The organism is Lactobacillus sp. W8172, assembly GCF_016102055.1.
GTDB lineage: Bacteria > Bacillota > Bacilli > Lactobacillales > Lactobacillaceae > Lactobacillus > Lactobacillus apis_A.
The window spans coordinates 1-115343 of sequence record NZ_JACFPG010000002.1 but is presented as its reverse complement, the minus strand read 5'-3'; the positions used below and the strand labels follow the sequence as shown (position 1 = coordinate 115343).

Sequence of the window (115343 nt, the reverse complement as noted above, 5' to 3'; positions counted from 1 at the left end):
TGGCGGACAAAGGCAAAAAATTGTTTTAGTACGTGCATTAGTTCATCACAGTGAATTGATTCTAATTGATGAGGGAACTAGTGCGATTGATCAACAAGCTACGATGGAAATTTTGCGTGAAGTAACTGCAACCTCTGCAACGGTAATCTTTATAGCTCATAACTTTAATGAACAAATGAAGCAGTTATTTGACCGTGAAATTCATATAGTTAAAAATACAACAAAATAAGTAAACGTATAACCTAAAAAATTCCCCAAACAAAAAAGATCGAATTCAATCAGAATTCGGTCTTTTTATTTTTTATTAGTTTTTGGTTTTCGCAAATAGCGCAGTTTGCCATTTTTGACATAACGTTGAAATTGTTGGTAAAGCGGGTCAAAAATTTGTGGTTCATCGCTATTGGACATCATGATTTTAGGGAAGAAGAACCGTTCATCGCCTTGAATCGTCCCGTTAAGTGCACGAACTAACGGACTTAACTGTGACAGCTCAATTAGCTGACCGTCAGCTTGCATGATTTCAATTTGACTATTGGCGTTTTTTCCGCTTGGCTTATACGCATCATAAGGTTCATCAAAAGCAGAATTGGTATCTGTATAATAGAGCGGATCAAACCCAGCTTGCTTAATTAGGTCCTTTAATTTAGGTAATAAGCTCTTAGTTTCGTCATCGATGCAAATACTTGCTAATGGCTTTCGATACAAATAGCAATTTGCTAAATCAGCTAAAATTGGGTCGCTTGCCTTTGTCCACATGGAGAAGTTGGTTTCCATGACTCCATCGTCTAATTCAAGGTAGTCATTGAGCGTCCAGTCGCCAGCTAAAAATTTGGCTAAACTTGGTGTGACTTGCAGGGTGCCTTGCTCATAAACGGCTTTTGCTCGTTCAAGTAAATGCTGCAAAATAACTTCCATTGAACGGCCTACGCGGTGAAAGTATACTTGCTGATACATTTGATAGCGCGAAACGATATAGTCCTCAACGGCATGCATTCCGGCCATTGTGAAGCAAATGCCACCTTGATAAGGTCTTATTTCTTGCAAAATTCGCGACAAATCAAAATCGCCGTATGTAACGCCGGTGAAGTACGCATCACGTTTAAGATAATCCATTCGGTCAGCATCAGCCTGACTGGATATCATTTTAACGACTTGAGGATTAGGATAAGTTTTGTCAATAACGCTGGCCACTAATTCAGGAAAGTTTGGCGCAACTTCGCGCAAAACATGGTTAATTTCTGTATTAGGGTCAGTAATAATCTTTTGGCCAATCTTTTCGTGGTTTGTACCAAATAGATGCTCAAAAGTATGTGAGTACGGTCCATGTCCGATATCGTGGAGTAAACCGGCACATTCAACTAATAAGCGGTTATTGTCATCCCACAGACCATCCCCCGAATTATGAGATGGGTACTTTTCTGCGAAAATATTACAGATTTTTCTAGTCAGTTCGTACACACCTAGATTGTGTTCAAAACGGGTATGAGTTGCTCCAGGGAAAACATATGAAAGAGGCCCGAGTTGTTTGATACGGCGCATTCTTTGGAATTCTTCTGTTTTTAAAATGTCCAATATGACTTGATCTTCAATGTGAATGTAGTCATGAACAGGATCACGTAAAACAACTTCTTTAGTTAATTTTTTACTTTGAAATTTTGGCATAAATATTCCTCGAAGTTAGTTTATAATGTAAGATTAAAAATTGATTATTTACTTGATTATAGCAAATTTGCAATTTATAGGGCACTTTGAATATTCAAAAGGATCAATTTGTTAAAAATAAATAATATTTTTGAATGTTTTTCTGATTAGTGATCATAATATTTTATATGGAATAAAAGGGATGATAATTATGAATCGAATTGGGAGTAAATTAAAAAAGTTACGTCATGATTTAGGTCTAACCCAAAAGGAGATGGCCGCAGATGTAATTTCTGTTTCGTTTTATTCAAAGGTTGAGCGTGGCTTTCATGATATCGGGGCAGAAGAGTTGATTCAAATTCTTGAAAAACATGGGGTTAGTTTTCAGGAGTTTTTTTCTGAAACAGAACAGAAAAAAATTAATACTAAAAAACTTAATGCTTTGGTAAATAATCTTATTAAGGCGGCAAATGAAGATAATGATATTCAAATTTCTGACATAATAAATCAGTTAGAAAAAATAGAGCCACAAACGAGTTTGATAAAATCGCTTATTTTGCAGGCAAAAGTCATTTCTGAAACACATAGTGATGATTCATTTGAAAAGTTAACAAACAAAGAAAAAAATGAAATTAAGAAAATTGTGTTTCAAAAAGACATTGATGAAAATGGATATTTAAGAATTGTGTTGCTTAGCAATACAATGGAATTATATAGTATAGACGAATCAACGTTCTTAATAAAGAGCATTATTAGGAGATATCAAGACACTACAAAGCTAGAAAAGAATATCTTAATAGCACTGAGTGTTCTGATGGTTAATTATGTTGATATTTGCTTACAGAAAAATAAAATTAGTTTATGTGAAGAGCCGTTAAATTATTTAAAAGAACTTCCCAACGTCATTGAATTGGCATTCACCAAAATTTTGGGAAAATACTACGGAGATATAATTATTGGTAATCGAGACGAAGCTATTCAAATAAAAAAAGTCCTAAATATATCTGGTTATGAAGTAAATGTGGATAGAATGGAAAAATAAAAGCATTTTTTCGAATATGAAAATAGTATTGTAAATAGGTTGTAACGAGTTAGTATGACTATAGACGAAGGAAATATAATTTATTTATATAGGAGATAAAAAATGTCAATATCATTATTTAAACCTGTAATTATTATCGTTGCATATTAATAGTATGCTTTAGTAAAGTAATATAGTATAAATTAAAGTAAAAAATAGCTAGCCAAGTATAAAACTTGGGCTAGCTATTCTTTATTCTCTCTTTTTGAAGTCAAATCTATTTTTAAACTTCAAACCAATTCCAAGTTGACGAGTTTCTACTTACTCCTCTGTTCCCAGATAGCTTTGATTCGTGCTAGCTCTTTGGGGTCAGGGTTCATTGCATTAGCCTTCAATTTCTCAATATCATCAGAAGATGGTTCCCATCCATCTAAATGTGTAGCTTGAACTACTCCTCTAATTTGCTGGAACATAGTCTTGTCGGGTATAAAAACGCCTTGAATAGTTTGCTTCTCGTTGTCAATTTCTAAGCTGTATTGTTTTGAGTTTGACATGTTTAGTAAATCTCCTACATTTTGAGCTGGTAAAAAATAGTGGACTCTTAAAAGGTCAATTTTTAATTGGTTTTCTTAAGTTCCAATGATAGTTAGGATTATCACAATTCATCTTTTAATTGGTTGCAATCTTATTATGTACTACTATCAATATAGTTATATTTTATCAAATTTTGCTCATTTATGGGCGAGTGTTGACCATAATCAGAAATATTGATGACCTAGTTTCATCAATGGTTTCAGGTATAATTCTTGATTGTGCCAGTGGAAAATTTATTATTGTCTTTTGCTCAAGCTTAATCACAATAGGTGGGATTAAGCTGGTAATACCACCGAAAAAGGAATTGGAGTAATTACTGGTATAAAAAAATAATTTGTTTTATAATGTTTTCTGCTAAAATTAAGAAGGATATTAAGAGTTATTGCTAATCTTGATGGTTAGCTTTTTTATTGCAAAGAATCAAATATATGACTAAAGTAAAAATTGATTTTACTAGTAAAATTGTTCAAGAAATGGAAAGTGAGACTTTCCATAAAACTGGGCAGGGTGAACTAATCGAAAATGGAGACGTAACTAGGGTTTCTTACTTAGAAGATGACAAAGTTCCAGTTAAGCTGCTAATTAAAGAAAATGATGTAATCATCAAGCGTGGTAATACTAACGATGATTATTCGCAACTTCATTTTACGGTTGGACAAAAAAAGGACTGCCGTTATGTTGCATCTGGCTACCAAATGGACCTGAAGAGTTCCACTAAATTAATTAAATTTTTCCCTAAAATTGACGGTTCAAAGCAACTTCAGATTGAATATGACCTCTTTAGTGGACTATACTTAGTAGGAAGTTACACAGTTACGTTGATTTTTACTTGAGCGCCTAGTAAAATAAAAAGGATTGTTAAAAGAGAGGAATACAATTGTGGGATTAAACGACTTTAAAAATAAAAATCGCAATGAACTATCAATGATTGAAGTTGCTCGTGCAATATTGGAAGATAACAATAAAAGAATGGGTTTTGCCGATATTGTTAATGCCGTACAAAAGTACTTGGGAGAGAGTGACGAGGAAATTAGGGAACGTTTACCCCAATTTTACACGGACTTGAATACCAACGGTGAATTCATTTCAATGGGTGAAAATGTTTGGGCTTTACGTTCATGGTTTCCTTATGAATCAGTTGACGAAGAAGTTAACCATCCAGAAGATGAGGACGAAGATGACAGTCGTGCACATCACAAGAAAGTTAATGCTTTCTTAGCAAGTGCTACTGGAAGCGACGACATTATTGACTACGATAATGACGATCCAGAAGATGAAGATTTAGATGCGACAGCTGACGATGAAGCAGATGACTTTGTCGAAGATGAAGATTTCGTTGACACTGATGATGACGATGATGAAGATTTGCCAGATGGCATTGAAGGTCAATTGTCAGAATTAGATGATGACGAAGATGATGAATAATTCTCTTGACTTAATGACGCAAAATAGATAGTATTTTAATTGGGCACCCTTATGTGCGTTTATGCTCCCTTTTTGGGAGCTTTTTTATTTTTATTTTTTGCAAAAAGGAGTTTGGCTAATGACAAAATATATTTTCGTTACGGGCGGCGTTGTTTCTTCACTAGGCAAGGGAATTACTGCTTCAAGTCTTGGTCGGTTATTAAAAAATCGTGGTTTGAAAGTAACCATGCAAAAGTTTGATCCATATATCAACATTGACCCAGGTACAATGAACCCATATCAACACGGTGAGGTTTTTGTAACTGATGATGGAACAGAAGCAGACCTTGATTTAGGCCACTACGAGCGAATTGTAGATGTGCGTACCAGTAAATACTCAAATGTAACTACTGGTAAAATTTACAAAGAAGTTTTGGAAAAAGAACGTCGTGGTGATTATCATGGTGCTACTGTCCAAGTTATTCCTCATATTACGGATATGATTAAGCAAAAAATCATGCGTGCAGGCTTAACCACTGACTCTGATGTGGTTATTTCTGAAATCGGTGGTACTGTTGGCGACATTGAATCTACTCCTTTTATGGAAGCAATTAGACAAATGCGTCGTGAAGTCGGTGAAGAAAATGTGATGTACATTCACTGTACTTTAGTACCATACTTACACGCTGCTAAAGAAATGAAAACTAAGCCAACCCAGCATTCTGTTGCTGAATTGCGCAACATCGGTATTCAACCAAATATGCTAGTTTTACGTGCAGAAATGCCAATCAACCAAGAACATAAGGATAAGATTTCTAACTTTACTGATGTTCCAGTTGATCGAATTATTGAATCAATTGATGCGCCATCACTTTTCGACTTACCATTAGCCTTCCAAGAACAAGGTATGGATCAAAAAGTTTGTGACTTTTTACATATAAAGAGTCCAAAAGCTGAAGCTGATATGGCTGAATGGACCCGCCTTGACGAAAGGGTTAAGAACTTAAAGTACAAGACCAAGATTACTTTAGTTGGTAAATATGTTGAACTTGAAGATGCTTATATTTCTGTTACTGATGCACTTAAGCATGCTGGTTATTCTTATAATACTGATGTTGAAATTAACAAGGTACAAGCAGAAGATATAACCGAAGACAATATTGCAGACTTCATGAAAGGTTCCGATGGCTTGATTGTTCCCGGAGGATTTGGTTCCCGCGGTTTTGAAGGCATGATTACTGCAATTAAATATGCCCGTGAAAATGATATTCCATTCCTTGGAGTATGTTTGGGTATGCAAATGGCAACTATTGAATTTGCACGTGACGTTTTAGGATATAAAGATGCAAATACTGCTGAAGCTGATCCTAACACTAAGCACAATGTGATCGATATTATGGCTGACAAACGTGATGAAGAAAACATTGGTGGTACTTTACGTTTAGGTCTTTATCCAGCAGCATTAAAGCCTGGTACTAAGACCGCAGCTGCTTATGACAATCAAGATGTTATTCAAGAACGTCACCGTCATCGCTACGAATTTAACAATGAATACCGTGAAGCATTTGAAAAGGCTGGAATGACCTTTGCAGGTGTCTCACCAGATAACCATTTAGTCGAAGTAATCGAACTTACAAAGAACAAGTTTTTCATTGCTGCACAATATCACCCTGAATTTTTGAGTAGACCACAAAGACCAGAAGGACTATATAAGGCCTTTATCGGTGCTGCTTCTGGTTTAGAGGAAGAAAAACTATAAAGAGTGAAATTGAATAATACAAAAATCTTTATTTTTAAGCAGGGAAGACGAAGGTCTTCCCTTGTTTTTTCCGTTAAATTCCTTTAACATAATTATGACTAATCGAAAATAGAAAAGGATTTTTTCGCCAATGAAGCAAATGATAATTCATGGTGGAAAGCCCCTACAGGGTGATGTCTGGATTGGCGGCGCAAAGAACTCAACCGTTGCACTAATTCCGGCATCAATTTTGTCGCGTACACCGGTAACTTTGGAAGGCGTTCCAAGGATTGCAGATGTTGACAACTTAATGGATTTACTGAGTGAGATGGACGTCGTTTGTTCTTTTGAAAAGACAACTTTACAAATCAATCCAGAGAACATTAAGATGAGCCCATTGCCAAGTGGTAAGATCAAGAGTTTACGAGCTTCCTATTACTTTATGGGTGCTCTTCTTGGCCGTTTTGGTAAGGCTGTTGTGGGCTTCCCTGGCGGGGATGATATTGGACCCCGCCCCATTGACCAACATATCAAAGGTTTTGAAGCCTTAGGTGCATGTGTAACAAATGAAAATGACCAAATAACAATTACTGCTCCTGATGAAGGACTGCAAGGAGCGACTATTCACCTAGAAATGCCATCCGTAGGCGCGACAATGAATATTATCATGGCTTCAGTTACCGCAAATGGGCAAACTGTTATTGATAATGCTGCTAAAGAACCTGAAATAATTGACTTAGCAACTTTCCTTAATAATATGGGTGCAGTTATTCGAGGAGCAGGAACCGATTCAATTCGAATCGAAGGTGTTGAAAAGTTAGAAGCTAGAGCTCCGCATACGATTATTCCTGATCGAATTGAAGCTGGAACGTACATTTCTCTTGCTGGCTGCATTGGCAACGGTATCTGCATTCATAACATTATCGAAGAACACCTTGATTCTTACCTTGCGAAGGTAGAAGAAATGGGACTAGTTATTGATGCAGATGAGGACTCACTTTACGTTTATCCTGCTGGCGACTTGAAAATGACGCAGATTAAAACTGGTGCATACCCAGGTTTTGCTACTGATTTGCAGCAGCCTGTAACTCCTTTGCTGTTATCTGCTAAGTCTGGTGAGGGTGTAATAATTGATCGCATTTACCCTAAACGAATTGGTCATATTGAGCAATTGCGTAAGATGGGTGCTGATATTAAAGTAGAGGATAATATTATTCTTGTTCATCCGACTGAAAAGTTGCATGGGGCAACTGTTTCTGCTGGAGAAATCAGAGCTGGTGCGTGTTTGATGATTGCAGGACTAATGGCAAAAGGTGACACAATTATCAACAATGCTGGTAATATTCTTCGTGGTTATGATCGCGTCCAAGAAAAATTACGCTTGCTAGGTGCTGACGTTACAATCAAAGACGTTCCAGATAAGTAGCTAAAAATAGTGCAATTAAAGATATTTAAGTAAACGACTAATCTTTTGATTAGTCGTTTTTTACTATTTTCATTAATACTCATTTCTTTATTATTTTATTAAATCTGCCTTTTGTAGTTCTATTTGATTGTTTAATACAACATGCTGATTTTCGGAAATTAGATATTAGAGTTTATAATATATTGCTGCTAGAATAAAAAATAAAGAATAATACTTTTAATTAACAAAATAGAAGGCAAATCTCAACTTTAGAGGTTTGCCTTCTATTAGACTGTAATTATCTCACGGAACGGATATAGTTTAACGCCTTTTGCAATTTAGTCTGCTTGGTAAATACTCGTGACATGCTGTCGCAAATTACATAATAAAAGCAGATTATAAATGTTCTGTAATTGATTAGATATTTAAAAGTTTTGAATCGTTAGTAAGTGTTCAACATGATTTTATAAGCAACTAAACGCTAATTTAGCCCTGACTTTGTAGATCCTTTGTATTGATCCAAGGCAGATTTTAAATCTTTGTCTGTAATTTTGACGTTTTGATCTTTCAAAACTTGACTGATTACATTTCTCATAACAGCAGAATTTGCAGCCCATTTGTCATAAAGATTATTTGTTAGTTCTGCTTTATTGTTCTCAAAACTTCCTTTAGCTGGATGGTTAATCATTTTTATTATTTCATAGCCATTAGTAACTTTTACTGGGGTGCCAGTATACTCACCATTTTTAAGTTTATATGCAGCATTTTTGAAAGTAGAATCCAAATTTTTATTTTCTTGGTTAAAGGGTGCTAATTTTCCACCATTAGTGCTGGTAGAACTATCCACAGAATATTCTTTTGCTAAACTTGAAAAACTTTTTCCCTTGTCCAACTGATTGATAATTTTTCCAGCTGTTGATTGACTCGTTACTAAAATATGCTGAACAGTAATTTTTGGTTGATACGTTTTCCATTCTGCTCTTAATTGATTATCTGTTGGCTTGATTTGAGACCGCAATGCAATTTCACTAAGTAGGTTAATTTGAATCATTCTCTTAAATGATGACTTAGTGTATAAATTTTGTGCTAAAAACTCATCAAATTGTGAACCATAGCGTTCTTTATAATTATTGTATTCCTGAGTAACTTCTTTAGAATTCAGTTTTTCCCCATATTGGGCTTTTAGAGCGTCATAAATTAACAAATTAGCTAAAACGCTTTTACTCGAAGGAGCTGACTTGAGCTCCTTATAAAATTCTTGTTGCGTAATTTTTTTGTCTTTTCCATATTGAGCAACTTCTGCATTATTTGACTTTGAACAGCCTGCTAAGCTTAGTAAAGAAATACCAGTTACGGCAGTTATTATACCTTTTAATAATTTGTCCATTTTATCTCCTCCAATGAAGATTTCTTATCTAATTATTAAAAACATTAAAGCAGATTGCAACTTTTTATTTAATAAAATTACAAAAAATAACAAGTAAAAAACAGGCACTCATCATAGTTGAAGCTGAAAAAGCCATGTATTACAGTGGAAAGTAAATAAAAACCAATAGCTAGCATTACTAAAATACTGTTGATTTTTTAATTTATTACTATATAATTTTTAATTAAATTGGTAACATTATTAATTTAATCAGGCAAAAACACTTTTATTAATTAGGCTTGGGGGACTAACCATGAAAAAAAATAAGTATGTGGGAGTGCTAGTTTGTGCGGCTGCACTTTCTGTATTCTCTAATGCTGAGCTGCAAGTTAAAGCCAGTGTTGACAGTCAAACAAAAACTGTTGCAAAAAGCTCTAAAGTAACAGAATCAGCTACAGTGGGCGTGACAAACAAAGCAATTGAAGCACAGTTAGCTGCAAAGGGAGTTAATCTTAAGCATTTAACCTCTAATGAAAAGCAAAATGTATATGTTGATGTAATTGTTCAATTGTCCGCTGCACCTGCAGCTACAAATGGATCAGTAAGCACAAATTCAAGTAGTGCAGAAATTGAGCGGGCTACAAAACAAGTAATTGCACGCCAGGCTTCAGTTAAAGCAAATATAAAGGCAATTACCAACCAAGCAATTGGTCAAAGTTATGGTTATGTAGTTAACGGTTTTGCTACTAAAGCAAAGGTTAAAGATATTCAAAAATTAAGAGCTATTCCAGGTGTTAAATCTGTAACTTTGGCAAAAGTCTACTATGCCAATGATTCTTCAGCTGATGATATGGCTAATGTTTCGACAGTTTGGAATAATTATAAATATAAAGGTGAAGGCACTGTAGTTTCTATCATCGATACAGGTATTGATCCTAATCATAAGGATTTACGGTTAAGCGATGAATCTAAAGCAAAATTAACTAGAGAAAAGGTTGCTGCCTTCACTAAAGAAGCAGGTTATGGCCGCTACTTTACTGAAAAAGTCCCATATGGACATAACTATTCAGACAACAATGACAATATTACTGACAATGGTTCTAGCACACAACACGGTATGCACGTTTCAGGTATCGTAGGTGCAAATGGCACTTCAGATTCTGTTAATTCGGTTGTAGGTGTTGCTCCAGAAGCTCAGCTATTAGCAATGAAGGCATTCTCTAATTCAGCTAGTTCTGCTTCTACTGATTCTACTAGCGTTATTGGGGCAATTGATGATTCAGCTAAACTTGGTGCTGATGTTTTGAACATGTCCTTAGGTTCTGTTTCTGGTCAACAAACTGATGATGATCCAGAAATTGCTGCTGTTGAGCGTGCTACTAAGACAGGTACTGCCGCTGTAATTTCTGCTGGTAACTCTGGAACCTCAAACTCAAAAGCTGATGGCAACAACAAGGCATATTATGGCAATCCAGATATGGAAACCATAGGTAGTCCGGGTACTGCCAGAACTGCCACAACGGTTGCATCAGCAGAGAATAATAAAGTTACTACTGATGGTATAACTTTTACTTCAGCTGATGGTAAAACTGTAGTAGCAGGCCCAGAAGCTACTCAACTTTCAGAAGGTACCGATCGTTCATTCTTTAATGACAGGCAATTTTATGTTGTTAAAGATAAAAACGGACAATTAGGTATAGGTTCTGCAAATCAATATACATCTGATGTTAAGGGGAAAATTGCCATCGTTAAGCGTGGGGCTCTCACTTTTACAGATAAACAAAAATTTGCACAAGAAGCAGGGGCTGCTGGTCTAATCATTGTTAATAATCAAGCCGGTGCATTAACTAACATGCAACTTAATGCCGGGTTCCCAACTGTTGGATTATCAGGGGCTGCTGGAAGCAAGTTAGTAGAATACGTTGCAAAAAATCCTGATGAAGCATTAAAGGTAAGTATTGCTGTACAGCCATTAGATAATTCAGCGCTTAAGACAGATTTAATGTCTGACTTTACTTCATATGGTCCTGTTTCTAATTTGGCCTTTAAACCAGATATTTCAGCACCTGGTGGAAATATTTGGTCAACTCAAAACAATAATGGCTATACTAACATGTCAGGTACTTCTATGGCGTCTCCATTTATTGCTGGTACGCAAGCACTTGTTAGTCAAGCAATGAACGATAAAAAGGGTTCTTTCTATGAAATTTATCAAAAGATGAGTCCAGATGAAAGAACCGCATTTATCAAGGCTTTGGAAATGAATACTGCAAGTATTCAGCCTGATATTAGTCATGATAATGTAATTGTTTCGCCTCGTAGACAAGGTGCTGGATTTATTAATGCACAAGCTACTATTCAGGCATTAGCTAAAAATCCTTCAACTATTGTTGGCAGTAATGGCTATCCAGGTGTTGAGCTTAAGAGCTTCACAGATAGAACGCTCAAATTCCAAGTTAGGTTTACCAATAGAACGGATAAGACTTTAAATTATAGGTTAACTAATAATGGTAAAGAATCAGATGTTTATACTTCTGCTATTGATAGTAGTTCAGTTTTATACGACAAGAAGATTGATGGTGCTTCAGTTCAAACTGATGGTGATGTAGTTGTACCTGCAAATTCAACTAAGGAATTAACTATTACATTAGCACTGCCATCTGATTTTAAGGAAAATCAGTTTGTTGAAGGATTCCTGACCTTTAATGGATCAGACAGTTCACAATTGCGTTTACCGTACATGGGATTCTTTGGCAACTGGGCAAGTTCAGATCTGCCAATTTTTGCTGGCTTAAATGATCCAGACGTATTCCACCCTGAGAATAATATCTCGGGTACTATTGTAACTGTTGGTAATGATTCTATTAATGCTAACCCGGGCTTAGACATTGATGATGAAGGTAATTATGTATTTGATTCCTCGAAATTCGCAATTTCTACTGCAGATAATGCTCAATTCCAATGGTTTAAACCGACATATTACTTATACAGAAATGCGAATAATGTTAAGGCTCAAATTTTGGATAAAGATGGCAAAGTAATTAATACCTTAGCTTCATTGAGTAATGCCACTAAGTCATACTACTATGCACCAGCTCAAACATACAATTACTTTGATGAAGCTCCTGAGTGGCATGGTACATACTTTGACCAACAAGCTAACAAGACAGTTAAAGTGCCTGATGGAACATACACTTACAGAATCTCTGCTACTGTTGATGGCACAAACACGGAGCAGCACTACGATATGCCAGTTAAGGTAGACAGTGTTAAACCTGTATTAAAGAATCTCAAGTTAGAATCAAGTACAGAAAAGGGTGCCGACGGCCAAGAAAAGACTCGTTACTACTTGTCTGTCGAAGCTAAGGACGATCTTAGTGGTTTGAGTGGTGACGCGAATGTTTCTATAAATGGTATCTTCAGTCAGTTAGCATATGATCCAACTGCTAAGGCAGATGAAGATGGCTTCCAAAAGGTTGAAATCGACTTATCTCCTGAACAGGTAAAAGCTTTACAAGCAGGTACTAATGACTTTGCTGTAGCTTTATTTGATAATGCTTCAAATGCAGGAACTGCTTCAGGTAAAAGCAATAAACCTGGTGAAACTGGCTTTGGCTTAGTTCTTAGAGATGGTGGCTTACCAGATAAGATTTCTTCAAAGACTAAGAATTACGATCCTGACACTGAATCCTTTGTCTTCTCAGGTAGTTATCCAAGCAAGGTATATGGTACTTATACTGATAAGCGTGGTGAGATTCATGACTTAGATATCGAAAGTGACGATGACAATACTTTTGCTGCTACTCTTCCACTTACTAAGGATGATTACAAGACAAAGGTTACCCTTTATGCTGATGCTAACCATAAGACCGTCCTTAAAGAAAAAGAAATTACAGTTAGTCTTGTACCAGCTAAGGTTGAAAATTTAACCGTTGATAAGACTGATACTTACGATGCAAGCAAGGATTCATCAGCTAAACTGGCCCAAACATCTGAAGCTACTGTTAAGCTATCAGGTAAGGTAAGTGATGATACTAAGTCGTTAGTAATTAAGCAAGATGGCGAAGACGACATATCAGTTAATTTAAAGGATGACCATACTTTCTCCATTGAATTACCAGTAAGCTTTGGTGAAAACAACTTTAATCTTGTGGCAACTGATGAAGATGGTAATTCATCCAGTATTGAACAAAAGGTTAAGTCTAGTGATCATGGTAAAACAACTGTAAAAAGCAGTGACGTTACATTCGATAACGGCATTAAGTGGGGCACTAGCACCGTTAGCGCTAATACCAAAAACTATGATCCTAAAACTGGTCAGTTGACTATTACTGGCAAGGTAAGAAGACCAACTACTACTTTGCAAATTGATGGTAAGGACGTGAAGATTAATTCTGATCAAACATTTGAAGTAACTCTAAATGTTGGTACTCACGGTGCTAAGATTATAAATGCTTTGATTGGTGATTCAACTGTTAGAGAAACTACTCAAGAGAGGCTAACTTTCTATGTAGATGCAGAATCACCTGTTTTAACCCTAGATGATGATGGTCCTATTTACATTAACAAGGATAAATACACTATTTCTGGTACTGTCACTGATGACTACAATTACTATGGACTATCAATCAATGGTAATAGTATTGAATCTGCCTGGGGGGATGTAGATTACAACAGCAAGGAAGGTGTCAAGAAGGACTTTAAGTATGAAGTTGAATTGAAGAAGGGTAAGAATACTTTTAATATTAAAGTAACTGATGCCCAAGGCAATGAAACTACTCAAGCTTTAGTTGTTTACTATGAACCAGAAAAGACCTTAGATGAGCCTGATGTAAAGCAAACTGTGGCAGAAGATGCTGAGTCTGCTCTCTTTGAAGCTACTACTAAGGAGCCTGATGCAAAGGTGGTTTACAGTGTTGATGGCGGCAAGACATTCAAGGATATGCCAGCCGACGGACTCAAAGTCACTGAAAATGGTACCGTTGAATTTAAGGCTGTTGATAAGTATGGCAATGAATCTGATGTTAAATCTGTAGAGGTCAAGGATCTTAATGAGAAAACTAATCCTAGTGCAGATGACGAAAAATTATCCAAGGCTAAAGAAAAGCTTCAAGCTATTGTTGATGATGGCGAAAAGAAAGACTTGAGTGGCTACACTAATGATTCTAAGAAGGCTTATGAAGAAGCTTTAAACAAGGCAAAAGATGTCTTGGCAGACAAAGATGCTACATTGGAAGATGTTCAGGCTGCAACTGATGCATTAGATAAAGCAGAAAAGGCATTGGCTGATAAAGAAAAAGATGCTTCAGATGACGAATTGCCTAAGGCAAAGAAGGAACTTCAAGCTAAGGTTGACGCTGGCACCAAGAAGGATTTGGGTAAATACACTGATGAATCCAAGAAGACTTATGAAAAAGCTTTAGACAAGGCAAAAGAAGTCTTGGCAAACAAAGACGCTACATTGGAAGACGTCAAGGTTGCAACTGAGGCATTGGATAAAGCAGAAAAAGATTTAACTGTTAAGCGTACTGAACCATCTCTCCCATGGACTAATACCACTCCAAGTTCCACTGAATCTACTTCACAAGCAAGTGCAGATGTAACTGCTTCGGATAAGAACAAGGATAATGCGGAAAATAAGGATACAAAAGAAGAGGGTAAATCAACTGAGGTAATGTTCAAGTCTGTTCTTTACACTAAGGAGCTCAAGAAGACTTCTAAGACTGCCAAGGCATATAGCCTCCTTAACCTTGTAGTTGAAAAGGATAAGTTAAAGGTTTATACATTTAATGGTCAACATTTCTACAAGGTAGTAGATAAAGACGAATATGTTCGTGTAAGAAACATTACTGGTACCAAGGCTAAGTTGAAGAGAAATTCTTACATATACAAGTCTAATGGTAAGAAGGCATCACGTCAGCTTCTCAAGAAGGGTGCCACTGTAACCATCTACGGTGATCAATATAAGGCTTTAGAGAAATTTAAGGAGACATATAGAGTTGGTGAAGGCAAATACATCAAGAGCGTAAACTTCTATGAAGTTCATCTTGTAAAATAGCTTCTAGATTTTAAAAGATGAGCAAATACGACTCTTTGCTAAAACCTGTTGATAAAGATTAAATGAAAAGAAGCAAGCAGCTAAAAACTGCTTGCTTCTTTTTCTTTTACCTTGTTTCTGCCAATCTGCATAGAACTACAAAGTATAATATTTGCTAATTGCTACTGATTAGTAGTAGATGCTATAATAATGTAGAAATGATACTTGGAGGTTTGTAATGGAAGTTGCTGAGGCATTAGCGAGGCTAAAATTCTTGGTGAAGCATGATCATTTTCAAATGGTTCAAAGAAGAGACAAAATGGCAATGCCAGTTTCAGTAACTTTGACGAAGGAAATAGTTAAGCAGTTGTCAGTCAGTGATTTTGTCAAACATGAACCGAATAGAAGTAATCCATTACAATTTGTCTGGGTATTTAAAACAAGCGATGGCCAAACTTACTACATTAAATTCGTATTTACTGAAGATAATCAAAAAGTAGTATTTATTAGTTTCCATCTTGATTATTAAAGGAGGGGTTTATATGGCTTACCAAAAGGACTTCACTACTATTTATACTATTGATGGACATAAGTATACAGTAACAGCACCAGCTCTTTTTGACAGAAAAACCAATGAACTGATTCCAGATAAGGCATTAGATGATCAAGCTGCTGAAATTGCCCGTCAAAAATATCGTGACGAAATGGGTCTATTGTCACCAAAGGAAATAAAACAATATCGAGCTAAAGTTGGATTAACACAACGTAATTTAGCAGAATTAACCGGATTAAGTCCAAATACGATTGCTCTTTACGAAGCAGGTGCATTTCCAACAAAGGCCAATAATAGGTTGTTAAAAGCTCTCATAAAAAGCGATAATGTACTTGAACAATATATTTCTGATGAGAAGAATAAATATTCTGATGAATTGATAGCAAAAGTTAATTCCTATTTGAACCATAGTGATAGTGTTGTGGAATCACAACCTGAGCAACCTAAGTTCACTGCTGTGCAGTTAGCCAATTGGTTTCGAGTTGAGAATTACTTTGAGCGGGATAATGATTTGAATATTGATCCATTAACGCAAATGAAAGCCAATAAGCTTCTCTATTTTGCATATGGTAGATTTTTAGCTAAAACTAGAAGTAGGTTGTTTTCTTCCCCTATTATTCATTTACAATACGGTCCAGTAATAACTGAAGTACATAAAAAGTTTAATGGTAAGCGTGTTTTAGATATTGATAAACCAGATAAAGAGGCCATGAATGACTATAACTTGGTTTCTAAAGATGGTGAAATTGCCGATTTACTAGATAAGGTTAATGATGATTACATTAATTACAATGCTGCTCGATTAAGTAAGCAGACTCATCGGTCCGGGTCACCATGGGATTTAACTCCGGATAGAGAAATAATTAAAGATCAGTTGATTTTTGATTCGTTTAATCGAGGAGTAGAAGAATAGTTTGAGAAAGAATAAATAATAAGTGTCCTAATGTGGGTCTCAATAAATTTATTGAGTTGTAGGCTCAGTCTTTTGCTTAATCCTATAACAGAGCTAACTGCCTTTAAAGCAGTTGCTTGAAATTTAGAGAAGAAGTCTTGTTTACAAGGCTTCTTTTTCTTTATATCTAGGCTATAACTTAGATAAATTAATCTTGTACAAGAAATTGCTGAAAATGGTAATCATAATTGGTGTAGTAATTATTGAAGTAGTATTGAGCACACTCATGGTTGAAGATGAAATTTCTTGATCAACTGTATTATCAAGCCATTTGAGTTAACATTGGGCTTGTAGTATAATATGAGTTAAGTATACAAATCGTATAAATGAATAGTATTAGTCGATGATATGTGGAAATAAAATTGGCGGATCTGTTGGATTATTATCAGTAAATCTAGAAGAATGCCAATGAATATATAGATTGTTTAAGATAAGATTTTCATAAAAATTAAGCTAATAAACAATTCTAAAAATAAATCTTTTTTCTTTAGGAATAGATTATGAAAATAAAGCTTAGTAAAATTTTTCCTATTTCAATAGGTATCATATTGATAATAATTGCGATAAAAGATTTTTCTCCTTGGCGTAGTACAGGTGAAATAATAACAGGACTAATAACATTGGCAGTGGCATTATTTTCCAAAAGTAAAGACCAAGAATCAACTTCTTCTGAAATAGATCACTTAGTTGACCACAAAGTTGTAATTTATTCGGAACGCATTTATTTGGTGATGTTTTTCGTCTTTCTAATTTTATATTACTTAGATGGGAAAAATGTTATACTCGGCGTTATATCTATTTATTCGTTATTGCTTTGGTATATTCAACTGGTAATGCAATTAATAATAAGTGTTTTAGAGATAGTAAAAAGTAATAGAAATAAATAATTTTTAAACCTTTTACTTGTTGTTTGAATGTTGAAAAAGTAGCTGAAACACTAGTATTGCTGATTCGTTGCTATCCAGGAAATGTAGTAGAAAAAATAATTTAATTTAAACAAAAATGAGTTTTAAAAGACTTGAAGACAATAGCTTCAAGTCTTTTTTGTTTTCACACTAATATACACTTTTTCACACAAGCGCTTTTTTCAACTAATTAAAATGTGTGCATTAACGAGAAAAACAGTGTAACAGGAACGAATTAAGCGAAAAATCTTTTTCTGACCGTTATAGCCTCTTGTACTTTGTTGTGTTGAAGTAATCCATTTAGCCTGTAAAAATCTAGTCATAAAAACGCTTTAAATTAATTACTGATGATAGTATTATTATTTTGTATGTGAATGATATCGCTTTAAATGCCAAAAATTATATTTTCTCTTTTTGTAATAAGGAGCAATATTTCTTGGCTAGCCTTATTCATAAATATCTTGTAAATTAGAATTTGAAAACGAAAGGACAACTAAATGTTATTAGGATCAATTGAAGCTGGTGGAACAAAGTTTGTTTGCGCCGTGGGTAACGAAAATTACCAGATTAAAGATCAAACTACTTTCCCAACCACAACTCCAAAGGAAACACTTCGCAAGACAGTCGACTACTTCAAAAAATTTGATATTGATGCGATTGGAATTGCCTCTTTTGGACCAATCGAAGTACGTAAGACTGCATCGAATTATGGCTACATTACTGACACACCTAAGGCAGGCTGGAGTAATACTGACTTTGTTGGTTATTTGAAAAAAGAGATTGATGTACCGATGTACTTTACAACTGATGTAAATGGATCAGCGTATGGTGAGTACGTCATGTCACAATTATCTAATGAAGATATTGACTCCCTTGTTTATTACACTATTGGCACCGGTGTTGGTGGTGGAGCAATTATTAATGGCAAGTTGGTTGGCTCACTTGGTCACCCTGAAATGGGTCATGTTAAGCTTAAACGTCATCCTGATGATCTTAATTTTGCAGGTGTTTGTCCTTTCCATAAAGATTGTCTGGAAGGTTTAGTATCCGGTCCAACTTTTGACGCTCGTTTGAATAAGCCAGGCAAGGATGTTCCACTATCAGATCCTGTTTGGGACATCATGAGTTACTACGTTGCTCAAGCTGCTTTGCAAGTTACATTGATTTTGCGTCCTGATAAAATTGTTTTTGGCGGCGGCGTTACTAGTGAAAAGTTCTTAGAAAAAGTAAGACGTGATTTTGCTAAATTGTTGAATGGCTATGTTCATGTACCTGAACTTGACCAATACATTGTTATGCCTGAAATTGAAAACAATGGTTCAGCAACTGTAGGTGATTTTGCACTCGCAAAACGCTTATTAAGAGAATAATTTATCCAGCATATTAAGCAAAAATTTCAGGAAAGATATAAAAAATCAATAATACTAAAAAAGCCAATGGCATCTATTTGATGTCATTGGCTTTTTGTTGTGTCTATTTAGTAAAGCACTGATAATCTTAGTCTAATAAGTCAAACTTAAGTGTAGCTAAGTTATGACCTTCATTAACCATGTTGCTGAGCAATTCAATTGTATTGTTGTAAACTTGGTCGGCCATCTTTTGGTTAGCTTCAGTTAACAAGTCTTCAGCTTCTTTACCTGTAAGACCTGCAGCCTTCTTATCAGTTTCGTGTTGAATAAAGTGGCATTGTGATAATGATTTTTGTTCAAAGTCACTTTCAAGCTCGCCGTATACCTTAAAGTTAGTGTCTCCAAGTTGTGCAGTTAGCTTGTTTAACCAGAAAATCTTGGTGAGATCAAATTTTGGACCGGTTTGGAAGCTTGCAGGAGTGTCATTAACATTGGTATAGAAAGGAACAAAGCTGTTAAAAGTGTTTGGACCGAAGCAAAGCCATTGAACACCAGCGATTTCTTCTGGAACATCATTTCTAACCTGGAGAATATGAGTTTCGAAGTTACGGTTAAGTGCAATTGGACGATAAGTCTTCTTTTGCTCAGGAGTCCCAAGGTCGCCGTATGGGTCAAATGGTGTATCTTGGTAGTGTGAGCTTTCTACAAAACAAATGTCTTCAATACTAATCTTACGGTTAGCGTGGCAAATGAATGGTTGGTCTTGATCAGTTGGTTTGCCACCAAATTCTGGATCGAAGTAATTGTGTACAAACCAAGCACGAGGGTTGTTGTAGTGTGCATCTTTGACAGTTGAACTACCAAAAATGTGACGCATGTTGTAGCCTTCACGATCAGGGTTTAAGTGGTATTCTTCGATTAAACCTTCCAAAGTATCGTCAGCCAAAAAGCCGTCTTCACCAAAGTGGAATTCATCAATGTTTAAACGGTTAGGAGCAACAACATAAGCGTCGTCAGGGATGCGACGAGCAATCCAGTGATGACCACCGATTGTTTCAAGGTACCAAATTTCATCATGGTCAGCAAAAGCCATACCATTCATTTCATAAGTACCATACTTTTCAAGTAAGTAACCCATCCGTTTAACACCGTCAAGAGCGCTGTGGATATAAGGCAATGTTAAAGTAACAAAGTCTTCTTCACCAAGTCCGCCTTCAGTTACTAGTGGGTCGATTCCTTGGATACGGGAATTCGTAGTGATTGTTTCAGTTGCAGTCATTGCAATGTTTTCAGAGTTAATTCCGGCTGCTGCCCAAATACCACTTTCACCTGATACGTCTGGTGCACTAGTGTAGCGTAGAGGAGTATCTGCTAAGTCCTCATCATCAATTTTTTGGTGACTAATAACACTTTCATAGTGCTTAGGTTGCTTTTCTGGTGTAATAAGTTCGAAACCTTCGGGAATAATCTCACGTCCACCGTCTTCACTTCTGGCAATCATTGCTGAGCCATCAATTGAAGCATTTTTACCGACAAGAATAGTCGTACATTCTGCTTTTTTCATTTAATCTGTCCTTTCAAAATAACTTAATCTATATTGTATTAAAAAGGACAGCTATAATGCAAAGAAATACGCAAACTTAACCTGAAATTATTTATTTGATTGTTGGAGTTGAGAAAAAAGTGAAGGAAAATATTTTTTGATTAGATATTGCTTAAATGTGTTAAACATATTTTACTTAAATTGCGTAAGAAACAGCCGCTACTCACAGGCTCAATTAGCAGAAGAACGCCAAACGATTAATGCAATTGAAAATGACAAATATGAACCCTCACTAGGTTTGACTTTTCAGCTGGCAGATATATTAGGGGTTACAGTTGACGAATTGTTTATTAATAAGTTGCCAGCGCAATCAATTTAGATACCTACTTTAGTTTTTGCTATGGGTATTATTGAGTTTAGCAATCTAATCATTATAAGTTAGTGGGCTTTTGCCTTTGCGGATTTCTACCTTGATTGGTAAGAAAATCGTGTGAACTAATTTGAATTAAAAATTATAAAAAGCTATAGAGACTAAAAGAGATATACATATGGAAACTAGAAAAAATTTACAGGAAAAATTAAAGGCAACATTAACCCAAATAACGCATGAGTCACTAAACAGCACTTTTGTTGGGTATAGTGAGCTTTATAAACAAGTGATTTTTGTCAAAGTTTTTTCTCAAGAAGGTAAATTTTTAACCGAAAAAACTGTTAATGAACAACTTAATTCACGCGTATTAGGCTTTTTTACGATTGAAAATCCGCAGCGCTTCATATTAATAATGGAGGATTGTGATCCGATAGACTTAAAACTACCACTTACAGCCGAACTGGCTTTTGAAATGGGACAGGAATTGTCTGCCTTTCATCAAAATGTAAAACTATTTGAAGGCATCTATCTTAATGAACAGCTTTTTAAAAAGGTTGAGACGGATGTTAGCAGTCTAAAAAACATTGCGGTCAAAGACAGACTTGAAGAACTGTTAAAAGCATTTAATCCAATTAAAGCCAAAATTGAACATGATTTATGTGCTTATTCCACGGTAGTACTTCATGGTGATGTTGGTGTGCGCAATTACAAACTTGTCAATGGGAAACTGCGTTTAATCGACTTTGAACGAGCAAGGAAAGGTGTAAACTATCAAGACTTCATCAAACTGTTTTATCAAGATTTTAATTTAAACAAAAATCTGATTAGCTCGTTTATAGAAGGATATAGGACAAAAGGTGCTAAGGTTGAGATTTTGCCTGAAACACAAGTTTTTCTAATCTTTATTACAGCAGTTGGAATTATGAAGTACGTGGAAAAAATAGAAGATCAACCGTTTGAAAAGATAGGCGAGTTGATGTTAGAAACTTGCACGCAATATTTCAATATGGATTTTGGGAATGAGTCCAAACAGAAATTGAATGCAATAATTGAATAGAGCGTGAGCTATTTTGGTAATTGAAAAAGGCATCTTCGACTTAGAAGATGCCTTTTGGCGCGAACAAAACAATTTTAAGGGAAAATAATTGTTCACATGATATTTGCAGTTTGATTTTTCTATTTTTCCTTTGACTCACCTCCCTTCAATAAAAGATTTAGAAGTGTAGCGGATAAACTCGTGATAACAATTCCGTTACTTAAAAATAATTGAACTGTTGCAGGTAAGTTCTTGAAAAATTGTGGATAAATAGTGACGCCTAGTCCCAAACCAACTGAAATTGCGATGATTAGGATATTATTGTTGTCACTCAAATCCACTTTTACAAGTGTTTTAATTCCTTGAACGGCAATCATGGTAAACATTACCAGCATTGCACCACCTAAAACAGGAGTAGGAATAATAGTAACTAGTGCACCAATTTTTGGTAACAGTCCCATAGCCATTAACAGGCCAGCTGCCCAATAAATTGGCCTTTTTGTTTTAATACCTGACAGTTGAAGTAGTCCAACGTTCTGTGAAAAGGTAGTGTACGGAAAAGCATTAAACAAACCACCAAAGATTTGTGCTAATCCTTCTGCACGATACCCCTTTTTTAAATCTTCTTCAGTTACATCATGGCCGATTAGGTCACCTGTAGCAAAGAAGACGCCGGTAGACTCAATCATTGAAACTAATGCGATAATCATCATGGTCAAACTGGATGACCATTCGAATTTTGGAACACCGAAGTAGAATAATTGGGGCAAGTGAAACCAAGAAGCTTCTAAAACTGGTGTCAAGGAAACTCGTCCCATCAAAGAGGCAATTACGGTCCCAGCAACCAAGCCAATAAGAACGGAGATTGACCGCAAGAAGCCCTTAGTCCAGATTTCTAATGCCAAGATAATGAACATTGTGCTGAAAGCCAATATCAGGTTTTGGCTACTACCAAAGTCTTTGGCACTAGCATTGCCACCACCCATATTTTGAACGGCCACAGGGACCAGCGTAAGACCAATAGTAGTGATTAGAGTTCCTGTAACCACTGGTGGAAAGTACTTCTTGATTTTTGCAAAAACGCCAGAAATCAAGATGACAAAGATCCCCGCAATGATAATGGCACCATACATATCGTTAATCGAAAACTTTTGACCGATCATTTGTAAAGGTGCAACAGCTTGGATAGCACAACCCAAGATTACTGGAAAACCAATACCAAAGTATTTGTTTCGCATGAGTTGTAGTAGTGTTGCAAGCCCACACATAAAGATGTCAATTGAGACAAGATAAGTCATTTGTTCTGCGTTGAACTTTAGCGCGGTTCCAATTAATAATGGAACGGCAACTGCACCAGAGTACATGGCCAATAGGTGCTGTAGACCTAAAATAGCTGCTTTTTGGTGACTAACTTCTTCTTGCTTCATTATTTTTCGTCCGCAAATTGAACTTCACCGTTAGCTAAACTAGCGATATTTGCTAAGGATTCTAGACGATAGCCGTGTTCTTTAATCCAACTGCTACCACCTTGGAAAGTTTTCGCAACCACGATACCAATTCCAGCCACATCAGCCTTGGCTTGATTAGCTATGTTAATCATTCCCTTGACTGCTTCGCCGTTAGCCAAAAAGTCATCGATAATCAATAAGTTGTCGTCTTCATGTAAAAATTTTTGTTCTACACAAATTTGATTTGTGGTTTTCTTGGTGTAGGAATATACGTCAGCCCAGTAAACCGCATCATTAAGTGTTGACGGCTTTTTCTTGCGGGCAAAAACCATTGGCACATGAAGTTCGTATGCTGCCATTACTCCGGGAGCAATACCAGAAGCCTCACAGGTTAATACTTTTGTAACTCCGCTTTGATCAAACAGACGAGCAAACCCCTTACCCACAGCCATCATCAGCTCTGGATCAACCTGATGATTTAGAAAAGAATTAATTTTTAGTACATCACCAGGTAGAACCTCGCTGTCTTGACGGATCCGATCTTCTAAAAGCTTCACAATTTCCTCCTTGAAAAATAAAAAGGGCCTTCTCTACCAAAACTATGGTAAAAAAGACCCTTAAGGCAGCTTGCGCTGAATTAATTGTTGTTGTTTATCCATAGTTCAGAATTTACGGTTCTGAGTAGAGACTGTCGACCACATTACGACAATATATAGATTAATATTTACTTGTTGAGTGAATTCTAACAAACCAAATTAAGTTGTGCAAGGTGAAGTTGAAATTCAGAATTTGAAACAGCATCGATCAAATATAGTTAAATTTTACAAGTGAATTTCCAGTGAAAAAAGTAGTTGACCAAAGAGACAATTCTTAGTACAGTTTAAATAAATTTACGTTTTTTAGAAGAGGAGCTCGGATATTTGTGAAAAAAGACATTCACGATTTTGATGAAATTATCGTTTTAGATTTTGGTAGTCAATATAATCAATTAATTACCAGGCGCTTGCGCGATTTTGGGGTTTATTCTGAGCTCCTACCGCATGACATCAGTATGGAAAGAATCAAAGAAATTAATCCAAAGGGGATTATTTTTTCTGGTGGTCCAAATAGTATCTACGGTGAAAATGCTCTTAAGGTTGACCCAGCAATTTTTGACTTAGGGATTCCAATCTTAGGTATCTGCTACGGAATGCAATTAATGTCGCATTATTTGGACGGTAAGGTTGAAAAAGCCGATAATTCCGAATACGGTCGTGCAGAAATTGAAGTTGAAGATTCTAGCAACGTTTTATTCAGTGACTTACCAAAAGAGCAATATGTATGGATGAGTCACGGAGACCTAGTAACTGGAGCACCTAAAGGCTTTGAGGTAGTTGCTTCAAGTAAAAACTGCCCGATTGCTGCGATTGCAAACGATCAAGCCAAAATGTATGGTATTCAATTCCATGCCGAAGTGCGCAACACACAATATGGTCTCGACATTTTGCGTAATTTTGCTTTTAAAGTATGTGGTGCCAAAAATGATTGGTCAATGACCGACTTTATTGACTTACAAGTTGCAGAAATCAGAAAAACGGTTGGTAATAAAAAGGTCATTCTTGGTTTATCCGGTGGGGTAGACTCCAGTGTAACCGCAACACTTTTACATAAAGCAATCGGAGACCAATTGACTGCAATTTTCGTTGATCACGGGATGCTGCGTAAAAATGAGGGTGACGAAGTAATGGCAGCCTTAAATCGTGATTTGGGTGTGAACATTATTCGTGTGAACGCTCAAGAACGGTTTTTAAATAAACTAAAAGGTGTCACTGATCCGGAACAAAAACGTAAAATAATTGGTAAGGAATTTATCGAAGTATTTGCTGATGAAGCTAAGAAAATTAAGGATGTTGATTTTTTGGCTCAAGGCACCCTTTACACTGATGTGATCGAAAGTGGAACTAACACGGCACAGACAATTAAGTCGCACCACAATGTAGGTGGCCTTCCTAAAGACCTAAACTTCAAGTTAATTGAACCGTTGCGTAAGCTGTTCAAAGATGAAGTGCGCGAACTAGGCGAAAAACTAGGCATTCCACACGATTTAGTTTGGCGTCAACCATTCCCTGGACCTGGTCTTGGTATTAGAGTTCTTGGCGAAGTAACAGAAGACAAACTAAAAATTGTACGTGACAGTGATGCTATTTTACGTGACGAAATTAAAAAAGCAGGACTGCAAGAAGACGTATGGCAATACTTTACTGTTTTACCTGGAATTAAATCCGTTGGTGTTATGGGTGATGGCCGTACTTATGACTACACCATTGGTATTCGAGCAGTTACTTCAATTGATGGGATGACAGCAGATTTTGCCCGTCTGCCATGGGATGTTTTGCAAAAAATCTCGACTAGAATTGTCGATGAAGTGCCAAACATTAACCGCGTCGTCTACGATGTAACTAGTAAGCCACCTTCAACAATTGAATGGGAATAAGGAGACAGTTTAACTTGAATGGTAAACCTTGATTTAAAAGCACTTTAAGGAATGAAATCAAATCAAAAAGCGGAAAAAATAAAACTGTATGCTGAAAAATGTATCCCAATTAGTAAAAAGAAGTACATTGAGAACCTTTAGCGATAGCAGGTATTAGACAAGTTGATATTTGATTTGAAAAAGTATGTCAAGATGAAAGAAGCTCTTAGTGTAAAACTAAGAGCTTTTATTCGCTGTGAGTGTATAAAGGAGAAACGGATATCGAAATTAGAGTGGAGGGCTTTCTAACTAAGTTACATAGTCCTATTTAAATAAAGTGAAATTCCATCATTTTAGAACATCTTATACCAATTATCACTTGAAATTATGATAATAGGGATGAAAGGAGATTTAATGGTTTTCCTAAAAATCAAACTACTCAATATTATATAAGATGTTTTAAAAAGGCTTCTATGAATATTACTTCAAGACAGGTGTTTGTTGTTTACATCAAGAAATTCGGTAGATCATTACAATATAGAAAAGCATAGAAGAATTTATGTAATCTTTTATTAGATCGCATATTGGACACGTATAATGATTATTATCCTAGTACGTTTCGTTCAAGCTTAAAAATTTAAGTGTTTTTAAAAGACACTCAGTTTTATAAAGCGATGTCTCAGCATAGTGACATTGAATTTAGAAGCTTGTTTTTGTATGTATTTAAAAGTTAATTATCGTAAACATCTAATAGGGAAGTAATGGCTTCGAAAATATGTTGTGCTGTCCTGTCACCATTTTTAGATTTAGTTAGTGCCTTTGACAGTAAGTTCTGGTACTTCTTCAGTATAAAACTATTATTATTTGCTACCTGGTCACCAGAATACTGAAGATTATTACTGGTAATGCCTTCTTGGTTGGTAATATCGTTGCCTTCAGAATCAAATACTTTTATATTAGCTAAGCCCAATTCTTTTTCTAAGTCGTCAGTAATGATAATTTCTCCAGCAGGACCAGGATTTGCGTTAAAAGCAATGACATAATCACTTTTAGTTTGGGATGAGGTAAAGTATTTATCCACATCACTTGATTTAATATTTGATTTACCTTGAATGTAAGGTACGGATACTTTGAAAAAATCAGCCAGTTTTTGCCAAGTTTCCAATTTGGGATAACGGGTTTCGTTTTCATATTGGCTAATAGAATTAATTCCTATGTGAATTTTATTGCCGAGTTCTTTAAGGGTAAGGTGTTTTTCAGTTCTTAATTGTTTAATCCGATTCATGATATCCCCTTTCTGAATAATTTCATCATTTATGTTGAAATTGTATAATTGTGATGGTATTATACAATTACAGGAATGACGTGGCAAGAATTATTTTTCCAACTAATTTCCATAATATAGATAAGATGCACAATGAAAGTGAAAATTATCTATATTAAAAATTAAGTCGAATGTGGAACTAGCTATTTTTAGTAAATAATATTAATGCTTACCGTTTGCCAGGACCAAACGTAATTGTAAAAAAGCAAAACCAAAGCATTATGTAGTGCCACCTAAATTAACTAATGGTAGCAGACTTATAGATGGTAATCATTTAATGTTAACTCAAAATGAATATAAAAGTTTAATTAAACAATATTCAAAATTAACATGCATTATCAAACAAAGTGGTCTAGCGAATTTTTTCATTCAAAACTAAGATATGCTCTTTGTATGAGTAAAGCTAAGTACTATAAAATTAAGTATTTTCCAGAACTACATAAAAGAAATCAAGAAGTGGGGAACTGTAGAACAGGTGTTGTTGAAAATCATGGTCATTTTTGATAAGAAAAGAATACAACAATAGTTTACAGAGATTTTATAAAAAACAAAAATATGAAAATATGTCAAGTATCATAATACCACTTCATTTATCGGGTAATAGAATATACGTACCATGGGATTTGTTGATGAACATATCTTGATTTCTGATTAAGTTAATGCACCGTTACGATTATTAGAATCCAAAATACACATGTTGTGGCTTATCATAGTGGGTGGAAAGTTGAAAATTGACTTCAGGTACAATTGAAGATTTGTATGGTTCTCTACTTACTGAAAAACCCTAAGTCAACGAATTAAAGATTATTAAAGCTCATCAAGAACTTGATAAAGTAGTAGATAGAGCATATAAAGTTAATGGCTTAAAGAAGATGACGATTGACTAACATTATTACTTAATATGTATAGCGAGAAAATAAAAGATGAAAAATAGAATACCACTTGTTTTATTAAACGATATTGAAGATCAAATTTCGCAACATTTTAGTGCGAATGAGCTTATTGAGTTAACGTATGAATTCGCTCAAGGTTATAACAAAAATATTCCAATTGAGAATCCTAATTTTGATTTTTTTAATAAAAAAAACCTTTTATCGGAAAACTTGAATGTGTTATCAGATAACGAAAAAATAGAATTTCTTTCGCAGATAAAATACCATAGTCGCCTTTCCGAAGATGATTCTCTTCGTGATGAAATTGATTTACTTGAAAAAAATGCAAGCAATGGGGTGATAAAAGCCCGAAATTTAGTTTCTTCTTTATTAGAAACTTATTCAATCGACTTAAAAAAACAATGGGAAAGAACTTATAGATTCTACGATCATTTGGATTATCGTAACGCTTTAGATAATATGCGTCTAACCATTGAACTATTGATAAAAAGAATTACTGGTTCAACAGCTTCTCTTGAAAATCAGACAAATGCTTTAGGTGAATTTTTTAAAGAAAAAGATATAAGTAAAGAAGTTAGAAATTTATTTTTCAAAATGCTTGATATGTATGCAAAGATACAGAACCATGAAGCTAAGCATAATTTGCCACAAAATTTAAATTCTAAAGAAATAAAGTTATTAATGAATCAATCAACAGTAATAATAAAGTTTTTAATAGATTGTGATAAAGGGATATCTTGACCATGTAAGATAAAAATATAGTTGAGTAAATTAACATCAAACAAATAGACGTACAAATAACGATGAATTAGGATACGTGAGATGCTGGTACATGTTTATCAACATTGTAATTCTAGAAAAAGTACATAGGATTTAGGTAAATCGCCTGCTTTAATGTTTGTTGCATTAGATAAATTAACTAATCAAGGTATTAAAAGGGAATAGTATTACAGTATGCTAAAACCAAAAAGACAATGACATAAAAGAAACATCTCTCATTCTAAGAAAATAGATATAAAAAAGAGCTATTAATATAATGCACTGATTAGTACTTTATTTGTTAATCAGTGTTTTTAGAATATTAGAGAGTTTAGGGAAGTAGCGTTAGCTTTTGGACTCTAAGCTTTTGTTATAAACGATACATAACTTATGTCTGCTTAATATTCTTCAGCTTAGTTTTATAAAAAATCGAGTCTAAATGATTCGATTCTGTGAGTTAAATTTTGAGCTTTTTAATAACGTCAAAATTTAGCTATTAAGATCCAAATTAGCTAATCCTACTTAATATAATTGAAACCCTGGGGGTCCTTTGAAATTCCCCTTTTTACCCTTAAAACGAAGATGAAATCTACTCATTAATTTCCTTCCTTTAATTTTATTGCTAAGAACTAGTACTTTGTTACCTTGAGCAATACCTGTACTGCCATTCATAAGCAAATAATTGCTAATAGTAAAGGAATGTCTACACTTTACTTATTATAATGAAATTAAAACAAAGTAATTTGAATGGTAAAATTTGACCTATATTGTATTATTGTTTCTGCAGCTATAACGGATCTTATTTGTCAAATTTCGACTTATCACGTTTTAATAGTTACAGTTTACTAGTTAGTATTGCAATCTGTTTTGTTATAAGCGTTATGGCTGTTATCTTATCAAATAAAGCAGTTAACTATTTTTACTATAGAAGCATAAACTAGAAATATAGTTATGCTCTTTAAAGCAAATTTTTGTTTTAAAGAGTAAAAGGCCGCCAAGTTATGGTGGTCTTTTTTGATGTTTTTATAAATTTAAAGTGATAGTCTAGATGACAGCTAAGTCATTCTTTCAACATAGTCAAGAAATTTGTTTCTGTTTTTATCACTCGTTTTTGTAATGTTACCCAAGTGAACCCATTTTACATTCTTCAAACCCATGTCTTTAAATACGCGTTTTCGTAAAGTTCTGATTGGATTACCGGCAAAGTATTTTATATACCATTTAGGTGATTCAGCAGTTGTTATTAAAATTGTTTCCTTAATATTATTTAGCGTCCCAACTAATCGACCACTTTCTTCACGATAAGAGAAACCTTTTAACATTACTTTATCAAGGAAGCCTTTATATATTGCTGGAAGTCCATACCACCATATTGGGGTTATTATAATTAACTTATCAGTTTGCGATAAAATATTCTGATATTTTCCTACAAGTGGATCAGCAAAGTTTCCTCTTGAAAATCCGGCTAAGTCGTTGGAAAGCATGGCAGGGTTGAAGTTATCTTCAATCAAATTAATTACGGTTGCATTTGTCTTTTCTTTTACCCTTTCTAGGATTGCATAGTTATAACTTTTTGGATATGGATGGCCAATTAAGACTGTTGTGTTCATTCTATTTTTCCTTACTTATCTTTTTAAAAATCAAATCAATTTGGTGTTCCAGTGCAAGCTTGTTTTGAGTTGTGGTTTTAGCAATTGCTAGCGGCTGCAACATGTCTAATAACGCTACGATTTTTTGATAATTATTAATTTTTTCCAGTATTTCATTCTTTTTCTTTGAAATTAAGCTGTTTGTTTCTCTGATACATTGATCCTCCATAGTAGGATTATTATTTAATGTCAGCAATGCTTTAATTTCTTTAATAGAAAAACCGGAATATTTCATTACTAAAATTAATTTCAGTTTTTGCTCGTCTTCCAGACTATATTCGCGATAGTTATTATTTTTTCGCTGAATATCTAACAGACCTTGTTTTTCATAATATCTAATAGTTGAAGCGGGTATGTTTAGTCTTTTTGCGATTTCCTTTATTGTGCTCATTAGCTTTATCTACCTCCCGGTTAAGAGATTAACATTGAACCTAAGTTTAAAGTCAATGTTGGTTTTAAAGATTAAGTAGGGCAAAAGTAATCTAAGCACGCTGTCAAGTTAAAAAGACAGCCTTTTGGTTGTCTTTTAGATTTATATATTTTTTTTAAAATAGATTAATCTTTGAGTTGATCATAAATAATATTTGCAACATGTTTGCTGGACATAGAAGACAAATCCTGCCTCAGTACCCGGCATGTTAGGGTCATAAATACTCAATGCAGTTAATTTATTTAAAGACCAATAAATCGAAGGCGCTCAAAAGCTTCGTTCAGTCAATCAAGAACTTTAATCTACAAAAATAAAAGGCTTTGTCATATAAGACAAAACCTTTTTAATTTGCTTTTTGGCGATGAACATAGAGATAAACAGGCCAGCCGCTCAAAGTGAGTAGAATACCAATTGCCGACAAGACGGGCTGCGTTAGCGTGGTAGTAATCACTATAAAGAGAGCGCCACAAGTTGCTAGCAGTGGTGGCAGTGGGTACCAGGGAATCTTATAAGGGCGCTCCAGTTCCGGTTGTCTTTTTCTTAAAATCAATACACCAACAAATAACAGAATTGAGAAAATCCAAGAAACGTAAACAAGCATATTGGTCAGTGAATCGAATGTTCCCGAGAAAATCATTACGGTCGCAATAGCACATTCAAAGAGCATACTATTTGTTGGCACCATTGTTTTACTATTTAGTGAACCAAAGAAGTTAGCAGCAGGTAGTTGATGTTCTTTACCCAAAACGTAAGGCATTCTAGATCCTAAAAGCGTGTGACCGTTGATGGCACCGAAAACAGAAACCAAAATACCGATTGCAATGATAATACTGCCGAAATGTCCGAAAAGCTTTTGTGCGGTCAATAGCGCAGTCGTTTGATTGCCAACAACTTTAGACCAGGGAATGATTTTTACATAGCTCCAATTGAGTAAGGTGTAAAAGATAGTTACGCCGAATAGTCCCCAGATAATTGCTTTGGCTAAAGTCTTAGCCGGATTCTTAATTTCACTGGCTAAGTTACCGATGCTGAGCCAACCGTCATAGGCAAATAAAACTGCCAATAGCGCCTGGCCAAAGGTTGCTGCACCAGCACCTGATGTTAAATGAGGAGCTGGTGCTCCAGCCAATTGATTTGGTCCCTGGTAAAAGAGAGCAAAAATGATAATTGCTGCAATTGGTAATAACTTGATGACCAACGTAATTTTTTGAACTTGACCACTTAGTTTTGAACCAAGCCAGTTAATTAACAAAACAACTAGCATAACAATCAATGCGATGATTGTAGTTGAGAAGTTTTTAAATTGAGGAATTTCTTTTAACTGGGTTGCAAAAACAATTGAAAGTGCGGCGATGTTGGCTGGGTAATAAATAATAATAAGTGACCAGCCAAACAGAAATGAAACTTTGGGACCGTAAATTTCGTCAAGGTATCTGACTGGTCCACCGTCTTCAGGGAAAACGGACGCCAGCTCAGCGATACTGAGTCCCGCCATTAGGGTAATGAAGCCCGCCAGGGGCCAAACTAAAATGCTTAACCACGCGTTGTGGGTTAATGATGAAATATTAGCTATTTTGAAAAAAGCTCCGCCACCAATCATGGTTCCCATGACAGTAGCAAGGGCAGCGAAGAAATTGAGTTGTCTTTTCATAATAATTACCCTATAACAAGAACGAAAAATAAATTTAGTAAATATTATATGCTAGGATTATGAAAATAAAAAGAAAGTCGTTGAACTAATAACAAAATTTAAGTAAAGTTCTTCTTTGCCTACTTGAATTTGAAGTATGGTTTTTGCTAAATTGAAAGCAATTACAGCTTACAAGCTTTTTGAATAACAAAAGATGATTTAACATTCTTTTGATTTGATAAGGAGAAAAAATGAACAAAGTTACAGTAATAGGAAGTATTAACTTAGATACCAATTTACGTGTTGCGCAGATGGCTAAACCAGGTGAGACAATTCATGCCAAAGAGCACTATTCTGCAGCTGGTGGGAAAGGTGCCAACCAAGCAGTAGCTGCTGCACGTTCTGGTTGTGCTGTTAGTTTTGTTGGTGCCGTTGGCGATGATGCACCAGGTAAAGAAATGCTTGCTTTATTGAAAAAGGAAAATATTAACCTTGATGGTGTTAAAGAAGTTGCTAATGAGTCAACAGGTCAAGCTTTTATCACGGTAGATGATTCTGGTCAAAACTCAATTACCATTTATTCTGGGGCTAACTACGCTTTTGACCAAGAGGATATCAAGCAAAATAGTAATCTGATTGCTGCAAGTGACTTTGTTGTTGCGCAATTTGAAACACCAATTGAGGCAACAATTCAAGGATTCAAAATCGCGCATCAGAATAATGCAAAAACAATCTTAAATCCAGCCCCAGCAATTACTGAAATTCCAGCTGAATTATTGCAAGTGACGGATATTATTATCCCTAACGAAACCGAAGCTGCCACTATTACAGGAGTCGAAGTTGTTGATGAAAAAAGTGCTAAAAAGGCAGCGGACAAACTTCATGAATTAGGTGTCTCCGCCGTCATAATTACTATTGGTGATAAGGGTGCATTTTACGATTTTCAAGATAAGCAGGGTTTGATTCCTGCATTCAAAGTAAAAGCAGTTGATACTACAGCAGCTGGTGATACCTTTATTGGTGCGATGACCAGTATCTTAAAACCAGATTTCTCTAATTTAAGTAATGCAATTACATTTGCTAACAAGGCTTCTTCTTTAACGGTTCAGCGTTATGGTGCACAGCCTTCAATTCCAACCAAGGCAGAGATTGAACAGGTTAATTAAACTTTCTCGATAAATTTAGGTGGTAAAAAGTTTAATTTGGGCTGAAGAAAAACTATAATTAGCTTTATAAAGATGTATCGCAAAAAACGATAATAATAAACTAAGAAAGGTTAAAAATTATGTCTACTAAAATTGGAATTATCGGTGATGGTCATGTTGGCTGTACGATTGCACATGAATTAATTATTTCGGGCTTAGTTGATGATTTGGTAATGATTGACGTCAACGAGGGCAAGGTTAATGCCGATGCAGTTGATTTTGAAGATGCAATGGCCAATTTGCCATATCACACAAATGTTGTAGTTAATGATTATGATGCTCTTAAAGATGCTGAAGTTCTTATTAGTACACTGGGAAAGATTTCACTTGAAACTAAGGGCGACCGTTTCCAAGAACTTGAATACAATAAGAAGCAATTGCAACCAATTACTGAATCAATTAAAAAGAGTGGTTTTAACGGTATCTTGCTAGTAATTTCCAATCCAGTTGATGCAATTACCAACCTTTATCAACAATTAACAGGTTTACCAAAAGAACATGTTTTGGGAACAGGCACCCTTTTGGATACAGCTAGAATGAAGAAAGTTGTAGCTAAAAAATTCAACGTTGATCCAAGATCAATCAGTGGTTTTGCATTGGGGGAACATGGTGACTCTCAATTCACTGCTTGGTCAACTGTCAAAGTTTTGGAGCAACCAATTACCGAGCTGGCAAAATCAGCTTCGTGGAGTCTTGATGACCTTGAAGATGAAATTAAGACAGGTGGGCAAACAGTATTTATGGGTAAGCACTATACTAATTATGGTGTTTCCGCAGCTGCAGTCAGAATTGTACGTGCAATTTTAACTGATTCACATACTGAACTTCCGGTTTCAAGTTACCAAGAAAAATATGGCACTTATATGTCTTATCCAACAATTGTTGGACGTAACGGAATTGAAGCTAAAATTGAGTTAGCGTTAACTCCTGAAGAAGAAGAGTTGCTGGAGCAATCAGCACAGGCAATTAAAGAAAAATCACAAGCTTAAAATTAAGCTAATCAAAAGGCATCCCGTTAGGGGTGCCTTTTTTGCTCTCTGAAGTAACTGATTGATAAAAAATAATTAAAAATGAATGATGCAAATCTGTTGACAAAAAGTAAGCATAAGCATAGCATGTGAAGAGTAACAGTTATTACAGAAAAGGAGTACAAACCATGTTTAAACTTGGTGTAAGTAAAACGCAATGTCAAAAAGTCTGTTTTGTTAAAAACAATGTGGACAATCTTTTGGCATGCGGATTCTTAAAGTTAATAACTGCTTAATTAAAGAATCGACGTGCCGGCGCGGCTCGTGGTTTTTTGTTATTGGAATTAGACAAGACCTATGAAGTCCATGTGGATAAATAGGTCTTTTTTATTTAGAAATGGGGATAGAAATGAACTGGCAAGTTATTAGTCACAGTTTACCAATTTTTGCCCAAGCCTTTAAGCTAACCTTATGGCTTTCGTTTGTTGGTATCTTAGGCTCGCTGATTGTTGGTGCGCTAAGCAGCCTGATACAGTATTTTAAAGTGCCAATTTTAAGTCAGCTATTTACAGCTTATGTTGAATTGGCAAGAAATACACCATTATTAATTCAATTATTTTTCCTGTATTATGCTTTTCCTGTTATTGGTTTGAAAATGTCTGCTACAACTTGTGGCATTATTGGACTGATTTTTCTGGGCGGTGCTTATATGGCAGAAGGCTTTACCGGTGGTTTTAGTGGTGTTAACCAGACCCAAATTGATAATGGTAAGGCGCTGGGGATGAATAATTTACAATTAGCACGTTATGTGGTTTTTCCACAAGGTTTTGCACTGAGTATGCCGGCACTAGCTGCTAACGTCATATTTTTGATTAAGGAAACTTCAATCTTTTCTGTAATTGCTATCCCAGAATTAACAAATACAGCACTTGATTTAATTGGTATGTATTACCGCTCTAACGAGTACTTGTTTGTTCTCGTTGTTGCTTATGCAATCATCCTCATTCCAATTATTTTGCTCTTGAATTTGCTTGAAAGGAGAGTGCGCTATGGAACATTCGGTGATTAATGTCCTTTTTGCAGGAAACAATTTTGCCAGAATCATGCAAGGATTGTGGACGTCTGTGTGGATTTCCGTTGATAGTCTAGCGGCGGGTTTAGTTCTGGGGACATTTTTGGGAATTCTAAGAACATTACCTAATAAGCCACTACGTTTTATTCTAAGGCTTTACCTTGAGTTCTTTAGAATTGTGCCAACAATTGTCCTGCTTTATTTGGTTTATTACATTTTGCCACGTAGTTTCAACATTAACTGGCCGGCTAGTTGGATGGCGATTCTCGCTTTTGCATTGTGGGTGGCCGCTGAATTTAGTGATATTGTCCGTGGGGCAATCGAATCAGTACCAGTAACGCAAAAAGAATCTGGTTTGGCATTAGGCTTAAGTAAAACGCAGCTTTTCCGCTATGTGTTATTACCACAGGCAGTCCAGTTGGAATTGCCTGCAACGATTAACCTCGCTACGCGGGTAATTAAAACAACTTCACTCTTAATGATGATTAGTATTATGGATGTAATTACAATTGGCCAGCAAATCATCGAAGCTAATAACCAAAAATATCCGACTGCAGTTTTTTGGATTTATGGTCTGATTTTCATTTTGTACTTTATCATCGATTATCCATTGTCACTTTGGTCTAAAAAGTTGGCAGCTAAAGAGAATAGGTAAGAAAAATGACAGAAGAAATTTTACGAGTAGAAAATTTAAACAAGTTTTATGGCAATCGTCATATTTTACATGATATTAATTTTACGTTGCATCAAGGTGAGGTTTTAACTCTACTTGGTCCATCGGGTTCAGGAAAAAGCACTTTAATCAGATGCCTTAATGGACTGGAGGATTTTAGTAGCGGTGCGATTTATTTTAAAGGTGAAAAAGTCAATCCAACCGATAAAAATTGGCAAGAGATACGACAAAAAATCGGCATGGTCTTTCAAAGTTATGATTTATTTCCTAACTTAACTGTCATGGAAAACATTTTATTGGCCCCCACTAAGGTACAGAAGCGCGCAAAAGACGAAGTGGCTCAAGAAGCAAAAGGATTATTAAAAGACGTTGGGCTTGAGAAGTATGCGGATTCGTATCCTCGAGAATTGTCTGGGGGACAAAAGCAAAGAATCGCTATTGTGCGCGCCTTAATCATGCACCCAGAAGTAATGCTATTTGATGAAGTGACAGCTTCGCTTGATCCGGAAATGGTGCGCGGTATTTTGCAGATAATGACGAAGCTATCAAAAGAGCACCATATGACCATGATTATTGTGACGCATGAAATGGGCTTTGCGGAACAAATAGCTGACCAAGTCCTATTCCTAGAAGATGGGCACATTTTAGAGAATACACCAGGAAAAGCTTTCTTTGCCCAACCCAAAACTGAACGTGCACGCGACTTTTTAGAGAGTATGGATTTTTAAGGAGTTATAATGAAGAAAAATAAACTTAAAAGGCGTATAGCAATTTGGTCAGTTGTAATTGTTGTCTTATTAGTTACCTTTTTTGGCTTCAGGTCCTCGTTAAATGATAGTACTGGCGGAAGCGACAGCAGTGTAGTCGCAATAAAAAAGCGTGGCGTTTTGCGTGTAGCGGTTTTTGGTGATTTGCCACCGTATGGTTGGGTAGATGAACATGGTAACCGGCGAGGCTATGACTTACGTTTAGCCCGCAGAATGGCCAAAGATCTTGGCGTAAAAGCAAAGTTTACGCAGGTCAACGCCAACAATCGGGTTGACACACTGAATTCTGACAAAGCTGATATTGTTTTGGCCAACTTTACAGTGACACCAGAACGTAAGCAAGTGGCTGATTTTGCTAGGCCCTATATGAAGGTATCGGTTGGAGTGATTTCACCCAAAAATGCACCGATTAATAATGAACATCAATTGAAAAACAAAGCGGTTATTGTGAATAAGGGGACTACTGCTGAGAATTATTTTACTGAAAAAGGCGGGGTCAACTTGTTAAAATTTGATTCAAAAACGCAACAGTTTAATGCAATTAAGAATAAACGAGCTGCTGCATTAGCGGATGACAATTCATACCTGTATGCGTGGGTTAAACGAAATCCAAGTTATACGGTTGGGATTAAAAATATTGGTCCTAATCAATACATTGCGCCAGCAGTTAAAAAAGGCAATAAATCCCTACTTGATTGGACTGACCAAGAAATCACTAAACTAACAAAGCAAGGCTTTTTTGTGACTGATTACAATAAAGAATTGAAGCCTTATTTTGGCAAGGAAGTAAAGCCGAGCGATATTGTTCTTAATTAATAAAAAGCTAGTTTAGTAATATATCTTGAAATTGACTCAAAAAAATGTTATTGTAATAAACGTTAATCGATTAATCTATGGCTTGAAAGAGAGTCATGGCAAAGGAGTAATAAACATGAAACAAGGCATTCACCCAGATTACCAAGAAGTTGTCTTTATGGATTCCGCAACAGGTGCAAAATTTGTTGCTGGTTCAACCTTAAAGTCAAAAGAAACAGTAGATTACGAAGGTAAAACTTACCCATTGATTCGAGTTGAAATTACTTCAGATTCTCACCCATTCTACACAGGCAAGCAAAAGTTTGCTCAAGCAGATGGACGAATCGAAAAGTTCAACAAGAAATATGGTGTCAACAAGTAATATCTTTAATCTGGTGGAAGCAGTCCCATTGGGGCTGCTTTTTTATGTAAGACGTAATTATTATGCTGTAACAATTATGCAGACATAATGTTGGGTTGAGCAAAATTTCTTTTAGGTAGGAGAGTATTAGATGAAAATGCAACTGGCAGAAATTGCCAAAGCAATTAATTCGACTTGTGAAGGTAACGACCAAACTGTTATTACTTCTGTTGCCTTCGACTCAAGAAAAATCTCTGAAGGCGGACTATTTGTGCCGCTAAAAGGCGAACGTGATGGCCATGATTTTATCAATAGTGCAATTAGTAATGGCGCTAGTGCAACTTTATGGCAAAAAGACCGTCCTAATAAACCTGAAAACATTGCTGTTTTAGAGGTTGACGATCCACTTTTGAGTATGCAACAACTAGCGCAATATTACCTTAACAAGGTAAATCCTACAGTAGTAGCAATTACTGGTTCTAATGGTAAAACTACTACTAAAGATATGACTGCAGCGGTTTTAGCTAAGCGTTTTAATGTCCACAAGACCGACGCCAACTTCAACAATGAAATTGGTGTTCCAATGACTATTTTGGACATGAAACCTAATACTGAGATTTTAGTTTTGGAAATGGGAATGGATCACGCTGGCCAATTACACCAGTTAAGTGAACTAACCCATCCTGACGTAACTGTTATTACCATGATTGGTGAAGCACATATTGAGTATTTAGGTTCGCGTGAAGGCATCGCTGATGCCAAAATGGAGATTACCGATTTCTTGCGTGAAGATGGCGAGCTCATCTATAATGGGGATGAACCACTTTTACGTGAGCGTGCTGAAAAGCTTGAGCAAGCTAAAATTACGTTTGGCTTTGACCAAACTGATAGCGTTTATGTAACTGGCTATCGTAGCTATAAGCATCATGCAACATTTACGGTCAATGACTCTGACAGCCAATTTACTATCCCAATGATTGGTAAACATAATGTTTCAAATGCTCTTTCTGCGCTATGCGTTGGTCGTCATTTTGGTGAAAGTGATGAAGAAATTGCTACCGCATTAGCAAGCTTTACCCCAACAGCTGATCGCATGGAATGGGAAAAAGGCGATGTGGGCGAAGACATCATGAGCGATGTCTATAACTCAAACCCAACAGCAGTTCGCGCAGTTATTTCCAGCTTTGGTCAAATTCAGGTCCCTGAGGGCAGTCGCAGAATTGCCGTTTTAGGTGATATGCTTGAATTAGGCGAAAGATCGGCTGCTTTACATGCTGGACTTGCTGATTGCCTTGATCCGCAAGTGATTAACGAAGTATATTTATTTGGCTCAGAAATGGAAAATTTAGCTGATGTTCTAAAGAACACATATGAGCCAGAGAATTTACATTATTATAAAGAAGATCAGATGCAGCGATTGATAGCTGATCTGAGAAATGATATTAAGCCGCACGACATTGTTGTTCTGAAGGGATCACATGGGATGCACCTTGAAAAAGTAGTAAAGCGGCTTAGATAAGGAGAACTTAGTGAAATTTTCAGAATTAGGATTAAATGACGAGCTTTTAAAAGCAATTAAACGTTCAGGCTTTGAAGAAGCAACGCCAATCCAGGAACAGACAATTCCTCTTGCCTTAGCGGGTAAAGACGTAATTGGTCAAGCGCAAACAGGTACAGGTAAAACTGCAGCATTTGCTTTGCCAATTTTACAAAATTTAGATAAACACAATAAAACTATTCAAGCGTTGATTATCGAACCAACACGTGAATTAGCTATTCAAACTCAGGAGGAGCTTTTCCGCTTGGGTCGTGATGAAAAAGCACGTGTTCAAGTAGTTTATGGTGGTGCAGACATTGGCCGCCAAATTCGCTCACTTAAGAACCATGTACCAGCAATTTTGGTTGGTACACCAGGTCGTTTGCTTGACCACTTAAAGCGTAAGACAATCAACTTGGAAGGTGTCAACACAATTGTACTTGATGAAGCTGACGAAATGCTAGACATGGGCTTCATTCAAGATATTGAAAGCATTTTGAGTTATGTGAAGAATCGCAGCCAAACTTTGCTTTTCAGTGCCACAATGCCAAAACCAATTTTGCGCATTAGTGAAAAATTCATGCATGATCCAGAGATTGTACGCATTAAGACTAAAGAATTAACTGCTGATTTAATTGATCAATACTACGTTCGCTGTAAGGACGCAGAAAAATTCAATATCATGTGTCGGTTAATTGACGTTGAAAGTCCAGACTTAGCGGTTATCTTTGTTCGAACTAAGAGAAGGGTTGATGAAGTTACTCGTGGTTTGCAAGCACGTGGCTATAATGCTGCTGGCATTCACGGTGACTTGTCACAAGCACGTCGAATTAGTGTCTTGAAGCGATTCCGTGCAGGAAAATTAGATATTTTAGTTGCTACCGATGTTGCAGCACGAGGGCTTGATATCTCAGGTGTTACTCACGTTTACAACTATGATATCCCTCAAGATCCAGATTCATATGTTCACCGTATTGGTCGTACAGGTCGTGCTGGTCAAAATGGTAGTTCAATTACTTTTGTTACTCCAAACGAACTTGGCTACATGCGCACAATTGAGCAATTAACTAAGAAAAAGATGACTCCACTTCGTCCACCTTCAGATGATCAAGCGCTTCGTGGTCAATTAAAGATTGCTAAGACTAAGATTGAAGACTTGATGAAGGAAGATTTGAGTAAGTACACTGATGACGCTAGTGAGTTACTTGAAAACTACTCAGCCATCGACCTAGTTTCCGCATTTTTAAAGAACCTTTCAAAAGATTCTTCTGATGTTGAAGTAACTATTAGTTCCGAAAAGCCATTGCCATATAAAGGTGGTAACGGTGGTGGTCGCCGCAATGGTGGCGGCAGAGGCCGTGGACATTATGGTCGTGGCGGCGGTCGCGGTGGTAATAGCCGTGGCGGTCACGGTAATTATCGCGGTGGCGATCGTAATCACGGTGGTCATGGCAGTTACCGCGGTGGCCGTTCAAACCGCTCAGGTAGTGGTCATGATTTCGTAATTAAAAACAAAAAAGATTAACGTTTTTGCTAAAAAGAGGGTTGTGGTTAAGTGCAACTCTTTTTTTGTATTATAATTTTGGCTTAAGAGGTGAGCAAATTGATTTATGGTGTTGGTATTGATGCAGTAGAAGTAGAACGTGTAGCAAAAATAGTTGCCAAAGGTGATGGCTTTGCCAAAAAGGCATTAACACCAAATGAATTTGCCCAGTATCAAAAAATGTCTGGTAAGCGTAAGGTTGAATACTTAGGTGGTCGCTTTTCAATTAAGGAATCATTTTCCAAGGCAATGGGAACTGGTTTAGGAAAAGACCTTGGCTTACAAGATGTCGAAACACTTTGGGATGAAATTGGTCACCCGATAACAACTTCAACTAAGTTTGAAGGCAAAATTTGGTCAAGTATTACTCATGATAATCATGAAATAGTTACTTTAGTTGTATTGGAGAAATAAAAATGGTACCTGGAATACATCGCCCAGCCGCTGTTTATGTCAATTTAGCAGCGATTAAGCACAATTTAAAAGAAGAACAGCAGCAACTCAAACCTGGACAAAAACTATTTGCAGTAATCAAAGCTAATGCATACGGCCATGGAGCAGTTAAAGTGGCTCAAGCTGCAATTGAGGTTGGCGTTGACGGCTTTTGTGTGGCAATCTTAGATGAAGCGCTGGAATTGCGTCAGGCGGGCATTAAGGCTCCAATTTTAGTTCTGGGTGTCACACCTACGCAATACGTTTCACTGGCCGTTTCCCATGATATATCTTTGACTGTTCCGGATTTAGCTTGGCTAAAAGAGGCCAATAAAGAACTTACAGGAGAAGACAATGAGCTGAAAATTCATCTTGCAGTTGATACAGGTATGGGACGCATTGGCTTTAGCGAAGATCAGGATTTTCTTGCAGCCAACGATTTTCTCGTAAACAACCATCACTTTAATGTTGAAGGAATGTATACCCATTTTGCCTCAGCAGATAGTAGCGATGATTCGTATTTTACAAAGCAGGTTGAGTGCTTTAATCATTTTAAAGGCCTACTTAAGCTTAAACCTAAGTGGATTCACGCAGATAATACAGCTGCAAGTCAGTTCCACCAACAAGTTGAAAGTGATATTGTTCGTTTTGGAATAGGAACCTATGGCCTGAATCCATCGTCTAATCCCGCAAGTCAAGATTTGCCTGTGCGTTTTAAGCTAGAGCCAGCCCTATCTTTTGAAAGTGAATTAGTTCAGGTACATACGGTTCATAAAAATCAGGGCATCAGCTATGGCTCAACTTATGTTACCGATAGTGACCAAATTATTGGTACTGTTCCTGTCGGTTATGCCGACGGTTTTATTAGAAAGTTTCAGGGCTTTACGGTAAAAGTGGGAGATGAGTACTGTCCAATTGTTGGCCGGATTTGTATGGATCAGCTGATGGTACGTTTGCCGCATGAAATGCCGGTAGGAACAAAAGTGATTTTAATTTCAAATGATCCGCAAGCGCCTAATGACATTAAGGCTGCGGCTGATTACGTGGACACCATCCATTATGAGGTTGCTTGTTTACTTGATGACCGTTTACCTCGGACTTATTATGAAAAATAAAGGTACTAAAAAAGCACTGCAATTAAGTAGCAGTGCTTTTTATCTTGGTTAAAAATTAATCTTCAGTTGGTTCACTTAAGAAGACGCCAGGATTTTCATCACTCATGATGGTCATTCCAGCTTGTAAGTCTTCAATTTCTGCAACCACATATCCTTTTACTTCAAGTTTGGTAACAATGGTTTTCATTGTGTCATCTGTTACACCAGCAGGTAGGGTGAAGAGAATACGTCTAACAAAGTTATCATTAATTGTGTTTGGCGATGAATCCAAGCTCATAACACCAGCAATTTCTGAATATTTACTAATCACTTTTGACATTTTAACTAAATTACCACGAGAATTATCGGTTAAAACAGTTAATACATAAGAACCAGTTTTAACATTCCAGGCAGCTGACAACATGTCGAGCAGACGAGAGTGTGTCAAGATACCATAGAACTTGTTGTCCTCGTCTAATACACTGATGTAAGGCAAATCCTTAATCGTGAAGAAAACTTTGAAAAATGGTGAGTTAACTTTGATAGTTTTTGTGGCATTTTTCAGTAAGTAGGTAACTGGCAGGCTCATGTCCTTACCTTCAGACTTGTGACGATAAATATGCATGCGGTAAATATTACCGCGGAAGATTGTACCGGTATCATCTAAAATCGGTACACACCGAAAACCAGACTCCTCTAAAGTCTTTAGTGCTTCTTCAAGCGTTGCGTGTTCGTTAACTGTTGTAAGATAATCTTTTTTTCTAACTAAAGATTTGATGAGCATGAAACTGCCTCCGTTTTTAAAAATAATCTAATCAATTATACCATACGATTTTTGATTAAATAAAAATTAAAATAGTTTTTTCGAATAAATAGAGTTTAGCACGTGTGAGCTAAATAAAAAAGTAATTTTGTTCACTGAAACTAAAGTGTAATAGTCTGGGAGAAACTGAGTTGGGTTGAATGTGCTATCATTAAATACGATTATTTAATTAAGGGGAAATACGATGAAACTAATTGCGGGTCTGGGAAATCCAGGCAAAAAGTATGATGGGACCAAGCACAATACAGGTTTTATGGCACTTGATCAGTATTTGGCTAAAAACTCTTTGGTTCTTGAACGGGAAAAGTTTGAGGGCAAATATACTAAACAAAAAATTAAAGGTGAAGACGTAATTTTGCTTGAGCCACAAACATATATGAATGATTCTGGGCGCTCTATTGCACAATTTGCGCACTTCTTTAAAATTGACCCACAAGACATTTTAGTCATTCATGATGATATGGATATGCCGTTAAGTAAAATCCGCATTCGTGCAAATGGTAAGTCAGGCGGTCATAATGGTATTAAGAGTATTATCCGTGACTTGGGCTCAAGTAATTTTAACCGGTTAAAAATAGGTATTAGACATCCCGACAACGTGACAGAATCTAGCGTTATTTCATGGGTTTTATCGCAATTTGACAGCCAGCAACAGAAATTAATGGATGCTGCATTCGATACTAGCTGCGAAATAATCGACGATTTTATTGCTGGCAAGGGCAGTCAATTTTTGATGAATAAATATAATTAAAATGCGCTTAACAGAGTTAATTAAAGAAGATAAAGAACTAACAGATTTCATTAATAAGACAGCTAAAGTCAAAAATTCACTAATCACTGGCGCTAATGCTGGTGCTTTTGGTCTGCTCTTATGTCAAATTGTGACTTCACTTAACCGTCCGCTATTATTAATAGAAGAAAACGAAAATAAGGCACAGAAGCGGTATAGTGAATTAAATGCAGTTATGCCTGATGGAAGTGTTCAAATCTTTCCAGTTGATGCTACAATTGCAACCCAAACTGCTGTTAGTTCGCCAGATGAATTAAGTAGCCGAATTCAGGCGCTTAATTTTTTATTGACCGGCCAAATGGGAATTGTTGTAACCACGCCGCAAGGCTTGCAGTATAAACTATCTGCCCCCGAGCAATATAGCGCTACAAAGCATGACTTTGAAACAGGAAAAGAATTTGACCTTGCCCAATTGACAAGCTGGTTGGTGGCAGCAGGCTATCGTCGTGAAAATTTGGTTGCACGAGTTGGAGAGTTTGCTTTGCGTGGGGATATTTTAGATATCTACCCACTTGATCGCGAAAATCCGGTAAGAATCGAATTTTTTGGTGATGAAATTGATACAATAAAAGAATTCGATTTGTCCAGTCAGCGTAGCAAAGATGTAATCGACAAGGTTACGATTGGGCCCGCACAAGACCGTGTTTTTACGGAGGCAGACTTTAAACGGGCCGTGTCCAAAATAACTAAGGCAATGGGGGATGCGCCTGCTCCAGAAGAAGCAGTCAAGGATCACTTTACCCAAACTCTGGATGAACTAAATAGTGCTACTTTACCCTCAAATTATGCTTTTTTGGTTGATTTTTTACTCGAAAAACCAAGTAACTTACTCAAATATTTAAGTGCAGACGGCTTAATCATGCTCGATGACTGGCCGCTAATTGATCAAGCTGTTAAAACAGTTGATCAGCAAAACGCTGGTTTTATTGATGACGAACTGAAAACAGGTGCAATTTTACCTGGTCAAGAACTGAGAGCTGATTTTAATCGCGTTTGGACTAAAGATGATCATCATCACCTTTATTTTTCATTATTTCAACGTTCAATTGGGCGGATTCGGCTTGATCAGCTATTTGACTGGCAAACACGGGAGCCGCAACAATTTTTCAGTCAGATGCCTTTGATAAAAACAGAAATTGAATCGTATCAAAAAAATAAGCAAACAGTCATTTTGCAGGCTGACAATCAAAAGCGGGCGCGCCAAATCAGCCAAACAATGATTGAATTTGGCATGTCGATTCCAGTTGTTGCTAAAGACGATCTTGTTGAAGGACAAACACAAATCATTGTTGATTCTTTTGCCAGCGGCTTTACATTGCCGAAAAATAACCTGGTTTATCTGACAGAGCATGAGCTCTTTAATAAAACGAGTCATCACCGTCGACGTGTCAAGACTTTGGAAAATGCACAACGTTTGCGTAATTATAATGAACTCAAACCAGGTGATTATGTAGTTCACGTTAACCACGGTATTGGCCGGTTCGAAGGAATCAAAACACTAGAAAACAACGGCGTTAAACGCGACTACATTACGATTACCTATCAGCACGGTGATCAATTATTTGTGCCAGCTGATCAATTGAAATTGGTGCAAAAATATGTGGCTTCGGAAGGTAAAACGCCTCATGTTAATAAGCTAGGTGGCAGTGAATGGGCTAAAACTAAGCGCAAGGTTGCAGCTAAAGTTGAGGACATTGCTGATGACTTGATTGACCTTTACGCTAAGCGTGAATCAGAAAAAGGATTTGCCTTTTCAAAGGATGATGAATTGCAACGAGAGTTTGAAGACTCGTTTCCTTACGTTGAAACGGCAGACCAGTTGCGTTCAATTAAAGAAATTAAGCATGATATGGAACAACCTAAACCAATGGATCGGCTACTTGTGGGTGACGTTGGTTTCGGTAAAACTGAGGTAGCTTTGCGTGCGGCATTTAAAGCAGTACAGGACAATAAGCAGGTAGCGTTTTTAGTACCAACTACCATTTTGGCGCAACAGCACTTTGAAACGATCCAAGACCGGTTCAAAAATTTTCCGGTTAACTACGCGGTTTTGTCACGCTTCCAGACTGCAGCAGAATCAAAGAAAATCACAGAAGGATTGAAGAGCGGTAAAATTGATTTAGTAGTTGGTACGCACCGATTGCTATCCAAAGACGTCCAGTTTAAAGACTTGGGCTTGTTAATTGTTGACGAAGAGCAGCGCTTTGGTGTTAAGCATAAAGAGCGTCTTAAGGAATTGAAGGCTAACATTGATGTCTTAACCTTAACGGCCACACCAATTCCCCGAACCTTGCATATGTCAATGGTTGGTGTGCGTGACTTATCTGTTATGGAAACTCCGCCATCCAATCGTTATCCAATTCAAACATATGTAATGGAACAAATTCCAAGTGTAGTTAAAGATGCCTGTTTGCGTGAAATGCAACGTGGTGGGCAAGTCTTTTATTTGCATAATCGAATTGACGACATTGATGATGTTGTAAGTGAGCTGGAGGACTTGATACCAACGGCACGAATTATTAGTGTCCACGGACGAATGAGCAAGAACATGATGGAGGATATTCTCTATCGCTTTCTAAACCGTGAGTTTGATATTCTTGTTACAACAACAATTATTGAAACGGGAATTGACATGCCAAATGTCAATACAATGATTATCGAAAATGCAGATCACTATGGCCTGAGCCAACTTTACCAACTCCGCGGTAGAATTGGTCGAAGTGCACGGCTTGCCTATGCTTATTTCCTTTACCAGCCAAACAAGGTCTTAACAGAAATTGGTGAAAAACGGTTAGAGGCAATCCGCGATTTCACCGAACTTGGATCAGGCTTTAAGATTGCCATGCGCGATCTGTCGATTCGCGGGGCTGGCAATATGCTTGGCGCCCAGCAGCACGGCTTCATCGATAGTGTTGGGTACGACCTTTATTCACAAATGCTTTCTGATGCAATTAAAAGCCGTAAAGGCAAGAAAAAGGTTGATAAGAGTAACGCTGAGATTGATCTTGGATTAGAAGCCTATATTCCTGAAAGCTATATTGCGGATCAAGAAGAAAAGATTGAGTTTTATAAGAAAATCAAAGCGGCTAATGCTGATGACATTGAGCAAATTCAAGATGAATTAATTGACCGCTTTGGTGATTATCCTGAACCTGTTGAAAATCTATTGGCAATTTCAAAACTAAAAGCTGAAGCTGATTTGGCGCAAGTGCTTAACATTACCCAAATTAAGCAGCAGGTGAAAGTTGAATTTAACAATAGTGCAAGTAAGGAACTGAAGGGACCTAACATTTTTAAGGCACTCGAGCACGTTTCGTTCAAGGCTAAAATTAATCTGTCACCGCAACAACGCCTTGTCGTTTTATTAGACATACCAACTGATATTCATCATCGGCAACTTTTTAATGAATTGACAACATTTATGACAGCAGCAAGTGACATTATTCAAAGATAACGAGGTAAAAAATGCGTATTGATAAATTTTTGAAAATTTCAAGATTGGTTAAAAGAAGACCCGTGGCCAAGGAGATGGCAGACCAAGGTCGAATTAAAGTAAATGACAAGGTTGTTAAGTCAAGTTATGACGTAAAAATCGGTGACGTTATTGAAGTGGGTTATGGCTCAAGACAGGTTAAGGCCAAAGTTTGTGACATCCGTGAGACAACCAAAAAAGCAGAGGCCAGTGAACTTTATGAATTAATTGAATGATAACTCTGTTATTTAATGACTTTTATGAATGGTCTTGTTATAATTAAATAGTATTTTAGAATTACAGAGGACAAAAATTATGAAAGGACCACGTATCTATAATTCGCTTAGTCCAGAAGAGCGAATTGCGCGCCTAAAGCGTAAGCAAGAAAAACGGGAAAAAGAAGTACACCGAATTCGACGCAATCGTATTATTGCCGTCTTTTTAGTCTTGTTTGCACTTTTAGGTATTCAACTTACGGTTACGCGTGTACAAACACAGCGCATCAATGAGCAAGTACAAACGCAGAAAAAATCGCTCAGTCAAATCGATAAGCAAAAACGTGCTTTGACAGCTAAGCGCGACGACTTAAAAGATCCTGATTACGTGGCCAAACTTGTCCGCTTTAAGTTTTTATATTCTAAACCAAATGAGACAATTTATAATTTACCTGAGGGCAAAGACGATAATTGATGAAACTTCAAGTAGGACAACGTGTTACAGGTACAATTAACAACATCACCGATTTGGGTGTTTTTGTTACCCTTCCTAAACATACGTCGGGACTCATTCACCACAGTGATTTTGGCGAAAACTGGGTGCGCGAACGTGCTAACTATCAAATCGGTGATTCTATTCGTGTAGTTGTAATTAATAATTTTAAAGGTAAAATTGGTCTTTCAAGAATGCGGTTAAATGATCCGAATTTAATTGACCATACTAATGAATTTTCTGATGTAAAAAAAGAGCAGTTTTTAACCGTTTTAACCAAAACAATTACTGATTCTGAGCAAGAAATCAAAAAACTGCAGCAAGAATTGAACAATTATGCTGATTGATGACTTCTTTAAAGCAAATAGTTTGCCGTTAGAGGGTAAAACACTTGTTGTAGCGACAAGTGGTGGACCAGATTCAATGGCACTCATTGACATGGTTAATGAAGCTAAGACGCAATATCATTTTAAGTTAATTGCGGCTCATTTTAATCACCAATTGCGTGTTGATTCCAATTGCGAGGATACAGCAATCGGTAATTATTGTCAGACAAAGCAAATTGAAGTTGTTACTGGAAAATGGTCGAAACAGTTGCAACCGCAAAAAGGAATTGAAGCAGCTGCGCGCCAAGTTCGCTATCAGTTTTTGACTGAAGTAATGAAGAATAAGGTTGGTGACTATTTGTTAACGGCACATCACAGTGATGATTTGCTGGAAAATATTTTGCTCAAATTTATCCGTTCTGGTAATCCAAGTGAAATGAATAGTTTGCAACCAGTTAGCAAAATGAATGGCCAGATTTTATTACGACCACTGCTAACAGTTGAAAAGGCAGAGCTATTAACTTATGTAAAGAAACGTCAAATTCCTTTTGTGATTGATCAAACCAATAATGAGGATGACGCTTTACGTAATCGGATAAGACATAAAATTGTGCCTCTCTTGAAGGCTGAAAACCCAGAAATAAAGCGCAGCGCTTGGCGTTTTAGCGAGCAAATGAACTTAATGACATCGCTAATTACTGGTGACTTTGAGCAAATAGAGCAGCCCAGTGAATATCTCGGCTTTTTCTATCGGCTAAAAAAAGAAAACCTGGTTTCTCTGACCGAAAAGCAGAAAATACTGTATTGGCAAAACTTTATTTGGAAAACATGGCATGTACGTGTTAATGATAATCTTGGCAATTTTGAATTACAGTCTTATCAAGATTATTTTTATCTGATTGAAAAACCATTGCCGGACATTGAGCAAAAACAGCAAGTCGAACTAGGACAAAAGTTTAATTTTGGCAGTAGGGAATTTGTCATTACTGATAAATTGAATGCTAATGATAACTTAATTGCTAAACTTAACATTTCAGAGGGCGCTAAAATATATGCTGGACCACTTGAGTCTGGTGCTAAGCTCAATCTAAAAAATGGCCAGCACGTCAAAAGTAAGAAAAAGTTCGCTCAAAGCGGCATTCCTAATGTGCTACGGCCATATTGCTTGGCTATTCTTGCGGATAGCGAAGTGGTCTTCATTGAGGATACTTATTCAAGTCAAAAAAAGGTAGAAAATAAACGTCATTTTTATCTATATGGCAATATTTGATAAGAAATTTTAAAATAATAGAGTGATACTGAAATATGTGTTAAACTTTTATTCGTATATCTCTAGGAACTTTTGTGGAGGATTTTTATGAAAAATAACCGGAATCGGCTGTTTTCAAATGGCTTGTTCTATATAGTTGTTTTCCTTTTATTATTAGGAGGAATCAACTGGGCACTTGGCGGCACCGATAATTCCGGTGGTAGTGAGAACATTAGCTACTCGGAATTTGTCAAAGATTTGAATGACGGCAAGGTGAAGAACTTTAACGTTCAGCCTGCCAACGGTGTTTACACTGTATCAGGCAGTTACAAAGAGGCCCAAGATACTAAAAGCCAATCAAGTAACAGTCTTGACTTCTTTAATGGTAGCTCTGGATCAAAAGTGAAGCGTTTCTCAACAACTATGCTTCAAAATGATTCGAGTGTGTCGAATGTTCAGAACTTAGCTGAAAAGAGTGGCACAAAAATGACCACTCAAGGCGAATCGCAGTCTGGCAACTGGATCTCAACCATTGTAATGCTGGTGCCAACTATTCTATTCATTGTCATGCTTTGGATGATGATTAGTCAAAGTAGTGGCGGTGGCGGCCGTGGTGGTAATGGCGGCATTATGAACTTTGGTCGTTCTCACGTTAAGCCAGAAGATCCAAAGAAGAATAAGGTTCGTTTTTCAGACGTTGCCGGTGAAGAAGAAGAAAAGCAGGAACTTGTTGAAGTTGTTGAATTTTTAAAGAATCCAGCCAAATTCACCAAGTTAGGTGCGAAAATCCCGTCTGGGGTTTTACTTGAGGGTCCTCCGGGAACTGGTAAGACTTTGCTTGCTCGTGCTGTTGCTGGTGAAGCCAACGTACCATTCTTCTCAATTTCAGGTTCTGACTTTGTTGAAATGTTCGTCGGTGTTGGTGCCAGTCGTGTACGTGACTTGTTCACTAACGCTAAGAAGAATGCGCCAAGTATCATCTTCATTGATGAAATTGATGCCATTGGTCGTCGTCGTGGCGGTAATGCTAGCGGTGGCGGTAACGATGAACGTGAACAAACCTTGAACCAATTGTTAGTTGAAATGGATGGGTTTGAAGGTAACGAAGGTGTTATCGTCATTGCCGCAACTAACCGTTCTGATGTTTTGGATCCAGCTTTGCTTCGTCCTGGTCGTTTTGACCGTAAAGTTCTAGTTGGTTCGCCAGACGTTCGTGGTCGTGAAGCCATCCTGCGTGTTCATGCCAAGAACATGCCATTGGCAGATGACGTTGACTTAAAGGAAATTGCTCGTCAAACTCCAGGTTTCGTTGGTGCTGATTTAGCTAACTTACTAAACGAAGCTGCATTATTGGCTGCTCGTCGTAATGGCAATGAAATTACTGCTAATGACTTAGATGAAGCAGAAGATCGAGTAATTGCTGGACCAGCTAAGCGTGACAGCATGATCTCAAAGAAAGAACGTCAAAGAGTTGCCTTCCATGAGGCAGGACACTCAATCTGTGGTTTGGTTCTAAGTGATTCACGGACAGTTCGTAAGGTTACAATTGTTCCTCACGGTCGTACAGGTGGATATAACTTAATGCTACCTAAGGATGATCAGTTCTTACTAACTAAGAAGCAATTAATGGAGCAAATCGTCGGCTTAATGGGTGGACGTGCTGGTGAAGAAGTTGTGGTTGGTGACCAATCAACTGGTGCCTCCAACGACTTTGAACAAGCAACACAAATTGCTCATAGTATGGTTGTCAACTACGGTATGACTGATTCGCTAGGAATGGTTGAACTCGAAAAAGAGGGCGAAACTAATCCTTACGGCTTTAAACCATATAGTGAAGCAACTTCTGCTAAAATTGATGAAGCTGTCAAGCAAATTCTTGACGAGGCCCATGAACAAGCAGTTGAAATCGTTAAGAATAACCGTGAAAAGCACCGTATTATTGCGGAAGCATTGCTTAAGTATGAAACTCTAGATGAAAAGCAGATTATGTCGCTTTACACTACTGGAAAAATGCCTGAAAAGACAGTTGAAGAATACCCAAGTGAATCTAAGGCTTCTACTTATGAAGAAGCTAAGGCTGCTGCTGAAAAGAGAGAAAATCAAAAGGCAGCTGCTAATTCTGATGAAACTGGTGTAGAAGGACAAGAAAAAGCTTCTGAAGAAGAAAAATCTGAATCTCCATTACAAAAGAATCAGGAAACTGAAAAGCGTAATCCAGAAAATCCAGAAAATCCAGAGAAACTTGAATTTCCAGAAGAACAAAATTCTTCACAGACTACAGAAGATAAAGCTGATCATTCATCTGATGATCATCCTCAAGATTAATAATTAATAGGGCCTGTTTAAAGGCTCTATTTTTTTAGGAGAATTAAAATGAACGATTATTTGATTAAAGCAATTGATAAAACTAAAAACTTACGTTTATTGACAATTAATGCCCATGATTTAGTTCAAGAAGCGCAAACTAGGCATGATACTTGGTCGGCTTCTTCTGCTGTTTTGGGAAGAACATTAATTGCTGGTGTCCTATTAGCAGGCGCTGAACTAACTGACAAAGAAGAGTTAACGATCCGCCTATTAGGTGATGGTCCAGTGGGACCAACAATTGTAACTGCCAAATCTGATTTGACGGTTAAGGGCTATGTTAAAAACCCTCATATTGCTTTGCCACCTAAGGAAAATGGTCATATTGATGTTAAAAAGGCCGTTGGTAAAGGTTGGCTTGAAGTGACTAAGGATTTAGGATTAAAGGAACCTTATACTGGTCAAGTTCCGATTGTTTCTGGTGAAATCGCTGAAGATATTGCTTACTATCTAACTAAGTCTGAGCAAATTCCTTCTGCTGTTGGTCTTTCCGTTTTTGTTAATCCAAACAACACAATTGGCGCAGCAGGCGGCTTTATGCTTCAGGCATTGCCTGGTGCAAGTGATAGTCTAATTGATCAAACGATTGAACGGATTAACAATTTACCTGCACTCTCCAGTTCATTTTTAGACGGCATGACTCCTGAAGAATTGGCTAAGAAGATTTTGGGCGATGACTGCAAGATTTTGGAAAAAGATGATGTTGCATTCAAATGTGACTGTTCAAAAGAAAAATACGGTGACATTTTAACAACTCTGAAAAATAGTCAGTTAAAGGAAATGATTGAAAAAGATCATGGTGCTGAATTGACTTGTAACTTTTGTGGTGAAAAATACGATTTTTCTGAAGATGAGTTAAAGGCGATTTTAGCAAAAAAATAAGTTGAAATAGATTTGTAGATTAATCACACGTATTATTAAATTTTGGTGCGGTAATTAGCATTTTTGATTATAATGAAGAAGTTGAATTAAATGAAATTAAAGGAGTGTAACTAATGCTAAACGTGTATATCGTTCGTCACGGTCAAACTGATACTAACAAAACCCTTGCAATTAACGGCTCGGGGACCAACTTGCCATTAAACGAAACAGGAATTAAGCAGGCTGAAGCTTTACGTGACAGTTTTGACATTGAGCGAATCGATTATGTTTATGCTAGTCCTTTGATCCGTGCAAAACAGACTGCGGAAATATTGGACCAAGGAAAGCATGAAATTATTTACGATGATCGCTTAAAAGAAATGAACTACGGTAATTGGGATGGTGAACCTGCAGCTGAAATTCATGCAAAGTATCCGCAAGCTTTTGATGATTTAGGCTATTTTACTGAAAACTATAGTGATTATTGTACTGGTGAAACATATCGTCAATTAGCTGATCGATTAATGGACTTTTGGCACGATCTCGTAAATAACCACGTAAACGAATCTGTAGTATTAGTTTTCCATGGGACTGCTTCACGTTCATTAGTCCAAAATATTTTGGAGAGCACTGGAATTTCCAAAATTGGTGAAATGCAAAATGCAGCTGTAACCAATATTTCTGTTGATGATACAAGTAAAAAAGCATTTTTGCGTTACTATAACCGTTCAGCTCCGTGTGACTTCTTTCTTGAACCAAAGAGCTGATGAATAAGTTTCTACAATTTTTTTCTTAATAAAAAGGTTGAAGTTTTGCTTATGAGGCCCTTTTTGTTATGATGTTAAGGTATTTGAAAGGATGATTAGGTGGATAATAGCTGGAAAATTCGCGAAATAACCATCCCTAATCGGGTTGTTGTTGCTCCAATGGCTGGAGTATCAAACTCTGCATTTCGAATGATCTGTAAAGAATTTGGTGCAGGCTTAGTGGTGTGCGAGATGATTTCCGATCACGGAATTATTTATCGTAATAAAAAGACAATGTCAATGATGAAAGTAGATCCGCGTGAGCACCCCATGAGTATTCAAATCTTTGGTGGCACAGAGGAGACTCTTCTTGAAGGAGCGCAGTACATCGATCAACATACTGATGCTGATATTATTGATATTAATATGGGTTGCCCCGTTCCTAAAATCACTAAGACTGATGCAGGTTCAAAATGGCTTTTGGACTCAAATAAGATCTACCAAATGGTTCATAAGGTAGTTCAGAATGTTTCTAAGCCCGTTTCAGTTAAGATGCGAATTGGCTGGGATCGAAAACATATTTTTGCAGTTGAGAATGCCTTAGCTGCACAAGAAGCCGGCGCAAGTATGATTGCAATGCACGGGCGAACCCGTAAGCAGATGTATGCTGGTGACGCAGACTGGGAAACACTTCATGATGTTGCTCAAGTGCTTGATATTCCATTTTTGGCTAATGGTGATATTGCTACGCCAGAGCTTGCCCAAAAGGCATTAGATGAAATTGGATGTACTGGTGTCATGATTGGCCGAGCTGCTTTGGGTAATCCTTGGATGGTCAAAGATATGGTCCATTACTTGGAAACAGGTGAAAAATTACCGCCTCAAACAGTTCGTGAACGTGTAGCGACTGCTGAGCATCAACTCCAAGGCTTAGTTGAGCTTAAAGGTGAAAAGATTGCTGTGCCGGAATTTCGCCAACAAGCTGCATATTATTTAAAAGGAATTCCCCGTTCAGCACGGACTCGTGCTAAAATAAATGAAGTTTGGACTGCACAAGAAGTCTACGATTTACTTGACAATTTTGTTGATGAGTATGAAAAGAGACAGGCACAAAAGGTCGCAAGAAATTAAAGTGAAAGATAATGGAGGAAAAATAATTGGCTAAAAGTGAAATGAATGACCAATTAATCGTTCGTCGCCAAAAGATGGAAGAACTTCGTGAAAACGGAATTGAACCATTTGGCATGAGAAAATTCGACCGTCAAGATTTGGCTCGTACTTTAAATGAGAAGTACACTAAAGAAGACAAGGACGAATTAAACAGTGAGTTACCTAAAACCAAGGTTGCTGGTAGAATGCTCGCTAAAAGAGGTAAGGGTAAAGTTGGCTTTGCTGACTTATATGATTGCACTGGCAAAATCCAGATTTATGTTCGTAAGGATATTGTTGGTGAAGAAAACTACCAAATTTTCAAAAAATCAGATATTGGTGACTTCTTAGGAATTGACGGCGAAGTCATGAAAACTGATACTGGCGAATTAACAATTCGTGCAACTCATGTAACCTTCTTATCTAAGGCCTTGCGTCCACTTCCTGATAAGTATCATGGTTTAAAGGATGTTGAACAAATTTATCGCCAACGTTACCTTGACTTAATTACTAATCATGAGAGTTATGAGCGCTTTGTTAATCGGACTAAGATTATCCAAGCAATTCGTGACTTCTTAAACAACAAGGACTTTTTGGAAGTTGAAACACCAGTTTTGCACAACATCCCTGGTGGTGCAGAAGCACGTCCATTTATTTCTCATCACAACGCCCTTGATATTGACCTTTACATGAGAATTGCTTTGGAATTGCCTCTGAAGCGTTTAATTGTTGGTGATATGGAACGCGTTTATGAAATTGGCCGAGTTTTCAGAAACGAAGGTCTTGATACTCACCATAACCCTGAATTTACTGAGCTTGAAACTTATGCCGCATACTGGGACTTCCATGATGTCATGGATGAAGCAGAAGGAATTATTCGTGCTGCCGCAAATGTTGTTACTGACGACGGTAAAGTCACATACCAAGGCACTGAAATTGACTTAGGTAAACCATTCCGTCGTGTACATATGGTTGACTTAATTAAGGAAAAGACAGATGTTGATTTCTGGCAAGAGATGAGCGTTGAAGAAGCAACCAAAATTGCTGAGGACCATGATATTAAGGTTGAAAGCTTTTGGAAGGTTGGTCATATTATTAATGCCTTCTTTGAAAAGTACTGTGAAGAAACAATTGTTGACCCAACCTTTGTATATGGTCATCCAGTTGAAATTTCACCACTTGCTAAGAAGAACGCTGATGATCCACGCTTTACTGATCGTTTTGAAATTTACATCATGGGTGAAGAGTACGGTAACGCCTTTTCAGAACTAAACGACCCAGATGACCAACGTGAGCGTTTTGAAGCACAAATGGCAGAACGTGAAGCTGGAAATGATGAAGCTGATATGATTGATGAAGATTACTTACGTGCTATGGAATATGGTATGCCACCAACAGGTGGATTGGGAATCGGAATTGACCGTCTTGTAATGCTTTTGACTGATGCGCCTGCAATTAGGGATGTTTTACTATTCCCAACAATGCGCCCAGAGCGAATTGAAGATATTGAGCGCGAAGTCGAAGAAGACATGAAGAAAAAAGAAGATTAGTATAGATTTTTTCAAGCACTTTAAATTAGCTTGTTTTTCAATTTGACTAATTTTATGGCAAAAGTGTACAACTTAAAAAGTCTCTTATTATGCTTAATTGTATGAATAGGAGACTTTTTAAAGTTAAACTATTTTTTATTGAAGGAATACCTGGCTTGAATTTTAAAACTTTCTTTATGACAATATTTCTTGTAATCTTTGGAATTATTTTAGGCTTTTATTTTAAAGACAAAAAGTATGTTAAGTATGACATTCTAAGGGAAAATATCGAAGCTAAGAAAAAGGAAGTAATTACTTATTTTCTTGTCTTTTTAGCTGGAATATCAATTGGACTAATGATTATGCTAATTTTTCGATCAGGCTCAGTTTCTATATTGATAGAATGGATTAGCAGCATAGGAACATGGGCAGCTGTAGTTGTTTCTTTATGGCTCGCAACCGGAAGAAAATCAAGACTTAAAGTAAATCATGGTCAAGATATTGTTAAGCTAAAACGGAAAGAAATTTGTTTTGTGGCTTACAATTTGAGTGATAAATCACTGAGTTTAGAGTTTTATGGAGTTAAGAAGCCTGATGATGAAATGTATAGTAGACCTTGTGATCTGAAGCCTGAGGTAGTAAACGCAGGTGAATTTCAAACAAAAAGTTTAGAGCTTGATTTTATTCAAAGTAGTTTGAATATAAACGATAGCTATGAAGGAGATATTATATCTTGCTTTGCTGAACCAGATGGTAGGCTACATTGTGAAGTAATCAGTTGGAAAGAGGAAATGTCCAAATTTAAAAAATTAAATCAAAATATCAAAGCCATGCATTAATAAATCATATAAAATTCTGTTCAGTTGACCTCAAAAGCAAGCTTAATTGAAGATAAAAGTTAGTTAATTATAATTACTGTAAAAAAGAATCCTTAAAGAAGGATTCTTTTTTAGTTTGCCTACAATGTAAAACCCATTTTTTCGTTGTAGGCAGTTATTTTCGAAAGTAGATTATCTTGAACTTCCTTATTGGTAGAAAAATAAAAATACCAATTTTGTAATAACCTAAACCACGAACTCAAGCAATACCAGTTAGCACGATCATCGTGTAAAAGCTGCTGATAAATTTTCTTATCGAAATCGTCAACAAATGGATTTTTTTAATTTTGGAAAATGCTCGTAATTACTTCAAATATTGCACTTACACTCTTAGGCTTGAAATCATGGTGACTCAAAGTAGCACCCAGAAAATCACTTCCATGTGCGACACTGTGTGCCCAACCCTTGTTTGTCACATAGCCACGAAAATCTTTTTCTTCTTTTAGATACCTAATGCTCCAGTCAAAAAGTAATTGACGTTCACTATCTGTTAAGATCGGTTTGTCATTATCTGATTCTAAAATGAGTGCGCCAAGTAGGGCACTGAAAGTTCTTAGAAAAACGGCATCGTTTTCTGGTTGATTAATTTGTCTAAAAGACCTCTGTTCTGAATAAAACTGTCGATAATTACCTGAATCTGTTTTTGTTTAAATGCATTTTCTGAAAAGCCGCGTGCAAAGAGGGTGTAGACAAGGTTATCTCTAATATGTGGATTCAAATTGCCAATATTGTCTAATAAGAATTGAATCTGCTCATTAGTAAAAACGAGCTTTCCTTCTGGCAGATCAACTAATTGCTCCAATTCATTTTGCATAATTGTTCCTTTAAATCTATAAGTGTATTTTAGCTATAATTATATAATAATCGGAGATTTTTTGGTGATTTTTTTAAAAAAGGGGGTTGAAAAACATAACTGATTTGCTATAATAATATTTGTTCTTGCGGAAGTAGTTCAGTGGTAGAACATCACCTTGCCATGGTGGGGGTCGCGGGTTCGAATCCCGTCTTCCGCTCCAAGAGAAACAAAAAAAACTCACCGCTCTGGTGAGTTTTTTTGTTAACCGGGAAATAGCTCAGCTTGGTAGAGCGCTACGTTCGGGACGTAGAGGTCGCAGGTTCAAATCCTGTTTTCCCGATAAATGAGATTCCGCTATATCATGGCTTAAGCATTGGTATAGCGGAATTTTTTCTGAAGTTAGCTCAAATAGGAAATATATAAGCCTGGAAAAATTAATAAAAAACTTGAAGCATAGCAAATAAAGGAGATTTTGTATGATAATCAACAAAAAAGATTGGAATAACTACCTTAATAAAAAGGAGTTAGTGAAAATTTATGGGAAATCACAAGATAGTTATATATTTGCAGTAGGATATATGATTGCCGATCTAGGACAATACTATATCTTTGAAGTTGTAGACGATGTTGGCAGTTTAGATAGTTATGTTTTATATAAAAAGACAGAAATTGAAAAATTAGTATGTAATGATAGTCATACAAGGATGTTTGATTTCTATATTGACTACCTAAAAAAACAAGATGAATATGATAGATTAAACTTACAAAAAGTATATAATGGTATTCCACATAATGATATCATTACTTTATTAAATTATTGTTGTAATTACGGCTTTTATGTCACCATAGCTGAATCTGAAGATGAATATGAGGAAACTGTAAAAATAATTTCTGTTGACACGCAAAAGGTATTGATTGATCAAACAGAATATTGTAAAGACCATAATTTGATGGACGAGGTTAGATCCGCCCCAATCAAAATCGCTAATATCCTGACATTAGATATTATTAGTAAAGAGAATTTTTTGTATGAACAATATCTTAAGCAAAAATAGTTAGTTAAATTTATTCGCACAAATTTAATTATAAATAAGGTTAATTGATTACATACGATTTCTGAAATTGATTAGTAAGTGAATAGAAATTTATATTACTCGTACCTAAACTAATCTACTTATATAGTGAATCTTTTGCTACAATCAAGGTATTTTGTTTAACGAAAATAAAACATTTGTAAAAGCACTTATATTAAGAAAATTGAAATTCGCATCATTAGCTAGTCTTTGCTATAATGGTGGCAATGTTTTTACGCTAAAAGCACTTTACTTGAAACAAAATATTTTACAATTCAGCCAAAAAGTTTATAGTGGATACACATCGTTTTTAAAGGTGGTGCTATGATGAAAAAATCCTATACCAAAAGTGCAAATCAAGTTTTAGAAATTGCACGTGAACAGGCACAGAGCTTTCATCATCGTTTAATCGGTACGGAACACGTACTGCTTGCGATGGTAATCGAATCTGATGGTGAAGCTGGTAAAAACTTGCGTGCATGGGGCGCAACGCCAACGGCTATCCGTGAAGAAATTGAACGCTATACTGGCTATGGCTCGGCAGGTAAATCTACTTATATGGAAATGTCACCTCGGTTGAGTATGGCATTATCTTATGCAGGAATCTTAGCTGAACGTGAAGGTTCAGCTCAAATTAAAACCAGTCATATTTTGCTTGGTTTGATTCTCAATGAACAGATTCTTGCTTCTGTCATTTTACGAAATTTGAACATAGATCTTCCTGGTTTGCGCAATGATTTATTACACTCGCTAGGTGAAGATATCGATAATATTGATGATAATGATCAATCTGATAATAGTGGTTGGTCAAGTTTTAATGGTGCGGATTATAGTAATTCCACTAATTCGCAAAGTAAAACGCCAACTCTTGATCAAGTGTCAGTTAACTTAAATGAACGAGCAGAAAATGGCAAAATCGATCCAGTAATTGGGCGAGATAAAGAAGTCGCTCGTGTAATTGGAATTTTATCTAGACGTAACAAGAATAACCCTGTTCTAATCGGTGAACCAGGAGTCGGTAAGACGGCTGTTGCTGAAGCGATTGCGACAGCAATAGTTAATAAAAAAGTGCCGCATGACCTAATGGACAAAAAAGTCATCTCACTTGATTTGGGAGGTCTTGTTGCTGGTACTAAATATCGTGGTGAGTTTGAAGACCGACTGAAGAAAATCATCAAAGAAATTGTTGATGACGGAACAATTATTCTGTTTGTTGACGAAATGCATACCTTAATTGGTGCTGGTGGAGCCGAAGGATCAATTGATGCAGCTAATATTTTGAAGCCATCACTTGCACGTGGTGACATTCAAATGATAGGTGCAACAACTTTTGACGAGTACCAAAAGTATGTTGAAAAAGATCAAGCATTAGCACGTAGATTTCAAATAGTGCGTCTAAATGAACCTTCTAAGGAAGAGACACTAGCTATTTTAAGTGGTTTGAAACCAAAATATGAGAAGTTTCACCATGTCACAATTACTGACGCGGCCCTTGAGAATGCAATTGATTTATCAAGTCGCTATATTTCTAACCGTTATTTGCCGGATAAAGCAATTGACTTAATTGATGAAGCTAGTGCAGCTGTCAAAATCAACTCTGGTAAGGGCTCAAATAACCAGCTGGTTCAACTTAATGAACAAATTAAAAAAGTTATAGAGCAAAAAAATCAAGCTGCGATTAATCAGAATTTTGTCAAAGCGGCTCAGCTTCAAGATAGACAAAACAGCTTGCAATTACGCCAAGATAAGTTAAACGCTAAATTGGAAAGTGCGACTAGTAAAAAGTCTACAGTGCAACCAGAAGATATTGCTAAGGTAGTTTCAAACTGGACAGGCGTACCTGTTACTCAAATGAATCGTGATGAATCAAAGCATCTGGCTAATCTGGAGGCAGATTTGCATAAGCGCATTATCGGACAAGAGGATGCAGTTCGTGCAGTTAGTCGCGCAGTTCGTCGTAGTAGGAGTGGAATTAAGGATGAAAATCGTCCAATCGGTTCATTTCTATTCTTAGGCCCAACAGGTGTTGGTAAGACAGAACTAGCCAAAGCAATTGCAGCTTCAATCTTTGGTTCAGAGAATAACTTAATCAGAATTGATATGTCTGAATACATGGATCAAATTGCTAATAGTAAGCTGATTGGCTCAGCTCCAGGCTATGTTGGCTATGATGAAGGTGGACAATTATCCGAACAGGTTCGTCGCCACCCATATTCTGTAGTTTTGCTCGATGAAGTTGAAAAAGCCCATCCTGATGTTTTTAACCTGCTATTGCAAGTACTTGACGATGGCTTTTTAACCGATTCAAAAGGACGCAAAGTAGACTTTAAGAATACAATTATTATTATGACTTCCAACTTAGGCTCGCGTTCTTTATTTGATACCAAAGAAGTCGGCTTTAATGCTGACAATTCAAGCCAAGTTGAAATGCGAAAAGATCGTGTTCGTCAAGCGCTTAAACAGTTCTTCCGTCCAGAATTTTTAAACCGAGTTGATGAAACAATCATCTTTGATGAGCTTAACCATCAACAAATACGTCAAATTGTCACTCTACTTACTCATAAGTTGATTGTCCGTTTGCAAAAGCAAGGCGTGCAATTGAAAATTTCACGTGCTGCTTTGGATAAAATTGCTAAAGATGGCTATAATCCTGAGATGGGTGCAAGACCTTTACGTCGCGCAATTCAAAAGGATATTGAAGACGAAATTGCCTCAAAACTAATTACTGGTGAACTTGGTGATGGCGATCTTCTCAAAATTGGTTGTAACCATGACAAATTAAAATTTGAAATAGTTAAAGCAGGGCCAAAAAATCTAGTTGGCTCTAAGTAAAACAATTGACAAATCAGTTATCATTTGCTATATTAGTGCGTGATTAAAAAGGCTGATTTTCAGGATTTTGCTGATATATTGTCCAGCAGAATAATAAAGGACAAAAACGACAGAGGTTGTTTTTGTCTTTTTTATGCTTAAAAATCCCGCTTTTTGAAATTGTAACCAAAATGTAATATTAGCTTTCTCTGACAGAAAGGATGTTTTCTCCTTGTTAAATGGACACGTAGTGAACTTCGGTAAGCATCGAACAAGACGTAGTTTTTCACGTATTAAAGAAGTACTGAAGCTACCTAACTTGACAGATGTTCAAACCGAATCGTACCAAAACTTTTTGGATGAAGGTATTAAGGAAGTCTTCGACGACATTATGCCGATTAGTGACTTTTCAGGTAAGCTTTCGCTTGAGTACGTTGGCTATAAACTGCAAAAGCCAAAGTATACTGTTGATGAAGCGCGTGATCACGATGCAACTTACGCTGCACCAATGCACGTTACCTTAAAACTGACTAACCAAAAAACTGGTGAAATTAAGACCCAAGATGTTTTCTTCGGCGATTTACCTTTAATGACTGAATCTGGTTCATTCATTATCAATGGTGCCGAAAGAGTTATTGTTTCCCAATTAGTTAGATCACCAAGTGTCTACTATTCTGGCGACTATGATAAGAATGGTCGAGAGATTTTCGGCACAACTGTTATTCCTAACCGTGGTGCATGGCTAGAATATGAAACAGATGCTAAGAATGTTTCTTATGTACGTGTTGATCGTACTCGTAAACTGCCCTTGACTGTTTTAATTAGAGCTTTAGGAATTGGTTCAGATGGCGAAATTATCGATATCTTTGGTGAAAGTGATACTTTGCAATTCACTTTGGATAAAGATGTACACAAGAATCCAGCAGATTCACGTGTTGCTGAAGCCTTAAAGGATATCTATGAGCGTCTACGCCCAGGTGAACCAAAGACAACTGATTCTTCACGGTCCCTCTTATATGCTCGTTTCTTTGACCCACGTCGCTACGACTTAGCCCCTGTTGGTCGATACAAGGTTAATAAGAAGTTATCATTAAAGAACCGTCTCTACGGTCAAACTTTAGCAGAAACTTTAGCTGACCCAGATACTGGTGAAATTATTGTTAAGAAGGGTACTGTTGTTACTCATGAAGTAATGGACGGCTTAGAAGAGTATCTTGACCGTGATGACTTCAAGATGGTTACTTATGAACCTTCAAAAGATGGCGTCTTACCTGACCCAATTGTTGTTCAAGAAGTTAAGGTATATTCAAAGGCTAACCCTGAACGCGTTGTTAAGTTGATTTCTAATGGTCACATCGATAAGGACGTTAAATACTTAACTCCTGCAGATATTTTGGCATCAATTAACTATTTCTTCTTATTACAAGATGGTATTGGTGACACAGATGACATCGATCACTTAGGTAACCGTCGTATTCGTCGTGTTGGTGAATTGTTACAAAACCAATTTAGAATTGGTTTGGCAAGAATGGAACGTGTTGTTCGTGAAAGAATGTCAATTCAGGATCCTTCAACTGTTACACCACAACAATTAATCAACATTAGACCTATTGTTGCCAGCATCAAAGAGTTCTTTGGTTCATCACAACTTTCACAGTTCATGGATCAACATAACCCGCTTGGCGAATTAACGCACAAGCGTCGTATGTCTGCCCTAGGGCCTGGTGGTTTGACTCGTGACCGTGCTGGATACGAGGTTCGTGACGTTCACTATACTCAATATGGTCGTCTATGCCCGATTGAAACTCCTGAAGGTCCAAACATCGGGTTGATTAACTCTCTTGCATCATACGCAGTTATTAACAAATATGGTTTCATTGAAACACCATATCGTCGCGTTTCATGGAAGACTCATAAAGTTACTGATAAGATTGACTACTTAACAGCTGATGTAGAAGATAACTTTATTATTGCCGGTGCAAACACTAAATTAAATCCAGATGGTTCTTTCAAGGACGATTTAATTTTGGCACGTCATAAGGAAGACAACGTCGAAGTTAGTCCTGATAAGATTGACTACATGGACGTTATTCCTAAGCAAGTTGTTTCGGTTGCGTCTGCATGTATTCCTTTCCTTGAAAACGATGACTCTAACCGTGCATTGATGGGTGCTAACCAGCAACGTCAGGCTGCTCCATTGATTGATCCACATAGTTGTCTTGTTGGTACTGGTATGGAATACCGTGCTGCGCATGACTCTGGTGCTGCAATTGTTGCTAAGGCAGCAGGAACTGTTGAATACGTTGATGCTAATACAGTTAGAATTAGACGCGCTGATGGCACTTTAGATAAATATGTGCTTGAAAAATACCGTCGTTCTAACAACTCCAAGTCATATAACCAAACACCAAATGTTAGATTAGGTGATCAGGTTGAAGAAGGCGAAGTAATCGTTAATGGTCCAACAATGGATCATGGTGAACTTGCTTTGGGTCAAAACCCAGTAATTGCCTTCATGACATGGAACATGTACAACTATGAAGATGCCATCATGCTTTCTGAACGTTTAGTTAAGGATGATGTCTACACTTCAATCAGTATTGAAGACTACGAATCTGAAGCTCGTGACACTAAACTTGGTCCTGAAGAAATTACACGCGAATTACCTAATGTTGGTGAGGATGCACTTAAAGACCTCGATGGTCAAGGAATTGTTCGCATTGGTGCTGAGGTTCATGACGGTGACATTTTAGTTGGTAAGGTTACACCAAAGGGTGTGACTGAATTATCCGCTGAAGAACGTTTGCTTCACGCCATCTTTGGTGAAAAAGCACGTGAAGTACGTGATACATCATTACGTGTACCTCACGGTGGTGGTGGAATCGTTCGCGATGTTAAAGTTTATACTCGTGAAAACGGCGATGAACTTTCCCCAGGTGTAAATACCCTAGTACGTGTACATATCGCACAAAAGAGAAAGATTCAAGTCGGAGATAAGATGTCTGGTCGTCACGGTAACAAAGGTACTGTTGCTGCAGTTGTTCCTGAAGAAGATATGCCATACTTACCAGATGGTACTCCAGTTGATATTTGTTTGAACCCAATGGGTGTTCCTTCACGTATGAACATCGGACAGTTACTTGAGTTGCATTTGGGCTGGGCTGCTAATAGCCTCGGTATCCACGTTGCAACTCCAGCATTTGATGGTGCGAGCGAAAGTGATGTTTGGGATACTGTTCATAAAGCAGGTATCGATGAAGATGGTAAGACTGTTTTATATGATGGTCGTACCGGAGAACCTTTCCATAACCGTGTTTCAGTCGGAATTATGCATTATCTGAAATTAACCCACATGGTTGATGATAAGATTCACGCCCGTTCCATTGGGCCTTACTCATTAGTGACCCAACAACCTCTTGGTGGTAAAGCGCAATTTGGTGGACAGCGTTTCGGTGAAATGGAAGTTTGGGCACTGGAGGCTTATGGTGCTGCATACACATTGCAAGAAATTTTGACTTACAAATCTGATGACGTTGTTGGTCGTGTAAAGGCATATGAAGCAATTGTTAAGGGTGACAGAATTCCTAAACCTGGTGTTCCTGAATCATTCCGTGTCCTTGTCAAAGAATTACAATCTCTTGGATTAGATATTCGTGTTCTTGATATGGATCACAATGAAATCGAACTTCGTGACATGGATGATGATTCAAATGAACATTTGAATATTGATACCCTGTCGAAGATGGCCGAAGAGCAACAAAAGAAGAAGTTAGCCGAAGAAACCGCAAAATCTGAAGATGAAGAATCAACCGAGACTGAAGCTCCAGTTGATGAGTCTGACGATGATAACAAGATTTCTAAATAAGTAGGGGGTTAAACTTTTGATCGACGTAAATAAATTTGAAAGCATGCAAATTGGCCTTGCTTCTCCAAATAAAATTCGGAGCTGGTCGTATGGTGAAGTAAAAAAGCCTGAAACAATCAACTACCGTACTTTAAAACCGGAAAAAGATGGTCTGTTTGATGAAAGAATCTTTGGACCAACCAAGGATTGGGCATGTGCATGTGGCAAATATAAAGGTGTGAGATACCGTGGCATCGTTTGTGATCGCTGTGGTGTTGAAGTTACCTCTTCTAAAGTTAGAAGAGAACGGATGGGTCACATCGAATTAGCAGCCCCAGTAACCCACATTTGGTACTTTAAGGGAATCCCGTCTCGAATGGGTTTGATTCTTGATATGTCACCAAGATTATTGGAAGAAGTTATCTATTTTGCGGCATACATTGTCATTGATCCGGGTGACACTGAACTTGAATTCAAGCAGCTTTTAACTGAAGCAGAATACCGTGAGGAAAAAGCTAAGTACGGTAAACGTTTTAAAGCTAAAATGGGTGCCGAAGCAATTCGCGATTTGTTACGTAAAGTTGACCTGGAAAAAGAAGTTACTGATTTAAAGAAGGAATTAGAAACTGCTACTGGTCAAAAGCGTACACGAGCAATCAGAAGATTAGACATACTTGATGCATTCAAAGATTCTGGTAATAAGCCAGAATGGATGGTCATTGATGCAGTACCAGTTATTCCACCGGACTTGCGTCCAATGGTTCAATTAGAAGGTGGCCGTTTTGCTACTTCTGATTTGAATGACTTGTATCGACGTGTAATTAACCGTAACAACCGGTTAAAGAGATTGCTTGACTTAAACGCACCAAATATCATTGTTCAAAATGAAAAGCGGATGTTACAAGAAGCCGTAGATGCATTGATTGATAATGGTCGTCGTGGTCGTTCTGTTGTTGGCCCCGGTAACCGCCCACTTAAGTCACTTTCACACATGCTTAAGGGTAAGCAAGGTCGTTTCCGTCAAAACTTACTTGGTAAGCGTGTTGACTACTCTGGTCGTTCAGTTATCGATGTTTCACCAAAATTGAAATTCTATCAATGTGGTGTTCCTCGTCCAATGGCACTTGAGTTATTCAAGCCATTTGTAATGCATGAATTGGTTAAGCGTAAGATTGCTTCTAACATTAAGAGTGCAAAACGTAAGATTGATCGTGAAGACGATGATGTATGGGATGTATTAGAAGATGTTATTAAGGAAAGAACTGTTTTACTAAACCGTGCGCCAACTTTGCACCGTTTGAGTATTCAGGCTTTTGAACCAGTTTTGGTACCAGGTAAGTCAATTCGTTTGCATCCACTTGCATGTGAAGCATACAATGCCGACTTCGATGGTGACCAGATGGCTATTCACGTTCCTCTATCTGATGAAGCTGTCGCTGAATCACGTTTGTTAATGCTTGCAGCTCACCATATTTTGGCACCTAAGGATGGTAAGCCAATTGTTACACCATCTCAGGATGTAGTTTTAGGTAACTACTGGTTGACTCAAGCAGAAAAGGGCCGTGAAGGTGAAGGAATGATCTTCAATTCACCTGATGAAGCAACAGTTGCATATAATAATGGTGATATTCACTATCACACTATTATTGGTATGTCTGCCGATTCGATGCCTAAGAAGTCATGGCCTAAAGGTTTTGAACATGGCATTTTCATTACCACTTACGGCAGAATCATCTTCAATCAAATTTTCCCAGATGATTACTTTTACATTAATGAGCCAACTGAGGAAAACCTGAACCATCCAGTAAGCGCTAAGTACTTCTTAGAGCCTGGTGAAGATATCCATGAAAAGATTGATGATATTGCTAGTGATTTAATCTCAACACCATTTAAGAAATCTTTCTTATCAGATTCAATTGCAACTATTTACAAGTACTACAAGGTTCAAAGGACTTCTGAATACCTTGATGACTTAAAGACACTTGGCTACACTAGTTCAACCACTTCTGGTATTACAATCGGCATGACTGATGTACCGGAAATTGAGGACAAGGACGAAAAGGTTGCTAAGGCGCACAAGCAAGTTGATGTCGTTTCTAAGCAATTTAGACGAGGCCTAATTACTGAGCAAGAGCGTCACGATCGCGTTATCAGCATTTGGAATGATTGTAAGGATCAAGTTCAGGACGAAATTGCTCAAATTTATGATCCTCGTAATCCAATTACGATCATGGCGGACTCCGGTGCTCGTGGTAACATTTCCAACTTTACTCAGTTAGCTGGTATGCGTGGATTGATGGCCACTCCTAACGGTGGATTGTTCGAAATTCCAGTTACTTCAAACTTCAAGGAAGGTCTATCAGTTCTAGAACTATTCATGTCCACTCACGGCGCTCGTAAGGGAATGACTGATACAGCATTGAAGACTGCCCAGTCAGGGTACTTGACTCGTCGTCTAGTTGATGTTGCTCAAGATGTTATTATCCGTGAAGATGATTGTGGTACTGACCGTGGTATCAATGTTCATGCCATCATGGAAGGTGACGAATTAATTGAGCCACTATACGATCGTCTATTAGGACGCTTTACTGCTGAAACTGTTAAAGACCCTAAGACTGGCGAAGCTATTGTTAGACCAAATGTCATGCTTGATGAAGATTTATCACATAAGATTTGTGATGCTGGTGTGACAGACGTTAAGATTCGTTCTATCCTAACTTGTGATACTTCCCATGGTGTTTGCCGTAAGTGTTACGGTATGAACCTTGCTACTGGTGAGGAAGTTGAAGTGGGTGAAGCAGTTGGTACGGTTGCTGCCCAATCAATTGGTGAACCTGGTACTCAGCTTACTTTACGTACATTCCACAACGGTGGTGTTGCTGGTGCAGAAGATATTACTCAGGGTCTTCCTCGTGTTCAGGAATTGTTTGAAGCACGTAATCCAAAAGGACGTGCTATTATCTCTGAAGTAGATGGTTTAATTGATTCGATTCAAGAAAATCCAGCAGAGCATACACGTGAGATTACTGTTAAAGGTAAGATCGATACTAGAAGCTACAGTGTACCTTACACTGCATCGGTTGCAGTTAGTGAAGGTGATGAGGTTAGTCGTGGCTCCAAGTTAACTCTCGGATCAATCGATCCAAAGGAACTTATCCAAGTTACTGATACCTTAACAACTGAAGAATACATCTTGGTTGAAGTTCAAAAAGCATACCGGATGCAGGGTGTAGATATTTCTGATAAGCACGTCGAAGTTTTGACTAGACAAATGTTACAGAAAGTACGTGTACTTGATCCAGGTGAAACCAACTTACTCCCTGGTGAGATTATGGATATTGGTGAATTCAAGGAACGTAACACTTCAGTTATTATTTCTGGTGGTATTCCAGCCACTGCACAGAGTGTCATTCTTGGTATTACTAAGGCTGCTCTTGAAACTAACAGTTTCTTATCAGCTGCTTCATTCCAAGAAACTACTCGTGTATTAACTGATGCCTCAATCAGAGGAAAGAACGATCCATTACTCGGTTTGAAGGAAAATGTTATCATCGGTAAGATTATTCCTGCCGGAACTGGTCTTCCAATTTACCGTGATATGGAACCTGAAGCTGATGTTCCAAAACCTAAATCTGTTTATTCAATAGCTGATATTGAAAAGAAGATGCGGGAAGCTGACGAAGCTACAGAGTCATAAAATAAATATAAATAAAAACTGTTCTGTTAGAAGTTACTAACGGAACAGTTTTTTGTTTGCTCGAAATTATTACTTTAAAATCTTACCAAATAGAATATATGATATTGTCCATAAAATAATGCCAACAATCAGAAAGAAACCAAATATTTTTACTAAGTCTAGTATTGATTTAGTTGGGAACCAGCCACTGAATACTAAACAAGGATATATGGTAACCAACATGATTAGAAAATGAACGGCAGATTGTTTTATTAATGACCAACTTTTGACATCATAAATAACAGAGGTTGCTGCAACTGCAGTTATTATTAGTCCCGTGATAAATGTCGATTTGACGCTATAATCATCGATATGTCGTAATTTCATAATCCATGATAATATACTCATAATGATAAAAGGTATGGCGCCACGTATTGCTGCAGATAAAATATAGTGCATCGCTTTTCCTCAATAAATTCTAAATGTTTTTATATAAAAGATTTTATCATAGGCTGAAATGCAAAAGAAAATAGGTGATAAAACTGGCTCATATTTAACTAAATTAATATTATGGTTAAATAGCAATCTTTTGATTTTCATCTTTAATTGGAGGCCTGATCTAAAAGACTTTTTATTTGCACAAAAGTTGAGTGACTACACCAATATAAATAAATGGAAGGAAAGCTACAGAATCCTTGCTACTTAACTCACCAATTTTAAAGAAAATAATTAAAATGACTGAGGCTACTAAAAAAGCTAAATTTGCAAATTGAGGACTAAAATAAAGAGCCAAAATTAGATAAACAAGTAAATCCCCACAACCCAATCTGTTTTTGAAGATTTCATAGACAAAAAGAGCAAAAATAGGAAAAAAGTGAATGAGATCAACAGAACTGATTTTTTTAAAATTTACTAGTAAGTGTATGGTTGCAATAATGGAAGCCGGAACAATGAATGCAACATCAAATTCTTTCCGTTGATAGTCACTAATAGCTGCAAGTAGTAGGCTAAATAGTACAAGTGCAGTATTCATGCCACTAATACTACTGAAATCAATTTTACAAAAGGCAAAGCCACCCAAAAATTCTATTAAGAAATATTCACAGGGGATGTGCACTTTGCAATAGCGGCAGCGACCTTTGAGCATTAAATAAGAAACTAAGGGGATTTCATCAAGTAAGCTCAGTTGCTGTTTGCAATTAGTACATTTGGAACGAGTAAAAATAAAGTCCTCTTTGCCTGCTCTTTCAGCAATTACACATGCGTGGGAAGCCAAACAAGTCCCGATCAAAAAATTAGTCAATTGATAAAGTAAATTCATTTTTCCACCTCACATGTTTAAATACGCAGAAAACTAAATTTTGCTTTTTCAAAAAAGAAAATTGCATTTTGCTGAAAAGGTAGTACAATAGTCTTTGTGTATTTTGGAGATAACTCAGGTCTAAAAAAGAAACTCCTGGGTGTGTGAACAAGATAATCAAATTTTAGGAGGAAAAAGTTTATGCCAACCATAAACCAATTGGTAAGAAAAGGCCGTCACACTAAGACGACTAAATCAAAGTCACCAGCTTTAAGCTATGGCTACAACAGTATGAAGAAGGAATTAGTAAACAACCCTGCACCACAAATGCGTGGAGTTGCAACTCGTGTTGGTACTATGACACCAAAGAAGCCAAACTCAGCTTTACGTAAGTATGCTCGTGTTCGTCTTTCTAACTTAATCGAAGTTACTGCCTACATCCCAGGTGAAGGCCACAACTTGCAAGAACACTCGGTTGTTTTAATCCGTGGTGGACGTGTAAAGGACCTTCCTGGTGTACGTTACCATATTATCCGTGGTGCCCTCGATACTGCTGGTGTTGATGGCAGAAAACAAAGCCGTTCTAAATACGGTGCTAAGAAAGACTAAAGGAGGAGTTAAATAATGCCTAGAAAAGGACATATAGCTAAAAGAGATGTTTTGGCAGATCCAGTATACAACTCAAAGCTTGTTACTAAATTAATCAACCACTTAATGCTTGATGGTAAGAGAGCTAAGGCATCTTCAATCCTTTACGATGCTTTTGACATTATCAAAGATAAGACCGGTAAAGAACCACTTGAAGTATTTGAAGAAGCAATGAACAACATTATGCCAGTTTTGGAAGTTAAAGCTCGCCGTATCGGTGGTTCTAACTACCAAGTCCCAGTTGAAGTTCGTCCTGAAAGAAGAACAACTTTGGGCTTAAGATGGCTTGTTTCATACGCACGTTTACGTAATGAACACACAATGGATGAACGTCTAGCTAATGAAATCATTGATGCTTCAAACAACACTGGTTCAGCTGTTAAGAAACGTGAAGATGTACACCGTATGGCTGAAGCTAACCGTGCATTTGCACACTATCGTTTCTAATTTTATAAGGAGAGAATGAATTTATGGCTAATAAACGTGAGTTTCCATTAGAAAAAACACGTAATATTGGTATCATGGCCCACATTGATGCGGGTAAGACTACCACTACTGAGCGTATTCTTTATTACACTGGTAAGATTCATAAAATTGGTGAGACCCACGAAGGTGACTCACAAATGGACTGGATGGAAGAAGAAAAAGAACGTGGTATCACTATTACGTCTGCTGCTACTACAGCTCAATGGAATGACTACAGAATTAACATCATTGATACCCCAGGACACGTTGACTTCACTATCGAAGTTGAACGTTCCTTACGTGTTCTTGATGGTGCCGTAACTGTTCTTGATGGTCAAGCAGGTGTAGAACCACAAACCGAAAACGTTTGGCGTCAAGCTGAAACTTACGGTGTTCCTCGTATTGTTTTTGTTAACAAGATGGATAAAATTGGTGCAGATTTTGATAAGTCTGTTACTTCTTTACATGAACGTCTAAATGCTAACGCAATCGCTGTTCAAATGCCTATCGGTTCTGCTGATACTTTTGAAGGTGTCATCGACTTAATCAACATGGTTGCTGATGTTTATGATGAAGACAAACTTGGTTCTAAGTGGGACACTATTCCAGTTCCTGATGAATACAAGGAAGAAGCAGAAAGACGTCGTAACGAGTTAATTGAACAAGTTGCTGACGTTGACGATACAGTTATGGAAAAGTACCTTAACGGTGAAGAAATTTCCGTTGATGAAATAAAGGCTGCTCTTCGTAAAGCAACTTTGGAATTAAAGGCTTTCCCTGTATTTGCAGGTTCAGCATTTAAGAACAAGGGTGTTCAAATGATGCTTGATGGTGTTGTTGATTACTTACCATCACCATTAGACGTTAAGCCTTATATCGCTCATGATCCTAAGACTGATGAAGAAGTTCAATTGGTTGCTGGTGACGACAAGCCATTCTCAGCTTTAGCATTCAAGATTGCTACTGACCCATTTGTTGGTCGTTTAACTTACATTCGTGTTTACACTGGTTCACTTGAATCAGGTTCATACGTTTTAAATGCATCAAAGAACAGTCGTGAACGTGTTGGTCGTTTATTGCAAATGCACGCTAACTCAAGAAGTGAAATTTCTGAAGTTTTCTCAGGTGATATCGCTGGTGCTATCGGTTTGAAGAACACCACTACTGGTGACTCTTTAACTGACCCTGATCATCCATTGATTTTGGAAAGTTTGGAAGTTCCAGATCCAGTTATTCAAGTTTCAATTGAACCTGAATCAAAGGCTGACCGTGATAAACTTGATGTTGCTTTACAAAAGTTAACTGAAGAAGACCCAACTTTCAGAGCTGAAACTAACGCTGAAACTGGTCAAACATTGATTTCAGGAATGGGTGAATTGCACCTACAAATCATGGTTGAACGTATGAAGCGTGAATTCCACGTTGAAGCTAAGATTGGTGAACCACAAGTTGCCTACCGTGAAACCTTCACTAAAGAAGCTAAAGCACAAGGTAAGTTTGTTCGTCAATCAGGTGGTAAGGGTCAATACGGTGACGTTTGGATTGAATTTACGCCAAACGAAAGAGGTAAAGGCTACGAATTTGAAGATGCCATCGTCGGTGGTGTTGTTCCTCGTGAATTTATCCCATCAGTTGATGCTGGTTTGCAAGAATCAATGAAGAACGGTATCCTTGCAGGTTACCCATTGATCGATGTTAAGGCTAAGCTTTACGATGGTAGTTACCACGAAGTCGATTCATCAGAAGCTGCCTTCAAGGTTGCTGCATCTCTTGCTTTAAGAAATGCTGCTTCTAAGGCTGGTGCTGTAATCCTTGAACCAATTATGAAGGTACAAGTTATTACTCCTGAAGAATACTTGGGTGATGTAATGGGTTCAGTTACTGCTCGTCGTGGTACAATGGACAACATGGTAGACCGTGCTGGTGCCAAGGTATTGAATGCAATGGTTCCACTTGCTGAAATGTTTGGTTACGCAACTACTTTACGTTCATCAACTCAAGGTCGTGGTACATTTACTATGGTGTTTGACCACTATGCTGCAACTCCTAAGTCAATTCAAGAAGAAATTATTAAGAGTCGTGGCGGTAACAACAATAACGCTGAATAATTTTAACTAAACAATTTGGTTAATCGAGCTATTGGTAAATCCAATAGCTCTTTTTTTGTTTAAAAATAAGCAATTTTCTTGCTATATCGAGCTATAGATAGTAACTTAGGCGCTGTTGAAAATTTTTAATTTTAATTTTTGAAAAAAAGTATATTAATTAATTGGTCAAAATTGAGAAAAATATCCTAAAACCCTTGATATCTAGCTATAAAATCAGTATACTAGTCTTTGTGCGCTTAGGGCATACTATGCTCTAATGCACATATTTGTTGTAAAGCGTTGATGCAAAAGGTTGCGGCACACCAGGCTGCATTGCCACAGAGGCGGTGCCGGGAATTTTTGTGGAGGCTAGTCATCTTTTAAAAAGAAGACGTTGAGGAGGTAATTCAATGGCAAGTCAATCAATTCGTATTAGACTTAAGTCTTACGAACATGGTATTCTCGATGAATCGGCTGCTAAAATTGTAGAAACAGCTAAGAGAACTGGTGCTGAGATCTCAGGTCCAGTTCCACTACCAACAGAAAGGGTTTTGTTTACTGTTCTTCGTTCACCACACAAGAACAAGGACTCACGTGAACAATTTGAAATGCGTACGCACAAGCGTTTAATCGATATTTTAAGTCCTACACCTAAAACTGTTGATTCTTTAATGAAGCTTGATTTACCAAGCGGCGTTGACATCGAAATCAAATTATAATTTTTAAAAAGAAAGAGGTGTAATCATGACCAAAGGAATCTTAGGAAGAAAAGTCGGTATGACTCAAGTCTTCACCAAAGATGGCATCCTTGTTCCTGTAACTGTTGTCGAAGCAACTCCTAACGTTGTTATGCAAGTTAAGACTGTTGAATCAGACGGTTACGAAGCAGTTCAATTGGGATACCAAGACAAGCGTGAAGTTTTGAGCAACAAACCAGAAAAAGGTCATGCTGAAAAAGCAAAGACTTCGCCTAAGCGCTTCATACGTGAAATCCGCGGAGTTGAGCTTAAGGACTACGAAGTCGGCTCAGAAATTACTGTGGACACATTTAAGGAAGGTGACGTCGTAGACGTTACTGGTACTACAAGAGGTCATGGATACCAAGGTAACATTAAGCGTTGGGGCCAATCACGTGGACCTGAAACTCACGGTTCAAGATACCACAGAGTTCCTGGTTCAATGGGTTCCATCATTAACCGTGTACCAAAGGGCAAGCGTTTGCCAGGTCACATGGGTATGAAGAAAGTTACCATTGAAAACTTAGTAATTGAAAAAGTTGTAGCAGACAAGAATGTTTTACTTATTAAAGGTAACGTTCCAGGTGCTAAGAACTCATTAATTACTGTTAGATCTGCTGTTAAGAATAGTAAATAGGAAGGAGGACTAGAATGGCTAATTTAAAAGTTATCGATCAAAAAGGTAAAGATGCCGGTGAAGTTACTTTAAAAGATGAAGTATTTGGTATCGAACCAAACGAAAGCGTAGTTTTCGACGCAATCATCAGACAAAGAGCTGGCAAGCGTCAAGGTACTTCAAAAGTTAAGAACAGATCTGCTGTTCGCGGTGGTGGTAAAAAGCCATGGAAGCAAAAAGGTACTGGTCGTGCTCGTCAAGGTTCTATCCGTTCACCACAATGGCGTGGCGGTGGTGTAGTCTTTGGACCAACTCCACGTTCTTACGCATATTCAATGCCAAGAAAGCAACGTCGTTTGGCTATCAAGTCAGTTCTTTCCCAAAAGTTGATTGATAAGAATTTGATCGTTTTAGACCAGTTGACAATGTCTGCTCCTAAGACTAAAGAATTCAAGTCAATGTTAGACAGCTTAAATATTGAAGGCAAAGTACTTGTTGTTTCAGAAGACAAGAATGTGCAACTTTCAGCTAGAAACTTACCAAAGGTTAAGGTTGTTCCTATCAACGGTTTAAACGTTGAAGATGTTGTCAACTATGACAAATTGATCTTGACTAAGGATGCTATTGAGAAGATTGAAGAGAATGTTGAGGGGGCTTCGAGAAAATGAGTGCACACGATATCATTTTAAGACCTATCATTACTGAAAAGTCAACGAACTTAATGGATGATAAGAAGTACACTTTCAACGTGCTTTTAACTGCAACCAAGACGCAAGTTCGTAATGCTGTCGAAGAAATCTTTGATGTCAAAGTTAAGAAAGTTAATATCATGAATGTTCGTGGTAAAGACAAGCGAGTTGGTCGTTACACTGGTAAGACTGCTCGTACGCGTAAAGCAATTGTCACATTAACTGATGATTCAAACGACATTAAGATTTTCAAAGACGAAAATCAAGAAGAAAATAAGTAATAGGAGGTCAGTCAATTGGCTATTAAAATTTATAAGCCAACCACAAATGGTCGCCGTAATATGACTTCTTCCGACTTTGCTGAGATTACTAAGACTACGCCAGAACGTACCTTACTTGAATCTCAATCACATACTGCAGGTCGTAACTCATATGGTCGTATTACAAGTAGACACCGTGGTGGTGGTCATAAACAAAAGTACCGTATCATCGATTTTAAGCGTAACAAGGACAATGCAAAGGCTGTTGTTAAGTCTATTGAATATGATCCAAACAGAAGTGCTAACATTGCGCTTTTACACTACACTGATGGTATCAAAGCTTACATTTTAGCTCCTAAAGGCTTAAAAGTTGGCGCTGTTGTTGAATCTGGTCCAAATTCAGATATTAAACCAGGTAACGCTTTACCATTAGCAAACATTCCAACTGGTACTTCAATTCACAACATTGAATTAAGACCTGGCAAAGGTGGACAATTCGTAAGAAGTGCCGGCACCAGTGCTCAAGTTTTAGGTAATGATGGTAAGTACACTTTAGTTAGATTACAAAGTGGCGAAGTTCGTAAGATTTTGTCAGCTTGTCGTGCAACTATCGGTGTTGTTGGTAATGAACAACACTCATTGATTCAATTAGGTAAGGCTGGCCGTAGTCGCTGGTTAGGCAGACGTCCACAATCTCGTGGTTCTGTAATGAACCCTAACGATCACCCACATGGTGGTGGTGAAGGTAAGGCTCCAGTTGGTCGTCCACAACCTATGACTCCTTGGGGTAAGAAAGCTCGTGGTATTAAGACTAGAGATAGTAAGAAAGCTAGCGAGAAGTTAATTATTCGTCACCGTAAGGGTAGCAAGTAACAGAAGGAGGGTTAATTAATGAGCCGTAGTATTAAAAAAGGGCCTTTTGCTGATGCATCATTGCTGAAGAAAGTCGATGCACAAGCAGACACAGAGAAAAAACAGGTTATTAAAACCTGGTCGCGTCGTTCAACTATTTTCCCTTCCTTCGTTGGTTTGACTATAGCTGTTTACGATGGTAGAAAACATGTTCCAGTTTATATTACTGAAGACATGGTTGGTCACAAGTTAGGTGAATTTGTTCCAACGAGAACTTTCCACGGACACAAGACATCTGACGACAAGGCCACTGGAAAATAGAGGAAGGAGAAACACTTAAATGGCAGAACAAATTAGTTCAGCTAGGGCTGAAGCAAGAACTGTTCGTATTGCTCCAAGAAAAGCACGTTTGGTCGTTGATTTGATTCGCGGCAAAGATGTTGCTGAAGCATTAGCAATCTTGGAATTTACGCCTAGAGCTGCTTCCCCAATCGTTGAAAAAGTTTTACGTTCAGCAATCGCTAACGCAGAACATAACTACGATCTTGAAAGTGCTAACCTTTACGTATCTGAAGCATACGTAAATGAAGGTGCTACTTTAAAGAGATTTAGACCACGTGCCAAGGGTATGGCTTCTCCAATTAACAAGAGAACTAGTCATGTAGTTGTTGTAGTTTCAGAAAAGAACGATTAAGGGAGGTATATTAATGGGTCAGAAAATTAACCCAAATGGTTTTCGTCTCGGCGTAATTCGTGACTGGGAATCTAAATGGTATGCTGACAGAGGATATAAAGAAACCTTAAATGAAGACTTGAAGATCAGAAACTTCATCTCAAAGAAATTAAAGGATGCCTCTGTTTCTACTATTGAAATTGAACGTGCAGCAAACAGAATCAACGTATCAATTAATACCTCAAAGCCTGGTATGGTAATTGGTAAAGGTGGTTCTGAAGTTGAAGCTTTAAGAAAACAATTAAATGCATTAACTAAGAAGCAAGTTCACGTTAATATTGTTGAAATTAAGAAGCCAGATCTTGATGCTAAGTTAGTTGCTGACAGTATTGCAGCTCAACTTGAAGCTCGTGTTGCTTTCAGACGTGCTATGCGCCAAGCAACTCAAAGATCTATGCGTGCTGGTGCCAAAGGAATCAGAGTTCAAACTTCTGGTCGTTTAAACGGTGCTGACATGGCAAGAAGAGAATGGCACACTGAAGGTCGTGTTCCATTACAAACTTTAAGAGCTGACATTGATTACGCTTGGGTAAATGCCTTCACTACATACGGTGAAATTGGTGTTCAAGTATGGATCAACCGCGGAGAAGTTTTACCTTCAAAGAGTAAAAATCCTGCAAAAGCTGTGAAGGGAGGAAACAAATAATGCCTCTAGTACCTAAAAGAGTAAAGCACCGTCGTGAATTCCGTGGAAAGATGCGTGGTGCTGCTAAGGGTGGTAAGACCATCGCTTTCGGCGAATACGGTTTACAAGCTCTTGAATCTCACTGGATTACTAATCAACAAATCGAAGCTGCCCGTGTTGCGATGACTCGTTACATGAAGCGTGGTGGTAAAGTTTGGATTAGAATTTTCCCTCAAAAGTCATACACTGCCAAAGGTGTTGGTGTCCGGATGGGTTCCGGTAAAGGTGCACCAGCTGGTTGGGTAGCTGTAGTTAAGAGAGAAAAGATTATGTTTGAAATTGGCGGAGTTAGTGAAGAAGTTGCTCGTGAAGCTTTAAGACTTGCTTCAACAAAATTGCCAATTAAATGTAAGTTTGTGAAAAGAAGTTCGGAAGTAGGTGGCAATTCTAATGAAGGCTAAGGATATCAGAGCACTAACCACTGATCAGATGTTGGACAAGGAAAAGCAATATAAAGAAGAACTCTTCAACTTGCGTTTCCAACAAGCAACGGGTCAATTAGAAAATACCGCTCGTCTACGCAAAGTCCGTAAAAACATCGCTAGAATTAAAACAATTCTAAGTGAAGATGCATTGAAGAAAGATTAGTGGAAGGGAGTTATTAACTTGAGCGAAACAATCGAAAGAAATCGTCGTCACGTATATCAAGGTCGAGTAGTTTCAGATAAGAATGACAAGACTATTACAGTTGTTGTTGATACTTACAAGAATCACCCTGTTTACAAGAAGCGTATCAAGTACTCCAAGAAGTACTACGCACAAGACGAAAAAAATGAAGCTAAAGTTGGCGATACTGTTCGTATCATGGAAACCCGTCCATTATCTCGTACAAAGCGCTTCCGTTTAGTAAAAATTGTCAAGAAATCTGTATAGTTTTGCGGATTTAGTGAGGGGAGGATTAAATAGTGATTCAAAATGAATCCCGTTTGAAGGTTGCTGATAACTCTGGTGCCAGAGAACTATTAGTTATTAGAGTCTTAGGTGGATCAAGACGTAAGACCGGTAACATTGGTGATATCGTAGTAGCAACTGTTAAACAAGCAACACCAGGTGGCGTTGTCAAAAAAGGTGACGTTGTCAAAGCTGTCATTGTTAGAACAAAATCAGGCGCACGCCGTGAAGATGGTTCATACATCAAATTTGATGAAAATGCCGGCGTTGTAATTAATGCAGATAAGAGCCCACGCGGTACTCGTATCTTTGGGCCTGTTGCACGTGAGTTGCGTGAGCACGACTTTATGAAAATCGTCTCTCTTGCTCCTGAAGTCTTATAATTAAGTGAGGTGCACTGATGTTTGTTAAAACTGGTGACAAAGTAAAAGTTATTGCCGGAAAAGACAAAGGCAAAGAAGGTACTGTTCTTTCTGTTAACGTTAAGAAAAACCGTGTGGTTGTTAAAGGCGTTAATACAATTAAGAAACACCAAAAACCTTCTCAAACCAATGCTAATGGTGGTGTAGTTGAATCTGAAGGTTCAATCCACGCATCAAACGTTAAGGTTATTGCTAAGTCTGAAAGCAAAAAAGAAGAAACTAAGAAATAGGAAGGAGGACACAAATGGCAAATTATTTAGCAGAAGAATATAAAGAAAAAATTGTTCCTGCATTGCAAGAAAAGTTTGAATACAGCTCAGTTATGCAAGTACCTAAAATCGAAAAGATCGTTTTGAACATGGGTGTTGGTGACGCTGTTACTAATGCAAAGAACTTGGATGAAGCTGTCGAAGAATTAGCTTTAATCTCAGGTCAAAAGCCTTTAGTAACTAAGGCTAAGAAGTCAATCGCTAACTTCCGTTTACGTGAAGGTATGTCTATCGGTGCTAAGGTTACTCTTAGAGGAGATAGAATGTATGACTTCTTGTACAAGTTAATTAGTGTTTCACTTCCTCGTGTTCGTGACTTTCGCGGTGTTTCAAGCCGTTCATTCGATGGTCGTGGTAACTACACTTTAGGTATTAAGGAACAACTTATCTTCCCAGAAATTGACTTTGATAAAGTTAATCGTACAAGAGGTTTAGATGTTGTTATCGTTACTACTGCCAACACTGATGAAGAAGCTCGTGAGCTTTTAAGTCAATTTGGTATGCCGTTTGCAAAATAATGGAGGACACTAATGGCTAAAACATCACAAAAAATTAGAAATCATCGTCCTGCTAAGTTTTCTTCACGTGAATACACTCGTTGCGAGAGATGTGGTCGTCCACACTCCGTATATCGTAAATTTGGTTTATGCCGTATTTGCTTGAAGGATTTAGCACACAAAGGTCAAATCCCAGGTCTTAAAAAGGCTAGTTGGTAATACGGTTAGGAGGATAGCATAAATGGTCATGACAGATCCGATCGCAGATTACTTGACTAGAATTAGAAATGCCAACATGGCAAAGCATAGTTCAGTTGAAATTCCTGCATCAAACATTAAAAAATCTATTTCAGAAATTTTGAAACGCGAAGGCTTCATCCGTGATTACGAAGTTACTGATGACAACAAGCAAGGCATGATTAAGATTTTCTTGAAATATGGTCCAGACGGAGAACGTGTCATTTCAGGCTTAAAGCGTATTTCTAAGCCAGGTCTTAGAAATTACGTTAGTGCTGAAAACTTACCTAAAGTTCTTAACGGTTTAGGTATCGCCATCGTTTCAACTTCTGCCGGTGTAATTACCGATAAAGAAGCTAGACAAAAAGACGTTGGTGGCGAAGTTGTTGCTTACGTTTGGTAATTTTGACAGAAAGGAGAACAATCAATGAGCCGTATCGGTTTAAAAACAATTGAAGTCCCAGATAGTGTCACAGTTACCAAAGATGGTGACAACATCACCGTTAAGGGACCTAAGGGTGAATTAACTAGATACTTTGATCCAAAGATTACTTTCAAGCAAGAAGATGGCAAGATCAACTTTTCACGTTCAAGTGAAAGTGATAAGGCACTTCATGGTACTGAAAGAGCTAACTTAGCTTCAATGGTTGAAGGTGTAGTTAATGGTTATAAGAAGACTTTGAAGTTAATCGGTGTTGGTTACCGTGCAACTGCACAAGGCAACAAGTTAACTTTAAATGTTGGTTACTCACACCCAGTAGAAATGACTGCACCAGAAGGTGTTTCCGTAAAAGCTACTTCAGCAACTGAAATTGAAGTAGAAGGAATTTCAAAGCAAAATGTTGGACAATTTGCTGCTGAAATTCGCGATGTACGTCCACCAGAGCCTTACAAGGGTAAAGGTATTCGTTACACTGACGAATACGTACGTCGTAAGGAAGGTAAGACAGGTAAATAGTAAATAAATTTTTGAGGTGAAATTGTGATTTCAAAACCAGATAAAAACAAGTTACGCTTAAAGCGTCACAAACGTATTCGTGGCAAAATTTCTGGTACTGCTGAGCGCCCACGCTTAAGCGTTTTTCGTTCAAATAAAAACATCTACGCTCAATTAATTGATGACGTAGCGGGTGTAACGCTAGCAAGTGCCTCATCTTTAGATGATTCTGTTGCAAAGGATTCAGCTAAAGTAGAACAGGCTCAAGCTGTTGGTAAGGCAATTGCCGAAGCAGCAAAAGCTAAAAACATTTCAAATGTTGTGTTCGATAGAAGTGGTTACTTATACCACGGCCGTATTTCAGCTTTGGCAGATGCCGCTCGTGAAAACGGATTAGATTTCTAGGGAAGGAGATAAATACATGGCAAACCGCAACGATTCTCGTAATAATCGCAGAAATAAAGACGACATCGAAGATCAGTTAGTAGCAATTAATCGTGTCACCAAGGTTGTCAAGGGTGGTCAACGAATGAGATTTGCTGCCTTGGTAATCGTTGGCGACAAAAAAGGTCGTGTAGGCTTTGGTACTGGTAAAGCTCAAGAAGTTCCAGAAGCAATCCGTAAGGCCGTTGAAGCTGGTAAAAAGAACATGATTACTGTTCCTAAGGTTGGTACTACCATTCCTCATGAGGTAATTGGACACTATGGTTCAGGTAGTATTTTAATTAAACCTGCCCCAGCTGGTTCCGGAGTTGCTGCCGGTGGTGCCGTTCGTATCGTTATGGATATGGCTGGTATCGCAGATGTTACTTCTAAGTCACTCGGTTCAAACACTCCAATTAATGTTGTTCGTGCAACTATTGATGGTTTGAAGAAGCTTAGAACTAGTGAAGATGTTGAAAAGCTTCGTCACGCAGATTTAGATTAGGGAGACAATATAAATGACTGAATTAAAAGTTACTTTAATTAGAAGTGCTGCGCACCGTCTACCTAATCAACAAAAAATTGTTAAAGCTTTGGGCTTAGGTAGAATCAATAGTACAGCTACTCTACCAGACAACGCTGCTACTCGTGGTGCATTGATGAAAATTGCACACTTGATCTCAGTTGAAGAGATCAACAAATAAATTATTGAGGAGGTGCCGAATTAATGAAGCTTCATGAATTACATGCTGCTGAGGGTTCACGCAATACTAGAAAACGTGTTGGACGTGGTACTTCAAGTGGTTACGGTAAGACTTCAGGCCGTGGACAAAAGGGACAATTAGCCCGTCAAGGTGGACACACTCGTTTAGGCTTTGAAGGTGGACAAATGCCATTATTCAGAACTATGCCTAAGCGTGGTTTTAAGAATGTTAACCGTAAAGAATATGCAATTATTAATTTAGACGACTTAAACAAGTTTAAAGACAATGACGAAGTAACTATTGCAAGTCTTAAAGAAAACGGTTTGGTAAAGAAAGAATTATCAGGCGTTAAATTACTTGCCAATGGTGAATTGAAAGTTAAGTTAAACGTAAAGGTTAACAAAGTTTCCGCCGCTGCCAAGAAAGCAGTTGAAGCTGCAGGCGGATCTGTTGAGGTGATCTAATGTTTTCGACTTTGAAGAACGCCTTTAAGGATAAAGAAATTAGAAATAAAATTTATTTTACCCTCTTTATTCTTTTGCTTTATCGCATTGGAGCTAACATTACTGTTCCAGGTGTCAATGCAAAAGCGATTACTCAAGTTGCACAAACTGGTTTGGTCCCAATGCTGGACACTGTGTCCGGTGGTGGGCTAGATAACTACTCAATCTTTTCACTGGGTGTTTCCCCGTATATCACTGCACAAATTGTTATTCAATTATTGCAAATGGATATAGTTCCTACATTAGTAGAATGGGGAAAGCAAGGTGAAGTAGGTCGTCGTAAGACAAACAATGTGACAAGATGGCTTGCATTGGTTGTTGCTTTCATTCAGAGTATCGGAATCACGCTTGGTTTCAACGCTTTGACTGAGATGGGATTAGTCAAATCACAGACTTGGCAATCCTATGTTGAGATTGCAATTGTGATGACTGCCGGAACAATGTTACTAACCTGGTTAGGTGATGAAATCACTGATAAAGGTTTAGGAAACGGAGTTTCAGTTATCATTTTTGCTGGTATTATTGCTCGACTTCCGCGCGGCCTATGGCAGCTTTATAAAGATGAAGTTATTAACAATAGTGCGAGTGACCGTTGGCAAGGAATTGTGTTCTTCATTGCGATTATCATTGCAATACTCATCGTAACTCAAATTGTTACTTGGGTTGAACAGGCAGATCGCCGAATTCCAATCCAATACACTAGACGAGCAACTACCAGTGGCTCAGAAAGTTTCTTACCATTAAAAGTTAATGTTTCAGGTGTTATTCCAGTAATTTTCGCTAGTTCGTTTATCGTAACACCAGCGACAATTTTAATGGCCTTTCAAAGAACCCAAGGCGATCAACAATGGTACAAGGTAATGACTACAATCTTTAGTCTGCAAACTACGCCTGGTGTAGTAATTTACACAGTGTTGATTGTACTGTTTACTTTCTTTTATGCTTTTGTTCAGGTTAATCCTGAGAAGCTTGCTAAGAACTTGCAAAAACAAGGTGCATACATTCCTAGTGTATGGCCAGGCAAGGATACTCAAAAATACGTTTCAAAAGTGTTGATTAAATTATCAACTGTTGGTTCAGTATTTTTAGGTTTGGTAGCATTGCTACCACAACTTGCAACTAATTTGTGGGGCTTACCAAGTTCAATCGGACTAGGTGGAACTAGTTTATTGATCGTAATTGGGGTTGTCTTGGAGTTATCTCGTCAAATTAACGGCTTGTTAATGAAGAGAGAATATGTAGGATTCATCAGATAGGAACGAATAAATGATTAATTTATTTCTTTTAGGTTTGCCAGGTGCTGGTAAAGGAACAGTATCAGAGCAAATTGTTGATAAGTATCATCTAACTCATATTTCAACTGGGGATATGTTTAGAGAAGCAATGGCTAATGAGACCAAGGTTGGTCTTGAAGCTAAGAGTTATATTGACAAAGGTGATTTGGTACCGGATGAGGTTACAGCTAGATTAGTTGAAGAACGTTTGGGCCAACCTGATATTAAGGAAGGCTACATTCTAGATGGTTTTCCAAGAACTATAGTTCAAGCAGAACTTTTAGAAGAAATCACTAAAAAGCTAAATAAGCCTTTGACTAATGTTATCTCACTTGAAGTTAAAGAAGATACTTTAGTAAATCGTTTGTCAGCACGCTTCATGTGTAAAAAATGTGGTGCAACATATAATAAGATTACAAAGATGCCTAAAGTTGAGGGTACATGTGATCGTTGTGGTAGTCACGAATTTTATCAACGTGAAGATGACAAGCCAGAAGTAGTAAAGAATCGTTTACAAGTTAACGAAAAGATGAATACACCTTTAAAAGACTATTATCAAAAGAATGGAATTCTCAGCGTCGTTGACGGTGAGCAAACTCCAGAAAAAGTCTTTGAAAGTGTTGATGCGGTTTTAAGTAAATAGTAATAATTTGTATATTTACTTTTCCGTGTTATAATTTCAAAGTATGACTGTTTAAATGCGGAGGAACCACTTTGGCAAAAGATGATGTCATTGAAGTAAAGGGTAAAGTTATTGATACTTTACCTAATGCTATGTTTAAAGTTGAATTGGAAAATGGAGCTGAAATTTTAGCACATGTTTCTGGTAAAATCAGAATGCACTATATTCGTATTTTACCTGGAGACCGTGTTACTGTTGAACTTTCTCCTTACGACTTAACAAAAGGTAGAATTACTTATCGGTATATAAAATAATAACGGAGGGAAACATGAAGGTTAGACCATCTGTTAAACCAATGTGTGAACATTGTAAGATTATTAAAAGACATGGTCGTGTAATGGTTATTTGCCCTGCAAACCCAAAGCACAAGCAGCGTCAAGGTTAAAAACAAAATAGGAGGTGCAATTTATGGCACGTATTGCTGGTGTTGACTTACCAAGAGATAAAAGAATCGTTGTTGCATTAACATATATTTACGGTATTGGTGAACCAACAGCTCAGAAAATTTGTGCGGATGCTGGTGTTTCTGAAGACATACGTTCAAAAGATTTGACTCCAGATGACCAAGAAAAGCTTCGCGCAGAAGTTGATAAATACCGTGTTGAAGGTGACTTACGTAGAGAAGTCAGCATGAATATCAAACGGTTAATTGATATTGGTTCTTACCGTGGTATGCGTCACCGCCGTGGACTTCCAGTTCGTGGACAAAATACCAAGAATAATGCCCGTACACGTAAGGGCAGTAAGAAGAGATAAATAAAATTATAAGGAGGTTTATTGATGCCTAAAACAGCACGTAAACGTCGTGTAAAGAAGCACGTTGAAAAAGGCGTTGCTCACATTCACTCTACGTTTAATAATACTTTAGTCATGATTACTGACGCTCAAGGCAATGCAATTGCTTGGTCTTCAGCTGGTGCATTGGGCTTTAAAGGTAGCCGTAAATCTACACCATTTGCTGCTCAAATGGCAGCAGAAGCTGCAGCTAAGAGTGCAATGGACCAAGGAATGAAACATGTAGAAGTTTCCGTTAAAGGTCCTGGCGCTGGACGTGAATCTGCTATCAGATCACTTCAAGCTACTGGGTTAGAAATCACTGCAATTCGTGATGTTACACCAGTTCCCCACAATGGTTCTAGACCACCAAAACGTCGTCGTGTTTAATTTTGTTCTTAATGAAGGACGTTGCGTTTTGAAAGGGGCCTAGTAATGATTGAATTTGAAAAACCAAATATTACCGTTGTGGACCAAGAGAAGTCTTATGGTAAATTTGTCATTGAACCACTAGAACGAGGCTTCGGTACTACTCTAGGTAACTCATTACGTAGAGTTTTACTTACATCTATTCCAGGTACTGGACTTGTTTATGTTCAAATTGATGATGTTTTACACGAATTCTCAACCGTTCCAGGTGTTAGAGAAGACGTTGCTAAAATAATCTTGAACCTAAAGAAGCTTCAATTGAAATCATTTTCTGATGAGCAAAAGACAATTGAAGTAGACGTTGAAGGTCCGGCTACTGTTACTGCAGATGACTTAAAAGTTGATTCAGATGTGCAGGTTCTTAACCCAGAGCAATATATTTGTACTATTGCTGAAGGTGGACACTTACACATGCAAATTGCAGTTAAAAATGGCCGTGGTTACGTTGCAGCAAGTGAAAATAAGAGTGAAGATATGCCAATTGGTGTTATTCCAGTTGATTCTCTCTTTTCACCAATTGAAAAAGTTAATTATCAAGTTGAATCAACTCGAGTTGGTAAAAGAGATGATTTTGACAAGCTCACTTTAGAGATTTGGACTGATGGTTCAATCAAACCTAATGACGCCCTTAGTTTTGCTGCTAAAATTTTGGTAGCACACTTTAAAGTGTTTGAAACTGCTGATGCAAATACCCAATTCAATGACGTGATGGTTGAAAAAGAGGACGACACTGCAGAGAAGAAGCTTGAAATGACAATTGAAGAGCTTGATTTATCTGTTCGTTCATACAACTGCCTGAAGCGTGCTGGCATTAATACTCTGCAAGAACTGACTGATAAGACAGAAGCAGATATGATGCGTGTACGTAATTTGGGTCGCAAGTCATTAGAAGAAGTTAAAAACAAATTAACTGATTTGGGACTTTCACTTCGTCAAGAAGATTAATCTAACAAATAAAAGGAGGTAAACTGATGGCATACCGTAAATTAGGTCGCGATAGTGCACAAAGAAAAGCAATGCTTAGAGAAATGACTACTCAATTGATCATGAACGAACGTATTGTTACTACTGAAACACGTGCTAAGGAAGTTCGCAAAACTGCCGAAAAGATGATTACTTTAGGCAAGCGTGGTGACTTAGCTGCAAGAAGAAGAGCTGCTCGTTACGTACGTAATGAAGTTGCTGATATTCAAGAAGAAAACGATGCAGTTGTTGTAAAATCAGCATTGCAAAAGCTTTTCAGTGATATTGCACCTCGTTATAAAGACCGTAATGGTGGTTACACCAGAATTATGAAGCTGGCTAAACCTCGTAGAGGCGATGCAGCTCCAATGGTTATTCTAGAATTAGTTTAATTTAGATAACCAACTTAATAGCTATTAAGAATTACCCATGAGAGTGAGAATAAGCGTTAAGATGATGACGAAAGTTTAGTCTAGCTTAGATAAGTAAATTATCCCTCCTCATGGGTGATTTTTTTTGTTCTTTTTATCCTGCTGAGTCAGTTTATTTAAACTATTAGCAGGATTTTTATTTTTAAAATCATCCTTTTGAATGTCTAGTTTTCACCTTAACCGTAAGTTATTATAATAGATACAGTAATAGAAAAATTTACCAATAACACTATGCGGTGTGAAGCAGGTGAACTGATAATCATCTAACGAAATATGTGATTAATAGTCTTAAAGAGAAAAATAAAAAAGTGTAAGAAAGCATGATCATCGAAGAATTTTAGTTATTTTTTGGTACAATTAAATCATACTGTGAGAAAGGTGAAATCATGACAACAGATAATATTATAAAAATCAAAAATATCAGCTTCACGTATCCTGAGTCTGATTCGCCTGCTATTGATCAACTTAGCTTTGAGATTCCGAGAGGATCTTGGACATCAATTATCGGTCATAACGGAAGTGGTAAATCGACAATCGTTCGTTTAATCAATGGCTTATTAGTTCCGAATGAAAATGAAGACTCATTTATCGAAGTTGATGGAACAAAACTAACTGATGATTCTGTCTGGGACATTAGAAATAAAGTTGGGGTAGTTTTTCAGAATCCCGATAATCAATTTGTAGGGGCAACAGTTGCTGATGATGTAGCCTTTGGATTGGAAAATCGAGGAGTATTCCGGTCGGAAATGGTAAAGATTGTTCCAGAAGCAATTAAAGCTGTGGGAATGACGGATTATACACATACTGAGCCAGCTAACTTATCAGGCGGTCAAAAGCAGCGGGTAGCAATTGCTGGTATTATCGCAATTAGGCCAAAAGTAATTATTTTGGATGAGGCAACTTCAATGCTTGATCCTGAAGGCAGAGATCGGATTCTAAAGACAGTTCATCAGATGCAGGATGATTACAATTTAACGGTTATTGCAATTACACATGATATCGATGAAGCAAGCTTGGCAGATAATGTGATTGTCATGGACGATGGTCAGTTAATTACTCAGGGCACCCCTAAAGATGTATTCGCACAAGCCGAATTGTTAAAAGAAATTGGTTTAGATATTCCTTTTTATATGCAAGTAAAACAGGCATTACTTGAGAATGAATTTCCAATACCAGAACAAGTTAATTCAGAAAAAGAGTTGATTAAGTACTTATGTCAATTAAATTCGAAAAAGTAGGATATACATATTCACCAGGCTCACCACTAGAGAAAAAAGGACTTGATGATATTAGCTTCGAGTTAAAAGAGGGCTCCTTTACTGCAATTATAGGACATACTGGAAGTGGTAAGTCTACGCTGATGCAACATTTTAATGCGTTGCTTAAGCCTACCGAAGGACAAATTGAAATTGCAGGTACAACGATAACGCCTGAAACTTCCAACAAGAACCTAAAACAACTTCGTAAACATGTTAGTTTGGTATTCCAATTTCCAGAGTCACAGTTGTTTGAAAATACTGTACTTGATGATATAGCATTTGGACCAAAAAATTTTGGTTTTAGTGAAGAGGAAGCTAAAGAAAGTGCACGTTCATGGCTAAATAAGGTTGGTTTACCTAATGAAATTGGTGAACGCTCTCCCTTTGAACTTTCCGGCGGACAGATGCGGCGTGTGGCAATTGCAGGTGTAATGGCCTACGAACCAGATATTTTATGCCTTGATGAACCCGCAGCTGGTCTTGATCCACGTGCACGTAAGCAGATGATGAATTTGTTTTCTGAATATCAAAAAGCTGGTCATACTATTATTTTGGTTACACATAATATGGATGATGTAGCTAATTATGCTGACGATGTTCTTATCTTGGAGCATGGTAAGTTATTGATGCATGATTGCCCTGACCAAGTATTTAAAAATCGTGCGTGGCTCGAAGAACATCATTTAGAAGAACCCAAGGCTTCACTTTTCGCTGCACAGTTGGAAAATTTCACCTTTGCTAAGCCACCGTTAACAAAACACGATTTGGTAAAAGAAATAGAAAAGAATTTAAGGGGGTGAGTGTGCGTGAGTAAAATTTTAATTGGGCGCTATATTTCTGGTGACTCGCTGGTTTATAAAATGGATTCACGCGGTAAATTACTAGCCACTATCTTTTTTATTCTGATTGTTTTTATGGCGAATAACCCTCTTTCTTATTTAATTGTTACAGTATTTAGCTTAGTTGCTGTTGCTGCTACTAAGTTAAAGCCAAAGATCTTTTGGGATGGTATCAAACCGTTAATATGGTTGATACTATTTACTTCCTTTTTGCAGCTCTTTTTTACTGTGGGAGGAAAAGTATATTGGCAGTGGACAATATTTGCAGTTTCAAGCTATGGTATTGAGAATGCGATATTCATTTTTATTCGCTTTACGGTAATTATTTTAATTTCAACCGTTATGACGGTTACAACTATGCCACTTGAAATTGCTGATGCAATTGAATGGATCTTGACGCCGCTGAAGCTAATAAAGGTTCCTGTTGATAAAATTGCGTTGGTTATGTCGATTGCGTTGCGTTTTGTTCCAACATTATTTGATGAAACATTTAAAATCATGAATGCGCAGAGATCGCGGGGAGCGGATTTTAATAATGGTGGATTAATTACCAGGGCTAAAGCTGTAACACCGCTTTTAGTACCACTGTTCATTAGTTCGCTTGAAACTGCGATTGATCTGTCGACGGCAATGGAGTCGCGTGGTTATCGCGGAGATGAAGGTAGAACCAGGTTTCGCGTTTTAAAGTGGTCAAAATATGACTTAGTGAATTTGGGCTACTTTGCTAGTTTAATCGTATTATTATTAGTTTTTAGGACACATTAATGACTACTAGATATAAGATGACTTTGGCCTATGATGGTCACTTGTTTCATGGCTTTCAGTCTCAACCCAATCAGAGAACGGTGCAGGGGACAATTGAAGCAGCTTTAAAAAAAATGACTAAGGGACAAGATGTTTCAATTGAAGGCTCTGGCAGAACAGATTCTGGGGTTCATGCATTAGGGCAGGTTATTCATTTCGATTATCCGGGAACAAGAATTCCGCCAGAAAGAATGATTCGTGCTCTTAATTCAATTATGCCTCTCGATATTGTTTTTAAAAAATGTGAAATAGTTGATGAAAGTTTTCATGTTCGCTATAGTGCGAAAGGTAAATGGTATCGTTATCACGTTAGCTTAGATCGCTTTGTTGATCCATTCAAACGTTTTTATACAGGACATTATCCGTATCCAGTTAATTTGGAAAAGATGCAGCAGGCTGCGACTGACCTAATTGGTACTCATGATTTTACTAGTTTCGCTGCAAGTGGTGGACAAATAAAGAATAAAGTACGGACAATGTATTATGTTAATATTCAAAAAGATGAGCAAGAAAACGAAATTATTTTTGATTTTATTTGCTCCGGCTTTTTGTACAATATGGTGCGAATTCTTGTTGCAACTTTATTAGAGATTGGCAATGGAAAAAGACCGGTGGATGATCTTCCTCGAGTAATTGAGGCAAGAAATCGGGAACAGGTTAGAGAAACTGCACAAGCAAATGGTCTATTTTTATACCATGTTTTTTATGAAGATATCCCCAAAAAATATCGACTGGACAAGGATTAATATTGACAAACTGCTCAAATAGACGTATTCTATTTAAGTATGTTTGTCCACGATAGGCCCCGGAATCTTATTGTTTTCAAACAACGTATTAACGGAGGAAATTAAATTGCGTACTACACAATTAGCAAAACCTAATGAAATTGAACGTAAGTGGTATGTTATTGACGCAACAGACGTATCTTTAGGTCGTCTGTCTACTGCAGTAGCAACTATTTTAAGAGGTAAAAACAAGCCTCAATATACACCAAATGTTGACACTGGTGACAACGTTATTATTATCAACGCTGCTAAGCTTAAGTTGACTGGTAAAAAGGCTACTGACAAGATTTACTACCACCACTCTTCTCATCTTGGTGGCTTAAAAGCTACTCCAGCAGGTGACTTACTTGCCAACAACCCAGTTAGATTAGTTGAATTGTCAGTTAAGGGAATGCTTCCAAAGAACACTCTTGGTCACCAAGAATTCATGAAGATGCATGTTTATGCTGGTGAAGACCACAAGCATGAAGCACAAAAGCCTGAAAAATTAGACATTAACAAATTAATCTAGGAGGTTAAATTAAATGGCACAACAAGTTGCATATGCAGGTACTGGCCGTCGCAAGAATTCAGTTGCGCGTGTACGTTTAGTACCAGGCAGTGGTAAAATTACTGTTAACAACAAAGACATTGATGAATACATTCCATTCCCTAACTTAGTTAAGGACTTGAAGCAACCATTGACTTTGACAGAAACTGACAACCAATATGACGTTAAAGTTAACGTAAATGGTGGTGGATTCTCAGGTCAAGCTGGTGCAATCCGTTTAGGTATTGCTCGTGCTCTTCTTGAAGTAGACCCAGATTTCCGTGGTCCATTAAAGAAGGCAGGCTTCTTAACTCGTGATCCAAGAATGGTTGAACGTAAGAAACCAGGTCTTAAGAAAGCTCGTAAAGCTTCACAATTCAGTAAGCGTTAATTTTATTTTAGATGTATTAACGTTTTGCTGCAGGATTGCAGAGCATAAAATAAAAAAGCACTTACTAAACTACAGTAAGTGCTTTTTTGTTGTAATTTTTTGGAGATAGATAATGGTACAAATAGAATTAACTCGCTTTAGAATTAAAAAAGGTAAAGAACAAAGGGCTGAAGAGTGGATGAAATTCCTAAATGATCATCATGCTGATACAGTTGCGATAATGGCAGGTGAGAAAATGTATGTTGAAACTGTTTTTAAAGAAGAAAATGCCGATGGCTATATGTATTTTTACTGGTACTCAATTCAAGGTGAAAATGGTAATGCAGTTGAAGATTCTGAGAGCTATATTGATAAAAAACACCTAAAGTACTGGGAAGAATGCATTGATAGCATGTATCACCCTGTTGATATGACCTTGATGCAAAGTTTGCTTGCACCTAAAATTGAAGACTGCATTAACTAAAAAGCTAATATAAATTGCATTACTTTTTGTAGCAACTTGGTAGAGAAGAATAGAAATCATGGCATCTATGAAAGGCAAAAGACAAGCTTCTTAAATCGTAAGAAGCTTGTCTTTTTGTATATTTGTTTCCAAAAATTAAAATTCTGAATTTTATTAATGCACTTATTCATAGCGCAAGGCCGTAATTGGATCTAATTTTGCGGCTCGTCTTGCTGGCAACGTTCCTGCTAAAAATGTAATTAGGCAAATGATACCGACGATTAACAAGCTACTGGACCAATTAAACTGGACTAAAACAAAACCATCTATTCCTTTAAGGAAACTACTTGTTGCTGCTTTATTCAATAATTGGCCTAAGCCCATTGCAGAAATTAATCCTAACAATGACCCGATTAATCCAATTAAAATAGCCTCACAGCTAAAAATTGAGAATACTTTCCCGCGGCCTAAGCCAAGGGCTTTCATTAAACCAATTTCACGTGTTCGATCACGAACTGACATGTAAAGTGTATTGATAACACCGAAACTAGCAGCAATCAATGCAATTGCCCCAAAGATAATTAACACACCGGTTGCTGCATTAAAGGTTTGAAATAGTTGTTTGACGGCTTCCTTTAGAGTTTGTGCGTCATAGCCTTTTTTGCTAAGGGCCTTTTCGGCCTTTGCAACTGCTGCGTCGCTTTTTCCAACTGGAGTTGCCACAACTTCGGTATAACGATCTTTAAGTGCTTTCGGCAGACCATCTTGGTTGGCGGCAACAATTTTTTCACTTAAGCCATGACTATATACTGATTGACCGCTGTTTACCATACTCTCGTTTCTGATACCAACAACTTTTGCAGTGATAGTTGATTTTTTCTTAGTAACAGGTGAAATAACAAACAAGTTTATCTTTTTGCCAAGTATCTTACGAACATTTTTATAGCCAAAAGCCTTAGCCATTTCTTTTGTTAATAAAATTTCTGATTTATTTCCAGAAGTAGCTACTTGTTTACCAGCAAATAAATCATATTTGATACCAAAGGTAGTTTGCGCGTTGATCACATATTTAGTCTTACTTTTACCTTGAGCATATTCAACGTTATCATCTTTCATTGCTTTAACGTTTTTAATTCCTTTGGTGCGCTTGATTTTTTCGACATCTTTTTTAGTCATCATGCCGTCAGCGTTTTGACTACTTTTCTTAGTACTATATTTCTGCGGTCCTGTACCATCTCCAGCTGAGTATTGCGGTGAAATAATCATTTGCTCAGTGTTACCAACATTACCAATTTGTTTATGTAAATAGTCATTAACACCCGTATTAATTCCTAGTGTAATACTAATTGTTAAAGAACCAATTAAAACGGCAATAATAGTTAATAGAGTTCTTCCTTTGTTATGCCATAAGTTGGATCCAGCAGAGTTTAAAATATCACGGAATTTCATTAGAAATCTCCTTTCACTACTTGACCATCTTTAATTTGGATTTGACGATCACATTTTTGGGCTAAGTCTGGATCGTGGGTAACGATAATCAAGGTAATACCTTTTTCACGATTCAGTTTGAAAAGAATATCTTCAACTTTTGCACCGGTATTAGAGTCTAAATTACCTGTTGGCTCGTCGGCAAAGATAATTTCTGGATTGTTAACAAGTGCTCGGGCGATACAAACGCGTTGCTTTTGACCACCTGATAGAGCACTAGCTTTATTATTCATTTTTGCTTCTAAACCAACCGCTTCAAGTGCAGAAGTTGCTAATTCACGTCGTTTTTTGCCAGTTACACCAGCTATCTTCATTGGCAACATAACGTTCTCAAGAACACTATCTTGTGCATTGAGGAAAAACTGTTGAAAAACAAAGCCAAAAGTCTGGTTTCGCAACTTGTTTAATGACTTTGCCTTAATTTTTGCTGTTGGTTGGTCATTTAGTAAAATGCTGCCTGAAGAGGGATGATCTAGCAAAGCCATAATATGCATTAAGGTTGATTTGCCAGAGCCACTTTTACCAATGATAGCAACTGATTCTCCTTTTTCAATCTTCAAACTAACGCCGCGTAATGCCTGAAAGCTAGTTGTTCCTTTCCCATAAGTACGTGTAATATCCCGCACCTCAATTAAACTCATTTTATTCACTCCTTTTGTACTGCTGTCATATATAAATAATACACTGGATGATTTAAAATTCAATACATTATGGAACTAAAATTAAAAAAAGATGTAAATGAGAGTAATGTAGTAGCGTAAAATTCATTAGTTGCCTAACTAATTGAAGTTTAATTGACACTTCGGTTGCAATCTGATGGCTTGCATAACATGTTTTTGAGTTCTACAATATTATATATAATATAGTATAGAGGAGATGGAAACATGCATTTTCAAATTCAGTCACGCTTGCTTGACGGTGCAATTTTATCCTTTATTGATGAAGAAAGTCTTTAAAAGACTAATTACAGTGGAATAGGACTAAAGTAACTGAACTCATTTTCAAAACCACCTTTAATTCAAATTGACTTCTTGTCTTTAAACCAGCATAATCAGCAATAACAATTTTTTACTAAGTGCAAACGGCACAAGAAGGAGTGGATTATAATGTTGAAAAAACCATCTAAATTAGCTCAAGGTGACAAAATTGCTGTTGTGAGCCTTTCGCAGGGAACACTGGGTGAGGACTTTGCAGCTCATCAACTTAAGCTGGGTAAAAAAAGAATTGAAGAACTGGGATTAACACCTGTTTTTATGCCTAATGCTCTTAAAGGAATAGATTTTGTCAAAAATCATCCTGAAAAAAGGGCGACCGATCTGAAACAAGCTTTTCTTGATCCAGAAATAAAAGGAATAATTGCGGCTATCGGCGGCGATGACACATTCAAGATTTTGCCCTTTTTAATGGAAGACGAAGAATTTAAACAGGCAGTGGTTAAGCAGCCAAAACTGTTCACTGGTTTTTCAGACACAACAATTGACCATCTGATGTTTTACCGGCTAGGGATGCAGAGCTTTTATGGTCCAAGCTTTTTAAACGATTTTGCAGAACTTGATACAGAAATGCTGCCGTATACGAAGAAGACAATCGAGCACTTTTTCACCAATCCTGCCACTACTGAAATTCCAGCGAGTGAAACTTGGTATGAGGAAAGAACAGATTTTTCTGCTGTCCAAGTTGGCCAACCACGTGTCAGTCACCAAGATTCTGGATATCAAGTCTTGCGTGGACACGGGCAAGTTCAAGGTCATTTGTGGGGTGGCTGTATCGATAGCATTTATGATGCATTAGATGGAGAACGCTATAGCGATGAACCAGCAGTGATTGCACGTTATCAATTGCTTTTAAAGCCAGAAGAAACTAAGGACAAAATCATCTTTCTTGAAACTTCTGAAGAACAGCCGGAACCAGCTTTGTATCGGAAAAAGTTGGCGCGCCTCGCTGAAGCTGGAATTCTTGAAAATGCGCAAGCAATTTTAGTTGGCAAACCTCAAAACAAAAAGTACTTTGCTGAATATCAAAAAGAACTGCTTGAAGTAACACAAGAATACAATACACCTATTTTGTATAACGCCAATTTTGGTCACGCTTATCCACATACGGCATTGCCATATGGTGCGTTAGCGAAAATCGACTTTGATCAGCCAAGTCTGACAATTATGGAACCATGGTTTGCATAATTAGAAAAAAGAAGCCATCTAGCATAGAGCTAGGTGGCTTTTTTGTGTAGATAAATTAAAAATTAGCGTGAAGGACTGACCCAAGTTCCAGAGCCATGACCCAAGATAGTTTTAATTGCAGGAACAAAAGTTGTCACAATAGTAAGTGTGTTGATAATCCACAAACATAATAGGTAAATTGGCGCAAATAGTAAATACTCAATCTTATTGCCTTTGCGGTCAATCATTAGTGCGATAACTAATTGCATTGTACCCGCAATCATTTCAAAGCAAATCAAGATTAAAGCTGAGAATAACAAGTAAACTAACTGGGACCAATTTTGTGTAAGTGCAAAATTACCTACTAAATAGGTGAAAACAAATGTGGCTAACCAGAAGAAGAAAGACCAACAAATGCTTAGTGTTTGATCCAGTAACATTAATGACTCACCTAAATTTTTGAGTGGATGGCGTAAAACCTTTCTTAAATTGGTCAACCAAACTTCGGTTCCACCCTTTGCCCAGCGCTTACGTTGGTGGTAGAGTTCTTTGAGCGTTTCTGGAACAAGTGTGTAAGAAATGATTTCAGGGGCAAAAACTGCCAACCAGTTGTTCAGTTGGTGGTCCCAAGCAACACTGATGTCTTCGGTTGCCCGGTCCTGTCGAAACATCCCCACATCAATTAGGGCACTCTTGCGGTACATCGTGTTCGCACCGCTATAGGCAAAAATACTACCGAAAACCCCCATTTCCGCTCTTTTAATAATGCCAACAATGCTTGAAAATTCAACTGTGGTCGATTTGGTAATCAACTTGGTTCTATTCCGAACTTCCACATTAGAAGTCACAGCAGCGATATTTTGTCCTTCCGGACTATTAAAATAATTAACGTAGCGCATCAGAGCATCTGCTTCTGGAAGTGTATCCGCATCGTTGCTGAGCACTAAGTCACCTTTAGCAAAAGCGAGGCCGATATTAAAAGCATGAGCCTTACCCTTATTTTCAGCTAAGCGAATTACACGCAATCGCTTAGATTGTTGCTGCAATTTATGCAGAATTTTGGGTGTATTGTCGGTTGAGCAATCGTCGATCACTAGTACTTCATAATTAGTGTAGTTTAACTCATTAAGTAGGTAGCTAATCGTTTCTTTAATTGTAACCTCTTCATTATGAGCGGGAACCATGATGGTAATAAAGGGCTGTTCACGTGAGTCCAAAATCGTGAAGTTCCTCTTTTTGTTTTTAAAAACATATTTATAACAAAGTCCACCAACGAACCAGGCCAAACCGCCTAAGATTGGGTAGGAAACTAAAATCAAAAATAGTACTTTAAAAACTGTTTTAGCTATTAGCCAGATTGATGTCATAACTTCCTTTCTCCTTTGGCAAATAGTGTCTGAGCAAAGTCAGTCTCAAGGTTTTGTTGCGGCTCAACACAATAAAAACTGCAGTTGTGCCGTTCGTCCGAGTTACCAAATTTCTCCTGCCAGGCCTGTTCGACTAGTTGTGAACGCTCTTGTTGCCGGTCTTGGTCAACTACGAGATGGTCACGCCAGCTAGCAGCGAAGCGATAATTGTTTAAAAAAGTTAATGTTAGATAGGAGATGCTGATAAAAACAAAGTAATCGTCAAAGAATTTTGCTAAAAATTCCAGTGGACGCAAAATAGCAGTATTGTAGTTAAAGGGGAGTAGGGATGCAAAGTGAGGCTGCCAAAGTGGTAGGGCTAATCCAAAAAAGGGCAAAAAAACAAATAGCCAGCCGAGCAAAGCTATGCTTGTTTGCTCGATTTTTAGGTGCCAATCTCCACTAGTAAAATAGTCATCTTCAATTAAGTCAGTTGTTCTTTTCTGCTTCAAAGCAATTTCCCTCCTTGCTAGGTAAACTGTGCATTAACAAAGTGCGTTTTATACTTTATTATGGTTTGGATTTATGTGCAATTTTGAATACCCAGCTTTAGAAATTTTCAAGAAAGATTATCATTTGCTTAACTACTTTAACCTTACTTAATAAATGTCGAAGTAAATTAAAGAACAATTCTAAGCGCTCTAACAAAGTCATTTTCAAATAAATGACTCTGTTTTTGTGCCAAAAATCATCGCAGAAGTCTGCGATATATTTGCATAAAGTGCTGTAGCACCTTGTTTACTAGCTGTGAATAAAAATATGCTTTTTCCACTTAATATGGAAAAAGCTTGTAATTACAAAATATTGATAACAGTTTAGTATAAATAAATGTAAAGGGTTTCAAAATAAGGAAGTGAGAACAGGTAATGAAATTTTCAGCTAATGACGTTTATTTGGACGTCAATGAGCAAAGTGTTGATTCCTTTTTAAAGTATGCTTCGCAAGTTGCTTGTAATGCAGGTTTTGCTGCAGATGCAAGTGAACTAGAGCAAAGCTTTTTGGCAAGAGAACAAGAATATCCAACTGGGTTAGAAGACGGTTTTGCAATCCCACATGCAAAAACGGAGACAGTCAAGCGGCCAGGTTTTATCTACTTCAGATTGACCACACCACTTGATTGGCAAACATACGATGACAAGCCGGTGACGGATGTATTTGCGTTGATGGTGCCACCAGAAAATGCTGGGGATGAGCACTTGAAAATGTTAGCAAGTTTGTCTACTGCCTTACTTGAGGATGATTTCAAACAAGAGTTACGTCAGTTGACCTCTAAAGAAGAGATAGCCAACTTTATTAATCAAAAGATTGGAGAATAACTATGAATGTAGTAGGAGTTTCAGCATGTCCAGCTGGATTAGCCCATACTCCAATGGCAGCTAAAGCCTTGGAAAAAGCGGGTAAGGAATTAGATTGGAATGTCAGAATTGAGCAACAAGGGATGATGGGTCCAGTTAATCCAATTACTCAAGCAGAAGCAGATGCAGCTGACTTTGTCTTGATTGCATCTGATCAAAAAATCACTAGTATGGAACGTTTTGAAGGTAAACCAATTATTCGAGTAGATATCAACACCTGTATCAAGGCACCTAAAGCTGTCTTGAAGAAGTGTGCTGCTGCGGTTAAGAAGGAGAACTAAAAATGAAGAGAATTTTGAAAGAATGGGAAGGAGCCATTATGAGTGGGATCTCTTACATGATCCCGACAGTTATTGGTGGTGCGCTAGTTGTTGGTGTTCCGCAATTAATTGGTATGTGTTTTGGTTATGGTGACCTTTCTAAATTTGCCAAAACTGGTGGCTTTTTCCACTTGCTTTATCAAATTAACTCCGTTGGTTGGATAGGTATCGGCCTAGTTAACCTGGTTATTGGTGGCTACATTGCCTATGCGCTTGGTGACAAACCAGCTTTGGGAGCCGGCTTTATCGGTGGACAATTAGCAACCAATAACCAACTTGGCTTCATCGGTGCGATTGCAGCTGGTTTGATTGCAGGTTATGTTGCACGTTGGTGCCGTAAAATCAAAGTTCCAGAAAAGTGGAATTCAGCTATTGAATTAATTGTTATGCCACTTTTAACCGTTGGTTCGGTTGCTTTGTTTGTTGGTGTAGTCTTAACACCGCCACTTGCCTGGCTTAATAATGGTTTAACCTCATGGGTTAAGTTCATGGTAGAACAAAAGACTAACGCTATTTTGTTAGCTGCCATTATGGGCGCCATGATTGGTTCAGACCTTGGTGGTCCTATCAACAAGGCAGCTTGGGGTGTAGGTAACTTCTTCTTTATCGAAGGAATTTACCAACCATGTCTCTATACTAACATCGCCATTTGTGCAATCCCAATGGGTTACGCACTTATGAGTTTCATTTGGCCTAAGAAGCGTTTCTCAGCAGAATTGCTAGAGATGGGTCATAACAACTTAATTATGGGTACATTTGGAATTACTGAAGGAGCTATTCCATTCATGATGAAAGCTCCTCAATTAATCATTGTAAACGTTATCGGTGGTGCACTTGGTTCAGCAGCAGGTGCATGGCTAGGTGTTAAATCACATATCCCACCTCTAGGCGGTTTACCTGGAATTTTAACAGCCGACAATATTTTAGCTTACCTCGGCGGAATTCTAGTTTGTGCTTTGTTCATTGCAATTGTCGCTCCATTAGTTGCTGACTTTACTGACAAAGATTCTACACCTGGTGAAGAATCAATGAGTGATGATGATATTGAATTAAACATCCAATAATATGAAACCGAAAAAACTATAGTTGGGAATCAAATCAATCTTTTCTAGCTATAGTTTTTTATTTTTAGGAGAAAAAATGGTAAAAAAAGTTTTTGTCGTTCCACATACTCACTGGGATAGGGAATGGTTCTTTACCTCAGATCAAGCGAAAGTATATCTACTAAAAGATTTAAAAGATGTTCTTGATTATCTTGAAGCTTCAGGACAATATGGTTCTTTTTTGCTGGACGGTCAGTCTTCACTAATTGAGGATTATTTAAACTGGCGTCCGCAAGAGCGAAAGCGGGTTGAGAAGTTAGTTAAAGAAAAGAAACTAATTCTCGGACCATGGTATACCCAAACGGATCAGTATCTAGCTTCTGGGGAAAGCATTATTAACAACTTACGTATTGGAATGAAGCAGAGTGATGAATTAGGTGGGCATATGAACGTTGCCTATGTTCCTGATTCATTTGGTCAAGAATCAAGTATGCCCCAAATATATCAACAGCTTGGTATTGATGATGCTGTTTTGTACCGTGGCTTTTCACTTGATGATACTAAGCAATCCGAATTTACTTGGCAAGGTGAGGACGGCTCAGAAATCAGTGTTTTCCGGATGGCCTGTGGTTACTTTATTGGCGGCGTAGTCGATGAAACTAAGCTAGCCCAGTTAATGACTGAAGAACCATTTAAAACAGTTGTTGACCAAGCTTCAACTGATAATGTGCTATTTCCAAATGGCTCTGATATGGCACCGTTACGTTTTGATCTACCTGAGTTTATCGAGCGGCTTAATCAAGCAAATAAAGGAAAGTTCACTTTTGAAGTTGCTTCACTCGAGGATTACATTACAGCTGTTAAAGAAGCTAAACCTGAATTGCGACTGATTACGGGAGAGCAGGATTGTGGCAAGGACATGCGTGTTCATAAGTCAATCTCATCTTCACGTGCCGACTTAAAAGCCCTCAACACCAAATTGCAAAATTATCTTGCAAATGTCGTAGAACCAGTTCTTGCACTAGGAAGCTATTTTGGCATACCTTATCCAACCAAAACGCTTGAAGACTTGTGGAAAAAAATGGCTAAGAATGCAGCACATGATTCAATGGGAAACTGTGTGTCTGATCGGGTAAACGCGGATATTAAAGCACGCTATCAAAAGGCCGAAGATATAGCGACTGCGCTGGTTGAAGTAACTTTACGGCAAATTTCCACAGGTGTTAAAAATGATGGTCACCCAATTACACTGACCGTTTTCAATACCTTGCCAGTTGAACGCGGCGGTGTGATAAGCAAACGGATATATTCCCCAAGTCGTAACTTCAAAATTCAAGATTATAACGGGCAAAATATCCCCTTTGAAATCACTGCTGTCAAAGATGTAACTGAGTTAATTACGTCCTCAACAATTCAACTTGATCCAGGTCAAGCAATTTATTTACCGGAAAAAGTGTATCAGCTTGATGTGAACATGCAGTTAGCAAGCATCCCCGCTTTTGGTTACAAACAGTTATCTTTACTTTCAGAGCAGGACCAGGAAATTGACTTACCAACAAGACAAACTGGAACCAAGATTGAAAATGAGTTCTATCAAATTTCAGTAAATGTTGATGGTAGTTTAGACATTTTGGATAAACTGAATAATCACTTATATCGGAAACAAGCAATCTTAGAAGAAAATGGTGATGATGGTGACTCCTACAACTATTCACCTGCCAAACAGGATTTAGTTAGTTACTCAACAGCACAACCTCATCGCTCACAATGCATCCAAAATGCACTAAGCAGCAAATTAATTATTGACTATGATTTTAGTGTACCGAGTGATTTGGCTGCTCGGGCTAAGGGCTTGACTGATGTGAAGATGCCAACGCAAATGATAGTGACACTTGATCAGGCATCAAAGCTGATCAAATTTGAGCTTAATGTCGATAACAGACTGCCAAAGAGTCACCGTTTATGCATCGATTTTGACAGTGAAGTAGTTACTAATACAAGTATTGCCGACATTCAGTTTGGTACGATAAAACGTCCGCTAAAGAAGAAGCAAGCTTTAAAAGACTGGCACCAAAATCAAGGTGCATGGCAAGAAAAGCCAATTTCGATTAACACTGTTCAAAGCTTTGTTGCGATGTCCGATCATGAACGTGGGCTTGCACTTATTCCACAAGGAGTTCGTGAATACGAATGTATTGGAAAAGACAACGCCACAATTAGATTAACTGTTTTCCGGACATATGGAATGCTAGGAAAACGCGACTTGCTCTATCGACCGGGAAGAGCATCGGGGGATGAAACCGTGCCAACGCCTGAGGCTGAACTAAATCAGCACTTATCCTTCGAGTTAGCCATGACAACCATGCAAACTGGCTATGATCAGGCTGCTTTGGCTAGCGAGGTTAAAGCGTTTGAGACACCACTACAGGTCTATCAATATGCGGAATTTTTGAATGGTCGATTAACTTTTCCATTCAATCCGGTTAAGCGAACAGCTGATCCTGAACTCAGCCTCTTTAAGACCGATGACCAGTTAGTTATCAGCACGGTTGAACAAACAGAAGAGGGCACAGGCTATCAAATGAGATTGTATAATCCGCTGTTTCATCCTGTAGGTGACAAAATTACGTTTAATAAGCAACCACAAGTGGTGCAACTAGTCGACTTATTAGGAAACAAAATTGCGGATTTGCAGGTAGACAACCGGACAGTTGTTCTGCCAGAAATTAATCACGCTAAGTTCATGACAGTTTATTTTGAATTATAGGAGAAATTATGGTTAAAGCATATTTTGTAAATCACACACACTGGGATCGAGAATGGTATTTCACTACTCAGGATGCTCAGGTTTTAAGTGATCAATTGTTTACACAAGTTTTGGACGAACTTGAGGATCATCCAGAAGCAAACTTTACTTTGGATGGCCAGATGTCAATTGTGGACGAGTATGTCGAAATTCATCCTGAAGCCAAGGAGCGAATTCACCGTTTAGTTAACCGAAAGCAGCTATTCATTGGACCATGGTATACCCAAACAGATGCAATGGTACCGAGTGCTGAGTCGTTATTGCGTAACTTGATTATCGGTATTATCGACGCAAGAGAAAATTATGGTGAACCAATGATGTTAGGTTATTTGCCTGACACTTTTGGCTTTAATGCCAACTTGCCAATGATTTTAAATCAAGTGGGTATCCATGACTTTTTATCTTGGCGTGGGACGAATTTTAAACGACAAACTAATTCTGTATACTTTAAATGGAAAGCAATAGGTGGCAAAGCTGTCTTTGCGGCTAATTTCCCACTGGGGTATTACACCGGTCAAATCGATTTGGAATCAAAGCGCAACTTACAAGATTTTGTCAAAAATCGCTTAGATAAGGGAATTGAATTTGAAGCATTAAATGGCAATAATGATGAGGTTTTGGTTCCTTCTGGAATCGATCAAATGAACATCATTCATGATGTTTCAAAAACAATTGAAAAAGTTAACGAGCTTTCGCAAAATGATGTCGAAATTAGTACATATCCACAGTTTATGAACAAGTTACGTTCTAAGAAACTACCAGAATATCAAGGGGAATTAAGATATCCAACTTATTCTCGAGTTCACAGGACAATTACATCGGTTAGATCGCGTAATAAGCGAAGTAATTTTGAACTTGAACAAGCTATTACCAGACGTTTAGAACCACTTATGGTAATTGCCAAGTATGCAGATATTCCAATTTCAAATGGAATTGTGGTTAAACTGTGGAAATTATTATTTGAATTGCAACCACATGACACTTTGGGTGGAAGTGTTACTGATAATGTTGCAGTTGACATGGAGCACCGGATTAAGCAAGCAAACGAGATTGCTGATGGTGTGGAAAACTATATTAAGAAGAGAATCGCACAACGGTTAAATCTGTCTGATCACGATGTCATTGTCTTTAATACTGATCCATACGAGTTTAATGGACGCAAAACAGTTGAAGTAGTTAGTCAAAGTAGTCAAGTTAAATTCCCAGCAGAGAATAAGGCTGTGATTGTGGGCAAGGAAGAAGTTAAATCGCGTCCACATATTATGCAGTTAACGCCAAACGGCTATGAATTTAAGGATGAACCAGGCTACTTTAAACTCAAGGTCAGTCTAGAAGTAAAAATGGCTGGTTTAGGTTATCAAGTGCTGCATTTCGAGGATAGTGATCAAGCAGTAGACGAGTTCCAAAGCATAAGTGGAAAATCAATTGGTAATCACCGGGTTCAACTGGCCTTTGAAGATGGTGCCTTTTATTTAAGCACTAAATACAAGACATTCAATGATGTTATTAGTATTTATGATCAAGCTAATGATGGTGATACCTATGATTTCTCGCCACTTCGATGGGATGAAGAGAAGCAACTTGATTGGAATGGAACAATCAAAAAAGAAGTTGCTGATGGAATTGAAAGATTGATTCTAACTGGCACATGGCAATTACCGTTTGATTTGGAAGACCGGGTTGACAACGAAGCGCCTAAAACAGTTGATGTGAGCTATCAATTAATTTTAACGATAGCAGCCACTTCGGATGTGATTTCAGCCAAATTAACGATTGATAATCAGGCTTTGTCACATCGCTTACGCTTGCGTCTAAAAACTGGTATTACGACTAAGGCGGCACACGCGCAGATTCAAGGTGGTTTTCGTCAAACAGAAAATGAAGCGATTGATGATAACTGGAACGATGAATTTGTTGAAAAACCAGTTAACATTTATATTTTTGATCGTGCAGTCGGCTTACATGATAAGAAAGACGGTCTCTATTTCTTTGGAACTGGTCAAAAGGAATATGAAAAAGTTGACGGTTCCCTTTATATCACGCTTATGGCAACTACGGGACAACTGGGTAAATCAGACTTATTGTGGCGTCCTGGACGTGCATCTGGAGACACAACTTCTGTTGGCCATATCATGATGCCAACGCCGTTAGCTCAAGAAACTGGAGCTAATGAGTTCTCGTTTGGTTTGTATGCCCCAAGTAATGCTGAGCTTGCAGAAAATAAACTGACAAAAGTAATCAGCGATTGGTATGCCCCATCAGTTAGTTACCAGATGCAAAAATATAATCTCTTTGTTAATCGTCTTGATAACAAGTTATGGGATATTGAATTTTCACCAAAATTAACCAAGATTGAACAAACTGAATCTTGGCTAAATATCAAGCAAAATGTTGAAGTTTCAGCACTGTATCCTGCATACACAATTAAAAACAACTTGGTTCTCCGTCTTTCAAATCCGACCGCAGAAGTAGTTGATGTTTCTTATCTAAAAGACGCTGGCTTTACTGTAGTGAACGGTTTGGAAGAGATAATTGACCAGGATTACCAAATTGCCCCTTATGACATGTTGACCTTGATTAAGCAAATATAGCAGTTTGTAACTTATATAACTAAATGAGAAGAAGTGAATGTATGAAACTATCTTATAAACGATTGGGAATGATCCTCGAATTTTTATTAAATAATTCCGCCAACCGCTACGTTTCTGCCTCCTTTTTAGCTCAAAAGTGCAATGTAAGTACGAGAACAATTAGATCCGATATTCAAGCATTAAACCGTGAATTAAGCAGCTTGCAAGTTGAAATAAAAAATAAGCGAGGCGAGGGCTTTTACCTAAGTGATTTTGATAAAAAAACTGAGCAAAAGCTAACGGAATTGGCACGAAGTGATTTGCCGGCTTCAAGTTCAGGTGAGCGAATTGCTGAAGTTGAGCAGTACTTATTGGTTAATAGTCGTGTTAAATTAGATGATCTGACAGAGAAGCTGTTTATCAGTGATAATACCTTCTTCACATACTTGGTAACAATTAAGAAAGAGTTCAGTGATTTTGGACTACGAGTTGTGAAAGATGGAGATGAGTATTATGTTGACGGCTCTGAATCTGCCAAACGCAATTTTATTATTAGTAAACTTATTAATAAGAAGTCGAATAGCTATATCGTTGACTTTACAGAACGCGAGAAGAGTATTTTTGCTAACTTAGATTTGAACTTGTTAAAAGAAACGGTGCATGGTTTTTTACGTCATTATAGTTACCACTTATCGGATATTAATACTAAAAACATTATCTTGCATCTTGCCTTAGCAATCTCGAGAATTAAGATGGGTTACCGGATAGAGACTGGTAATTCGGTGGAAATTAAGCTTCCGGCTCAGAGCGCTATTCAAAAACTGTTTCAAAAATTGGAAGCAGAATTCCAAGTGGAGTTCAATCAAGTAGAAGCCAATGACCTAATTTATCATTTTGCTTTGAATTATCCTGAATGTGTAAGTGAAAATGATCACGTTAGTATAAAGGACAATATTAATAGTGCCATTACGATTTTTTTGGAAAATATCAAAAAAGAGTTTGCAATCGATTTATTAGATGATCGTGAACTGCGGGTTAATTTGACGCAACACTTGACCAATCTAGTGAAAATTAAGACGGTTAATGGTAATCGGAAGAATCCGTTGTTAAACGTCATATTGTCCACTTTTCCCTATGCGTATGAAATTACGGCTTATTCAGCACCAATTTTGGAGCACATGCTCAATTTAAAATTGAATGACGATGAACTCTCCTTCATTACGCTGCATATAGGTGCATCGATTGAGCGGCAGGGAAATCTTTCGTCTCAAAAAAACGCTGCACTAATTTGCGGGAATGGAATTTCAACAGCTGCACTTGTACGTGCAAAATTGCAAACTCAATTTGCGTCCTTTTTAAATATTACGGGAACTTATACCTATGATGAGTATCTAGCAGGTAAAGCAAGTGGTAATGACTTTCTTATTTCGATGGTGCCTTTGACTGATGACACGGTACCAGTGATTCAAATTGATTTAACTAATTTTCACAATGATATCTTGCAACTGTCTGAATATTTGAAATCACTTAATAATCCATACCGCGCGATTAATAAGCTGTTTGATGAGGAAAATATCTACTTAGTGCAAGAACCGTTATCCAAAGCGCAATTACTCGATATGCTAATTAAAAACTTAGAGCGTAAAAAAATTGTTAACAAAGATTTCAAACAACGTGTAGACGAACGAGAAAAGATGTATTCAACCGCAATTGGTGGAAAAATAGCTATCCCGCATTCCTTAGGCTATGCTACGAAAAAATCAAAGGTATCTTTTGCTCGCTTAGATAAGCCAATCAAATGGGATGAAAAAAATGAAGTTAAATATGTATTTCTCTTGGCAATTGCCCGTCAAGATTATCTAAGTGTCCAGAAATTATTTGATTTCATTGTTGATTTACAAACTAATCTAACTTTTCGCAAAATTATTGATAAGAGCTCAAGTCCCAAAGAAATTAAGCACGCAATTAGTTCATTAATTAAATCAAGCTACTGATAGTACAAAAAATAATTAATCAGCGAAACGAACTTTTTTAGCAGTTCGTTTTTTGCTAGTTTTAAGTAAAATTGTTCTATACTGAACTTGAAAATAAGCTTGAAGTTAAAGGGTTTTGTCATAGCATTTAGCCTCAACTAAGACTATATTTTTAAAAACTATAGCCAAACTAAATGCTCTTGAGTGAAGAATTACACAATGATAGAATTGTGCGACAAGGAGATGAAGCAATGAAATTAGAAAAAGCAATGACAATTTTAGGATGGGTTGCCTCTGTGACGGCAATTATTATGTATGTGTCCTACATTCCACAAATTATTAGTAATCTGAATGGAGTTAAAGGCAATCCAATCCAGCCACTCGCTACAGCAATTAATACGCTACTATGGGTTATTTACGGGCTCTTTAAAGAAGAGCGTGATATTCCAATAGCTGCCTGCAATGCCATCGGCTTTGTTTTCGGCTTAATTGCGTTTTTCACTGCTCTATAAGAGTTAAATATTGAAAGGTCATTCCTACTTTAGGGATGACCTTTTTATTTGCTGTTGTAGTTACTGATTTATTATACAAATGCCAAGATGAAAGACCGTAAAATTAAACTTTAGTATTTCAGATATTATTCGCATTTCTGGCTCGAATAACTTTGATTCAAATGGTCCAGCAGCAATGGTTCAGAAACTTGCACGTAATGCATACTTCAAAAATAAAGAAGGCATTATGTGCTAACAGCTAAGAGGGGGTTTCAAACCTGACGACCTACGGCATTCGGATGATTGGTAATAGTGAATTTCATGAACTCAAGAATGACAAGCAAATAATGTACTTGCAGCAGGAGTAGCAGCTAATGCTGTTTTAGGTCTTGATACATACATTTATAACGGTGATGGTCAACGGATTAATAATTTTATCATAAAAGCTGATTCTGAAATTACAACTGGTGAGACTGTTCAAACCCATGGTGCACTTGTTGCTATTAGTGGCAAAGCATATACTCAATTGGTAGCAAGCAATTTATCAAGCAAACTGCATTTGAATAAAATTAAACTAGCTATTTAGAGCGCAATAACTATTTAGTCAAAGCAAAGAAGCTACTAACTAATTTAAGACAGGAGCTTCTTTTTTGCTTAATTAACGTTATTTTATATTTTGTATTAGACAAAAACCATATTTATTAGCGATTAGTAATAAAAAGTATATTTATAAACATAAGCTATACGTAATTATAAAAAGTAAAATATCATCAAAGGTTATATTAATAACTTTGTTTATTATCTTTTAGCAAATGTTAATAAATACACAGATAGTAAATTGCTTAGAATTAGATGATATTTATTTTTATCTTTAATTTGCCGGTAATAATATAAAATGGTGATAAGTAGCCGATAATGTCTTAGGTATTTAGAAAATAAAGGAAGTACATCATGAGGCTTATGTAATTTGGTTCATTAGATTTAGCGTTCTGTTTACCTTTTATAACTGAATATAAAAATAATATAAAAACACCTTTATATTTATAAATAAAAATGATACGATTTATTTTGTATACATAAAGTTATACATAGAGTATAGAAGTAAACTATAAGATGTAATGCTGATGAGAGGACGTAAATGAAAAAATATAATAAATCCAATCCTACTGAGGAAGTCAAAAATACCAATTATAGAATGCATAAAGGCAAGAAGGGCTGGCTAGTCAGCTATTCACTTTTAGCGTTTATATTGGGCGGAGTTTATACTAGTAGTACTATAACTACACCTGTTAAAGCCGCTGAAGTTGAGACTCAAAGTGGCGTAAAAAATGCCGATCAAGAAGTACTGAACGAAGTTGAAGAACGGTCGCTGTCTAATGCTAAGCTAAATGCGGCAGCCACTTTAGATAATGAGGCTGATAGTGTTAAAACAGCTATTAGTAGTGATCAAAGACTGTCAGAAGACGAAAAAGCTACTCAAATTGCGACTATTGATAGTTTGGTTAATGATGCCAAAATTAAAGCTAACGAAGCTACTGATCTGGTGAGTGTTAAAGAAATTATAGATCAGACAATTACCAATATTAATGCTAGCTACCAAAGTGGAAATACTTCAGCAAGTGATTCTGATAATGCAAAAGTTGAAAAAGCGCCTAAAGTAGACAAGACTCAAAAGCCAGTCACAAAAAAGGTAAACTTATCAACTTACAAGGGTCTAAGCTCATTCTTTAAGACAGTTGATGGTGCTAATGATAATTTAGCTAGTTCGTCAATTAAAAAAGATGTTAATAGAAAAGCTAGCTCTATGGTAGCCTCAAATGTCGCAGCAAATGCTGAATCAGCTAAGTTAACCAGTGTAGATGCTAGAGACAGTGAACCAGCAAATTCTGCTAATGAAGCAACTGTTGCTAGTGATAAAGATGAAAAGCGTCCAGCTTTCAATGATCTTTTAGGACAAGCAAGTGGTAAAACAGAAACCTCTGTTGACGTTCCTGTGCCGGAGCAAGTAACCAATCCGGATAAGTCAATCTCAAGAGATGTTGCAACTTTAGAAGAATTGGCAGCAGCTTGGAATAATGCAGCTGTTACTTATGTTAATGTTACTGCTGACATCGCTTATGACTACTATGCTGTTTTTGGTATTCGTGCTGCAGGTGCAAGTTTGGTAATTAATGGTAATGGCCATACCATCGATATGGGGAATCAAAATTTTGAATATCAAGAGATTTCGTATAGAAGATCGCCAGTTACATACCTCACTTTAATCAATACTCACTATAAACAGGGATTCAGTGGGTCGGTGAAAAGTAATAAAAAGGCCCTAATATACACATCTGATGGTTCTAATTTAGCTGTTAACTTCGATAATATCAGATTAAGTGTTACTGAATCTTTGGGTTATGAATATCATGCTATTAGAGCTGTCAGGGCAAATAATTCAAGAGTAACCTTCTCTGGTAAGAACGTTTTTGTTATTGCTAATGAAGTAGTTCGTGGAGCCGGAAGTATATATATTGCAAATGATAGTTCAGTTATAATGGAACGAACTGAAGGTGCAGTTGCGGGCGACGACGATGACGACGTTGACCCAGACGCTCCAGCAGGAGTAGATTCTGAAAGTGGTGAATTTGCTTTCACTAGTCGTGCACCTGAGGGTTCAATTGGTGAAGGTAATCAGTTTGTAATGGGTGACCGTTCATCTAACGCAGCGGGAACACTAAAGGGTGTATCTGCAGACTTCCCTGCACTATATAGATACGTATATAGTGTAAAAGTTGGTGATGATGTTTCTTGGATGCAAGAAGGTTTCCAATACTTCATTGATGGTACTAGAGCAGGTACAGGAGCAAATTATGCTACTTATGTGTTTGGTCAAAACTTCAAATTAGACTGTCCTGCAACCACTAGAGGTGGGGCAATTCAACTAAGAAGAAACCAATCAATGCTCTTTAATGCCGGAACAACGATGAGAATCAACCAGAGGGCAGCAAACCGAGCAATTATTAACTTGGCTAATAATTCGAGTGTAACCTTCATTTCACCAAAAGAACTAGATTTATCTGTTTCAGGGCAAAATGATGTACCTGCAGCTTCAAGACGAGGGGTTGTAGCCGGAAGTGGTAGTCTAAGAATTAACAACTCAAGTATTAGAACTTGGGATGGAACCAATTCCTCAACCAATATGCCTGAAGGTCAATACACTGGCAGGTTCACCAACATGACCATCACAAATGGTAAGGCAACTGTATCATCAACATCTGGTTCAATTAATCCAAATATCATGAGTGCATATACGCGTGAATTACGGACAGATGCAATTGCTCCGGGTAAGGTTAAGGTACAATTCATTGACCAAACAGGTAAGCAAGTAGGACAGGATTATGAGCTACCATTTGGTGGGAAAGGTACTCTGTATGAAGATGCTTATATTGGCCAAGCAATTCCGTTAGTTAGCCAGGATATTGTTGATCATATTCCAGCAGGCTACATGTGGGCTTTAGGCAATCAGATTTACGCTGGGGCTAAGGCAGACAAACAAAGTGGTGGTTCAGGTAAAGGTGACCAAGGTGATGCCGATGGTCAAGCAAACATAGCTTACGTTCCAATGGACACGGACTCATACACATATAAGGTCTATGTTTACGGTGTCAAGCAAAACGTGACCTACAAGTATGTTGATGTTAACCATCCAGACAAGGTTTTAACACCAAAGAATATTGCAGGAACAGAAGCAGACAACGGCTTAATTACAGCAAACTACGGTAACACCATTGATTGGACAAATAAGTACTATACAGAAACTAATGTGCCAGCAGGCTACCACTACAAGATTGATGCAGCTAACCAGCCAGCAACAATGGTGGTTTCAGACAATAACCCAACAGTAATATTGTATGTTGAGGGTGATGAACAAGAAATCACACCAACTTATATCGACGCAAATAATAATGCTTTAAGTCCAGCCAATCCAATCGTAATTAAAGGTAGAACTGGAGATACCATCACAATCCCAGATGGTCCTGAAATACCAAACATGGCAGTTAAAGCGGTTATTTTTAACGGTACCCCAGTATCTGTTGGCTCAACTTTTGAAATGCCAAATCAAAAAGATTTAGGGGCAGATCAAAAGTACACTTTAGTTTACAAATATGAAGATTTAACTGCTTTAAGGAATAATGCAATTACCGAAATCAATAACAAGTTAACAGAAGTTAAACAAGAGATTGATAATGATAGTTTTCTAACTGACGATAAAAAACAGGCCCAAAAAGCAGACGCAGAGAATCGCGCAAAAACAGCTATTGATGCAATTAATAGTGCGACTACAGCTAGTGGCATAAATAAGATTGTTGAAGAAGCTTTGCCTGATATTGAGAAAGCACATGTTCCTGGGACCCTTGAAGAGTTTAAACAACATTATAAAGATCTTCTTGATCAAGAAGTTTCAAGAGTCAAAGGTATCATTAATACCGATAAGACATTAAATAGCACAGAAAAAGCTGCACAAAGTACGGCAGCAGAGACGGCTGGAACAACTGCTAAGGAAGTAATTGATCAGGACACAATTACAACTGCTGAACAAGTACTTGTTGCATATAACGAAGGTATAGACAATATTAGAGCAGCTCATCAGTCAGTTGACTTGGCAAACGCAAAAACAATTGCTAAAGGAAAAATAGATGAGAAGGTTCGTGAAACTAAGACTGAGATTGATAATGACAGCAATTTAAGTGATGCTAGAAAGAAAGAGCAAAAAGCAAATGCTGAAGCAGCTGGAGCAAAAGCTAAGAATAATATTGATTTAGCTACTACTGGTGATGAACTAGAAAAAGCACTAAATGATGGACTAAGAGAAGTTGAGAATGCCCACGTAAAACTCAGTCTAGATGAAATAAAGAGCGATGCTTGTGCTGATATTGATAGAGTAGTTGCGGAAACTAAAGCCAAGATTAATGCTGATAAGGCATTAACAACTGAGGAAAGAAACACTCAAATTGCAAATGCTGAAGCAGCAGGCATCTCTGCTAAGGATAAGATTAATGCAGCTACAACAGGTGAAGAAGTAGCCAAAGCTTTGGATGCTGGTATAAATGCTGTAAAAGATGCATATAAACAAGGCAATCTTGCTGATGCAAAATTAAGAGCTAATGGTGCAATAGATGCTGAAGTAGCTCTAGTTAAAGAAAAAATTGATGCTGATAAGCACTTACCAGCTGATAAAAAGAATGCTCAGAAAGCTGCAGCTGAAAGTAAAGGGGTAGCAGCTAAGAACAAGATTAATGCAGCTACAACAGGTGATGAAGTAGCTCAAGCTTTAGCAGATGGTATAGCAGATGTTGATAGTGCATATGTAGCTGGAACGCTTGCCGATGCTCAGCAAATGGCTAAAGAAGAAATTGACCGTGAAGTAGCTAAATATAAAGGTCTAATAGCGGCTGATAATAATCTAAGCGCTAGTGAAAAGAATAAACAAACGGCAAATGTTGAAGCTGCAGGTGCCACAGCTAAGAGCAATATTGATAGTGCAACAAGTTTTGAAGAAGTAGAAAAGGCTCTTTCAGATGGTAAAGCTGCAATTGCAGCAGCTTATGTACCAGGCGATCTTGATGGTGCTAAAGCTAAAGCCAAAGCTGAAATTGATGCTGAAGTGAAACTTGTTGAAAGTTGGATTGATGCTGATAAGATTCTAAGTGCAGCACAAAAAGCTAAACAAAAGCAAGATGCACAAGTAGCGGGTGAAAAAGCTAAAAATGATATCGACGCTGCAACAAGTGGTGAAGGTGTAGCTCTTGCACTTAGATATGGTAAAGCAGCAGTCGATGCAACATATGTGGCTGGAACACTTAAAGATGCCAAAGACAACGGTAAGCAGGCTATTGCTGAAGAAGCAAGCAAGGTCAAAGGAAAAATTGATGCCGACAACCTGCTAACTACTGCAGAAAAGGTCAAACAGAAGCAAGATGTTGACAAGGCAGTAGCAGAAGCAAACGCTGCAATCGATGCTGCAACAAGTTTTGAAGAAGTCGCTAAGGCAGTAGAAGATGGTAAAGCTAAGATCAACGCAGCCTACAAGCCAGGTAAGGACTTAAGTGACCAAAAGGCTAATGCTAAGCAAGAAATCGCAGATGAAGCTA

General features: G+C 37.4%; 110 protein-coding genes, 2 tRNA genes, 1 pseudogene and 1 riboswitch (1 of these 114 running past the window's edge). Of the genes and pseudogenes, 94 read left to right on the top strand and 19 right to left on the bottom strand.

Annotated features, from left to right (window positions below; translation table 11 throughout):
- Positions 1-229: the 3' portion of an ABC transporter ATP-binding protein gene (locus tag H3R21_RS04110; RefSeq protein ID WP_198183209.1), read on the top strand. It extends 1364 nt beyond the left edge of the window; the window shows 229 of its 1593 coding nt (coding positions 1365-1593); its start codon lies off the left edge, out of view; the stop codon is at positions 227-229.
- A 65-nt stretch (positions 230-294) separates the two neighbouring features.
- Here the strand turns inward: H3R21_RS04110 and H3R21_RS04105 are convergent, their stop codons facing one another.
- Positions 295-1662 (bottom strand): HD domain-containing protein, encoded by a 1368-nt coding sequence (locus H3R21_RS04105; protein WP_198183207.1) that lies wholly within the window; start codon positions 1660-1662, stop codon positions 295-297.
- 190 nt (positions 1663-1852) lie between these two features.
- On the opposite strand from H3R21_RS04105, the gene H3R21_RS04100 reads away from it, so the two are divergent.
- Positions 1853-2683 carry a helix-turn-helix domain-containing protein gene (locus H3R21_RS04100; RefSeq protein WP_198183205.1) on the top strand — a complete coding sequence of 277 codons (831 nt, stop codon included), beginning with the start codon at positions 1853-1855 and terminating at the stop codon, positions 2681-2683.
- Positions 2684-2979: 296 nt separating this feature from the next.
- Here the strand turns inward: H3R21_RS04100 and H3R21_RS04095 are convergent, their stop codons facing one another.
- Entirely contained in the window at positions 2980-3216 is a 237-nt protein-coding gene (locus H3R21_RS04095; RefSeq protein ID WP_198183203.1) for a hypothetical protein, read from the bottom strand.
- Positions 3217-3684: 468 nt separating this feature from the next.
- On the opposite strand from H3R21_RS04095, the gene H3R21_RS04090 reads away from it, so the two are divergent.
- From H3R21_RS04090 to H3R21_RS04075, 4 genes are all read left to right on the top strand, one after another.
- Positions 3685-4089 (top strand): DUF1934 domain-containing protein, encoded by a 405-nt coding sequence (locus H3R21_RS04090; RefSeq protein WP_198183201.1) that lies wholly within the window; start codon positions 3685-3687, stop codon positions 4087-4089.
- A gap of 46 nt (positions 4090-4135) precedes the next feature.
- Positions 4136-4681: a DNA-directed RNA polymerase subunit delta gene (gene rpoE, locus H3R21_RS04085; RefSeq protein WP_198183199.1), complete on the top strand. Its 546-nt coding sequence runs from the start codon at positions 4136-4138 to the stop codon at positions 4679-4681.
- Between the two features lie 118 nt (positions 4682-4799).
- Positions 4800-6419 carry a CTP synthase gene (locus H3R21_RS04080; protein ID WP_198183197.1) on the top strand — a complete coding sequence of 540 codons (1620 nt, stop codon included), beginning with the start codon at positions 4800-4802 and terminating at the stop codon, positions 6417-6419.
- Between the two features lie 130 nt (positions 6420-6549).
- On the top strand, positions 6550-7824 hold the full coding sequence (locus H3R21_RS04075) for a UDP-N-acetylglucosamine 1-carboxyvinyltransferase (RefSeq protein WP_198183194.1): 1275 nt from the start codon (positions 6550-6552) through the stop codon (positions 7822-7824).
- A gap of 460 nt (positions 7825-8284) precedes the next feature.
- Here H3R21_RS04075 and H3R21_RS04070 read toward each other — a convergent pair whose 3' ends face one another.
- Positions 8285-9190 (bottom strand): peptidylprolyl isomerase PrsA, encoded by a 906-nt coding sequence (locus tag H3R21_RS04070; protein WP_198183192.1) that lies wholly within the window; start codon positions 9188-9190, stop codon positions 8285-8287.
- A gap of 292 nt (positions 9191-9482) precedes the next feature.
- Here H3R21_RS04070 and H3R21_RS04065 point away from each other — a divergent pair, with 292 nt between their 5' ends.
- The 5 genes from H3R21_RS04065 (at position 9483) to scrK (ending at position 18986) form a co-directional block, all read left to right on the top strand.
- Complete coding sequence (locus H3R21_RS04065) at positions 9483-15227, top strand: S8 family serine peptidase (RefSeq protein WP_198183190.1); 5745 nt, start codon at positions 9483-9485, stop codon at positions 15225-15227.
- Between the two features lie 217 nt (positions 15228-15444).
- The gene (locus tag H3R21_RS04060; protein ID WP_198183188.1) at positions 15445-15735 is read left to right on the top strand and encodes a type II toxin-antitoxin system MqsR family toxin; all 291 of its coding nucleotides are present in this window, start codon (positions 15445-15447) and stop codon (positions 15733-15735) included.
- 13 nt (positions 15736-15748) lie between these two features.
- Positions 15749-16672, top strand: a complete 924-nt coding sequence (locus H3R21_RS04055) for a type II toxin-antitoxin system antitoxin SocA domain-containing protein (protein ID WP_198183186.1) — start codon at positions 15749-15751, stop codon at positions 16670-16672.
- Positions 16673-17211: 539 nt separating this feature from the next.
- Positions 17212-17598: a hypothetical protein gene (locus H3R21_RS04050; protein ID WP_198183185.1), complete on the top strand. Its 387-nt coding sequence runs from the start codon at positions 17212-17214 to the stop codon at positions 17596-17598.
- 515 nt (positions 17599-18113) lie between these two features.
- Positions 18114-18986 (top strand): fructokinase ScrK, encoded by an 873-nt coding sequence (gene scrK / locus H3R21_RS04045; protein WP_198183183.1) that lies wholly within the window; start codon positions 18114-18116, stop codon positions 18984-18986.
- A 127-nt stretch (positions 18987-19113) separates the two neighbouring features.
- On the opposite strand, the gene H3R21_RS04040 is transcribed toward scrK, so the two are convergent.
- The gene (locus tag H3R21_RS04040; RefSeq protein WP_198183180.1) at positions 19114-20529 is read right to left on the bottom strand and encodes a C69 family dipeptidase; all 1416 of its coding nucleotides are present in this window, start codon (positions 20527-20529) and stop codon (positions 19114-19116) included.
- Positions 20530-20695: 166 nt separating this feature from the next.
- Between H3R21_RS04040 and H3R21_RS04035 the strand changes: the two genes are divergently transcribed.
- Positions 20696-20887 (top strand): helix-turn-helix transcriptional regulator, encoded by a 192-nt coding sequence (locus H3R21_RS04035; RefSeq protein WP_370628091.1) that lies wholly within the window; start codon positions 20696-20698, stop codon positions 20885-20887.
- A gap of 169 nt (positions 20888-21056) precedes the next feature.
- Positions 21057-21935: a phosphotransferase gene (locus H3R21_RS04030; RefSeq protein ID WP_198183178.1), complete on the top strand. Its 879-nt coding sequence runs from the start codon at positions 21057-21059 to the stop codon at positions 21933-21935.
- Positions 21936-22054: 119 nt separating this feature from the next.
- Here H3R21_RS04030 and H3R21_RS04025 read toward each other — a convergent pair whose 3' ends face one another.
- Positions 22055-23341 carry a nucleobase:cation symporter-2 family protein gene (locus H3R21_RS04025; RefSeq protein WP_198183176.1) on the bottom strand — a complete coding sequence of 429 codons (1287 nt, stop codon included), beginning with the start codon at positions 23339-23341 and terminating at the stop codon, positions 22055-22057.
- A complete protein-coding gene (locus H3R21_RS04020) occupies positions 23341-23919 on the bottom strand; it encodes a xanthine phosphoribosyltransferase (protein ID WP_198183174.1) in 579 nt (192 codons plus the stop codon). The genes H3R21_RS04025 and H3R21_RS04020 overlap by 1 nt, the downstream gene beginning before the upstream one ends.
- Before the next feature lie 81 nt (positions 23920-24000).
- A riboswitch (purine riboswitch) is annotated at positions 24001-24098 on the bottom strand.
- A 186-nt stretch (positions 24099-24284) separates the two neighbouring features.
- Here H3R21_RS04020 and guaA point away from each other — a divergent pair.
- Positions 24285-25835, top strand: coding sequence for a glutamine-hydrolyzing GMP synthase (gene guaA, locus H3R21_RS04015; RefSeq protein WP_198183173.1), 1551 nt, complete (start codon positions 24285-24287; stop codon positions 25833-25835).
- Positions 25836-26544: 709 nt separating this feature from the next.
- Here guaA and H3R21_RS04010 read toward each other — a convergent pair.
- The gene (locus tag H3R21_RS04010) at positions 26545-27099 is read right to left on the bottom strand and encodes a helix-turn-helix transcriptional regulator (RefSeq protein WP_198183171.1); all 555 of its coding nucleotides are present in this window, start codon (positions 27097-27099) and stop codon (positions 26545-26547) included.
- 733 nt (positions 27100-27832) lie between these two features.
- On the opposite strand from H3R21_RS04010, the gene H3R21_RS07555 reads away from it, so the two are divergent.
- Positions 27833-27889, top strand: coding sequence for a hypothetical protein (locus tag H3R21_RS07555; RefSeq protein WP_370628090.1), 57 nt, complete (start codon positions 27833-27835; stop codon positions 27887-27889).
- Positions 27890-28061: 172 nt separating this feature from the next.
- A complete protein-coding gene (locus H3R21_RS04005; RefSeq protein WP_198183169.1) occupies positions 28062-28772 on the top strand; it encodes a hypothetical protein in 711 nt (236 codons plus the stop codon).
- Positions 28773-29845: 1073 nt separating this feature from the next.
- On the opposite strand, the gene H3R21_RS04000 is transcribed toward H3R21_RS04005, so the two are convergent.
- The 3 genes from H3R21_RS04000 to H3R21_RS03990 all read right to left on the bottom strand — a co-directional run bounded on the left by H3R21_RS04000 (position 29846) and on the right by H3R21_RS03990 (position 32520).
- Positions 29846-30400 (bottom strand): NAD(P)H-dependent oxidoreductase, encoded by a 555-nt coding sequence (locus tag H3R21_RS04000; RefSeq protein WP_198183167.1) that lies wholly within the window; start codon positions 30398-30400, stop codon positions 29846-29848.
- A gap of 1 nt (position 30401) precedes the next feature.
- Positions 30402-30830, bottom strand: a complete 429-nt coding sequence (locus H3R21_RS03995) for a MerR family transcriptional regulator (RefSeq protein WP_198183165.1) — start codon at positions 30828-30830, stop codon at positions 30402-30404.
- Between the two features lie 382 nt (positions 30831-31212).
- Positions 31213-32520 carry an APC family permease gene (locus tag H3R21_RS03990; RefSeq protein ID WP_198183163.1) on the bottom strand — a complete coding sequence of 436 codons (1308 nt, stop codon included), beginning with the start codon at positions 32518-32520 and terminating at the stop codon, positions 31213-31215.
- A 230-nt stretch (positions 32521-32750) separates the two neighbouring features.
- On the opposite strand from H3R21_RS03990, the gene rbsK reads away from it, so the two are divergent.
- The 11 genes from rbsK (at position 32751) to alr (ending at position 42967) form a co-directional block, all read left to right on the top strand.
- Positions 32751-33665: a ribokinase gene (gene rbsK, locus H3R21_RS03985; RefSeq protein WP_198183161.1), complete on the top strand. Its 915-nt coding sequence runs from the start codon at positions 32751-32753 to the stop codon at positions 33663-33665.
- A 119-nt stretch (positions 33666-33784) separates the two neighbouring features.
- Entirely contained in the window at positions 33785-34693 is a 909-nt protein-coding gene (locus tag H3R21_RS03980) for an L-lactate dehydrogenase (protein WP_198183159.1), read from the top strand.
- A 388-nt stretch (positions 34694-35081) separates the two neighbouring features.
- Positions 35082-35741 (top strand): amino acid ABC transporter permease, encoded by a 660-nt coding sequence (locus tag H3R21_RS03975; protein WP_046307653.1) that lies wholly within the window; start codon positions 35082-35084, stop codon positions 35739-35741.
- Positions 35722-36399: an amino acid ABC transporter permease gene (locus tag H3R21_RS03970; RefSeq protein WP_198183157.1), complete on the top strand. Its 678-nt coding sequence runs from the start codon at positions 35722-35724 to the stop codon at positions 36397-36399. The genes H3R21_RS03975 and H3R21_RS03970 overlap by 20 nt, the downstream gene beginning before the upstream one ends.
- Positions 36400-36404: 5 nt before the next feature.
- A complete protein-coding gene (locus tag H3R21_RS03965) occupies positions 36405-37145 on the top strand; it encodes an amino acid ABC transporter ATP-binding protein (RefSeq protein WP_198183155.1) in 741 nt (246 codons plus the stop codon).
- Between the two features lie 9 nt (positions 37146-37154).
- A complete protein-coding gene (locus H3R21_RS03960; RefSeq protein WP_198183153.1) occupies positions 37155-38000 on the top strand; it encodes a transporter substrate-binding domain-containing protein in 846 nt (281 codons plus the stop codon).
- Positions 38001-38115: 115 nt separating this feature from the next.
- Positions 38116-38361 (top strand): type B 50S ribosomal protein L31, encoded by a 246-nt coding sequence (locus H3R21_RS03955; RefSeq protein WP_046307648.1) that lies wholly within the window; start codon positions 38116-38118, stop codon positions 38359-38361.
- A gap of 130 nt (positions 38362-38491) precedes the next feature.
- Positions 38492-39859: a UDP-N-acetylmuramoyl-tripeptide--D-alanyl-D-alanine ligase gene (murF, locus tag H3R21_RS03950; protein WP_198183151.1), complete on the top strand. Its 1368-nt coding sequence runs from the start codon at positions 38492-38494 to the stop codon at positions 39857-39859.
- A 10-nt stretch (positions 39860-39869) separates the two neighbouring features.
- Positions 39870-41402 carry a DEAD/DEAH box helicase gene (locus H3R21_RS03945; RefSeq protein ID WP_198183149.1) on the top strand — a complete coding sequence of 511 codons (1533 nt, stop codon included), beginning with the start codon at positions 39870-39872 and terminating at the stop codon, positions 41400-41402.
- 78 nt (positions 41403-41480) lie between these two features.
- Positions 41481-41834 carry a holo-ACP synthase gene (gene acpS / locus H3R21_RS03940; RefSeq protein WP_074425773.1) on the top strand — a complete coding sequence of 118 codons (354 nt, stop codon included), beginning with the start codon at positions 41481-41483 and terminating at the stop codon, positions 41832-41834.
- Between the two features lie 2 nt (positions 41835-41836).
- A complete protein-coding gene (gene alr, locus H3R21_RS03935) occupies positions 41837-42967 on the top strand; it encodes an alanine racemase (protein ID WP_198183147.1) in 1131 nt (376 codons plus the stop codon).
- A gap of 55 nt (positions 42968-43022) precedes the next feature.
- Here alr and cbpA read toward each other — a convergent pair whose 3' ends face one another.
- Positions 43023-43730, bottom strand: a complete 708-nt coding sequence (gene cbpA / locus H3R21_RS03930; RefSeq protein WP_198183145.1) for a cyclic di-AMP binding protein CbpA — start codon at positions 43728-43730, stop codon at positions 43023-43025.
- 223 nt (positions 43731-43953) lie between these two features.
- Between cbpA and pth the strand changes: the two genes are divergently transcribed.
- The 12 genes from pth (at position 43954) to H3R21_RS03870 (ending at position 57802) form a co-directional block, all read left to right on the top strand.
- The gene (gene pth, locus H3R21_RS03925) at positions 43954-44520 is read left to right on the top strand and encodes an aminoacyl-tRNA hydrolase (RefSeq protein WP_046307637.1); all 567 of its coding nucleotides are present in this window, start codon (positions 43954-43956) and stop codon (positions 44518-44520) included.
- A 1-nt stretch (position 44521) separates the two neighbouring features.
- Positions 44522-48013: a transcription-repair coupling factor gene (gene mfd, locus H3R21_RS03920; protein ID WP_198183143.1), complete on the top strand. Its 3492-nt coding sequence runs from the start codon at positions 44522-44524 to the stop codon at positions 48011-48013.
- 11 nt (positions 48014-48024) lie between these two features.
- Complete coding sequence (locus H3R21_RS03915; RefSeq protein ID WP_046307633.1) at positions 48025-48267, top strand: RNA-binding S4 domain-containing protein; 243 nt, start codon at positions 48025-48027, stop codon at positions 48265-48267.
- Between the two features lie 76 nt (positions 48268-48343).
- A complete protein-coding gene (locus H3R21_RS03910; RefSeq protein WP_101138680.1) occupies positions 48344-48721 on the top strand; it encodes a septum formation initiator family protein in 378 nt (125 codons plus the stop codon).
- Complete coding sequence (locus H3R21_RS03905; RefSeq protein ID WP_198183141.1) at positions 48718-49086, top strand: S1 RNA-binding domain-containing protein; 369 nt, start codon at positions 48718-48720, stop codon at positions 49084-49086. The genes H3R21_RS03910 and H3R21_RS03905 overlap by 4 nt, the downstream gene beginning before the upstream one ends.
- Positions 49076-50335, top strand: coding sequence for a tRNA lysidine(34) synthetase TilS (tilS, locus tag H3R21_RS03900; protein ID WP_198183139.1), 1260 nt, complete (start codon positions 49076-49078; stop codon positions 50333-50335). Before H3R21_RS03905 ends, tilS begins: the two co-directional genes overlap by 11 nt.
- Positions 50336-50422: 87 nt before the next feature.
- A complete protein-coding gene (gene ftsH, locus H3R21_RS03895; RefSeq protein WP_198183137.1) occupies positions 50423-52639 on the top strand; it encodes an ATP-dependent zinc metalloprotease FtsH in 2217 nt (738 codons plus the stop codon).
- Between the two features lie 48 nt (positions 52640-52687).
- On the top strand, positions 52688-53560 hold the full coding sequence (gene hslO, locus H3R21_RS03890) for an Hsp33 family molecular chaperone HslO (RefSeq protein ID WP_122035810.1): 873 nt from the start codon (positions 52688-52690) through the stop codon (positions 53558-53560).
- Positions 53561-53673: 113 nt separating this feature from the next.
- Positions 53674-54306 carry a histidine phosphatase family protein gene (locus tag H3R21_RS03885; RefSeq protein ID WP_198183135.1) on the top strand — a complete coding sequence of 211 codons (633 nt, stop codon included), beginning with the start codon at positions 53674-53676 and terminating at the stop codon, positions 54304-54306.
- A 99-nt stretch (positions 54307-54405) separates the two neighbouring features.
- Positions 54406-55416 carry a tRNA dihydrouridine synthase DusB gene (gene dusB, locus H3R21_RS03880; protein ID WP_198183133.1) on the top strand — a complete coding sequence of 337 codons (1011 nt, stop codon included), beginning with the start codon at positions 54406-54408 and terminating at the stop codon, positions 55414-55416.
- A 26-nt stretch (positions 55417-55442) separates the two neighbouring features.
- Complete coding sequence (gene lysS, locus H3R21_RS03875) at positions 55443-56984, top strand: lysine--tRNA ligase (protein WP_198183131.1); 1542 nt, start codon at positions 55443-55445, stop codon at positions 56982-56984.
- Between the two features lie 155 nt (positions 56985-57139).
- Positions 57140-57802 (top strand): hypothetical protein, encoded by a 663-nt coding sequence (locus H3R21_RS03870; protein ID WP_198183129.1) that lies wholly within the window; start codon positions 57140-57142, stop codon positions 57800-57802.
- A gap of 320 nt (positions 57803-58122) precedes the next feature.
- On the opposite strand, the gene H3R21_RS07550 is transcribed toward H3R21_RS03870, so the two are convergent.
- Together H3R21_RS07550 and H3R21_RS03860 are read right to left on the bottom strand one after the other, a co-directional pair.
- Entirely contained in the window at positions 58123-58428 is a 306-nt protein-coding gene (locus H3R21_RS07550; protein ID WP_198183397.1) for a DUF2785 domain-containing protein, read from the bottom strand.
- A complete protein-coding gene (locus H3R21_RS03860; protein ID WP_198183127.1) occupies positions 58395-58655 on the bottom strand; it encodes a hypothetical protein in 261 nt (86 codons plus the stop codon). Before H3R21_RS03860 ends, H3R21_RS07550 begins: the two co-directional genes overlap by 34 nt.
- Before the next feature lie 127 nt (positions 58656-58782).
- Between H3R21_RS03860 and H3R21_RS03855 the strand changes: the two genes are divergently transcribed.
- From H3R21_RS03855 to rpoC, 6 genes are all read left to right on the top strand, one after another.
- Positions 58783-58857, top strand: a tRNA-Gly gene (locus tag H3R21_RS03855).
- 46 nt (positions 58858-58903) lie between these two features.
- A tRNA-Pro gene (locus tag H3R21_RS03850) sits at positions 58904-58977 on the top strand.
- Positions 58978-59113: 136 nt separating this feature from the next.
- Positions 59114-59692 (top strand): hypothetical protein, encoded by a 579-nt coding sequence (locus H3R21_RS03845; RefSeq protein ID WP_198183125.1) that lies wholly within the window; start codon positions 59114-59116, stop codon positions 59690-59692.
- A 345-nt stretch (positions 59693-60037) separates the two neighbouring features.
- Entirely contained in the window at positions 60038-62542 is a 2505-nt protein-coding gene (locus H3R21_RS03840; protein ID WP_198183395.1) for an ATP-dependent Clp protease ATP-binding subunit, read from the top strand.
- A gap of 211 nt (positions 62543-62753) precedes the next feature.
- Positions 62754-66386, top strand: coding sequence for a DNA-directed RNA polymerase subunit beta (gene rpoB / locus H3R21_RS03835; RefSeq protein WP_198183123.1), 3633 nt, complete (start codon positions 62754-62756; stop codon positions 66384-66386).
- A gap of 16 nt (positions 66387-66402) precedes the next feature.
- The gene (gene rpoC, locus H3R21_RS03830) at positions 66403-70062 is read left to right on the top strand and encodes a DNA-directed RNA polymerase subunit beta' (protein WP_198183121.1); all 3660 of its coding nucleotides are present in this window, start codon (positions 66403-66405) and stop codon (positions 70060-70062) included.
- A 69-nt stretch (positions 70063-70131) separates the two neighbouring features.
- Here the strand turns inward: rpoC and H3R21_RS03825 are convergent, their stop codons facing one another.
- Together H3R21_RS03825 and H3R21_RS03820 are read right to left on the bottom strand one after the other, a co-directional pair.
- Positions 70132-70500, bottom strand: a complete 369-nt coding sequence (locus tag H3R21_RS03825) for a DUF3021 family protein (RefSeq protein WP_198183119.1) — start codon at positions 70498-70500, stop codon at positions 70132-70134.
- Positions 70501-70672: 172 nt separating this feature from the next.
- Positions 70673-71362, bottom strand: coding sequence for an A24 family peptidase (locus tag H3R21_RS03820; RefSeq protein ID WP_198183117.1), 690 nt, complete (start codon positions 71360-71362; stop codon positions 70673-70675).
- Positions 71363-71542: 180 nt separating this feature from the next.
- On the opposite strand from H3R21_RS03820, the gene rpsL reads away from it, so the two are divergent.
- The 39 genes from rpsL to H3R21_RS03625 all read left to right on the top strand — a co-directional run bounded on the left by rpsL (position 71543) and on the right by H3R21_RS03625 (position 93619).
- Positions 71543-71950, top strand: coding sequence for a 30S ribosomal protein S12 (gene rpsL, locus H3R21_RS03815; protein ID WP_046307589.1), 408 nt, complete (start codon positions 71543-71545; stop codon positions 71948-71950).
- 15 nt (positions 71951-71965) lie between these two features.
- Positions 71966-72436, top strand: a complete 471-nt coding sequence (rpsG, locus tag H3R21_RS03810) for a 30S ribosomal protein S7 (RefSeq protein ID WP_046307588.1) — start codon at positions 71966-71968, stop codon at positions 72434-72436.
- A gap of 23 nt (positions 72437-72459) precedes the next feature.
- Positions 72460-74562: an elongation factor G gene (gene fusA / locus H3R21_RS03805; RefSeq protein WP_198183115.1), complete on the top strand. Its 2103-nt coding sequence runs from the start codon at positions 72460-72462 to the stop codon at positions 74560-74562.
- Between the two features lie 389 nt (positions 74563-74951).
- A complete protein-coding gene (rpsJ, locus tag H3R21_RS03800) occupies positions 74952-75260 on the top strand; it encodes a 30S ribosomal protein S10 (protein ID WP_046307586.1) in 309 nt (102 codons plus the stop codon).
- Between the two features lie 25 nt (positions 75261-75285).
- A complete protein-coding gene (gene rplC, locus H3R21_RS03795; protein WP_046307583.1) occupies positions 75286-75915 on the top strand; it encodes a 50S ribosomal protein L3 in 630 nt (209 codons plus the stop codon).
- Positions 75916-75929: 14 nt separating this feature from the next.
- Complete coding sequence (gene rplD / locus H3R21_RS03790) at positions 75930-76562, top strand: 50S ribosomal protein L4 (RefSeq protein ID WP_046307581.1); 633 nt, start codon at positions 75930-75932, stop codon at positions 76560-76562.
- A complete protein-coding gene (rplW, locus tag H3R21_RS03785; RefSeq protein WP_046307577.1) occupies positions 76559-76864 on the top strand; it encodes a 50S ribosomal protein L23 in 306 nt (101 codons plus the stop codon). Before rplD ends, rplW begins: the two co-directional genes overlap by 4 nt.
- Before the next feature lie 15 nt (positions 76865-76879).
- A complete protein-coding gene (gene rplB, locus H3R21_RS03780) occupies positions 76880-77716 on the top strand; it encodes a 50S ribosomal protein L2 (RefSeq protein WP_046307576.1) in 837 nt (278 codons plus the stop codon).
- A gap of 18 nt (positions 77717-77734) precedes the next feature.
- Positions 77735-78016, top strand: a complete 282-nt coding sequence (gene rpsS, locus H3R21_RS03775; RefSeq protein WP_046307575.1) for a 30S ribosomal protein S19 — start codon at positions 77735-77737, stop codon at positions 78014-78016.
- Between the two features lie 19 nt (positions 78017-78035).
- Positions 78036-78389: a 50S ribosomal protein L22 gene (gene rplV, locus H3R21_RS03770; RefSeq protein WP_046307574.1), complete on the top strand. Its 354-nt coding sequence runs from the start codon at positions 78036-78038 to the stop codon at positions 78387-78389.
- Between the two features lie 13 nt (positions 78390-78402).
- Entirely contained in the window at positions 78403-79074 is a 672-nt protein-coding gene (rpsC, locus tag H3R21_RS03765) for a 30S ribosomal protein S3 (protein ID WP_046307570.1), read from the top strand.
- Positions 79074-79514, top strand: a complete 441-nt coding sequence (rplP, locus tag H3R21_RS03760) for a 50S ribosomal protein L16 (RefSeq protein ID WP_046307568.1) — start codon at positions 79074-79076, stop codon at positions 79512-79514. Before rpsC ends, rplP begins: the two co-directional genes overlap by 1 nt.
- Positions 79504-79701 (top strand): 50S ribosomal protein L29, encoded by a 198-nt coding sequence (gene rpmC / locus H3R21_RS03755; RefSeq protein ID WP_046307567.1) that lies wholly within the window; start codon positions 79504-79506, stop codon positions 79699-79701. The genes rplP and rpmC overlap by 11 nt, the downstream gene beginning before the upstream one ends.
- 18 nt (positions 79702-79719) lie before the next feature.
- Positions 79720-79986 (top strand): 30S ribosomal protein S17, encoded by a 267-nt coding sequence (rpsQ, locus tag H3R21_RS03750; protein WP_046307565.1) that lies wholly within the window; start codon positions 79720-79722, stop codon positions 79984-79986.
- 32 nt (positions 79987-80018) lie between these two features.
- The gene (gene rplN / locus H3R21_RS03745; RefSeq protein ID WP_034980437.1) at positions 80019-80387 is read left to right on the top strand and encodes a 50S ribosomal protein L14; all 369 of its coding nucleotides are present in this window, start codon (positions 80019-80021) and stop codon (positions 80385-80387) included.
- A gap of 17 nt (positions 80388-80404) precedes the next feature.
- Positions 80405-80656 (top strand): 50S ribosomal protein L24, encoded by a 252-nt coding sequence (rplX, locus tag H3R21_RS03740; RefSeq protein ID WP_046307564.1) that lies wholly within the window; start codon positions 80405-80407, stop codon positions 80654-80656.
- Positions 80657-80670: 14 nt separating this feature from the next.
- A complete protein-coding gene (gene rplE, locus H3R21_RS03735; protein WP_046307563.1) occupies positions 80671-81213 on the top strand; it encodes a 50S ribosomal protein L5 in 543 nt (180 codons plus the stop codon).
- Between the two features lie 12 nt (positions 81214-81225).
- Positions 81226-81411 carry a type Z 30S ribosomal protein S14 gene (locus tag H3R21_RS03730; protein ID WP_046307561.1) on the top strand — a complete coding sequence of 62 codons (186 nt, stop codon included), beginning with the start codon at positions 81226-81228 and terminating at the stop codon, positions 81409-81411.
- 22 nt (positions 81412-81433) lie between these two features.
- Positions 81434-81832 (top strand): 30S ribosomal protein S8, encoded by a 399-nt coding sequence (gene rpsH / locus H3R21_RS03725; RefSeq protein WP_046307559.1) that lies wholly within the window; start codon positions 81434-81436, stop codon positions 81830-81832.
- Positions 81833-81856: 24 nt separating this feature from the next.
- Complete coding sequence (gene rplF / locus H3R21_RS03720; RefSeq protein ID WP_046307557.1) at positions 81857-82387, top strand: 50S ribosomal protein L6; 531 nt, start codon at positions 81857-81859, stop codon at positions 82385-82387.
- 24 nt (positions 82388-82411) lie between these two features.
- Positions 82412-82771, top strand: a complete 360-nt coding sequence (gene rplR, locus H3R21_RS03715) for a 50S ribosomal protein L18 (protein WP_074425750.1) — start codon at positions 82412-82414, stop codon at positions 82769-82771.
- Between the two features lie 16 nt (positions 82772-82787).
- Positions 82788-83294: a 30S ribosomal protein S5 gene (rpsE, locus tag H3R21_RS03710; RefSeq protein ID WP_046307555.1), complete on the top strand. Its 507-nt coding sequence runs from the start codon at positions 82788-82790 to the stop codon at positions 83292-83294.
- 13 nt (positions 83295-83307) lie between these two features.
- Positions 83308-83493, top strand: a complete 186-nt coding sequence (gene rpmD, locus H3R21_RS03705) for a 50S ribosomal protein L30 (RefSeq protein WP_046307554.1) — start codon at positions 83308-83310, stop codon at positions 83491-83493.
- A 23-nt stretch (positions 83494-83516) separates the two neighbouring features.
- Positions 83517-83957, top strand: a complete 441-nt coding sequence (gene rplO / locus H3R21_RS03700) for a 50S ribosomal protein L15 (RefSeq protein ID WP_046307553.1) — start codon at positions 83517-83519, stop codon at positions 83955-83957.
- Complete coding sequence (gene secY, locus H3R21_RS03695; protein WP_198183112.1) at positions 83957-85252, top strand: preprotein translocase subunit SecY; 1296 nt, start codon at positions 83957-83959, stop codon at positions 85250-85252. The genes rplO and secY overlap by 1 nt, the downstream gene beginning before the upstream one ends.
- 10 nt (positions 85253-85262) lie before the next feature.
- The gene (locus tag H3R21_RS03690) at positions 85263-85913 is read left to right on the top strand and encodes an adenylate kinase (RefSeq protein ID WP_074425749.1); all 651 of its coding nucleotides are present in this window, start codon (positions 85263-85265) and stop codon (positions 85911-85913) included.
- Between the two features lie 71 nt (positions 85914-85984).
- A complete protein-coding gene (gene infA / locus H3R21_RS03685) occupies positions 85985-86206 on the top strand; it encodes a translation initiation factor IF-1 (protein WP_046307550.1) in 222 nt (73 codons plus the stop codon).
- A gap of 14 nt (positions 86207-86220) precedes the next feature.
- A complete protein-coding gene (gene rpmJ / locus H3R21_RS03680) occupies positions 86221-86337 on the top strand; it encodes a 50S ribosomal protein L36 (protein ID WP_046307548.1) in 117 nt (38 codons plus the stop codon).
- A 23-nt stretch (positions 86338-86360) separates the two neighbouring features.
- On the top strand, positions 86361-86708 hold the full coding sequence (rpsM, locus tag H3R21_RS03675; protein ID WP_046307546.1) for a 30S ribosomal protein S13: 348 nt from the start codon (positions 86361-86363) through the stop codon (positions 86706-86708).
- A gap of 24 nt (positions 86709-86732) precedes the next feature.
- Positions 86733-87116, top strand: coding sequence for a 30S ribosomal protein S11 (gene rpsK, locus H3R21_RS03670; RefSeq protein WP_046307544.1), 384 nt, complete (start codon positions 86733-86735; stop codon positions 87114-87116).
- Positions 87117-87161: 45 nt separating this feature from the next.
- Positions 87162-88100, top strand: a complete 939-nt coding sequence (locus H3R21_RS03665; protein ID WP_046307542.1) for a DNA-directed RNA polymerase subunit alpha — start codon at positions 87162-87164, stop codon at positions 88098-88100.
- A gap of 26 nt (positions 88101-88126) precedes the next feature.
- The gene (gene rplQ / locus H3R21_RS03660; RefSeq protein ID WP_046307540.1) at positions 88127-88510 is read left to right on the top strand and encodes a 50S ribosomal protein L17; all 384 of its coding nucleotides are present in this window, start codon (positions 88127-88129) and stop codon (positions 88508-88510) included.
- A gap of 425 nt (positions 88511-88935) precedes the next feature.
- Complete coding sequence (locus H3R21_RS03655; protein WP_198183110.1) at positions 88936-89787, top strand: energy-coupling factor ABC transporter ATP-binding protein; 852 nt, start codon at positions 88936-88938, stop codon at positions 89785-89787.
- Positions 89763-90608, top strand: coding sequence for an energy-coupling factor transporter ATPase (locus tag H3R21_RS03650; protein WP_198183108.1), 846 nt, complete (start codon positions 89763-89765; stop codon positions 90606-90608). Before H3R21_RS03655 ends, H3R21_RS03650 begins: the two co-directional genes overlap by 25 nt.
- A 6-nt stretch (positions 90609-90614) precedes the next feature.
- The gene (locus H3R21_RS03645; RefSeq protein WP_198183106.1) at positions 90615-91412 is read left to right on the top strand and encodes an energy-coupling factor transporter transmembrane component T; all 798 of its coding nucleotides are present in this window, start codon (positions 90615-90617) and stop codon (positions 91410-91412) included.
- The gene (gene truA, locus H3R21_RS03640; RefSeq protein WP_198183104.1) at positions 91412-92197 is read left to right on the top strand and encodes a tRNA pseudouridine(38-40) synthase TruA; all 786 of its coding nucleotides are present in this window, start codon (positions 91412-91414) and stop codon (positions 92195-92197) included. The genes H3R21_RS03645 and truA overlap by 1 nt, the downstream gene beginning before the upstream one ends.
- 106 nt (positions 92198-92303) lie before the next feature.
- Positions 92304-92747 (top strand): 50S ribosomal protein L13, encoded by a 444-nt coding sequence (gene rplM, locus H3R21_RS03635; protein ID WP_046307532.1) that lies wholly within the window; start codon positions 92304-92306, stop codon positions 92745-92747.
- Positions 92748-92760: 13 nt separating this feature from the next.
- Positions 92761-93156, top strand: a complete 396-nt coding sequence (rpsI, locus tag H3R21_RS03630) for a 30S ribosomal protein S9 (protein ID WP_074425745.1) — start codon at positions 92761-92763, stop codon at positions 93154-93156.
- A 112-nt stretch (positions 93157-93268) separates the two neighbouring features.
- The gene (locus H3R21_RS03625; protein ID WP_198183101.1) at positions 93269-93619 is read left to right on the top strand and encodes a DUF6176 family protein; all 351 of its coding nucleotides are present in this window, start codon (positions 93269-93271) and stop codon (positions 93617-93619) included.
- Positions 93620-93781: 162 nt separating this feature from the next.
- Here H3R21_RS03625 and H3R21_RS03620 read toward each other — a convergent pair whose 3' ends face one another.
- On the bottom strand, positions 93782-95047 hold the full coding sequence (locus tag H3R21_RS03620; RefSeq protein WP_198183099.1) for an ABC transporter permease: 1266 nt from the start codon (positions 95045-95047) through the stop codon (positions 93782-93784).
- On the bottom strand, positions 95047-95727 hold the full coding sequence (locus H3R21_RS03615) for an ABC transporter ATP-binding protein (protein ID WP_198183097.1): 681 nt from the start codon (positions 95725-95727) through the stop codon (positions 95047-95049). The genes H3R21_RS03620 and H3R21_RS03615 overlap by 1 nt, the downstream gene beginning before the upstream one ends.
- Positions 95728-96195: 468 nt before the next feature.
- Between H3R21_RS03615 and H3R21_RS03610 the strand changes: the two genes are divergently transcribed.
- Positions 96196-97266, top strand: coding sequence for a S66 peptidase family protein (locus tag H3R21_RS03610; protein ID WP_370628089.1), 1071 nt, complete (start codon positions 96196-96198; stop codon positions 97264-97266).
- 62 nt (positions 97267-97328) lie between these two features.
- Here H3R21_RS03610 and H3R21_RS03605 read toward each other — a convergent pair whose 3' ends face one another.
- Together H3R21_RS03605 and H3R21_RS03600 are read right to left on the bottom strand one after the other, a co-directional pair.
- Complete coding sequence (locus H3R21_RS03605) at positions 97329-98612, bottom strand: glycosyltransferase family 2 protein (protein WP_109715745.1); 1284 nt, start codon at positions 98610-98612, stop codon at positions 97329-97331.
- Positions 98609-99103 carry a cell division protein gene (locus tag H3R21_RS03600; protein WP_198183093.1) on the bottom strand — a complete coding sequence of 165 codons (495 nt, stop codon included), beginning with the start codon at positions 99101-99103 and terminating at the stop codon, positions 98609-98611. Before H3R21_RS03600 ends, H3R21_RS03605 begins: the two co-directional genes overlap by 4 nt.
- A 414-nt stretch (positions 99104-99517) precedes the next feature.
- Between H3R21_RS03600 and H3R21_RS03595 the strand changes: the two genes are divergently transcribed.
- The 9 genes and pseudogenes from H3R21_RS03595 to H3R21_RS03555 form a co-directional block, all read left to right on the top strand.
- The gene (locus H3R21_RS03595; protein ID WP_074425736.1) at positions 99518-99967 is read left to right on the top strand and encodes a PTS sugar transporter subunit IIA; all 450 of its coding nucleotides are present in this window, start codon (positions 99518-99520) and stop codon (positions 99965-99967) included.
- Positions 99968-99969: 2 nt separating this feature from the next.
- Positions 99970-100287, top strand: a complete 318-nt coding sequence (locus H3R21_RS03590; protein WP_046307502.1) for a PTS fructose transporter subunit IIB — start codon at positions 99970-99972, stop codon at positions 100285-100287.
- A gap of 2 nt (positions 100288-100289) precedes the next feature.
- The gene (locus tag H3R21_RS03585; RefSeq protein ID WP_046307501.1) at positions 100290-101390 is read left to right on the top strand and encodes a PTS fructose transporter subunit IIC; all 1101 of its coding nucleotides are present in this window, start codon (positions 100290-100292) and stop codon (positions 101388-101390) included.
- 76 nt (positions 101391-101466) lie between these two features.
- Positions 101467-104136, top strand: coding sequence for a glycoside hydrolase family 38 C-terminal domain-containing protein (locus H3R21_RS03580; protein ID WP_198183091.1), 2670 nt, complete (start codon positions 101467-101469; stop codon positions 104134-104136).
- A gap of 8 nt (positions 104137-104144) precedes the next feature.
- The gene (locus H3R21_RS03575) at positions 104145-106766 is read left to right on the top strand and encodes an alpha-mannosidase (RefSeq protein ID WP_198183089.1); all 2622 of its coding nucleotides are present in this window, start codon (positions 104145-104147) and stop codon (positions 106764-106766) included.
- Positions 106767-106807: 41 nt separating this feature from the next.
- Entirely contained in the window at positions 106808-108739 is a 1932-nt protein-coding gene (locus tag H3R21_RS03570; protein WP_198183087.1) for a BglG family transcription antiterminator, read from the top strand.
- Positions 108740-108969: 230 nt separating this feature from the next.
- Positions 108970-109230: a SemiSWEET family transporter gene (locus H3R21_RS03565; RefSeq protein WP_046307494.1), complete on the top strand. Its 261-nt coding sequence runs from the start codon at positions 108970-108972 to the stop codon at positions 109228-109230.
- 373 nt (positions 109231-109603) lie between these two features.
- A pseudogene (locus tag H3R21_RS07545) lies at positions 109604-109795 on the top strand (SLAP domain-containing protein); the annotation flags it as partial.
- A gap of 552 nt (positions 109796-110347) precedes the next feature.
- A partial coding sequence (locus H3R21_RS03555) for a DUF1542 domain-containing protein (protein WP_198183085.1) occupies positions 110348-115343 on the top strand: 4996 nt, incomplete at its 3' end.

Bases quoted from the DNA above. Each gene is read 5' to 3' on its own strand.
- H3R21_RS03730 (WP_046307561.1), top strand. From the start codon at position 81,226: ATGGCTAAAACATCACAAAAAATTAGAAATCATCGTCCTGCTAAGTTT.
- H3R21_RS03575 (WP_198183089.1), top strand. From the start codon at position 104,145: ATGGTTAAAGCATATTTTGTAAATCACACACACTGGGATCGAGAATGG.
- H3R21_RS04005 (WP_198183169.1), top strand. From the start codon at position 28,062: ATGAAAAATAGAATACCACTTGTTTTATTAAACGATATTGAAGATCAA.
- rpsC (WP_046307570.1), top strand. From the start codon at position 78,403: ATGGGTCAGAAAATTAACCCAAATGGTTTTCGTCTCGGCGTAATTCGT.
- mfd (WP_198183143.1), top strand. From the start codon at position 44,522: ATGCGCTTAACAGAGTTAATTAAAGAAGATAAAGAACTAACAGATTTC.
- H3R21_RS03565 (WP_046307494.1), top strand. From the start codon at position 108,970: ATGAAATTAGAAAAAGCAATGACAATTTTAGGATGGGTTGCCTCTGTG.
- H3R21_RS03605 (WP_109715745.1), bottom strand. From the start codon at position 98,612: ATGACATCAATCTGGCTAATAGCTAAAACAGTTTTTAAAGTACTATTT.
- rplF (WP_046307557.1), top strand. From the start codon at position 81,857: ATGAGCCGTATCGGTTTAAAAACAATTGAAGTCCCAGATAGTGTCACA.
- H3R21_RS04060 (WP_198183188.1), top strand. From the start codon at position 15,445: ATGGAAGTTGCTGAGGCATTAGCGAGGCTAAAATTCTTGGTGAAGCAT.
- ftsH (WP_198183137.1), top strand. From the start codon at position 50,423: ATGAAAAATAACCGGAATCGGCTGTTTTCAAATGGCTTGTTCTATATA.
- H3R21_RS03650 (WP_198183108.1), top strand. From the start codon at position 89,763: ATGTCAATTAAATTCGAAAAAGTAGGATATACATATTCACCAGGCTCA.
- rplX (WP_046307564.1), top strand. From the start codon at position 80,405: ATGTTTGTTAAAACTGGTGACAAAGTAAAAGTTATTGCCGGAAAAGAC.
- rpsH (WP_046307559.1), top strand. From the start codon at position 81,434: ATGGTCATGACAGATCCGATCGCAGATTACTTGACTAGAATTAGAAAT.
- H3R21_RS04010 (WP_198183171.1), bottom strand. From the start codon at position 27,099: ATGAATCGGATTAAACAATTAAGAACTGAAAAACACCTTACCCTTAAA.
- rpsE (WP_046307555.1), top strand. From the start codon at position 82,788: ATGGCAAACCGCAACGATTCTCGTAATAATCGCAGAAATAAAGACGAC.
- H3R21_RS03615 (WP_198183097.1), bottom strand. From the start codon at position 95,727: ATGAGTTTAATTGAGGTGCGGGATATTACACGTACTTATGGGAAAGGA.
- rplV (WP_046307574.1), top strand. From the start codon at position 78,036: ATGGCAGAACAAATTAGTTCAGCTAGGGCTGAAGCAAGAACTGTTCGT.
- H3R21_RS03845 (WP_198183125.1), top strand. From the start codon at position 59,114: ATGATAATCAACAAAAAAGATTGGAATAACTACCTTAATAAAAAGGAG.
- rpmJ (WP_046307548.1), top strand. From the start codon at position 86,221: ATGAAGGTTAGACCATCTGTTAAACCAATGTGTGAACATTGTAAGATT.
- H3R21_RS03625 (WP_198183101.1), top strand. From the start codon at position 93,269: ATGGTACAAATAGAATTAACTCGCTTTAGAATTAAAAAAGGTAAAGAA.
- scrK (WP_198183183.1), top strand. From the start codon at position 18,114: ATGTTATTAGGATCAATTGAAGCTGGTGGAACAAAGTTTGTTTGCGCC.
- H3R21_RS03665 (WP_046307542.1), top strand. From the start codon at position 87,162: ATGATTGAATTTGAAAAACCAAATATTACCGTTGTGGACCAAGAGAAG.
- H3R21_RS04070 (WP_198183192.1), bottom strand. From the start codon at position 9,190: ATGGACAAATTATTAAAAGGTATAATAACTGCCGTAACTGGTATTTCT.
- alr (WP_198183147.1), top strand. From the start codon at position 41,837: ATGGTACCTGGAATACATCGCCCAGCCGCTGTTTATGTCAATTTAGCA.
- H3R21_RS03585 (WP_046307501.1), top strand. From the start codon at position 100,290: ATGAAGAGAATTTTGAAAGAATGGGAAGGAGCCATTATGAGTGGGATC.
- fusA (WP_198183115.1), top strand. From the start codon at position 72,460: ATGGCTAATAAACGTGAGTTTCCATTAGAAAAAACACGTAATATTGGT.
- H3R21_RS03970 (WP_198183157.1), top strand. From the start codon at position 35,722: ATGGAACATTCGGTGATTAATGTCCTTTTTGCAGGAAACAATTTTGCC.
- H3R21_RS04095 (WP_198183203.1), bottom strand. From the start codon at position 3,216: ATGTCAAACTCAAAACAATACAGCTTAGAAATTGACAACGAGAAGCAA.
- rpsJ (WP_046307586.1), top strand. From the start codon at position 74,952: ATGGCAAGTCAATCAATTCGTATTAGACTTAAGTCTTACGAACATGGT.
- H3R21_RS03580 (WP_198183091.1), top strand. From the start codon at position 101,467: ATGGTAAAAAAAGTTTTTGTCGTTCCACATACTCACTGGGATAGGGAA.
- rpsL (WP_046307589.1), top strand. From the start codon at position 71,543: ATGCCAACCATAAACCAATTGGTAAGAAAAGGCCGTCACACTAAGACG.
- rpsI (WP_074425745.1), top strand. From the start codon at position 92,761: ATGGCACAACAAGTTGCATATGCAGGTACTGGCCGTCGCAAGAATTCA.
- rpmC (WP_046307567.1), top strand. From the start codon at position 79,504: ATGAAGGCTAAGGATATCAGAGCACTAACCACTGATCAGATGTTGGAC.
- H3R21_RS04025 (WP_198183176.1), bottom strand. From the start codon at position 23,341: ATGAAGCAAGAAGAAGTTAGTCACCAAAAAGCAGCTATTTTAGGTCTA.
- H3R21_RS03690 (WP_074425749.1), top strand. From the start codon at position 85,263: ATGATTAATTTATTTCTTTTAGGTTTGCCAGGTGCTGGTAAAGGAACA.
- rplQ (WP_046307540.1), top strand. From the start codon at position 88,127: ATGGCATACCGTAAATTAGGTCGCGATAGTGCACAAAGAAAAGCAATG.
- rpmD (WP_046307554.1), top strand. From the start codon at position 83,308: ATGACTGAATTAAAAGTTACTTTAATTAGAAGTGCTGCGCACCGTCTA.
- H3R21_RS04050 (WP_198183185.1), top strand. From the start codon at position 17,212: ATGAAAATAAAGCTTAGTAAAATTTTTCCTATTTCAATAGGTATCATA.
- cbpA (WP_198183145.1), bottom strand. From the start codon at position 43,730: ATGCTCATCAAATCTTTAGTTAGAAAAAAAGATTATCTTACAACAGTT.
- rplC (WP_046307583.1), top strand. From the start codon at position 75,286: ATGACCAAAGGAATCTTAGGAAGAAAAGTCGGTATGACTCAAGTCTTC.
- rplO (WP_046307553.1), top strand. From the start codon at position 83,517: ATGAAGCTTCATGAATTACATGCTGCTGAGGGTTCACGCAATACTAGA.
- H3R21_RS04040 (WP_198183180.1), bottom strand. From the start codon at position 20,529: ATGAAAAAAGCAGAATGTACGACTATTCTTGTCGGTAAAAATGCTTCA.
- rplP (WP_046307568.1), top strand. From the start codon at position 79,074: ATGCCTCTAGTACCTAAAAGAGTAAAGCACCGTCGTGAATTCCGTGGA.
- H3R21_RS04100 (WP_198183205.1), top strand. From the start codon at position 1,853: ATGAATCGAATTGGGAGTAAATTAAAAAAGTTACGTCATGATTTAGGT.
- H3R21_RS03590 (WP_046307502.1), top strand. From the start codon at position 99,970: ATGAATGTAGTAGGAGTTTCAGCATGTCCAGCTGGATTAGCCCATACT.
- murF (WP_198183151.1), top strand. From the start codon at position 38,492: ATGAAAATGCAACTGGCAGAAATTGCCAAAGCAATTAATTCGACTTGT.
- rplW (WP_046307577.1), top strand. From the start codon at position 76,559: ATGAGTGCACACGATATCATTTTAAGACCTATCATTACTGAAAAGTCA.
- H3R21_RS04090 (WP_198183201.1), top strand. From the start codon at position 3,685: ATGACTAAAGTAAAAATTGATTTTACTAGTAAAATTGTTCAAGAAATG.
- tilS (WP_198183139.1), top strand. From the start codon at position 49,076: ATGCTGATTGATGACTTCTTTAAAGCAAATAGTTTGCCGTTAGAGGGT.
- H3R21_RS03595 (WP_074425736.1), top strand. From the start codon at position 99,518: ATGAAATTTTCAGCTAATGACGTTTATTTGGACGTCAATGAGCAAAGT.
- H3R21_RS03960 (WP_198183153.1), top strand. From the start codon at position 37,155: ATGAAGAAAAATAAACTTAAAAGGCGTATAGCAATTTGGTCAGTTGTA.
- H3R21_RS04105 (WP_198183207.1), bottom strand. From the start codon at position 1,662: ATGCCAAAATTTCAAAGTAAAAAATTAACTAAAGAAGTTGTTTTACGT.
- H3R21_RS03980 (WP_198183159.1), top strand. From the start codon at position 33,785: ATGTCTACTAAAATTGGAATTATCGGTGATGGTCATGTTGGCTGTACG.
- H3R21_RS03570 (WP_198183087.1), top strand. From the start codon at position 106,808: ATGAAACTATCTTATAAACGATTGGGAATGATCCTCGAATTTTTATTA.
- H3R21_RS03955 (WP_046307648.1), top strand. From the start codon at position 38,116: ATGAAACAAGGCATTCACCCAGATTACCAAGAAGTTGTCTTTATGGAT.
- truA (WP_198183104.1), top strand. From the start codon at position 91,412: ATGACTACTAGATATAAGATGACTTTGGCCTATGATGGTCACTTGTTT.
- H3R21_RS04075 (WP_198183194.1), top strand. From the start codon at position 6,550: ATGAAGCAAATGATAATTCATGGTGGAAAGCCCCTACAGGGTGATGTC.
- H3R21_RS04000 (WP_198183167.1), bottom strand. From the start codon at position 30,400: ATGAACACAACAGTCTTAATTGGCCATCCATATCCAAAAAGTTATAAC.
- rplE (WP_046307563.1), top strand. From the start codon at position 80,671: ATGGCAAATTATTTAGCAGAAGAATATAAAGAAAAAATTGTTCCTGCA.
- H3R21_RS04065 (WP_198183190.1), top strand. From the start codon at position 9,483: ATGAAAAAAAATAAGTATGTGGGAGTGCTAGTTTGTGCGGCTGCACTT.
- H3R21_RS03885 (WP_198183135.1), top strand. From the start codon at position 53,674: ATGCTAAACGTGTATATCGTTCGTCACGGTCAAACTGATACTAACAAA.
- H3R21_RS03840 (WP_198183395.1), top strand. From the start codon at position 60,038: ATGAAAAAATCCTATACCAAAAGTGCAAATCAAGTTTTAGAAATTGCA.
- H3R21_RS03860 (WP_198183127.1), bottom strand. From the start codon at position 58,655: ATGCAAAATGAATTGGAGCAATTAGTTGATCTGCCAGAAGGAAAGCTC.
- rplD (WP_046307581.1), top strand. From the start codon at position 75,930: ATGGCTAATTTAAAAGTTATCGATCAAAAAGGTAAAGATGCCGGTGAA.
- pth (WP_046307637.1), top strand. From the start codon at position 43,954: ATGAAACTAATTGCGGGTCTGGGAAATCCAGGCAAAAAGTATGATGGG.
- H3R21_RS03990 (WP_198183163.1), bottom strand. From the start codon at position 32,520: ATGAAAAGACAACTCAATTTCTTCGCTGCCCTTGCTACTGTCATGGGA.
- H3R21_RS03975 (WP_046307653.1), top strand. From the start codon at position 35,082: ATGAACTGGCAAGTTATTAGTCACAGTTTACCAATTTTTGCCCAAGCC.
- rpsS (WP_046307575.1), top strand. From the start codon at position 77,735: ATGAGCCGTAGTATTAAAAAAGGGCCTTTTGCTGATGCATCATTGCTG.
- H3R21_RS03995 (WP_198183165.1), bottom strand. From the start codon at position 30,830: ATGAGCACAATAAAGGAAATCGCAAAAAGACTAAACATACCCGCTTCA.
- H3R21_RS04080 (WP_198183197.1), top strand. From the start codon at position 4,800: ATGACAAAATATATTTTCGTTACGGGCGGCGTTGTTTCTTCACTAGGC.
- H3R21_RS03915 (WP_046307633.1), top strand. From the start codon at position 48,025: ATGCGTATTGATAAATTTTTGAAAATTTCAAGATTGGTTAAAAGAAGA.
- H3R21_RS03655 (WP_198183110.1), top strand. From the start codon at position 88,936: ATGACAACAGATAATATTATAAAAATCAAAAATATCAGCTTCACGTAT.
- rpsK (WP_046307544.1), top strand. From the start codon at position 86,733: ATGCCTAAAACAGCACGTAAACGTCGTGTAAAGAAGCACGTTGAAAAA.
- H3R21_RS04030 (WP_198183178.1), top strand. From the start codon at position 21,057: ATGGAAACTAGAAAAAATTTACAGGAAAAATTAAAGGCAACATTAACC.
- rpsM (WP_046307546.1), top strand. From the start codon at position 86,361: ATGGCACGTATTGCTGGTGTTGACTTACCAAGAGATAAAAGAATCGTT.
- rpsG (WP_046307588.1), top strand. From the start codon at position 71,966: ATGCCTAGAAAAGGACATATAGCTAAAAGAGATGTTTTGGCAGATCCA.
- hslO (WP_122035810.1), top strand. From the start codon at position 52,688: ATGAACGATTATTTGATTAAAGCAATTGATAAAACTAAAAACTTACGT.
- H3R21_RS03820 (WP_198183117.1), bottom strand. From the start codon at position 71,362: ATGAATTTACTTTATCAATTGACTAATTTTTTGATCGGGACTTGTTTG.
- H3R21_RS03965 (WP_198183155.1), top strand. From the start codon at position 36,405: ATGACAGAAGAAATTTTACGAGTAGAAAATTTAAACAAGTTTTATGGC.
- secY (WP_198183112.1), top strand. From the start codon at position 83,957: ATGTTTTCGACTTTGAAGAACGCCTTTAAGGATAAAGAAATTAGAAAT.
- H3R21_RS03825 (WP_198183119.1), bottom strand. From the start codon at position 70,500: ATGCACTATATTTTATCTGCAGCAATACGTGGCGCCATACCTTTTATC.
- H3R21_RS04055 (WP_198183186.1), top strand. From the start codon at position 15,749: ATGGCTTACCAAAAGGACTTCACTACTATTTATACTATTGATGGACAT.
- H3R21_RS03620 (WP_198183099.1), bottom strand. From the start codon at position 95,047: ATGAAATTCCGTGATATTTTAAACTCTGCTGGATCCAACTTATGGCAT.
- rbsK (WP_198183161.1), top strand. From the start codon at position 32,751: ATGAACAAAGTTACAGTAATAGGAAGTATTAACTTAGATACCAATTTA.